General features: G+C 64.9%; 93 protein-coding genes, 1 tRNA gene and 1 pseudogene. 46 read left to right on the top strand and 49 right to left on the bottom strand.

Annotated features, from left to right (window positions below):
* Positions 1–123: 123 nt before the first annotated feature.
* Together IAE34_RS19065 and IAE34_RS19070 are read right to left on the bottom strand one after the other, a co-directional pair.
* Positions 124–1,014, bottom strand: coding sequence for an EamA family transporter (locus tag IAE34_RS19065; RefSeq protein WP_200140500.1), 891 nt, complete (start codon positions 1,012–1,014; stop codon positions 124–126).
* Between the two features lie 84 nt (positions 1,015–1,098).
* Complete coding sequence (locus tag IAE34_RS19070) at positions 1,099–2,280, bottom strand: MFS transporter (protein WP_325101003.1); 1,182 nt, start codon at positions 2,278–2,280, stop codon at positions 1,099–1,101.
* A gap of 221 nt (positions 2,281–2,501) precedes the next feature.
* On the opposite strand from IAE34_RS19070, the gene IAE34_RS19075 reads away from it, so the two are divergent.
* Complete coding sequence (locus tag IAE34_RS19075) at positions 2,502–2,957, top strand: winged helix-turn-helix transcriptional regulator (protein ID WP_200140502.1); 456 nt, start codon at positions 2,502–2,504, stop codon at positions 2,955–2,957.
* Positions 2,958–3,018: 61 nt separating this feature from the next.
* On the opposite strand, the gene IAE34_RS19080 is transcribed toward IAE34_RS19075, so the two are convergent.
* The 10 genes from IAE34_RS19080 to IAE34_RS19125 form a co-directional block, all read right to left on the bottom strand.
* Positions 3,019–3,645 (bottom strand): LysE family translocator, encoded by a 627-nt coding sequence (locus IAE34_RS19080; protein ID WP_200140503.1) that lies wholly within the window; start codon positions 3,643–3,645, stop codon positions 3,019–3,021.
* Between the two features lie 183 nt (positions 3,646–3,828).
* Positions 3,829–5,028 carry an ATP-grasp domain-containing protein gene (locus IAE34_RS19085; RefSeq protein WP_200140504.1) on the bottom strand — a complete coding sequence of 400 codons (1,200 nt, stop codon included), beginning with the start codon at positions 5,026–5,028 and terminating at the stop codon, positions 3,829–3,831.
* Positions 5,025–6,281 carry an ATP-grasp domain-containing protein gene (locus IAE34_RS19090; protein ID WP_200140505.1) on the bottom strand — a complete coding sequence of 419 codons (1,257 nt, stop codon included), beginning with the start codon at positions 6,279–6,281 and terminating at the stop codon, positions 5,025–5,027. Before IAE34_RS19090 ends, IAE34_RS19085 begins: the two co-directional genes overlap by 4 nt.
* A gap of 34 nt (positions 6,282–6,315) precedes the next feature.
* The gene (locus IAE34_RS19095) at positions 6,316–7,272 is read right to left on the bottom strand and encodes a TauD/TfdA family dioxygenase (protein ID WP_200140506.1); all 957 of its coding nucleotides are present in this window, start codon (positions 7,270–7,272) and stop codon (positions 6,316–6,318) included.
* A 142-nt stretch (positions 7,273–7,414) separates the two neighbouring features.
* On the bottom strand, positions 7,415–9,253 hold the full coding sequence (locus IAE34_RS19100) for a carbamoyltransferase family protein (protein WP_200140507.1): 1,839 nt from the start codon (positions 9,251–9,253) through the stop codon (positions 7,415–7,417).
* The gene (locus IAE34_RS19105; protein WP_200140508.1) at positions 9,250–11,352 is read right to left on the bottom strand and encodes an iron-containing redox enzyme family protein; all 2,103 of its coding nucleotides are present in this window, start codon (positions 11,350–11,352) and stop codon (positions 9,250–9,252) included. The genes IAE34_RS19100 and IAE34_RS19105 overlap by 4 nt, the downstream gene beginning before the upstream one ends.
* A 112-nt stretch (positions 11,353–11,464) precedes the next feature.
* Positions 11,465–12,514, bottom strand: coding sequence for a hypothetical protein (locus tag IAE34_RS19110; protein ID WP_200140509.1), 1,050 nt, complete (start codon positions 12,512–12,514; stop codon positions 11,465–11,467).
* Between the two features lie 638 nt (positions 12,515–13,152).
* On the bottom strand, positions 13,153–15,867 hold the full coding sequence (gene mgtA / locus IAE34_RS19115) for a magnesium-translocating P-type ATPase (protein WP_200140510.1): 2,715 nt from the start codon (positions 15,865–15,867) through the stop codon (positions 13,153–13,155).
* A 267-nt stretch (positions 15,868–16,134) separates the two neighbouring features.
* Positions 16,135–16,404: a hypothetical protein gene (locus tag IAE34_RS19120; protein WP_200140511.1), complete on the bottom strand. Its 270-nt coding sequence runs from the start codon at positions 16,402–16,404 to the stop codon at positions 16,135–16,137.
* A 351-nt stretch (positions 16,405–16,755) separates the two neighbouring features.
* The gene (locus IAE34_RS19125; protein WP_200140512.1) at positions 16,756–17,019 is read right to left on the bottom strand and encodes an accessory factor UbiK family protein; all 264 of its coding nucleotides are present in this window, start codon (positions 17,017–17,019) and stop codon (positions 16,756–16,758) included.
* Positions 17,020–17,429: 410 nt separating this feature from the next.
* Here IAE34_RS19125 and glnK point away from each other — a divergent pair, with 410 nt between their 5' ends.
* The 3 genes from glnK to sutA all read left to right on the top strand — a co-directional run bounded on the left by glnK (position 17,430) and on the right by sutA (position 19,907).
* A complete protein-coding gene (gene glnK / locus IAE34_RS19130) occupies positions 17,430–17,768 on the top strand; it encodes a P-II family nitrogen regulator (protein WP_002555808.1) in 339 nt (112 codons plus the stop codon).
* Positions 17,769–17,816: 48 nt separating this feature from the next.
* Positions 17,817–19,151 carry an ammonium transporter gene (locus IAE34_RS19135; protein ID WP_200140513.1) on the top strand — a complete coding sequence of 445 codons (1,335 nt, stop codon included), beginning with the start codon at positions 17,817–17,819 and terminating at the stop codon, positions 19,149–19,151.
* A gap of 426 nt (positions 19,152–19,577) precedes the next feature.
* On the top strand, positions 19,578–19,907 hold the full coding sequence (sutA, locus tag IAE34_RS19140) for a transcriptional regulator SutA (protein WP_200140514.1): 330 nt from the start codon (positions 19,578–19,580) through the stop codon (positions 19,905–19,907).
* Positions 19,908–20,032: 125 nt separating this feature from the next.
* Here sutA and IAE34_RS19145 read toward each other — a convergent pair whose 3' ends face one another.
* Genes IAE34_RS19145 through lptM form a run of 6 tightly spaced genes read right to left on the bottom strand, consistent with a single transcriptional unit; the run spans position 20,033 to position 24,643 of the window.
* Positions 20,033–20,728 carry an HAD family hydrolase gene (locus IAE34_RS19145; RefSeq protein ID WP_200140515.1) on the bottom strand — a complete coding sequence of 232 codons (696 nt, stop codon included), beginning with the start codon at positions 20,726–20,728 and terminating at the stop codon, positions 20,033–20,035.
* Positions 20,725–21,624 (bottom strand): tyrosine recombinase XerC, encoded by a 900-nt coding sequence (gene xerC / locus IAE34_RS19150; RefSeq protein ID WP_200140516.1) that lies wholly within the window; start codon positions 21,622–21,624, stop codon positions 20,725–20,727. Before xerC ends, IAE34_RS19145 begins: the two co-directional genes overlap by 4 nt.
* The gene (locus IAE34_RS19155; RefSeq protein ID WP_200140517.1) at positions 21,624–22,331 is read right to left on the bottom strand and encodes a DUF484 family protein; all 708 of its coding nucleotides are present in this window, start codon (positions 22,329–22,331) and stop codon (positions 21,624–21,626) included. The genes xerC and IAE34_RS19155 overlap by 1 nt, the downstream gene beginning before the upstream one ends.
* Before the next feature lie 13 nt (positions 22,332–22,344).
* A complete protein-coding gene (gene dapF, locus IAE34_RS19160) occupies positions 22,345–23,175 on the bottom strand; it encodes a diaminopimelate epimerase (protein ID WP_200140518.1) in 831 nt (276 codons plus the stop codon).
* Between the two features lie 4 nt (positions 23,176–23,179).
* Positions 23,180–24,427 carry a diaminopimelate decarboxylase gene (lysA, locus tag IAE34_RS19165; protein WP_200140519.1) on the bottom strand — a complete coding sequence of 416 codons (1,248 nt, stop codon included), beginning with the start codon at positions 24,425–24,427 and terminating at the stop codon, positions 23,180–23,182.
* Positions 24,428–24,436: 9 nt separating this feature from the next.
* A complete protein-coding gene (gene lptM / locus IAE34_RS19170) occupies positions 24,437–24,643 on the bottom strand; it encodes an LPS translocon maturation chaperone LptM (RefSeq protein ID WP_200140520.1) in 207 nt (68 codons plus the stop codon).
* A gap of 237 nt (positions 24,644–24,880) precedes the next feature.
* Between lptM and cyaY the strand changes: the two genes are divergently transcribed.
* The 3 genes from cyaY to rnk all read left to right on the top strand — a co-directional run bounded on the left by cyaY (position 24,881) and on the right by rnk (position 26,056).
* Positions 24,881–25,213, top strand: coding sequence for an iron donor protein CyaY (cyaY, locus tag IAE34_RS19175; RefSeq protein ID WP_200140521.1), 333 nt, complete (start codon positions 24,881–24,883; stop codon positions 25,211–25,213).
* 1 nt (position 25,214) lies between these two features.
* Positions 25,215–25,436: a DUF1289 domain-containing protein gene (locus tag IAE34_RS19180; protein WP_200140522.1), complete on the top strand. Its 222-nt coding sequence runs from the start codon at positions 25,215–25,217 to the stop codon at positions 25,434–25,436.
* Between the two features lie 209 nt (positions 25,437–25,645).
* Complete coding sequence (gene rnk / locus IAE34_RS19185) at positions 25,646–26,056, top strand: nucleoside diphosphate kinase regulator (protein WP_200140523.1); 411 nt, start codon at positions 25,646–25,648, stop codon at positions 26,054–26,056.
* Positions 26,057–26,089: 33 nt separating this feature from the next.
* On the opposite strand, the gene IAE34_RS19190 is transcribed toward rnk, so the two are convergent.
* From IAE34_RS19190 to IAE34_RS19205, 4 genes are all read right to left on the bottom strand, one after another.
* A complete protein-coding gene (locus tag IAE34_RS19190; protein ID WP_200140524.1) occupies positions 26,090–26,932 on the bottom strand; it encodes a hypothetical protein in 843 nt (280 codons plus the stop codon).
* A 77-nt stretch (positions 26,933–27,009) separates the two neighbouring features.
* A complete protein-coding gene (locus IAE34_RS19195; RefSeq protein WP_200140525.1) occupies positions 27,010–29,865 on the bottom strand; it encodes a class I adenylate cyclase in 2,856 nt (951 codons plus the stop codon).
* A gap of 160 nt (positions 29,866–30,025) precedes the next feature.
* Positions 30,026–30,271: a TIGR02647 family protein gene (locus IAE34_RS19200; RefSeq protein WP_200140526.1), complete on the bottom strand. Its 246-nt coding sequence runs from the start codon at positions 30,269–30,271 to the stop codon at positions 30,026–30,028.
* Positions 30,272–30,316: 45 nt separating this feature from the next.
* Positions 30,317–30,622, bottom strand: a complete 306-nt coding sequence (locus tag IAE34_RS19205) for a hypothetical protein (protein ID WP_200140527.1) — start codon at positions 30,620–30,622, stop codon at positions 30,317–30,319.
* Between the two features lie 160 nt (positions 30,623–30,782).
* Here IAE34_RS19205 and IAE34_RS19210 point away from each other — a divergent pair, with 160 nt between their 5' ends.
* A complete protein-coding gene (locus tag IAE34_RS19210) occupies positions 30,783–31,442 on the top strand; it encodes a glutathione S-transferase (protein ID WP_200140528.1) in 660 nt (219 codons plus the stop codon).
* A gap of 39 nt (positions 31,443–31,481) precedes the next feature.
* On the opposite strand, the gene argH is transcribed toward IAE34_RS19210, so the two are convergent.
* The gene (argH, locus tag IAE34_RS19215; RefSeq protein WP_200140529.1) at positions 31,482–32,876 is read right to left on the bottom strand and encodes an argininosuccinate lyase; all 1,395 of its coding nucleotides are present in this window, start codon (positions 32,874–32,876) and stop codon (positions 31,482–31,484) included.
* Between the two features lie 308 nt (positions 32,877–33,184).
* On the opposite strand from argH, the gene IAE34_RS19220 reads away from it, so the two are divergent.
* The 7 genes from IAE34_RS19220 (at position 33,185) to rsd (ending at position 39,583) form a co-directional block, all read left to right on the top strand.
* On the top strand, positions 33,185–33,925 hold the full coding sequence (locus IAE34_RS19220) for a LytR/AlgR family response regulator transcription factor (protein WP_200140530.1): 741 nt from the start codon (positions 33,185–33,187) through the stop codon (positions 33,923–33,925).
* Positions 33,926–34,044: 119 nt separating this feature from the next.
* Positions 34,045–34,986, top strand: coding sequence for a hydroxymethylbilane synthase (gene hemC / locus IAE34_RS19225; protein WP_200140531.1), 942 nt, complete (start codon positions 34,045–34,047; stop codon positions 34,984–34,986).
* Positions 34,983–35,750 (top strand): uroporphyrinogen-III synthase, encoded by a 768-nt coding sequence (locus IAE34_RS19230; RefSeq protein WP_200140532.1) that lies wholly within the window; start codon positions 34,983–34,985, stop codon positions 35,748–35,750. Before hemC ends, IAE34_RS19230 begins: the two co-directional genes overlap by 4 nt.
* A 46-nt stretch (positions 35,751–35,796) precedes the next feature.
* Positions 35,797–36,897 (top strand): uroporphyrinogen-III C-methyltransferase, encoded by a 1,101-nt coding sequence (locus tag IAE34_RS19235; RefSeq protein WP_200140533.1) that lies wholly within the window; start codon positions 35,797–35,799, stop codon positions 36,895–36,897.
* Complete coding sequence (locus tag IAE34_RS19240; protein WP_200140534.1) at positions 36,894–38,132, top strand: heme biosynthesis protein HemY; 1,239 nt, start codon at positions 36,894–36,896, stop codon at positions 38,130–38,132. Before IAE34_RS19235 ends, IAE34_RS19240 begins: the two co-directional genes overlap by 4 nt.
* Positions 38,133–38,402: 270 nt before the next feature.
* Positions 38,403–38,900, top strand: a complete 498-nt coding sequence (locus tag IAE34_RS19245; protein ID WP_200140535.1) for a disulfide bond formation protein B — start codon at positions 38,403–38,405, stop codon at positions 38,898–38,900.
* A gap of 209 nt (positions 38,901–39,109) precedes the next feature.
* A complete protein-coding gene (rsd, locus tag IAE34_RS19250; RefSeq protein ID WP_200140536.1) occupies positions 39,110–39,583 on the top strand; it encodes a sigma D regulator in 474 nt (157 codons plus the stop codon).
* A gap of 1 nt (position 39,584) precedes the next feature.
* Here the strand turns inward: rsd and IAE34_RS19255 are convergent, their stop codons facing one another.
* Positions 39,585–40,202 carry an FKBP-type peptidyl-prolyl cis-trans isomerase gene (locus IAE34_RS19255; RefSeq protein WP_200140587.1) on the bottom strand — a complete coding sequence of 206 codons (618 nt, stop codon included), beginning with the start codon at positions 40,200–40,202 and terminating at the stop codon, positions 39,585–39,587.
* Positions 40,203–40,474: 272 nt separating this feature from the next.
* On the opposite strand from IAE34_RS19255, the gene IAE34_RS19260 reads away from it, so the two are divergent.
* Positions 40,475–41,419, top strand: coding sequence for an AlgP family protein (locus IAE34_RS19260; RefSeq protein ID WP_200140537.1), 945 nt, complete (start codon positions 40,475–40,477; stop codon positions 41,417–41,419).
* Here the strand turns inward: IAE34_RS19260 and IAE34_RS19265 are convergent.
* On the bottom strand, positions 41,395–41,877 hold the full coding sequence (locus IAE34_RS19265) for a TIGR02444 family protein (protein ID WP_200140538.1): 483 nt from the start codon (positions 41,875–41,877) through the stop codon (positions 41,395–41,397). The two genes, IAE34_RS19260 and IAE34_RS19265, sit on opposite strands and share 25 nt — an antisense overlap.
* A gap of 70 nt (positions 41,878–41,947) precedes the next feature.
* Between IAE34_RS19265 and IAE34_RS19270 the strand changes: the two genes are divergently transcribed.
* The 3 genes from IAE34_RS19270 to IAE34_RS19280 all read left to right on the top strand — a co-directional run bounded on the left by IAE34_RS19270 (position 41,948) and on the right by IAE34_RS19280 (position 44,953).
* The gene (locus tag IAE34_RS19270; protein WP_200140539.1) at positions 41,948–43,858 is read left to right on the top strand and encodes an ATP-binding cassette domain-containing protein; all 1,911 of its coding nucleotides are present in this window, start codon (positions 41,948–41,950) and stop codon (positions 43,856–43,858) included.
* Positions 43,859–43,956: 98 nt separating this feature from the next.
* A complete protein-coding gene (locus IAE34_RS19275) occupies positions 43,957–44,589 on the top strand; it encodes a LysE family transporter (protein ID WP_200140540.1) in 633 nt (210 codons plus the stop codon).
* Positions 44,590–44,710: 121 nt separating this feature from the next.
* Entirely contained in the window at positions 44,711–44,953 is a 243-nt protein-coding gene (locus tag IAE34_RS19280) for a DUF2789 domain-containing protein (RefSeq protein WP_200140541.1), read from the top strand.
* A 19-nt stretch (positions 44,954–44,972) separates the two neighbouring features.
* Here the strand turns inward: IAE34_RS19280 and IAE34_RS19285 are convergent, their stop codons facing one another.
* From IAE34_RS19285 to IAE34_RS19300, 4 genes are all read right to left on the bottom strand, one after another.
* On the bottom strand, positions 44,973–45,410 hold the full coding sequence (locus tag IAE34_RS19285; RefSeq protein ID WP_200140542.1) for a CBS domain-containing protein: 438 nt from the start codon (positions 45,408–45,410) through the stop codon (positions 44,973–44,975).
* Positions 45,411–45,560: 150 nt separating this feature from the next.
* Complete coding sequence (locus IAE34_RS19290) at positions 45,561–47,291, bottom strand: dipeptidase (protein ID WP_200140543.1); 1,731 nt, start codon at positions 47,289–47,291, stop codon at positions 45,561–45,563.
* A gap of 178 nt (positions 47,292–47,469) precedes the next feature.
* Complete coding sequence (locus tag IAE34_RS19295) at positions 47,470–48,453, bottom strand: LacI family DNA-binding transcriptional regulator (RefSeq protein ID WP_200140544.1); 984 nt, start codon at positions 48,451–48,453, stop codon at positions 47,470–47,472.
* Positions 48,450–49,592: an L-dopachrome tautomerase-related protein gene (locus IAE34_RS19300; protein ID WP_200140545.1), complete on the bottom strand. Its 1,143-nt coding sequence runs from the start codon at positions 49,590–49,592 to the stop codon at positions 48,450–48,452. The genes IAE34_RS19295 and IAE34_RS19300 overlap by 4 nt, the downstream gene beginning before the upstream one ends.
* A 254-nt stretch (positions 49,593–49,846) precedes the next feature.
* On the opposite strand from IAE34_RS19300, the gene IAE34_RS19305 reads away from it, so the two are divergent.
* Together IAE34_RS19305 and IAE34_RS19310 are read left to right on the top strand one after the other, a co-directional pair.
* Positions 49,847–50,707, top strand: coding sequence for a glucose 1-dehydrogenase (locus IAE34_RS19305; protein ID WP_200140546.1), 861 nt, complete (start codon positions 49,847–49,849; stop codon positions 50,705–50,707).
* Positions 50,700–51,956, top strand: coding sequence for an AGE family epimerase/isomerase (locus IAE34_RS19310; RefSeq protein ID WP_200140547.1), 1,257 nt, complete (start codon positions 50,700–50,702; stop codon positions 51,954–51,956). Before IAE34_RS19305 ends, IAE34_RS19310 begins: the two co-directional genes overlap by 8 nt.
* Before the next feature lie 352 nt (positions 51,957–52,308).
* Here the strand turns inward: IAE34_RS19310 and IAE34_RS19315 are convergent.
* Positions 52,309–52,385 (bottom strand) — tRNA-Arg (locus IAE34_RS19315).
* Between the two features lie 172 nt (positions 52,386–52,557).
* On the opposite strand from IAE34_RS19315, the gene IAE34_RS19320 reads away from it, so the two are divergent.
* Positions 52,558–55,104 carry a dermonecrotic toxin domain-containing protein gene (locus tag IAE34_RS19320; RefSeq protein ID WP_200140548.1) on the top strand — a complete coding sequence of 849 codons (2,547 nt, stop codon included), beginning with the start codon at positions 52,558–52,560 and terminating at the stop codon, positions 55,102–55,104.
* Here the strand turns inward: IAE34_RS19320 and IAE34_RS19325 are convergent.
* Both IAE34_RS19325 and IAE34_RS19330 read right to left on the bottom strand, forming a co-directional pair.
* Positions 55,091–55,951 carry an ABC transporter ATP-binding protein gene (locus IAE34_RS19325; protein ID WP_200140549.1) on the bottom strand — a complete coding sequence of 287 codons (861 nt, stop codon included), beginning with the start codon at positions 55,949–55,951 and terminating at the stop codon, positions 55,091–55,093. The genes IAE34_RS19320 and IAE34_RS19325 overlap by 14 nt on opposite strands.
* A complete protein-coding gene (locus IAE34_RS19330; RefSeq protein WP_200140550.1) occupies positions 55,948–57,534 on the bottom strand; it encodes an ABC transporter permease in 1,587 nt (528 codons plus the stop codon). Before IAE34_RS19330 ends, IAE34_RS19325 begins: the two co-directional genes overlap by 4 nt.
* A gap of 301 nt (positions 57,535–57,835) precedes the next feature.
* On the opposite strand from IAE34_RS19330, the gene IAE34_RS19335 reads away from it, so the two are divergent.
* Both IAE34_RS19335 and IAE34_RS19340 read left to right on the top strand, forming a co-directional pair.
* The gene (locus IAE34_RS19335) at positions 57,836–58,885 is read left to right on the top strand and encodes an ABC transporter substrate-binding protein (RefSeq protein ID WP_200140551.1); all 1,050 of its coding nucleotides are present in this window, start codon (positions 57,836–57,838) and stop codon (positions 58,883–58,885) included.
* 23 nt (positions 58,886–58,908) lie between these two features.
* Positions 58,909–59,814, top strand: a complete 906-nt coding sequence (locus IAE34_RS19340) for a TauD/TfdA dioxygenase family protein (RefSeq protein ID WP_200140552.1) — start codon at positions 58,909–58,911, stop codon at positions 59,812–59,814.
* A 45-nt stretch (positions 59,815–59,859) separates the two neighbouring features.
* Here the strand turns inward: IAE34_RS19340 and IAE34_RS19345 are convergent, their stop codons facing one another.
* A complete protein-coding gene (locus IAE34_RS19345; RefSeq protein WP_200140553.1) occupies positions 59,860–60,774 on the bottom strand; it encodes a LysR family transcriptional regulator in 915 nt (304 codons plus the stop codon).
* A 192-nt stretch (positions 60,775–60,966) separates the two neighbouring features.
* Between IAE34_RS19345 and IAE34_RS19350 the strand changes: the two genes are divergently transcribed.
* The 11 genes from IAE34_RS19350 (at position 60,967) to IAE34_RS19400 (ending at position 83,311) form a co-directional block, all read left to right on the top strand.
* A complete protein-coding gene (locus IAE34_RS19350; protein WP_200140554.1) occupies positions 60,967–63,306 on the top strand; it encodes a TonB-dependent receptor in 2,340 nt (779 codons plus the stop codon).
* 18 nt (positions 63,307–63,324) lie between these two features.
* On the top strand, positions 63,325–65,001 hold the full coding sequence (locus tag IAE34_RS19355; RefSeq protein ID WP_200140555.1) for an aryl-sulfate sulfotransferase: 1,677 nt from the start codon (positions 63,325–63,327) through the stop codon (positions 64,999–65,001).
* Positions 65,002–65,291: 290 nt separating this feature from the next.
* Entirely contained in the window at positions 65,292–66,734 is a 1,443-nt protein-coding gene (gabD, locus tag IAE34_RS19360) for an NADP-dependent succinate-semialdehyde dehydrogenase (RefSeq protein WP_200140556.1), read from the top strand.
* A gap of 179 nt (positions 66,735–66,913) precedes the next feature.
* Positions 66,914–68,191: a 4-aminobutyrate--2-oxoglutarate transaminase gene (gene gabT, locus IAE34_RS19365; protein ID WP_200140557.1), complete on the top strand. Its 1,278-nt coding sequence runs from the start codon at positions 66,914–66,916 to the stop codon at positions 68,189–68,191.
* 142 nt (positions 68,192–68,333) lie between these two features.
* A complete protein-coding gene (locus tag IAE34_RS19370) occupies positions 68,334–69,665 on the top strand; it encodes an HDOD domain-containing protein (protein WP_200140558.1) in 1,332 nt (443 codons plus the stop codon).
* Positions 69,666–69,858: 193 nt separating this feature from the next.
* Complete coding sequence (locus IAE34_RS19375; RefSeq protein ID WP_200140559.1) at positions 69,859–71,613, top strand: ShlB/FhaC/HecB family hemolysin secretion/activation protein; 1,755 nt, start codon at positions 69,859–69,861, stop codon at positions 71,611–71,613.
* A 10-nt stretch (positions 71,614–71,623) separates the two neighbouring features.
* Positions 71,624–72,142, top strand: coding sequence for a toxin-activating lysine-acyltransferase (locus tag IAE34_RS19380; RefSeq protein ID WP_200140560.1), 519 nt, complete (start codon positions 71,624–71,626; stop codon positions 72,140–72,142).
* Positions 72,143–72,163: 21 nt separating this feature from the next.
* Positions 72,164–81,274: a two-partner secretion domain-containing protein gene (locus IAE34_RS19385; protein ID WP_200140561.1), complete on the top strand. Its 9,111-nt coding sequence runs from the start codon at positions 72,164–72,166 to the stop codon at positions 81,272–81,274.
* Between the two features lie 308 nt (positions 81,275–81,582).
* The gene (locus IAE34_RS19390) at positions 81,583–82,257 is read left to right on the top strand and encodes a hypothetical protein (RefSeq protein ID WP_200140588.1); all 675 of its coding nucleotides are present in this window, start codon (positions 81,583–81,585) and stop codon (positions 82,255–82,257) included.
* Between the two features lie 18 nt (positions 82,258–82,275).
* The gene (locus IAE34_RS19395; RefSeq protein WP_200140562.1) at positions 82,276–82,647 is read left to right on the top strand and encodes a hypothetical protein; all 372 of its coding nucleotides are present in this window, start codon (positions 82,276–82,278) and stop codon (positions 82,645–82,647) included.
* A 73-nt stretch (positions 82,648–82,720) separates the two neighbouring features.
* On the top strand, positions 82,721–83,311 hold the full coding sequence (locus IAE34_RS19400; protein ID WP_200140563.1) for a GAD-like domain-containing protein: 591 nt from the start codon (positions 82,721–82,723) through the stop codon (positions 83,309–83,311).
* A gap of 553 nt (positions 83,312–83,864) precedes the next feature.
* On the opposite strand, the pseudogene IAE34_RS19405 reads toward IAE34_RS19400, so the two are convergent.
* Positions 83,865–84,070, bottom strand: a pseudogene (locus IAE34_RS19405) (transposase domain-containing protein); the annotation flags it as partial.
* Between the two features lie 151 nt (positions 84,071–84,221).
* Between IAE34_RS19405 and IAE34_RS19410 the strand changes: the two are divergent.
* From IAE34_RS19410 to IAE34_RS24390, 7 genes are all read left to right on the top strand, one after another.
* Positions 84,222–84,533 carry a hypothetical protein gene (locus tag IAE34_RS19410; protein WP_200140564.1) on the top strand — a complete coding sequence of 104 codons (312 nt, stop codon included), beginning with the start codon at positions 84,222–84,224 and terminating at the stop codon, positions 84,531–84,533.
* Positions 84,524–84,598 (top strand): HNH endonuclease, encoded by a 75-nt coding sequence (locus IAE34_RS24810; protein ID WP_442793227.1) that lies wholly within the window; start codon positions 84,524–84,526, stop codon positions 84,596–84,598. Before IAE34_RS19410 ends, IAE34_RS24810 begins: the two co-directional genes overlap by 10 nt.
* A complete protein-coding gene (locus IAE34_RS19420) occupies positions 84,595–84,972 on the top strand; it encodes a hypothetical protein (protein ID WP_325101002.1) in 378 nt (125 codons plus the stop codon). The genes IAE34_RS24810 and IAE34_RS19420 overlap by 4 nt, the downstream gene beginning before the upstream one ends.
* Before the next feature lie 233 nt (positions 84,973–85,205).
* Positions 85,206–86,072 (top strand): hypothetical protein, encoded by an 867-nt coding sequence (locus IAE34_RS19425; RefSeq protein ID WP_233631250.1) that lies wholly within the window; start codon positions 85,206–85,208, stop codon positions 86,070–86,072.
* A 180-nt stretch (positions 86,073–86,252) separates the two neighbouring features.
* Complete coding sequence (locus tag IAE34_RS19430) at positions 86,253–87,128, top strand: PoNe immunity protein domain-containing protein (protein WP_200140566.1); 876 nt, start codon at positions 86,253–86,255, stop codon at positions 87,126–87,128.
* Between the two features lie 596 nt (positions 87,129–87,724).
* Positions 87,725–87,877: a hypothetical protein gene (locus tag IAE34_RS19435; RefSeq protein WP_200140567.1), complete on the top strand. Its 153-nt coding sequence runs from the start codon at positions 87,725–87,727 to the stop codon at positions 87,875–87,877.
* Positions 87,878–88,053: 176 nt separating this feature from the next.
* Complete coding sequence (locus IAE34_RS24390) at positions 88,054–88,293, top strand: DUF3077 domain-containing protein (protein ID WP_233631256.1); 240 nt, start codon at positions 88,054–88,056, stop codon at positions 88,291–88,293.
* 21 nt (positions 88,294–88,314) lie between these two features.
* Here the strand turns inward: IAE34_RS24390 and IAE34_RS19445 are convergent, their stop codons facing one another.
* Positions 88,315–89,301: a GGDEF domain-containing protein gene (locus IAE34_RS19445; protein WP_200140569.1), complete on the bottom strand. Its 987-nt coding sequence runs from the start codon at positions 89,299–89,301 to the stop codon at positions 88,315–88,317.
* A gap of 141 nt (positions 89,302–89,442) precedes the next feature.
* Positions 89,443–90,627 carry a delta-9 fatty acid desaturase DesA gene (desA, locus tag IAE34_RS19450; RefSeq protein WP_200140570.1) on the bottom strand — a complete coding sequence of 395 codons (1,185 nt, stop codon included), beginning with the start codon at positions 90,625–90,627 and terminating at the stop codon, positions 89,443–89,445.
* Between the two features lie 252 nt (positions 90,628–90,879).
* On the opposite strand from desA, the gene dibA reads away from it, so the two are divergent.
* Positions 90,880–92,772: a phosphodiesterase DibA gene (dibA, locus tag IAE34_RS19455; RefSeq protein ID WP_200140571.1), complete on the top strand. Its 1,893-nt coding sequence runs from the start codon at positions 90,880–90,882 to the stop codon at positions 92,770–92,772.
* 48 nt (positions 92,773–92,820) lie between these two features.
* Here dibA and IAE34_RS19460 read toward each other — a convergent pair whose 3' ends face one another.
* The 9 genes from IAE34_RS19460 to tcyJ form a co-directional block, all read right to left on the bottom strand.
* Positions 92,821–93,465, bottom strand: coding sequence for a methionine ABC transporter permease (locus IAE34_RS19460; protein WP_200140572.1), 645 nt, complete (start codon positions 93,463–93,465; stop codon positions 92,821–92,823).
* A complete protein-coding gene (locus tag IAE34_RS19465; RefSeq protein WP_200140573.1) occupies positions 93,455–94,564 on the bottom strand; it encodes a methionine ABC transporter ATP-binding protein in 1,110 nt (369 codons plus the stop codon). The genes IAE34_RS19460 and IAE34_RS19465 overlap by 11 nt, the downstream gene beginning before the upstream one ends.
* A 1-nt stretch (position 94,565) precedes the next feature.
* Positions 94,566–95,366: a MetQ/NlpA family ABC transporter substrate-binding protein gene (locus IAE34_RS19470; RefSeq protein WP_200140574.1), complete on the bottom strand. Its 801-nt coding sequence runs from the start codon at positions 95,364–95,366 to the stop codon at positions 94,566–94,568.
* Entirely contained in the window at positions 95,359–96,747 is a 1,389-nt protein-coding gene (locus tag IAE34_RS19475; protein ID WP_200140575.1) for an LLM class flavin-dependent oxidoreductase, read from the bottom strand. The genes IAE34_RS19470 and IAE34_RS19475 overlap by 8 nt, the downstream gene beginning before the upstream one ends.
* On the bottom strand, positions 96,747–97,928 hold the full coding sequence (locus tag IAE34_RS19480) for an SfnB family sulfur acquisition oxidoreductase (RefSeq protein ID WP_200140576.1): 1,182 nt from the start codon (positions 97,926–97,928) through the stop codon (positions 96,747–96,749). Before IAE34_RS19480 ends, IAE34_RS19475 begins: the two co-directional genes overlap by 1 nt.
* An 80-nt stretch (positions 97,929–98,008) precedes the next feature.
* Entirely contained in the window at positions 98,009–99,250 is a 1,242-nt protein-coding gene (locus IAE34_RS19485; RefSeq protein WP_200140577.1) for an SfnB family sulfur acquisition oxidoreductase, read from the bottom strand.
* A 258-nt stretch (positions 99,251–99,508) separates the two neighbouring features.
* Complete coding sequence (tcyN, locus tag IAE34_RS19490; protein ID WP_200140578.1) at positions 99,509–100,270, bottom strand: L-cystine ABC transporter ATP-binding protein TcyN; 762 nt, start codon at positions 100,268–100,270, stop codon at positions 99,509–99,511.
* A gap of 2 nt (positions 100,271–100,272) precedes the next feature.
* Positions 100,273–100,941, bottom strand: a complete 669-nt coding sequence (gene tcyL, locus IAE34_RS19495; protein WP_200140579.1) for a cystine ABC transporter permease — start codon at positions 100,939–100,941, stop codon at positions 100,273–100,275.
* Positions 100,938–101,732, bottom strand: a complete 795-nt coding sequence (gene tcyJ / locus IAE34_RS19500) for a cystine ABC transporter substrate-binding protein (protein ID WP_200140580.1) — start codon at positions 101,730–101,732, stop codon at positions 100,938–100,940. Before tcyJ ends, tcyL begins: the two co-directional genes overlap by 4 nt.
* Before the next feature lie 238 nt (positions 101,733–101,970).
* On the opposite strand from tcyJ, the gene epsC reads away from it, so the two are divergent.
* Both epsC and betT read left to right on the top strand, forming a co-directional pair.
* A complete protein-coding gene (gene epsC / locus IAE34_RS19505) occupies positions 101,971–102,903 on the top strand; it encodes a serine O-acetyltransferase EpsC (RefSeq protein ID WP_200140581.1) in 933 nt (310 codons plus the stop codon).
* 388 nt (positions 102,904–103,291) lie between these two features.
* Entirely contained in the window at positions 103,292–105,253 is a 1,962-nt protein-coding gene (gene betT, locus IAE34_RS19510) for a choline transporter BetT (protein ID WP_200140590.1), read from the top strand.
* Positions 105,254–105,287: 34 nt separating this feature from the next.
* Here betT and tauD read toward each other — a convergent pair whose 3' ends face one another.
* The 4 genes from tauD to tauA form a co-directional block, all read right to left on the bottom strand.
* Entirely contained in the window at positions 105,288–106,121 is an 834-nt protein-coding gene (gene tauD / locus IAE34_RS19515) for a taurine dioxygenase (RefSeq protein WP_200140582.1), read from the bottom strand.
* A gap of 63 nt (positions 106,122–106,184) precedes the next feature.
* A complete protein-coding gene (gene tauC / locus IAE34_RS19520; RefSeq protein WP_200140583.1) occupies positions 106,185–107,024 on the bottom strand; it encodes a taurine ABC transporter permease TauC in 840 nt (279 codons plus the stop codon).
* The gene (tauB, locus tag IAE34_RS19525) at positions 107,021–107,812 is read right to left on the bottom strand and encodes a taurine ABC transporter ATP-binding subunit (protein WP_200140584.1); all 792 of its coding nucleotides are present in this window, start codon (positions 107,810–107,812) and stop codon (positions 107,021–107,023) included. Before tauB ends, tauC begins: the two co-directional genes overlap by 4 nt.
* Positions 107,813–107,851: 39 nt before the next feature.
* Positions 107,852–108,823: a taurine ABC transporter substrate-binding protein gene (gene tauA / locus IAE34_RS19530; RefSeq protein WP_200140585.1), complete on the bottom strand. Its 972-nt coding sequence runs from the start codon at positions 108,821–108,823 to the stop codon at positions 107,852–107,854.
* 475 nt (positions 108,824–109,298) lie between these two features.
* Between tauA and IAE34_RS19535 the strand changes: the two genes are divergently transcribed.
* Entirely contained in the window at positions 109,299–110,630 is a 1,332-nt protein-coding gene (locus IAE34_RS19535) for an OprD family porin (protein WP_200140586.1), read from the top strand.
* Positions 110,631–110,715: the final 85 nt, after the last annotated feature.

Here is a 110,715-nt window from a genome sequence, read left to right on the forward strand (position 1 = left end):
GCCATTTCCCCGACAATTAAGAGGCGTCCGCGAAGCGCGTAGGATACTTCCCAAGCTCCAAGAGCCAAAGCTTACTGCCACTGTTTCAGAATATTCCCACGCCCGTTCACGCCCGGCCATCTCTCAAGTTCGCCCGGTAGGCCAAACCAGCACCTTGAAGATCCGTTGCCCATACAACCCCACCGCCAGGCCGAGCACCACCAGGACCACCGCCAGCACCTTGCTCGCCGATAGACGCTCGCCGAACACCAGTGCCGAGCCGAGCAGGCCGAAGATCGGCACCAGCAATGAGAGCGGCGCCACGGTGGACACCGGGTACTTCTTGAGCAGCGAGTTCCAGATCCAGTAGGCGAACAGCGTGTTGGGATACACCTGGAACAGGATCGACGCCACGGCCGTCGTGCTCAGCTGCTCGACCAGCGCGACATAGCCGGCGCTACCGTTCACCCCGTAGTCCAGCGCGAAGAGCGGGAGCGGCGCGAAGGCGCTGGACCACACCAGAAAGGCGAATACATCCGCAGTTCTGGCTTTCTTGATGATGACGTTGGCCACGCTCCACGACACGGCGCCCAGCAGCACCAGCACTACGCCGGGCAATGACACCGAGCCGTCGGTGATGCCGATGATGCACAGCAGCCCGGCGAGGGCCAGCAGCATACCCAGAACCTGAAAGCGGTTGAGCGCCTCCTTGAACACCACGGCGCCCAACAGGAGGGTGAAGAAGGCGCTGAATTGCAGCACCAGCGAGGCGATACCTGGTGACAGCCCGGCCTTGATGCCCAGGTTCACCACGCCCCACAGGCCGATGCCGAACACCAGGCCGTAGCCGATGAGGTAGCGCCAGGGCACATTGGGCTTGCCCACGAAGACGATGGCCGGCAATGCGCACAGGCTGAAGCGGATACCCGCCAGGATGAACGGGTCGACGGTGGCCAGGCCCAGTTTGATCACCGAGAAATTGATGCCCCAGATAGCGGTGACCAGCAGGGCCAGAACGACGTGCAGTGGTTTCATGTATCGGTCGCCTTCGAAGCGGGAGGTGATGTGATGTGCGTCAGGTTGCTGGAGAGGTGCGTCGGCGCATGTCCGGCCGAGGTATCACCTGGCCGTGGCCTGCAGCCCCAGCCAGTACAGCAGGCCCGCGGCGCTGATGGCCGCGCCCAGCAGGCACACGCCGAGCCAGCCCGCCTGGGCGTAGGTGTAGGTCGCGGCGATCGCGCCCAGCCCGCTGCCCAAGGAGTAGAAGCACATGTAGGCGCCTACCAGGCGGCTCTGCGCATCGGGTCGGGCGGCGAAGATCAGGCTCTGGTTGGTGACGTGCACGGCCTGTACCGCGAAGTCCAGCAGGACCACCCCCAGGATGAGTGCCAGCAATGAATGGTGCACGAATGCGCTGGGCAGCCATGACAAGGTCAGCAGCGTCAGGGCTATGCCTGTGGTGCGGTTGCCCTTGCCTTGGTCGGCCAGCCGACCGGCCCGCGATGCGGCCAGTGCGCCGGCCACGCCCGCCAGCCCGAACAGACCGATCTGGGTCGGCGAGAGTGCAAGGTCGGGTGCGCTCAGCGGCAGCACCATGGCTGTCCATAGCACGCTGAAGGCAGCGAAGATCAGCAGCGCGAAGGTGCCGCGCACCCGCAGCGTGCGCTCGGTGAGCAACAGCTGCCACATCGAGCGCAGCAGTGCCAGGTAGCCCGTCTTCACGTTCGGCATGGCGGTCGTCGGCAGGACTCGCCACAGCACTAGCGCCATGCTGGCCATCAACGCCGCCGAGACGAAGTAGACACTGCGCCAGCCCGCCAGATCCGCCAGGGTGCCGGACACCAAGCGCGCCAGCAGGATGCCCAGCACCACACCGCTGGTGACGGTTCCGACGGCCTGGCCGCGCTGTGTCGGGCCGGCCAGGGCGGCTGCATAGGCCACCACCACCTGAATCAACACCGCCATCAGGCCCACCAGCACCATGGCGCCCATCAGCACGCTCCCCCGCTGCGCGATACCGACGATGCACAGCGCCAAGGCCGATAGCAGCAGTTGTGTGAGGATGAGTGTCTTGCGATGAAGCAGGTCGCCCAGTGGCACGACGAACAGCAAGCCGGCGGCATAGCCCGCCTGGGTAGCCGTGACCACCAGGCCGATGCCGCTGGCGGGGAGCGAGAGCTCCCTGGCCATCGACTCCAGCAGGGGCTGGGCGAGATAGACGGTGGCGACGGCCAGGGCGCAGGTTACGGCGAACAGGAATGTGAGGGCACTGCTCAAGCCGGCCCCGTGGGCCGTGCCGATGAGCGGTGTGCAGGATACAGGTGCCGCTTTATCAGCGGCCGATACCTGTTTCCCCGATGATTCAGGCGTATCCTGCATGGGGCTATCCCTTGAATGGGTTTCAAAAAGAAACCAGATGGCCGATTCTCATCCAGGCAAGTTGCTAAAAGCAACCAATTGTTGAATGCACCTTCTTATCTCGTCGCTTGGGCGCTTCACGTCCGAGCGGCCATTGGAGAACCATGGCCAAGCACGAACTCATGGCACGCAGTGAATGCCCGGTGGCGCGCACGCTCGAGGCCATCGGCGACCGCTGGATCCTGATGATCCTTCGCGAAGCATTCGATGGTGTAAGCCGCTTCAGCGATTTCCAGCGGCGCCTGGGCGTGGCCAGGAACATCCTCACGGTCAAGCTCAAGGCGCTGGTCGAGCTGGGTATCTTCGAGGTGCAGCCGGCCTCCGATGGCAGTGCCTACAAGGAGTACGTCCTGACCGAAATGGGCCAGGCGACGTTTCCCATCGTCATCAGCCTGCGCCAATGGGGAGAGCGCTTTCTGTACCGCCCAGGCGAAATGCACTCGGTCCTGCTGGACAACGCATCGGCCCAGCCTGTGCAGGCCCTCACCGTGCGCGCTCGGGACGGCAAGGCGCTGGGCCCGCAGGACTGTCACCGAAGCCTGATCAGACGCGAGGACTGACCGCCAGCCTCACCCGGCACCTTGCTGTGCGCCCGCCATACTGCCTGGCGGGCGCACCGGCTCAATCCAGTGGCTTGCGCATCAGGATGTCGACGGCGAAAGCGCCGAGCACGGCACCGGAGACCCAGCGCTGGGCACGCATGGCCTTGGGTCGCGCAGTCAGGAAGCGGCTCACCCGTGCCGCTGCGAGGACGATCAGACCATTGACGGTCACGGCGATGCTGATCTGCACCAACCCCAGCTGCATGTACTGTTGCAGGGTCGACCCTGCAGCGGGGTTGATGAACTGAGGAATGAGTGCCGAGTACATCAAGGCGATCTTGGGGTTGAGCAAGTTGGTCACCAGGCCCATGGTGAACAGCTTGCGCGGCGAATGCGGTGGCAATTCGCGCGCTTCGAAGGGCGAAGAACCGCGAATCATGTTCCACGCCAGATACCCCAGATAGAAGGCCCCGGCGATGCGCACCACGTCATAGGCCATCGGCACGGCCTTGAACAGGGCTGACAGGCCGAGGCCTGAGGCGACCAGGTAACAGATGAAGCCCAGTGCCACGCCAGCGAGCGAGATCATGCCGGCCAAGCGTCCCTGGGAAATCGCTCTGGAGGTGAGGTACACCATGTTGGGACCTGGAGTCAGGACCATACCCAGGGCGATGATCGCTACGCCTATCAAGTTTTCCACTGGCATCCGAATTGCTCCTGCAAATGTTGAGTGTGCGCTAGGTGCGGTCTTGCGCCGGCGCCCAGCGTCCACGGGCCATCCCTGCCAGCGCCCGAGCGAAGAGGGGCGCCTGTGAGACGTCGATGATGACATGCGTTGAGCGCCCGGCGAAAGTGGTACTCACGGTTACGTCTGGGTCGCCGTGGGTGGTCATGCCGAGGCGCTCCAGGCCTTCGCCAGGTGCTCGAAGATTCGCTCCACATCCCGCACCAGCGCCGGTCGATCGAAGCTGCGCAGGCGCAGGCGCGTGCGGGCGCCCTCGTACACCCCGCTAGGCGCACTGGCGGTCAGGGCACCCTGCGCCCAGTACAGCGTATCCAGCGGCGTGCGCATCAGGCTCTCGCGGCGGCCGATGACCCAGGCACCGCGCTCGGCATGCAACGGGCGGCCGTCGCGGCTACGGGTGCGGGCGTGATCGCGCTGCTGGCTGCTGGCCTGGGTCTGCAGCTCCCAGGCGATGCCGACCAGGTCTATGTCACGCACTTCGCGCCAGAGAAATGGAATCTCCGCACCGCCGACGCGTGCGCCGATCTCCAGAAAGTGCAAGTCCTGGCCATCGTCGAACAGTTCCAGGTGGAAGACGATTTCGCGCTCACCGGCGAAGGCCTCGAGCAACGTGGCCACTCGCCCGGCGATGGCGCGCTCGTGGTCGTCCGCTTCCAGCTCGATGCTGCCCAGCGCGCTGTCCGGTCCGAAGTCGGCGCAGCTGTTGACGTAGCGCGAAGCGGTCAGGACGACGATGCGCTCGCCGTCCCACCAACCGTCCACGTGCAGAATCGGTGCTGCGCAGAACGCCTGCACCATCATCGGCTCGGTGTGTGGCGTGTCCAGCAGGCTCAGGTCTTGCGCCTGGCGCAGGATCCGTACACCGCGACTGGCAGTGCCATAGCGCGGTTTGAGCACCAGCGGAAAACCCCGTTCGCTCAGCAACTGCTGCACCGCCTGCGGATCGTCGGCGCTCACCGCCGGCAGGATCGCGATCGCCGATTGTCCAGCGGCGATCTCGAGCATGCTCAGCTTGTCGCGAAAGCGTTCGGTCCACGCTCGCGGATCACCCGGTACGCCCCACCGCTCGCGAATCGTCGCAGCATTGAGCAGGTCGCCCTCGTTGAGCGCCACCACCCGATGCGGGACGCCGTGCAGGTCGATCAGGCGCTGCGCCTCGGCCATGACTGCAGCGGCGTCGTCCAGCGAGCCCAGCGCCGAGAGCGAGGCCAGCCGATCCCGTGGCAGGGACTGCGCGGATTCGGCGGTGCAGATCGCGCGGATCTGCATGCCTGGCTCGAGGCCGTAACGCTCGTAGAGTGCCTGGCGCCCCACCCAGCGGTGCAGGCACAGCACGTAACTCATGCCTTGTGCTCCATGATGAAGTGCACGGCCTGCACCAGTTCATCGCCGAGGCGCACGGCGTCCTCACGCGAGGTGCCGGTGGCCAGCACATAGCCCGACACGCAGTCGGCAACCGTGTCCAGGGGCGGGATCGTGTCGCCTTCGTGTTTCTGGATGACCACCGCCTGCTGCGCCTCGCCGAGTTCGAACAGGAAGGGCAGGAACACACGTGGCGTCTCGCCCGGGCGGGTGTGGCGGACATCCACCTCAGGCTTGAGGTCCAGCTCGACCTTGCGCACGGTGCCAGGGGTGGGCACGAAGAACTGGATCGCCGCGCCGGCCTTGGGCTGGGGCGACTGCAGCGGCAGCTCGTCGATGCCCAGCGGCACCGTCAGGAACATCCGGTTCAGGTCCAGGCCGAACGCGCGGCGTACCAGCTCCGGTGCCCCGGAACCTGCCAGGCGTGCGTGCGACTCCAGCACCCTCGGGCCCTTTTCGGTCAGCACGAACTCGCTGTGCGACGGCCCTTCCACCAGTTCCACGGCATCGAGCAGCCGGCAGGTCATGTCCATGAGTTCCGGCAGCCATTTCGCGGCGTCGGTGCTGGGGGTGCTGACTTCCCATTCCACGTACTTGTCGTTCATGCGGTATTGCGAGTAACCGATGGGCAGATGACGGCCTTCGAAGGAGAACGAGTCGACGCTGACCACCGGGCCATCGAGGTACTCCTCGATGATGATGTGGGACACCTGGGCCTGCTTGAGCGCTTGCCAGGCCTGGGTTGCCGAGTCGGCGTCGGAGCAGGGGTGGATGTGCAGACTCGCCACCCCTTCGGCGGGCTTGAGCACGCAGCGGCCATGCTCGGCCACGAAGTCGATGGCGTCCTGGGCGCAGGTCACGTGGCGATAGGCGACCGGGCTGAGATCGTGCTCGGCCAGCAGTTGACGCATGGCCACCTTGTCCTTGAGCAAGTGAGCCGTCTTGTAAGAGACGCCGACGAGCTGGAAATGGTCGACGACCTTGCCGGTGGACTCGCCCGCCACTTCGGTGGTGGTGATGATGCGCTCGAAGGGCCGCTCGCGGTGCAGCGGTTCGAGCACCTCGATGATCGCTGCTGCGTCGTCCAGCGGCGCATGCACCACCTGTTCGCAGTGGTTGAGGATGTCCTCTTCGTAATCGCCTGGCTGATGCACCAGCACGACATCGATACCCAAGGCCTTGGCGCCGTGAATCGGGGCAGGACGACCACCGATGACTGCAATACGCTTGTTCATGCAAACTTCCTGTTCGAGTGAGGATGGGGTGGGTTCAGTTGCCGTAGACCCGGCGCAGCCAGCGCGCCTGGCCTTCGGGCAGGGGTTTGAAGGCCCTGCGCCGGTGCAGCACACGGGTGTTCTTGAAGATGAAGAAATCCCCGGGTTGCAGCACCAGTTCGATGCCGCGAACCTGGCCGAGCACCGCGCGCAATTGGCTCAGCGCGGCCTCTGCACGAGGGTTCAGGGCCGTGACGATGCCGTCGTCGAAGCGCAGTCGATAGCCATCGGCACCGCGCTCCAGAATCGGCATCACCCGGTGCGGGCCGTCGAACCCTTCGTTCGAAGCCGGTGCGCCGAAGGCATAGCTCGGCTCGCTCAGGTGCTCGATGGCCCAGCTGGGCAGTTGCGCCAGGACATGGTCGATGCAGACGATGTCGGTCGACGCCTGCTCCTGATTGCGCACTGCGATGAAGGCCAGGTAATTGGGCACGCTGCGAGCGACGTCCTGAGCCTGGTCGCCGAACGGCCAGTTAGGGTTGTCGGTGTGCCATGAGAAGTCGACGTCCGCACCCCATGAGCTGGTGGTGCCGACGGCGTGGGCTACTGGAACGACATTGCGCACCAGTTTGCCGAGGTTCTCGTATTCCACGGCATGGCAGCGCACGCCGAGCAGGTCGAGCATGCCGAAATGCAGCAAGTCGAAGTCCAGTACGCACTCGGCCTCGGGCAGGAACCCGTCGCAGGGCGAGCGCACCTCGGTGCTGAGCTCGATGCCACGCAGCAGCAAGGCCTTGTAGCCGCTGCCGGGAAACGCGGCGATGGCCTGCAGCACTTCGTTGTTCAAGGTCGAGCGCAGCAATTGCGCGCCGACCCTGCCGACGTGCTCGGCACGGTGCGCAGGGGTGCCCAGCTGTTGGCGGCAGTGCGTCAGGGCCTGCCGGTCGAAGCCTGCCACCTTCAGCATTTGGACGACCGAAGCCTGGTGTACGTCCAAGGCCATGAGGCTCATGGCTGGCGCTTCAGGTAGGAGGTGGCGCGCGGGTCGGGATGGCGCGCAAAACGCGCACCGCGACGGATGAACGGGCCGAACAGCGACAACAGAGACACGACGACGTAACTCATGGATGCACCTTCCCTAGTGGTTGAACGACTCAGTCCAGCGGCACGGTCTCGCGCCAGTCGACGGCTTCTTCGAAGTGGGGTTGCTGGGCTTTCTCCAGGTAGAAGCTGCCGATCGCCAGCACGTCCATGTTGGTGCGCATGAAGCAGCGATAGGCCTGCGCGGGCGTGTTGACGATGGGCTCGCCGCGCACGTTGAACGAGGTATTGACCAGTACCGGGCATTCGGTCCGGCGGTAGAAGCGCTCCAGCAACGCGCGAAAACGCGGATTGCGCTCGCGGTCCACGGTCTGCACGCGTGCCGAGAAATCCACATGGGTGATGGCCGGCAGGCTGCTGCGCACCACCTTGAGCAGGTCGATGCCGCTGAGTTGCGCCTGGGCGGCAGGTACGCTGCGGCGCACGGCGTCGGCGACTGGCGAGACCACCAGCATGTACGGGCTTTCTTCGACGATGTCGAAGTACCGGGTGGCCTGCTCGGCGAGCACCACCGGCGCGAACGGCCGGAAAGACTCGCGAAACTTGATGCGCAGGTTCATGTTGGATTGGGTATCGGCGCGCCGCGGATCACCGAGTATCGAGCGATTGCCCAGCGAGCGCGGGCCGAACTCCATGCGGCCCTGGAACCAGCCCACCACGCCGCCTTCCTCCATGCTGAGGATCAGCCGATGGTCGAACGCTTCATCGTCCAACTGCTGGTACACCGCACCGCACAGGTCGAGCTCGGCCTTGATCTGCTCGTCGCTGTATTCAGGCCCGAGCAGCGCGCCTTGCATGCCATCCACGCCCTGCGGCAGCTCGCGCACGCGCACCTGCCGGGCACGCCGATCGCTCAGCAGCGCAGCGCCCAGAGAGCCTCCAGCATCTCCGGCCGCCGGCTGGATCCACAGGCGCTCGAAGGTCCGCTGGCGAGACACCACGCCATTGGCCACGCAGTTGAGCGCCACTCCGCCGGCCATGCACAGGTTGCGCTCGCCGGTCAGTTCTCTGGCCGTCTGCGCCAGGCGCGACACCACCAGTTCGGTGACTTTCTGCACCGACGCGGCGAGGTCGAACTCGCGTTCGGTCAGGGGCGCTTCGGGCAGGCGGCGGGGGCCACCGAACAGGTGTTCGAAGGCTGCTCCCGTCATCACTTCGCCCTGGATGAATTCGAACTTGCTCCAATCCAGGCGGAAGCTGCCGTCTGGTTTGACGTCGATCAACTCGGCCAGGATCCGGTCGGCGTGCACGGGCTTGCCGTAAGGGGCCAGGCCCATCAGCTTGTACTCGCCCGAGTCCACCTTGAATCCGCAGAAGTAGGTGAATGCCGAGTAGAGCAGTCCGAGCGAGTGCGGAAATTCGAGCTCGGCGACCTGTTTCAAGCCCTCTGGCGTGCCGTGCCACAAGGTGGTGGTGGCCCACTCGCCGACGCTGTCGATGCACAACACCGCCGCTCGCTCGAACGGGCTGGGGAAGAACGCCGATGCCGCGTGGGATTGATGATGGCCATGGACTTCGATCTTGCGCCCCTGACGGTCGCCCATTGCCCGCAAATGCCGCTGGACCTCGCGGTCCATGCGGCGTTTGGTCTTGAACCAATCGCTGAGCACGGGGGCGTAAGTGGCGGCCGAGGAAAAACCGGCGACGGCCGCGGTTGACAACACCCGACGAAATTTCAGCGCAGGATCTTCGTAATAGGCCACATGGTCGACCTGCGCCAGTGACAGCCCTGCCTCGGCCAGCACGAACTCGATGGCCTGGGTGGGGAATCCGGGATCGTGGCGAACACGGCTGAAGCGCTCTTGCTGGGCGGCCGCAACGATATGGCCATCGACCACCAGGGTGGCGGCGCTGTCGTGGTAGAAGGCGGAGATGCCGAGTGTGCAGGTCATAGCAGCGACCTCATTCGTTCCTTGAACTTGTCCAGCATGGTGTCCTCCCTGGGGGGGTTGAGTGCGGCAAAACCAATGCGGACCCGAGTCCACAAGGCATCACGATCGGTTGCGCCAAAGGCACTGAGATAGGTGTCGAGGCTGGCGACCGCCCAAGCGCTGTGCCCGGTCGCGACGTTGTCGATGGCGTTGTGCAGGTCGACGAACAGGGTGGGGTAGCCGTAGGCGCGCAGGGCCTTGTGCGTGCGCCGGTAGCCGCCCCCTACGCCGGAGAGCTCCATCGCCAGGTTGAGACCGAGGATCTCCGCGCAATAGCGTTGCGGATAACGGCCGATCGCCAGCCATAGCAGTGGCAAGTCGAAATCCTGCTCGGCGAAGCAATCGGCGTCGGCGTAGCCGGCACTGGCGGTTGGCGGCAGTTCGCCGTGCACGGCGCGCAACAGCTGCCGATAGATCACCGGGTGGTTCTGCGCCGTGACGCCATTGCCCAGCTCGTCGTAGTAGGTTTCGAACAGGCGGCTGGCGAACCCTGAACTGGCGAGCGACGGGTGGGCGAAGCCTGCCAGCCAGGCCCCGTCGATCATGGTCAGAGGCGCCAGGGCGAGAATATCGGCGACCACCTCTTCGCGGGTGGGCACCGCTTCGTCCGGATCCAGCGTGGCGTTGGCGGCCTCGTGCTGCTGCTGCAGCCACTGGCGCAGAACGCCGGGCGCCCACCGCTCGGGCAGAGGGCAGCGGCCCTTGCGCAGGGCCCTGGCGGACTTGACCAGCCAACGGTTCACATAGTCCCGAGCCTGTTGCTCTTCTGCCGGCGTGAGCTCGACCCGCAGCCAGCGCGTATAGCGTTGCCGGGTGGGCACGGCTGTCGAGAGCACCGAGCCTCGCTCCTCGATGCAGCGTGCGCGTTGCAGCTGACCGTCGTCTTTCCAGCACAGGTAGGCCGGCTCCGGGCTGGGCGCCTGGGCATAAGGCAGTCCGGCGATCCAGCGTTGCAGCGTCATCACGTCATCGGGGCTGAAGATGCGGAACATCTTGCCGCGAGGTGAGATCAACGCGTTCAGCAGCGGACTGCGCTGTGGATCGCCGGGGCGAACGTAGGCACTGTTGGCCAAGTGCTCGAGCAGCCGCAGTGCATCGTCCGACTGCAGCAGCGGTTGCATCGGGACGCCCGCCAGGCGGGTACTGTCATGATACTGGCAGGCCTCCGGGCGTCGCCGCCTGATCACATCGCGTACCGCTTCCCGGGGATCGACCCAGCGTTCGAGCACATCGAGCAATGCCCTGTGCGCCGTCTCCACCTGGCAGCGTGCCCAGGCATAGCCCTGGGCGACCGACTCGGCGGCACTGGCGTCAGCCTGGGCCAGGTATTCGCACACAGCGCTGCCGGCCAGCATCCCCAGGTCCAGGCCCGGCTGGCTCGGGTGCTGGCGCAGGTCGAGAAAGGACATGGCCGGCGCTGGCTGGGACAGGAACGCGAACATCGGCAGCAGACCGGCATGACGCAGGAACAGATTGACGCCAAGGATCTGTGGCAACAGCGATTCGGGGAAATGACCCATCACCACCAGCATTGCCGCCAGGTTGAAGGCGCCCGGGCTGAGGCTTTGATCTTCGCCGATGCGCAGCGGGTCGATGCCGCTTTCCGAAGGTCCGAGCTCACGCAGCAGTTCGGCGTAGCGCGCAAGGCGTCCTGCGCCAGCCAGCCCTTCGCCGACATCGGCTGCATGAATGCGCAACACGGCCATGGCGTAGGACGCTTCGTTGTTCCAGCTGGCACAGACGCTGTGCAACACATGCTGGCTGCCGACCAGCAAGGGAGCCGCTTCGCGCACGGCCTTGGCCCTCAGAGCGGCGAGTTGGTCGGCGTCCAGGCGCTCACGCAGAGCGCACCATGGCCTGCCCAGGGTGTGCATGCGCGCTGCCGTCTCCTGTGCCAGCACGTCCAGCGCCTGAGGGCTGTGCCAATCGGTGGTCAGCGCCTGGTCGACGTGGCCGTCGTGCAGCAGCGCACGCAGCGCGACCGGTGAGAACGCCTGCCGAGCCTGCTCGCCCGATTCGGCGCCGAGCAGGGTGCAAAACACGCTTCTGGTGCTGTTCATCAGTGCATCGGATAGATGGAGGAGTTGTTCTTTTTCTTGTTTTTCTTCTTGCGCTTGAAGAGTGCGCTGAATGCCTGTCGAATTCGTTTGAACATGATCGAGTCCTTCCCTGTTAGTTCAGATGCTGGACAATGGCCTGAGCCACGACGTCATTACCGGTGTCGGTGAAGTGCGCACGGTCGACGAACAGCCATTCATCAGCCGGACGCGATCTGAGGGCGTGCACCAAATTGGTGAATGGCAGATCCAATGTGTGGCACGCCGAGGCCAGATAATCGGCATAGTGGTCGGCGACCGCGGGATCGGATATATCGCCATAGAGTTGCGACCAGGTGCCAAGTTTCGATATCTGATCCAGTTCGTCAAATAGCCGTTGTTCTTCGCTGCACGGCGTCCGTACCCAGGTGGCCAACGGTTGCATGAGGAACGAAAGTTCGGCTCCATGCGCCTGGGCCAGACTTTTCCATGTCGCCAGACAACGCGCCGTCTCCTCGCTAGCGCGACTCAGCGTTTCCCCCACAGGGGGCACGGCCTTGGTTTCGGTTGGCCACTTCGGAAGTTTCGCCGGAGGCAGAGAGGCGCCGTGCGCTTCGGCAATCTCGTCGAACTTTTCATAGTAATCACCGCAGAAATAGAACGGTGGAAGTTCTCCGCGAATGAATTCGGGCAAGCGTGCCATGACCAAGGTGTTGAAGCCACCCAGCACCACGATTCGACGGATCCTGGGCAGGCGATGCCGATGCAGCATGAACAGCATCAGTTCCTGCGTGGCATTGAAGCAATGGCCGGCGAAATTGAGCCATGGCAGGCCGTCGCGGTCGTGTTGCGCGAGCCGGCTGGCGACGCTGGCGGCATCGCTGGAAGCGCCGTAGCCCAAGGCGGGAGAGGCACCGACCAGCAGGTTGACGGTGTCTGCCGAACACGCGTCGAGGGTGCCGGCACTCAGCGGCCTGCCGTTTCGATCATGGGCGAAGCGAAACCCCAGTCGGTCGGTGTTGATGCTGGGCGACTGGTAACTGGCCGCATTGAAACTCATGACATAAGGCAGATACTGCGAGCGACCGCGATTGGCGAAGCGGTCGTAATCGAGCATCTGAGGGGTCAACTTCACGCGCTCGAGATCGGGATGGTCGAGGGCAACGGGCTTGCGTCTTTTGAACACGGTACTTTCACTCCATTGAACTAACGATGTCCGTTATCCAAGAAACTTTCGTTCAGGCGAATACAGGCCGCGCGCTTTTAAAAACAATGCGCGAGTCTGCGTGGCAGGCAATATCTTTTGACGAGCGCTATGAATCCGCTCGGCAGTTCGATAGGGCGAGCCTGTTGATAATGGGCAGGAGAGCTAAGAAGTGAACGTCTGAGAAGAATTGAAGATTTTATTATTATTGCCTTGAAGGCAGATATGAGGCGCATAAAACAGCGGGCATCTGAGTGCGCAGCCATGCATCGGCATCGTCGTCATCCTTGTTCTTATTATCGGCTCCAGCTGAACTGAAGCTCAGTGCGGTCGAGTATAAGTGACGATCGTTGGCTGTCAATATGGCGAGCGGCTCAATTTCATTTTTGTCGTGCACCTTTTCATGAACGGTAGTGTCAGGCGCTCATTATTGGATATAGGACTATCCATATGATCACTTGTGCGACCAGATAACTTCCCGAACGGGTGACTGAGCGTGTTCGGACATGTTCCGGACCGGTCTTCGGCACGGCAGAACCGCCAGGCACATGCCGGGCGCGTAGCCCGAGCAGTGCAGGACGGTTTTCCACCTCAGGTCTGAGGGCATTTCGCTTTCCGGCTCAGAACCACTGACCAAACCGACGGATGTACAGTGTCTTCATGGTCTGCGCCACCACGCAGTAGCCCAGCAGCGTCGCCAGCAGCCAGGGGAAGTACTGCCACGGCAGCGGTACCAGGCCGACCATCGCGCCGACTGGCGAGAACGGGATGTAGACACCGAGGGCCATCACCACCGCCGTGGCCAGCAGTACCGGCAACGCCGCCGTGCTCTGGAAGAACGGCACCTTGCGGGTACGCAGCATGTGCACCACCAGCGTCTGCGACAGCAACCCCTCGACGAACCAGCCGGACTGGAACAGGGCCTGCATCTCGACGCTGTTGGCGGCGAACACATACCACATCAGGGCGAAGGTGGTGATGTCGAAGATCGATGACGTTGGCCCGATCCACAGCATGAAGCGGCCGATGTTGCCAGCGTCCCATCTGCGCGGTGCGCTGAGGAACTCCTTGTCCATGCGGTCCCACGGCAGCGACAGCTGGGAGAAGTCGTACATCAGGTTCTGCAGCAGCAGATGAATCGCCAGCATCGGCAGGAACGGAATGAAGGCGCTGGCCACCAGCACCGAGAACACGTTGCCGAAGTTGGAGCTGGCGGTCATGCACAGGTACTTCATGATGTTGCCGAAGGTCTCGCGGCCCATCAGCACCCCTTCCTCCAGCACCATCAGGCTCTTTTCCAGCAGGATGATGTCGGCCGACTCCTTGGCGATGTCGGTGCCGCTGTCCATCGAGATGCCGACATCGGCATCGCGCAGGGCCGGTGCGTCGTTGATGCCGTCGCCGAGAAAGCCCACGGTATGGCCGTTGCCCTGAAGCGCCTTGAGCACGCGCGACTTCTGCAACGGGGTGAGCTTGGCGAATACCGTACGGCGCTCCACTTCGCTGGCCAGGGTGGCGTCGTCCAGGCGTTCGATGTCCTGGCCCAGCAAGGGCACACCAGGCTCCAGGCCCACTTCATGGCACACCTTGCAGCTGACCACCGGGTTGTCGCCAGTCAGGACCTTGACCTGCACACCCATGTCGCGCAACGCGGCGATGGCTGGGCCAGCGCTTTCCTTGGGTGGGTCGAGGAAGGTGAGAAAGCCCTGGATCACCAGCGCGCGCTCGTCGTCGGTGTGATATTGCGCCTTGGTCTCGGCAGCCGGGATCAAGCGCGTGGCCACCACCAGCACACGGAATCCTTCGCGATTGAAGGCTTCGGCGCTGTCCAGCAGGCGCCGGTGGCGGACCTCGTCCAGCACCACCAGGTCGTCGCCCTCCTGGACATGGGTGGCGATGGCGAGCAGTTCTTCCACGGCGCCCTTGCTCACCATCAGGTGCTGGCCGAGGGCGTTCTTCACCACCACCGACAGGCGCCGACGGACGAAGTCGAAGGGCAGCTCGTCCACTTTGGCGTAGGCGTGGGGCGCCTGGAACCGCTCGTCCTGGCCGGCGAAATGCAGCACGGCCTGGTCCATCAGGTTGCGGATGCCGCTCTGGTGATGGCTGTTCAGCCAGGCCAGTTCGAGGACGCGCGGGTCGCGCCGACCGTCCGGGGCGACGTGGTGCTCCAGGATGATGCGGTCCTGGGTCAGAGTGCCGGTCTTGTCGGTGCACAGCACGTCCATCGAACCGAAGTTCTGGATGGTGTTCAGGCGCTTGACCACCACGTTGCGCCGGGCCATGGCGGCGGCGCCCTTGGCCAGGTTGGCGCTGACGATCATCGGCAGCATTTCCGGGGTCAGCCCCACCGCCACGGCCAGGGCGAACAGGAAGGCATCGCCCCAGTCGCCCTTGACCAGGCCATTGATCATGAACACTACCGGCACCATGACCAGCATGAAGCGGATCAGCAGCGCGCTGACGCTGTTGACCCCGCGGTCGAAGGCGGTCTGGGTGCGCGAGCCGGCGATGGCCCTGGCCAGGGAGCCGAAGTAGGTACGCTTGCCGGTGGCCACCACCACGGCACGGGCGCGACCGCTGACCACGTTGGTACCCATGAAGCAGATGTTCGACAGCTCGAGCGGGCTGCTGGCATCGCCGGCTTGGCCGCTGGCGGACTTCGCCGCGATGTTGCCCAGGGTGTCGTACTTTTCCACCGGCAGCGCTTCGCCGGTGAGCACCGCCTGGCTGATGAACAGGTCGCGCGATTCGAGCAGGCGCACGTCGGCGGGAATCATGTCGCCGGCCGAGAGCTGCACCAGGTCACCGACCACCAGCTCGCTCATGGGCACCTCGCGCAGCCGCGGGGCATCGTCGAAGTGCTCGCGGCGCAGCACGGTCGCGGTGGTGCTGACCATCGCCTTGAGTGCGTCGGCGGCCTTGTTCGAGCGGTACTCCTGCCAGAAGCGCAGCAGGCTGCTGACGCTGACCATGGTCAGGATGATCAGCACCTTGGTCAGGTCGGCGTCATCCCCTGCACCGGTGTGGACCGGCAGCCAGTAGTCGGTGACGAAACTGATCGCGGCCAGGGTCAGCAGGACATAGATGAAAGGGTTGTTCAGCGCCTTGAGCAACTGCACCAGCGGATGTCGCTGGCGGTCCTGGGCCACCAGGTTGGCGCCATCACGCTCCAGGCGCTGGGCGGCTTCGTGCTCGGTAAGACCCCGCTCGCTGGAATCCAGATTGGCCAGGGTGACGGCCAAGCCATTGTGCGCTTCGTGGGCGGCGCGGGTGGACAGGCGGGTTTCGCCCTGGGCCTTGGCCAAGGGGGTGCTGCGGTATTTGGCGGTCATGATGCCGTGCTCCTGCCGCTGTGGCGGCGCGACACACAGGCCGGTCACTCACGCAGAGGGCGGCGGTATGTCGGGTCGCGGGGAAAAATCAGGTTGTTCCGACAGATAGATGTCCGTTGCCGAGGGTCGGAAGTTAAGCCGACAACGAACTTTCTACTCGCGCAGTCCATAGCTATTTCCTCGCAGATGAATATTCAGGTAATAACTTGCCGTCGAACTTTACAACCTCAAAGTTCGTTAGAAGTTGATCCTCGACTGACTGTTCGTTCAGGCGGATGCGTGCCGGGTCAGGCGTGCGCGCAGGCGCTCGAGCGACTCGCGCGGACCGGGTGGTTCCTGGGCGTCGTCATGGCGCTCATGCGGGTGCAGTTGGTGTTTTCCGGGGCCCGGATGCGTCTGCCGGACCGCCCGCAACTGCGCGTCGCGTGCCTTGCCGGAAAAGGCTGCAAGGCGCGGCGCTGCTGGGTGTGCGGCGCGCCCACGAAGCACGGCCAGGCAGGCGTGCACGGGATAGGGAAGGAACGAGGTGAGGTTCATGAGCTTGCCTCCGACCGGCGGGCACCGGCGAGGCAAGTCACGGCGGAGCATCAGGCTCTGGCGCGGCTCGCCCGACCAGGGTGTCGGGACCGGTGTTGTGATTCCAGTGCCTGACCGGCCCCGGGGACGTCGATCAGGCAGCGACTAGATACTGTGTCCATTGCGCTCTTCGTTGAATGCAGTTGAGGCCTTTCTCAAGGCGAGCGAACTTTATTCAAGGGTAGTATCGAAGTCAATCGGCGAGGCAGACTTTAAATAAGTTTCATCTGGAAGAAACGAGCATCGAGTTTGCAGTGCACTGCATCTTCCAATGCGCCGCCGACATTGCATCGGCGCCGCAACATCGCTTCGTCAGTCGCGCGCGACGGGCGCCACGCGGGCTTCCAGATCGGCCACCTGCTGCTCCAGCGCTTCCAGGCGGGCACGGGTACGCGCCAGCACCACCATCTGGCTGTCGAATTCTTCCCGGCTGACCAGATCGAGCTTGCTGAAGGCGCTCTGCATGAGGGCCTTGAACTGGCTTTCGAGTTCGGCGCGCGGCTGCGCGGTGTCGTTGCTGAACAGGCGCGAGGCCTGGTCGCTCAGGGCATCGAGTAGGGCTTTGGGCGCGAGCATGGGCGCAATGTCCGTGAGAAGGGTCGAGGGTCGGAGTGTACCACGTGGCGCGGCGTGCCCACTGTGCACGCTTTTCGCGCAGTGCTTGGCAGGTATGCGCACCATTAGCGTGCATGGTGCTCGCCTGTGGTGGGCCCAAGTCCCACGAGCGCAGGCGCCAAGCCGCGTGATTGGTGGGTTTCGCGGAAATGGCAAGGTTTCTGCAAAGAACCCTGCGAGCCATGCACCGATGACGCCTCTGGTGATCGAGCAGTGTGCAGGCGCAACCGCAAGGCCTCACGTCACCCACGCAGGCGTGTGCGGCTGGGGGGAAGGAAGCCTACGACGCGTTACAAAGCCAGGCGCTGCGCTTAGACTTGAGACGGGTTTGTTTTCCTGGGGCAAGTCCACCAAATCGGGAGAAGAGTTTCATGAAGCTAGTCACTGCCATCATCAAGCCGTTCAAGCTGGACGACGTGCGCGAGTCGCTGTCGGAAATCGGCGTGCAAGGCATCACCGTGACCGAAGTCAAAGGCTTCGGCCGGCAGAAGGGCCATACCGAGCTGTACCGTGGCGCCGAATACGTGGTCGATTTCCTGCCCAAGGTCAAGATCGATGTCGCCATCGACGACAAGGACCTGGACCGGGTGATCGAAGCCATTACCAAGGCGGCCAACACCGGCAAGATCGGCGACGGCAAGATCTTCGTAGTGAATCTGGAGCAGGCGATCCGCATCCGTACCGGCGAGACCGATACCGACGCGATCTAAGCGACGCAACAACGCCTCACCAAACCCATACGCCCCAGGAGAAAACACATGACTCTGCGCAAGATCGCAGGGCTAGGAGCCCTTTTGTCCCTCGCAATGCCTGGCCTGGCCCTGGCAGAGGAAGCCGCCGCCCCGGTACTGAACTCCGGCGACACCGCCTGGATGCTCACCGCCACCGCGCTGGTGCTGTTCATGACCATCCCGGGCCTGGCCTTGTTCTACGGCGGCATGGTGCGTTCCAAAAACCTGCTGTCGGTGATGATGCAGTGCTTCGCCATCACCGGTCTGATCAGCATCCTGTGGGTGATCTACGGCTACAGCCTGGCTTTCGATACCGGTGGTATGGAAAAAGGCGTGCTCAACTTCAACTCCTTCATCGGCGGCTTCTCCAAGGCCTTCCTCGCGGGCGTGACGCCGTCGGGGCTCACCTCGGCCACGGCGCTGTTCCCTGAAGCGGTGTTCATCACCTTCCAGATGACCTTCGCCATCATCACCCCGGCGCTGATCGTCGGTGCCTTCGCCGAGCGCATGAAGTTCTCCGCCATGCTGGTGTTCATGGGGGTGTGGTTCACCCTGGTCTACGCGCCGATCGCGCACATGGTCTGGAGCGGTGACGGTGCACTGTTGTGGGACTGGGGCGTGCTGGACTTCGCCGGTGGCACCGTGGTGCACATCAATGCCGGTATCGCTGGCCTGGTAGCCTGTCTGGTGCTGGGCAAGCGCAAGGGCTACCCGACCACGCCGATGGCCCCGCACAACCTGGGCTACACCCTGGTGGGCGCGGCCATGCTGTGGATCGGCTGGTTCGGCTTCAACGCAGGCTCTGCCGCCGCCGCCAACGGCACGGCTGGGATGGCCATGCTGGTGACCCAGATCGCTACCGCTGCCGCGGCCCTGGGCTGGATGTTCGCCGAGTGGATCGGCCACGGCAAACCCAGCGCGCTGGGCATCGCCTCGGGTGTGGTCGCAGGTCTGGTGGCCATCACCCCGGCCGCCGGCACCGTGGGCCCGATGGGCGCCCTGGTGATCGGCCTGGCCTCCGGCGTGATCTGCTACTTCTGCGCCACCAGCCTCAAGCGCAAGCTGGGCTACGACGATTCCCTGGATGCCTTCGGCGTGCATGGCGTGGGCGGCATCGTCGGCGCCATCCTCACCGGTGTCTTCGCGGCGCCGGCGCTGGGCGGCTTCGGTGCGGTGACCGACATCGGTGCGCAGGTCTGGGTACAGGCCAAGGGCGTGATCTTCACCGTGGTCTACACCGCCATCGTCACCTACGTGATTCTCAAGGTGCTCGATGCGGTCATGGGGCTGCGGGTCAACGATGAAGAAGAGTCGATCGGTCTCGATCTGGCTCAGCACAACGAGCGTGGCTACAACCTGTAATCGTCACGCAGCGAAAAAACTTGCCCGGCATGCCCGGGCATTTTTTTGTCCGTTTTTTACCGTTTCGGCCAGAAGCAAACGGTTTACTCCACCTGTTCGAGACCCGGGATGAAAACTTACAGAACGTCGGGTATTCATGAAGCTTTGCTTTTTCTGCGGGCGCGCTAGAATGCGCGCCGGAGGGGCATGGCCGATGCCTCGCAGGTGTCGATGGGTGCTTCGCCTGGTTGTGCGCTCGCCCGGCCGACCCGCAGAACTCCCTGCCTCGGCCAACGCCGACATCGACTGGCGACAGCCTTCCGAAGAAGGACGCCGAGTCCCCCGGCATGGTCGATTCACGACCGGTTGAATTTTCACCGGTGGCTGCCGGTCTACGGCATCACTGGGCTATAACTAACCTGCTTTTCGCAAGGCATGAGGTAGAACATGAGCGACGACGATCTGGAAAACGATGACCTCGAAGTAGGCGATGACGAAGAAGGCGACGAGGCCCTCGAAGCGGCGACCGACGACGGCGCCGAAGACGCTGGCGACGACGACAGCAGCCCCGCGCCTGCGGCCAAGGGCAAGGCCAAGGCAGCTGTTTCGGTCGACGAAATGCCGAGCCTTGAAGCCAAGCAGAAGGAGCGCGATGCCCTGGCCCGTGCCATGGAGGAGTTCCTGGCGCGTGGTGGCAAGGTTCAGGAAGTCGAGGCCAATGTGGTTGCGGATCCGCCCAAGAAACCGGACAACAAGTACGGCAGCCGCCCTATCTGAGTGCCTGAGTGCGAAAGAGCCCGCCGTCGCTGCGGGCTTTTTTGTGCGCGTCGTTCAGGCGCAGCATCAGCGAAGAGGCTACCGGCGCAGACCGGTGCGGTCGCGCCAGGGCTTGTGCCGGGTCTTCACTGCCAGCGCGTCAATACCTGCGGTAATTGCGAAAGGCGCTGGATCTCGGCATCCGGCGCTCGCTCGCCAGTCCACGCCTTGCCCTGCGGGTTGTACCACACCGCGCGCAAACCGGCGCGCTGAGCCCCGGCGATGTCGTCACTGGGGTGGTCGCCGATGTGCACCGCCGAGGCGGCCTGCACCTGGCCACGCTTGAGCGCTTCGAGGAAGGGGGCCGGGTCGGGCTTGCCAATGCCCAGATCCTCGGCACACAAGGCAAAGCTGAAGTAGTCGGAAATACCCAGGCGTCGCACATCGGCATTGCCGTTGGTGACCACCCCCAGTACGTAACGCTCGCGCAGGATCTCCAGCACCGGCTGCACCTCGGGGAACACCTCGACCTGATGGCGCGCGTGCAGGAACACCTCGAATGCGTCGTCGGCCAGCGCCTGGGCCTGGAGCGGGGCGTAGCCGACTTCGCTCAAGGCGTGCCACAACACCTGTCGACGCAGGGCGCTGATCCGGTGCTTGAGCCCCGGCTCGGCCTGCACCAGGCGCTCGCGAATGGCATACAGGTGCTCGACCGGCACACCGCCCAGGCGTGGGGCATTGGCGGTCAACCAGTCGCGCAGTACGGTTTCGGCACTGGCGATCACGGGGGCGGTGTCCCACAGGGTGTCGTCCAGGTCGAAGGTGATCAGTTCGATGCTCATGAGTCGCTGTCCTTGCTGCGTTTGGCCCTTGGATGAGCGCCGTCGTAGACGGCGGCCAGGTGCTGGAAGTCCAGGTGGGTGTAGATCTGCGTGGTGCTGATGTCGGCATGCCCGAGCATCTCCTGCACCGCACGCAGGTCCTGGGAAGACTCCAGCAGGTGACTGGCGAACGAATGACGAAGCATGTGCGGGTGCAGGTGCTGGCCCAGTTCGCGCTCCCCGGCCACCTTCACCCGCAACTGGATGGCCCGCGGGCCCAGGCGCTTGCCCTGGCGGGTGACGAACACCGCACCGTCACGCGGGGCGCTGATGCCGCGCAACCGCAGCCAGGCGTGCAGGGCTTCGCGGGCCTTGCGCCCCACTGGCAGCACACGCGCCTTGCCGCCCTTGCCCTGGACCTGCACCAGGCCGCCGGCCAGGTCCAGTTGCTCCAGGTCCAGCTGCGTCAGTTCCGACAGGCGCAGGCCCGAGGAATAGAAGAGTTCGAGCATCGCCTGGTCGCGACGGGCGATGAAGTCGTCGTCGACGCCGCCGTCCAGCAGTTGCAGCGCGCGATCGGTGTCCAGCGTCTTGGGCAGGCGGCGCTCGCCCTTGGGCGGCGTCAGGCCATTGGCGGGGTCGTGCTGGCACAGGCCTTCGCGATTGAGGTAGCGGTACAGCCCGCGCACCGCCGACAGCAGGCGCGCCAGGCTGGCCGAGGACTGGCCATGATGATGCAGGCGGGCCACCAACTGACGCAGCTGCTGGATCTGCAGCGCTTGCCAGCTGGCGATGCCCTGGGCGCTGCAGAATTCGATCACCTTGTTCAGGTCGCGTCGATAGGCCGACTGGGTGTGTTCCGACACCTGGCGCTCGCTGCGCAGGTGCGCGCAATAAGCGGCCAGCTCGCGTTCCATCAGCGCACCGAGCGAAGCGTCTGGGTCACCCGTGGCACCACCCGACCGAGAATTTCGCCGATGTAGCTGAGGAACAAGGTGCCGACACTGCTCTTGTAGTGCTGCGGGTCGTGGCTGCCGATGGCCAGCACGCCATGCAGGCCCTGGTGCTCCAGGGAGGCGACGGCACTGGAGCCTACCTCCAGGCGTTGGGCCTCACCGAACAGAAACGCCAGCTCGTGCTCGCGCAGGTTGCCGCTCACCGTCTTGCCGCTGCCCAGCAGGCCACCAATGGCTTGCTGCGCCTCGCTGTGGCTGACCCAGCGACCCACCGGCGCGGGATTGTCGCCGAACAGGATGAGGCTCACGAAAGGCACCTGGAATTCCTGACGCAGGCTGTCTTCGACTGCCATCACCACTTCTTCCAGGGTCGCGGCGTCGAGCAGGTCGAGGATCAGCCGGCGGGTCTTGTCGAACAGCCGGTCGTTGTCACGGGCCACGTCCATCAACTGCGAGAGGCGGTGGCGCATCTCGATGTTGCGCTCGCGCAGCAGGGTGAGCTGGCGTTCCACCAGCGACACGCTGTCGCCACGCTGGTGGGGAATGCGTTGCTCGATGAGCAGCTCGTCGTGCTCGGCGAAGAACGTGGGGTGCGCACGCAGGTAGGCGATCACCGCCTCGGGGTCGAGGTCGGCTGGCTGGGGTACAACCTGTGGCTGATCGGTCATGGCGGATACTCGCTTAGAAACGGACCTGTCCTTCGTAGACGCGCACGGCAGGGCCTGTCATCAATACCGGCTGGCCAGGGCCTGCCCATTCGATGCTCAGCCGCCCGCCTGGCAGTTCGATGCACACGGGCGAGTCCATCCAGCCCTGGGCGATGGCCGCCACGGCAGCGGCGCAGGCGCCCGTGCCGCAAGCCTGGGTTTCACCGGCGCCGCGCTCCCACACCCGCAGGTAGGCGCGATGACGGTCCACCACCTGCAGAAAGCCCGCGTTGACTCGCTGCGGGAAGCGCGGGTGGTGTTCGATCTTCGGTCCCAGCTCGTGAACCGGCGTGCGCTGGATGTCGTCCACGCGCAGCACCGAGTGCGGGTTGCCCATCGAGACGGCGGCGATCCGATGAGTGTGGCCATCGATCTGCAGCGCATAGCTCAGGGCCTGCTCGTCGGCGACGAAGGGGATGTCGGCCGGTGCCAGGCGAGGCGGTCCCATGTCGACGCAGACCTGGCCATCGTTGTGCACGTCCAGCTCGATGATCCCGCCCTTGGTCTCCACACGGATGCGTTTCTTCGCCGTCAGGCGCTTGTCCAGCACGAAGCGGGCGAAGCAGCGCGCACCATTGCCGCACTGCTCGACCTCGGAGCCGTCGGCGTTGAAGATGCGGTAACGGAAGTCCACCTCCGGGTTGCTCGGCGCCTCGACGATCAGCAACTGGTCGAAGCCGATCCCGGTGTGCCGGTCGCCCCACTGCTTGGCGTGCTTGGGCTGGATGTGCGCGTGCTGACTGACCAGGTCCAGGACCATGAAGTCGTTGCCCAGGCCGTGCATCTTGGTGAAACGCAGCAGCATGGTGTCACTCCGGCAGCAGGCTTTCGCCGGCGAACAGTTCGGCGATGGTTTCGCGGCGACGGACTTCGAACGCCTGGTCAGCATCGACCAGGACCTCGGCGCAGCGACCACGGGTGTTGTAGTTCGAACTCATGACGAAACCATAGGCGCCGGCCGAACGCACGGCCAGCAGGTCACCCTCGGCGAGGTTCAGCGGGCGGTCCTTGGCGATGAAGTCGCCGGTTTCGCAGATCGGCCCGACCAGGTCGTAGGGGCGCGCTTGGCCTTCGCGCGGGGTGACGGCGCTGACCTCCATCCAGGCCTGGTACAGGGCTGGGCGGATCAGGTCGTTCATCGCCGCATCGATGATGGCGAAGTCCTTGTGCTCGGTGTGCTTGAGGTACTCGACACGGGTCAGCAGCACGCCGGCATTGGCCACGATGTAGCGGCCAGGCTCGAACACCAGGGCCAGGTCGCGGGTGCCGACGCGCTCGCGGATGGCGTGCAGGTAGTCGGCCACCTGCGGTGGCTGCTCGTCGCGATAGCGCACGCCGACACCGCCGCCCAGGTCCAGGTGGCGCAGGTGGATACCGCATTCGGCCAGGCGATCGACCAGGGCCAGCAGGCGATCCAGAGCATCGAGGAACGGATCGACGGTGGTGAGCTGCGAGCCGATGTGGCAGTCGACGCCCACCACGTCGAGGTTGGGCAACTGGGCGGCGCGTACGTACAGCGCTTCGGCATCGGCGATGGCGATGCCGAACTTGTTCTCTTTCAGGCCCGTGGAAATGTACGGGTGGGTGCCGGCATCGACGTCCGGGTTGACCCGCAGCGACACCGGGGCCACCTTGCCCATGTCGGCGGCCACCCGCTGCAGGCGTTCGAGTTCCTCGGCCGACTCGACGTTGAAGCAGTGAACCCCGACTTCCAGGGCGCGGCGCATGTCTTCGCGGGTCTTGCCGACGCCGGAGAACACCACGCGATCGGCACGGCCGCCTGCCGCCAGGACCCGCTCCAGTTCACCACCGGAGACGATGTCGAAGCCTGCACCCAGGCGTGCCAGCAGGTTCAGCACGCCCAGGTTGGAGTTGGCCTTGACCGCGAAGCACACCAGGTGCTCGACGCCTTGCAGGGCGTCGGTGTAGCTGCGGTACTGGGCCTCGATGTGGGCCCGCGAGTAGACGTAGGTGGGCGTGCCGAAGCGCTCGGCGATGGCCGACAGGGCCACGTCCTCGGCGAACAGCTCGCCGCCGCGGTAGTTGAATGCGTCCATGGGATTTCCTTACTGCGCTGGCGACTGCTCGGGCAGCGGTTCTTCTTCTTGGGCGGCAGGCTGGGCCGGCGCGTGCGAGTGCTGGTGCGACGATTTGTGCGAGCCCTTGCCGTCCTTGCCGTCTTCGGGCAGGTAGAGAGGGCCTTTCTGGCCGCAGGCCGAAACGAGGCAGGCAACAGCGACCAGCGCCGCAACGGAGGAAATCAGGCGCTTCATGGGCGAAATCCTTTGAATTAAGCAGTATTGCGCCCGAGTATACCGAGCGCCCGGCGGATTGCCTATGCGACGGCCGGGAGGCAGCGACTTGACCGGCGGGCGGTCGCGCGCGGCTGCCGATCGTCAGCGCTGGCGGGCTTTTTCTTGCCAGCGGTGGCGCGGCGCTTGAAGCTGGGCGCCCTGCGCCGGTATCGTGCCCGGCTTGCGAGTCTGCACCCATTTCCCGAGGTTCCTGCAATGAGTTTGAGCGAAGCGCGTTTCCACGACCTGGTCGACGCCACCCAACAGGCCCTGGAGGATCTGTTCGACGACACCGACCTGGATCTGGACATGGAGAATTCCGCAGGCGTGCTGACCGTCAAGTTCGACAACGGCAGCCAGCTGATCTTCAGCCGCCAGGAGCCGCTGCGCCAATTGTGGCTGGCCGACCGCTCCGGCGGCTTCCATTTCGACTACGACGAAGAGAGCGGCAAGTGGGTCTGCGAGAAGAGCGAGGAACTGCTTGGCGAGATGCTCGAGCGCATCGTCTGGGAGCGGATCGGCGAGAAGCTGGACTTCGACGAGATCTGAGATGAGCGAGCAGCCGCGACCGCCCAAGCCGCTCTACAGCAACGTCAGCCCGGCCGTACCCTCGCCGTGCATCGGCACCTGCCGCCTGGATGAGCGCCGGGTCTGCCTGGGCTGCCACCGGCCGGTGGAGCACATCCGCGAGTGGCGCTCGGCCGACGACCAGCGGCGTCGGGTCATCTGCCGCGAAGCCCTGGCGCTCGGAGCCTCGACCCCACGCGCTTGAGTATTTGCCCGGCTGTGGTAGGGTCGAATCCGTGCTGGCCATGCCAGATGAATGTTCGAACCCCGCCCCTGGGGTATTGCCGTTGACCCGACGATGCCGGGGCCGCCAAGCGGCTCCAGGTGACGTGCAGGCCAATGGCAAGGGCCCATGGGCGGGGTTTTGCTTTGTCTGTGGCCCAGAATCCCCGTAGAAAGGAGTCCGACCGGATCATGAGCGCCCAACCTTCCCTCATCCTCACCCGACTCGACGTGCAGCGTCTGGAGCGTCTGCTCGACAGCCTCGACGACAGCACCCCGGGTGTGCTCGCCCTGCAGGACGAGCTGGACCGCGCCGATCAGGTGGTCGGTCACGAGGACATCCCGGCAGGCGTGGTGACCATGAACTCGCGTGTGCACTGCCGTGAGCTGGCGACCGGCAAGGACTACCACCTCACCCTGGTGTATCCCAAGGACGCCGGTCCCGAGGGCAGCGTCTCGATCCTCGCGCCCATTGGCTGCGCGCTGCTGGGCCTGTCGGTGGGCGACGAGATCGACTGGCCCGCACCGGGCGGCAGGACCCTCAGGCTCAAGCTGCTGGCGGTCGACTACCAGCCCGAGGCTGCGGGTGATTTCGACCTGTAGCGCGGTTGGCGAGCAGGTCCTGCCGCACGCCTATCAGCGTGCCTGGCTGGTGCGCAGCTGGCAGGCATGGATGCAGTTGTCGACGATCCGGCTGCGCAGCGACCAATCGGTATTGATGATGCGGAATTTCTGGATGTAGCTGTTCAGGTCCCGGGACTCGAACCACTCGTCGATCTTGTCGCTGAAGTCGTCCGGGCGGAACAGTTCGGCGAGGTTGTACTTGGCGCACTGGATGGCGCTCAACTCCTGGCGACTGTCGTCCACTGGTGGCTGCTCGTCCATGAAGGCCTTCAACTTGGCGGCCGAGGGGGCGTTCTCGCCGATCCAGACCTGGCGCACGCCAGGCCAGTAGTCACCGCGGTCGTGGTGGTTGTAGGCGATCACGATGTTCTTGCCCGGGTGCTGGCTCCACAGCTCGTCCAGGGTCAGGTGGCTCAGCGAGTAAGGGATGAACATCGAACCGAAATGCCGGTTCATCGCATCACGCAGCCAACCATGTTCCTTTTCCCCGAAGCGCTCGAACTGATGGAAGTCGAGGATCACGATCTCCTTGGCGTTGGCCGGGTCCTTGAAGAACTGCTTGAGCTGGTTGAGCACGTCGCCGAACAGGTTGCGACCTGAGCTGGTCATGTGGAACAGCTGGTAGCGATAGGCCTGATCCGGGGTGTATTCGTGGTAGGCCCTGACACGCAGGTCCAGCACACGAATGCCGCCGCGGACCTGGTCGATGCACGGCACGTCCTGGGTAAGCTCCTGGGCGACGACGCCTTCGACCTGTGTGTCCATGCCCGAGTCGTGACTGCCTGGCAGAATCAGCTCATGGATGCGCAAACGTCCAAGCTCCGGTGTCGCGCCCATCCAACATGCTTTGTTCATGATCGTGCACTCCTGTGGTGAGAGTGCACGATGGTGCTTGGCCAGGCGCGGAGGCTGCAGCGGGAACCGGTGCAGGGTCAGGGCTGGATCGTACGCTGATGCGATTGCAGGCCGTCGTTGAGCGCCATTTCCAGTGCCGTCTTGTGCTGCAGCAGGGTGATGGTCGAGCTCGGCCGCTCGCCATCGGGGCCCGAGAGATCCAGGTCTGTCAGGTAGCAGCGGTAGTGACCGGCGCTGCGGCGCTGTTCGACGATCTGCCGGGCGACCACGGCATACAGCTGATCCCCGTACTCCAGCTCAGAGAACTCCAGTTGGTCGCAATACAGGGTGACATGGCTGCCCTGGGCCGCATCGGCCTGGACGATGGCCTGCACCTCGTAGCCGGGCTGAGCCTGGTCGACCGCCGGGGCCGGGCGTGGCTCCAGGCTGCGTGCCTTGCCCGGCCCGTCGGGCAGCAGTTGCTGATAGCGTACCTCCAGCTCCGCCTGCTGCTGGCCATCGACCGGCAAACGAGCCTTGCGACGCGTGGCCAAGGCGTCGAAAAAGCGCTGCAAAGGCAGCAGCAGATGGCTTTCGTCCTGCCCTGGCACCTGCTGCTGCCACAGCGCGTCGTGTTCATCGAGGACATAGAGGTCGGCCCGGCTTTCGTGCAGGCGATAAAACACCTGGATGCACCCTGGGCGTCCCTCGGCCAGTACCAGCGCCAGGTCATGATCGGTGAGGGCCCCAGGGTCCAGGTGCAACGGGCTGTAGCGATGGCGTTCCTGGCCGAGGTAGGCGAGCACCGCCTCGTGCTGCTCCAGGGTGGTCAGGCAGACCTGGTCCGGGGCGAACTCGAGCACATGGGTGTGATGGGCCACCTGCAGCAAGTAGCGGTGCCCCAGGTCCTGTTCCAGCAGGCCCTGGGCCGTGTCGAACAGCGCCTCGACCCGCTGGGCGATGGCCTGGGCGCGGTTGTGGCAGAAACACCGCACGCTCAGGCGCGGACGCGGGGCGCGGCGGCTGCGGCTGCCGAGAAAGTCGCGCAGGCAGCGCATCAGCGCGTGTTCGCCGTCATAGCGCTGTACCAGCACTTCGTTCCAGCTGTTGAGGGTCACCTGATCGAGGGTCAGCACCAGGTTGTCGCGCACGCCGGCGTAGCTCAGCGAATCGGTGCGCTCGGTGGTCATGAGGATGTTCAGGTCGCGGTGCTGGCGCAGCGGATCCAGGCCGACGTTCACCAGCAGCAATACTTCATCGGCCACGCTCGGTTGCAGGAGGTCGATGTCGCTGGGGTTCGGCAGCGGCAGGGGCAGGCTCTGCTGCAGGCTGCCCAGCAGGTTGAACAGCTCGAACTCGCTCAGGTCGCTGACACCTGGGTGCAAGGCCAGGCGGGTAGTGGTGTCGATCACGCCATTGCGGTGCGCCCAGGCCAGCAGCTCGACCAGCTCGCGGCAGCGCTTGATCGGGGTGAACTGTTCCCACTCATGCACGGCCAGATTGCCTGTGTACAAGGCCCACAGGAAGGTGCCAGGCTCCTTGCGATTGGCTGACTGGACCAGGGTGAGGGTATCTTCGGCGATATCCGGCGCGATGCCGGGGTTGATCGCTTCGATCTTCCCGGCGCGGCGCTCGAAGGCGGCGTGCAGGCGGCGACCGAGTACGTTGAGGTCGCGCTGCTCGGCCCGGCTGCCGCCCCCCAGGTCGCGGGCGAAGCGGCTGATGAAGCGGTAGCTGAAGGTCAGTTCGGCCACCAGCTCGCGACGCTCCAGCGCGACCTGGCGGACTTTCCACTCGCTGCGGGCGTCGAGCAGGGCCAACTGCCGCTCGGTCCACCCCCATTCCTGCACCAGGCCGGCGAGCAGGCGCTGCCGCCAGCCGTCACGCGTGGTGCGGCTGAGCTTGCCGTTCACCTTCAGGTACAGGCTGCGCCGCACCCGCTCCAGGCGGGTCTGTTCGCCACGCTGTTGCAGGTAGTGCTCGATGCGCCGGTAGACCATCACGTAGGGGTCCAGCTGGTCCAGGTCCAGGCAGTTGGCGAATATCGCCCGTTTGTAATCCAGGCTCAGGCAGCGCACCTGCGGGTGCTCGCTGGCATAGACCTCGGTCAGCAGCAGCTTGAGCAGCGACTTGTAGGGCGAGTCGATGGCCTTGAACAGTTGCCACAGCCCTGCACCGATGAACTCGCGGGCCGGGATCTGCGCCAGATGGCCCAGGTCCAGCTGGCCCTGGGCGGCGATGAAGCGCTTGGCCAGCAGGGTGCGGGTGTAGTCCCGGTAGTTGCACTCTTCGTAGATCGGCACCAGCCACCAGAGGGGTGTGCGCCCGGCCAGCCAGATCGCCGTGCGGTAGAACTCGTCGAGCAGCAGATAATGCTGAGTGGTGCCGCAGTCATCGGAACCGAGCACGCCGTCGCGCTCGCCCTGGGCGAAGCGCTGCGGCTCGATCAGAAACAGATGCGCCTCGCTGCCCTGGGTTCGCGCCCAGGCTTCGATCAGCTGGCACTTGCGGCGCAACTCGCCCAGGGCCTCATCGGCCAGGTCCGGCGCATGACAGACCCACAGGTCCATGTCGCTCTGCTCGGCCTGGGCCAGGGTGCCCAGGCTACCCATCAGAAACAGCCCGTGGATCGGCTGCGGCGCGCTGGCCGTGCGCGCCTTGCAGGCGAAGGCGCGCGCCAGGCGCTGCGCCTCGGCGAGCACGTCGGCGTCTGGTTCGAAGCCGGCCACGCCCGCAGGGGTGGTGCCCGAGACATAGCCCGGCAGCAGCGGATGGTTGACGTGCAGGAGCAGGGGCAGGAGCTTGAGCACCCCCTGCTGACGGCCGGACAGGCCCTCCAGGGCCCGCGCCAGACGACCCTGATTGACGTGCAGGAAACGTTTGCGCAGGGTCGCGAGCACCTTGCGGTCGATACCTTGGTCCAGGTCGGGGCGGATTTCGTGGGGCGGGTGCATGACGGGCTCGGGCGTCGGTGTGCGCCGGCGAGTGTAACCTGAGCCACGGCAATGGTTAAGGCTGCTGGCGTGGAATTGGCGTCATTGCGCTGGCGTCGGCGCGCGGGCTGTAGCGGGGTGGGGCTCCTTCACGATGGGGCATGAAGGAGCCAGGCCATTTTCAGGCTGGCTGCGGGGCCTTGAGGATGTTCAGCAGCAGTTGCACGCTCTCGACCGCATCGTGGCCGAGGCTGGTCAGGTAACCGCCATCCGGCTGGTCGGTGAGCTGCTTGTCGTGAAGGCGTCGGGCGGCGGCGATGAGCGAGGGCGAAGCGTTGGCGTGAATCTTGATGCCTTCCTGGCTGCTGTCCAGGTTGAACAGGGCGAGCACTTCCAGTTCGGCGATCAGATCGGGGGTGAAGGACATGGGCGACTCCTGACTTCCAGACGAGGATGGAAGTCAGGAGTGTAGTCAGACTTGTTCGTCGTCGCCTTGATTTGCCTCAGGTGGCAGCTCCGGCAGGGCGCGCAGGGCGTCTTCGTACCACTGGGTATCGAATGCGCGATCTTCGCCGAGCAGTGCGTCGATCTCGATGGCCAGCACGTGGGCCATGAGGTTGAGGATGTCCTCGCGAGCGTAGCCCACCAGGCTCAGCTTGTTGTAGGTGGCCTTGGCAGCCGGTGGATTGCCGCTTTCGATCTGGTTCTCGATGGCCTGGGTCAGGGTCGCTTCGGCGAAGTCTTCGTCGTCGTTGTCGAGGTCGGTGGGTTCGCTCATGGCGCTGCTCCTGTGGGCTCTGGTGAACGGGGCGCACAGTGTGACACGCCTGCACGGGCAATGTCCGGTCATCGACCGGCCCGATGATGCTGGTCAGTGCGGGCGAGTACGGCTATAACAGCCGGGCCATCCCCTCACACGGCCTGGAGGCTGTCATCCCATGCTCAAGCTTTACGGATTCGCGGTCAGCAACTACTACAACATGGTCAAGCTGGCCCTGATGGAAAAAGGCGTGCCGTTCGAAGAGGTCCTGTTCGTTTCCGGGCAGACCCCGCAGGTGCTGGCGGTCAGCCCGCGCGGCAAGGTGCCGGTGCTGGAGACCGAGCATGGCTTTATCAGCGAGACCAGCGTGATTCTCGACTACATCGAGCAGACCCACCCCGAGCACCCCCTGCTGCCGCGCGAGCCGTTCGCCTGCGCCAAGGTGCGCGAGCTGCTCAAGGAGATCGAGCTGTACATCGAGCTGCCGGCCCGGACCTGCTATGCCGAGGCATTCTTCGGCCAAGCGGTGGAGCCGCTGGTCAAGGAAAAGGCGCGCGCCGACCTGCTGGCCGGCTTCGCCACGCTCAAGCGCAATGGCGCGTTCGCCCCGTACGTGGCGGGGGAGCGCATGACCCTGGCAGACCTGATGTTCTGCTTCTCGGTGGACCTGGCCTGTGCGGTGGGCAAGAAAGTGCTTGGCATCGATTTCCTCGCCGACTTCCCCCAGGCGGCGGCCCTGCTCGCGCAACTGCAGGGCAATGCGCACGTGGTGAAGATCGCCGCCGACAAGAACGCGGCCATGCCGGCGTTCCAGGAAATGATCAGGAACAAGCGCTGAGTCGAACGGGGCCGCTGGCCGGCCCCGCCTGCCCGCCGCTTAGCGTGCCGCGAGCAAGGCCCTGCCGCGGGCTACCGCAGCGCGCACCTGGGCCGGTGCCGTACCGCCGATGTGGTCGCGGGCGTTCACCGAGCCTTCCAGGGTGAGTACCGCGAAGACGTCCTGCTCGATCTGGTCGCTGAAACGACGCAGTTCTTCCAGGCTCATCTCGGCCAGGTCCTTGCCCGAGTCCACGCCGTACTTCACCGCATGGCCAACGATCTCGTGGCAGTCACGGAAAGGCAGGCCGCGGCGCACCAGGTAATCGGCCAGGTCGGTGGCGGTGGAGAAGCCGCGCAGCGCCGCCTCGCGCATGATCGCATGGCGTGGCTTGATCGCCGGGATCATGTCGGCGAAGGCGCGCAGCGAGTCGCGCAGAGTGTCGGCGGCGTCGAACAGCGGCTCCTTGTCTTCCTGGTTGTCCTTGTTGTAGGCCAGCGGCTGGCCCTTCATCAGGGTCAGCAGGCCGGTCAGCGCGCCGAACACCCGGCCGGTCTTGCCGCGCACCAGCTCGGGCACGTCCGGGTTCTTCTTCTGCGGCATGATCGAGCTGCCGGTGCAGAAGCGGTCGGGCAGGTCGATGAACTGGAACTGGGCGCTGGTCCACAGCACCAGCTCTTCGGAGAAGCGCGACAGGTGCATCATCGCCACGCTGGCGGCAGCGCAGAATTCGATGGCGAAGTCGCGGTCGGACACGCCGTCCAGCGAGTTGCCGGACACCGCTTCGAAGCCCAGCAGCTTGCAGGTCAGCTCGCGGTCGATCGGGTAGGTGGTGCCGGCCAGCGCGGCGCTGCCAAGGGGCATGCGGTTGGCACGCTTGCGGCAGTCGACCAGACGCTCGTGATCGCGGCTGAGCATTTCGAACCAGGCCAGCAGGTGATGCCCGAAGGTGACCGGCTGGGCCGTCTGCAGGTGGGTGAAGCCGGGCATGATGGTCTCGGCTTCGCGCTCGGCCTGCTCCAGCAGCCCCTGCTGCAGGCGGGTGATCTCGTCCAGGATCAGGTCGATCTCATCGCGCAGCCACAGGCGGATATCGGTGGCCACCTGATCGTTGCGGCTACGGCCGGTGTGCAGTTTCTTGCCGATCACGCCAATGCGGTCGGTGAGGCGCGCCTCGATGTTCATGTGCACGTCTTCCAGGTCGACGCGCCAGTCGAACTGGCCGGCCTCGATTTCGCCCTGGATGGTGTTCAGCCCTTCGATGATCGCGTCGCGCTCGGCCTCGGTCAGCACGCCGACCTGCGCCAGCATGCTGGCGTGGGCGATGGAACCCATGATGTCATGACGATACAGGCGCTTGTCGAAATCGACCGAGGCGGTGAAGCGGGCGACGAAAGCGTCGACGGGCTCGCTGAAGCGGCCGCCCCAGGACTGGTTGGTCTTGTCGGTGCTCATGGATCCACTCATTGAAGGCGTGAATGAAAAAGGGGTGCCGATCATAGCAGGGTTGGGCGGCCCTTCGCTGGACGACGGTCGCCGCGATGGCCGTTATGCGGTACGTGAAGGGCGCTTCAGGATATTCAGCGATTGAACGGCAGCGTTCCACGGACCGTCTACAGTTGCACAGAGGGCTGGCAGCGTTTGTGCCGGTCCAGTGAATCTTTGGCCTTCGCATGGGTCTTTAGCGTGACCGCGACCACGGTCCACCGACTCCTGTCACGCACTTCCACCTTGCGAGACTTACTCAGGAATCCAGCGCAATTATGAATGTCCTGATCGTTGACGATGAACCCCAGGCACGTGAACGCCTGAGCCGCCTGCTTGGCGAGCTGGAAGGCTACAAGGTGCTGGAACCCAGTGCCACCAATGGCGAGGAAGCCCTGGCACTGATCGACAGCCACAAGCCGGACGTCGTGCTGCTCGACACGCGCATGCCAGGCCTGGATGGCCTCCAGGTGGCGGGCCGTCTGTGCGAGCGCGAGACGCCACCGGCGGTGGTGTTCTGCCTGGACGACGATGAACTGGAAGCGTTCGGCCATAGCACCCTGAGCCATATCGGCCGGGCACCGGAACCCCAGGCGCTGCGCGAGGCCTTGCGTCGGGCGGAGAAACCCAATCGCGCCCAGTTGGCCGCGCTTACCCGGCCTGCCGTGGAAGCGGGCGGTGGTCCGCGCAGCCACATCAGTGCGCGCACGCGCAAAGGCATCGAGCTGATCCCACTGAGCCAGGTGGTCTACTTCACCGCCGACCAGAAGTACGTCACCCTGCGTCACGAGTCGGGCGAGGTGCTGCTGGACGAGCCGCTCAAGTCGCTGGAGCACGAGTTCGGTGATCGTTTCGTGCGCATCCATCGCAACGCGCTGGTGGCCCGCGAACGCATGGAGCGCTTGCAGCGCAACCCACTGGGGCACTTCCAGCTGTTTCTCAAGGGTTACGACGGTGACCCGCTGACCATCAGCCGTCGGCACGTGGCCGGCATCCGCAAGATGATGCAAGAGCGCTGAGCACCCTCCCGCGTACCGGCCGCAGCCAGGGATGGCCAGGCCTTGCGATGATCTGGATCTGCTAGGCACCGCGGCCAAGCTGTTATCATCGACAGCATTTCCCCGCTTCGGTGCGTCAGATGTCCACTCGCGAAATTCGCATTGCCACCCGAAAAAGTGCCTTGGCCCTGTGGCAGGCCGAATACGTCAAAGCTCGCCTGGAACAGGCTCACCCAGGCCTGGTGGTGACCTTGGTGCCCATGGTGAGCCGTGGCGACAAGCTGCTGGATTCGCCGCTGGCGAAAATCGGTGGCAAGGGGCTGTTCGTCAAGGAGCTGGAAACCGCCTTGCTCGACCATGAGGCCGACATCGCCGTGCATTCGATGAAGGATGTGCCCATGGACTTCCCCGAAGGCCTGGGCCTGTACTGCATCTGCGAGCGCGAGGACCCGCGCGATGCCTTCGTTTCCAATACCTTCGCCAGTCTCGAGGCACTGCCGCCGGGCAGCGTCGTGGGCACCTCCAGCCTGCGCCGCCAGGCCCAGCTGCTGGCGCGTCGCCCTGACCTGCAGATCCGCTTTCTGCGCGGCAACGTCAACACCCGCCTGGCCAAGCTCGATGCCGGCGAGTACGACGCGATCATCCTGGCCGCCGCTGGCTTGCTGCGCCTGGGCTTCGAGGGTCGCATCACCTCCAGCATCGGCATCGAAGACAGCCTGCCGGCAGGGGGCCAGGGCGCCGTGGGCATCGAATGCCGCAGCGCCGATCATGAGATCCATGCGCTGCTGACCCCGCTCGATCATGCCGATACGGCCGACCGGGTCAGGGCCGAGCGCGCCATGAACAAACGCCTCAACGGTGGCTGCCAGGTGCCGATCGCCTGCTATGCGGTGCTCGAGGACGACCAATTGTGGTTGCGCGGGCTGGTCGGTCAGCCCGATGGCGGTGCCTTGCTCACGGCCGAGGCCCGGGCTCCCCGTGCGCACGCCGAGCACCTGGGCGTGCAGGTGGCCGAGGCACTGCTGGCCAAGGGAGCCGGGGCGATCCTGGAGCAGGTCTACGGCGAGGCCGGTCATCCGTGAAACACTGGCGCCTGCTGCTCACTCGGCCTGCCGAGGAGTGCGCGGCGCTCGCCCAGGTGCTGGGCGATGCCGGGGTGTTCAGCAGCAGCCTGCCGTTGCTGTCGATCGTCCCCCTGGCCGTGACCGAGGTCGCGCTGCAGCGGCTGGGCGACATCGCGGGCTATCAGGCGATCATCGTGGTCAGCAAGCCGGCGGCGCGTCTGTTGCTGCAGCGGCTGGGCGAACTGCAGCTCGCCGCCCCTCGGCACGGCTGGTTCACGGTCGGGGAAGCGACGGCACGGGTGCTTCAGCACGCGGGGCTACAGGTGAGTTTCCCTACAGCAGGTGATGACAGCGAAGCCTTGCTAGGTGTATCAGTCCTGCGCGAGGCTATCGCGCTTCCTACGCCACGTGTCCTCATCGTCCGTGGCAAGGGAGGTCGTGAACTGCTTGCCGAGCGTCTTGGCGAGCGAGGTGCTAGTGTCGATTATCTGGAACTGTATGAGCGCTGCCTGCCGCACTACCCGCCCGGCAGCCTGTTGCAACGGATCGAAGCGGAACGCCTGAACGGCCTGGTGGTCAGCAGTGGGCAGGGTTTCGAACACCTTCGCTCGCTCGCCGGCGCGCACTGGCCGCAGCTGGCAGCGATGCCCCTGTTCGTGCCGAGCCCGCGGGTCGCCGAGCAGGCCAGGGCGGCAGGCGCCCGACAGGTTGTGGATTGCCGTGGCGCCAGCGCCACGGCCCTGCTGGCAGCCGTGCAGCGCAGCGCTGCACCTGCCCCATAAGGCGCCCGGGCACTGGGCAGGGCGCCCCCATGCAAAGGATGGATACGTGAGCGAGACTGTCTTGTCCAACAACGAACACGCATCGGCGCCCGACGCGCCGCACACACCGGTCGAGCGGCCAGCCCGGCGTGCCGGCAACGGTGTCGCCGTGCTGGCGCTGCTGATCGGCGCGGCCGGCCTGGGCGTCGGCGGCTGGGGTGCCTGGCAGGTGCATCAGTTGCAAGGCAATGAACAGGGCCAAGGTGAGCACCTCGAAGCGCTGAACCAGCGTGCCGAGGCGTTGCAGCAGCGCCAGCAGCAGCTCGGCTCGCAGGTGGCCGGCCTGCCGGCGGCCAGCGAGCTGGAAGATCGTCGCCGTCTGGTGGCGCAATTGCAGGGCGATCAGCAGCGGCTGAGCCAGCGTCTGGAAACCGTGCTGGGGGAAAGTCGCAAGGAGTGGCGCCTGGCCGAGGCCGAGCACCTGCTGCGCCTGGCCACCCTGCGCCTGTCGGCGCTACAGGACATCGCCAGTGCCAGGGCGCTGGTCGAGGGTGCTGATCAGATCCTGCGCGAGCAGAGCGATCCGGGCGCCTTCGCTGCGCGGGAACAGCTGGCGCGCAGCCTGACCGTGCTGGACAGCATCGAGCAACCTGACCGCACCGGCCTGTTCCTCAAGCTGGCCGCCCAACGTGAGCAGGTGCAGCAACTGAACGCGCTCACGCCGGAGTTCGACAGCCAGGCGAACGCCGTCCATGCGTTGGCCGAGGAGGGCGACTTCAGCACCCGGCTGTCACGCTGGTGGACGGAAATCTCCAAGTACTTCCAGATCGACTTCAACGCCGATCAGAACGTGCGCCCCTTGCTGGCCGGCCAGTCGCTCAACCAGGTGCGCCTGGCCCTGAGCCTGACCCTGGAGCAGGCGCAGTGGGCCGCGCTCAATGGCCAGCAGGCGGTCTATACCCGGGCATTGGACGAGGCGCGCAGCGTGTTGCTGGCCAACTTCAATGCCGACAATCCGCAGAGCAAAGCCATGCTCGAAGGTCTGAACGCCCTGGCCGAGCAGCCGGTGTCGGTGAAAGTGCCGGACCTGGCCGAAAGCCTGGCGGCGGTGCAGGCCTACATCCAGCGTCGGCACCTGCCGGTCGATGGTGAGGAGGCCAAGCCATGAAGCGCGTCTACCTGCTGGCTGTAGTGGCGATCGCCGTCGCCGCGGCACTGGGCGTCGCCATCGCCAAGCACAGTGGCTACGTGCTGATCGCCTACGGTGGATTCCGCTATCAGTCTGGCCTGTGGGCAGCGCTGGCAGCGTTGCTGGTCCTGGTGCTGGCGCTGCTGCTGCTGCGCTGGCTGGTGGGGTTGGTGCTGACGTCCAGTGGCGTGGTCAATCCCTGGTCGCGGCGTAACCGCAGCCGGCGCGTGCGCGTCGCCATCGAGCAGGGGCAACTGGACCTGGCCGAGGGGCGCTGGGCCAGTGCCCAGCGTCACCTGCACCGCGCGGCCGAGGCCGAGCGGCAACCCTTGCTGTATTACCTCGGTGCCGCCCGCGCGGCCAACGAGCAGGGCCGCAGCGAAGAGAGCGACAACCTGCTCGAGCGCGCGCTGGAGCGCCAGCCCCAGGCCGAGCTGGCGATCGCCCTGACCCATGCGCAATTGCAGATGGACCGTGGCGACAGCGATGGAGCGCTGGATACCCTGCTGGTGATGCACGAGCGCCATCCCCACAACGTGCAGGTGCTGCGTCTGTTGCAGCGTCTGTACCGTGAGCGCGGCGATTGGCCGGCCCTGATTCGGCTGCTGCCGGATCTGCGCAAGGGCAAGGTGCTCGCGCCGCCCGAGCTGGCCGAGCTGGAGCAGCGCGCCTGGGGACAGAACCTGGGACTGGCCGCGACCCGCGGCGAAGACGCACAGACTGCACGCCAATCCCTGGAACGTGCCTGGCAGCAACTGACCTCCGCCCAGCGCCATGAGCCGCGCCTGGTGCTGGCCTATGCCGAGCAGTTGCGCCAGGTCGGTGCCGAGGGGGAGGCCGAGCAGGTGCTGCGCAGCGCGCTGAAACGCCAGTACGAGAGCCATCTGGCGCGCCTGTATGGCCTGGTGCGCGGCGAGGATCCCCTGCGCCAGTTGCAGACGGCCGAGGGTTGGCTCAAGGACCATCCGCAGGATCCAAGCCTGTTGCTGACCCTGGGGCGGCTGAGTCAGCAGAACAGTCTGTGGGGCAAGGCGCGCGACTATTTCGAGAGCAGCCTGCGCATGCAGCGCAATCCGGAGACCTGTGCCGAACTGGCGCGTCTGCTGGCCGGGCTGGGCGAAACCGAGCGCAGCAACCAGCTATTCCAGGAAGGCCTGGGACTGCTCGACGAACGCCTGCTGGCGCTACCGCTGCCCCAGGCTGTGCAGGCCTGAGGCGCTGTTGACGGTGCAACCGCTGAGCGCACTCGGTGGTTGCGTCCGTCGCTGGGTGATCGAACCCGTGGGGTGCCGATCCCTGGGCTTTGTCATCTGCATTGATAAGATATTTCTTCGTTTTGCCCAAAACCTGGAATTGTCCTACTCGACATCAGAAATTATTCCCTCTCAATGAGCGAGTTCTCCCCCCTGTAGCAACTTGAAACAGCGCTCGTCTTTCCTCTACCGTTTCAAACCACTACAAACGCTCCGGGATTCGCACCGCTCATGTCGCAGGCTCGCTCGCGCCCATTGTTCATCTTCGGCTTGCTCGGTGCCCTGTCGGCGCTGGCGGCGGCATTCGTCCTCGAGCACTGGCTCGGGCTGGTGCCATGCCCGCTGTGCCTGAGCCAGCGCCTGTCGCTCGGCGCCTATGCGGCTCTCTGCCTGGGTGCCCTTCTGCAGGTGCCGGGGAGGCGAGGGGCGCGTCTGTATGCGGGAGCGCTGGTACTGGTGGCCCTGTGCGGGCTGGCACTGGCTGCCCGGCATGTCTGGTTGCAAGGCGCCTGGCTGGCGCCTTCCCCAGAGCCCGCCGAGCACGCCCTGCAAGGTTCCTGGGCCGCAGCACTGGCACGCCAACTGGTCGGAAGCCCCGAGTGCATGTCGATCAGCTGGAGTTTTCTCGACCTTACGCTGCCGGAGTGGAGCCTGCTGGCCTTTGTGCTGCTGTCGGCATTGCCGGGTGGCTATCTCCTGGCGGGCAGGCTACGTGATGCCAGGAAGTGAGGGCGACCAGCGGTTCGCCATCAGTGGCATCGAACACTTGTATGAACTTAGTCCACTGCGTACCTTGATGGTCAGCACGCGCGGGAATAATCTCCCCTGCACGCCTACCGAAAATACACGGTTGGATGCCTACTGCTGATGTCACCGTCATATCGCCCGCTTGAGGCGCCCGGTGCAGCGGCATCTGCCCCGCTAGGGAAGAGACTGCCATGCTCGAAAGTTGCCAGAACGCCCAGGAACGATGGGGAGGGGTCCACAAGCTGATCGACCGTTGGCTCGAGGACCGTCAGGAGCTGGTGCAGGCGTTTCGCGCACTGCGCGATGCCAGGCCGGCGTTCGCCGACAAGGACAAGAGCCGCGACTTCTGCGCGATCCTGGTCGACTACGTCTCGGCCTGGCATTTCGAAGTGAGCGAGCAACTGGTCAGCGAGGCCAAGGCCTTTGGCGATACCCGGGGCCTGGAGCTGGCCACTCGCATCAACCCGCGAATCGACGACAGCACGCAGATCGCGCTGGCCTTCAATGACAAGTGCGAAAAGGGCGAATGCACCGACCCCGAGCGATTCGCCGAAAAGCTCGGCAAGCTGGGTGGCCTGCTGCGCGAGCGTTTCGAACTGGAAGACTGCCTGATCGAAGTGCTGCACACCGCGCACAAGGTCGATGAAGCGGCAGTGCAGGCCTGATTCAGGAACGCACGGCCAGCAACTCGATTTCAAAGACCAGTGGGGTATAGGGTGCGATCAGGTCGCCTGCCCCATCGGCTCCGTAGGCTTGGGCCGACGGAATCACCACGCGCCATTTGGCGCCCACCTTCATCTGCGTCAGCGCCACCTGCCAGCCGGCGATCACCGAGTTCAGGCCGAACCACTGCGGCTGCTGGCTCTGATCGAAGACCGAACCGTCGGGCAACCTCCCCACATAGCGGACCTGCACCTGTTGACCGGCCTTGGGTTGCGTACCGTTGCCAGCGGCCAGTTCGCTGTACAACACGCCATCGGCCAGTTCGCGAGTGCCGGTGCGCCCGCGCTCGCTGGCCAGGAAGCGTTGCTCGGCCGCCCGTTGTCGGTCGGTGGAGGCCTGGAGGGCATCGGCTTCAGCCTGCGCTTCGTGTTGCTGGACGATGGCCTGCATGCGCGTCTTGTCGATGCGCGGCGGTTGGCCCAGGTAGGCCTGGCGCAGCCCTTCGATGAGCGCTTCGAGCTGCAGGTCGGGCATTTCCTGGTGCAGGCGCTCGCCCAGGCTCGCGCCAAGGCTATAGGCCAGGTCCTGATCACTGGCCGGTGGCGGTGGCGTGGCAGCCATGACCGGGGCGGCCAACAGACTCAGGATCAAGAGTGGAAGACAGTGCACGTGCAACTCCTGCGGCAGTGAAGGCGAAGTGGAACAGTCTTGATAAGTGGACCGATGCCAATATCATCGATCCGGCGAGTGAACCTCAGAGGCACTCGTTGCTGCAAGTTCCAAAGAGGGCCCAGCCATGCAACGCGGCGTCGACAATACTGTCAACATGGCCTAGCGGCATCAGCAGCAGAAGCATAGTATGAGCCGCACTCTCGTCAGCCAGGAGGTAAGCCATGTCGGCCAAGAAGAAGCCCGTTAGTACGCCGCTGCACCTGCTCCAGCAACTTTCCGGTAGCCTGCTCGAACATCTGGAAGAGGCTTGCTCGCAAGCGCTGGCGGATGCGGAGAAACTGCTCGCGAAGTTGGAAAAACAGCGCGGCAAAGCGCAGGAGAAACTGCACGATTCGCGCCTGAAGTTGCAGAGCGCGGCGCAGGCTGGCAAAGCCAAAGCCCAGGGCAAGGCCCAGGGCGCCGTGGGTGACCTGGAAAAACTGCTCGATTCGCTGAAGGATCGCCAGACCCAGACCCGTACCTACATTCAGCAACTCAAGCGCGATGCACAGGAAAGCCTGAAGCTGGCCCAGGGTGTGGGCAAGGTGCGCGAGGCGGCTGGCAAGGCTCTGGACCAGCGTGCTGCCAAGGCGCCTGCTGCGAAGACCGCTACGGCCAAACCGGCTGCGAAGGCCACTGCGGCCAAACCGGCTGCCAAGGCGCCTGCTGCGAAGGCCGCTGCAGCCAAACCGGCTGCCAAGGCGCCCGCTGCGAAGACCGCTGCAGCCAAACCGGCTGCCAAGGCGCCTGCTGCGAAGACTGCAGCGGCCAAACCGGCTGCCAAGGCGCCCGCTGTGAAGACTGCTGCAGCCAAACCGGCTGCCAAGGCGCCCGCCGCGAAGACCGCTGCGGCCAAACCAGTCGCAGCCAAACCGGCCGCCGCCCAAGCGTCGACCAAGCCTGCCGCCGCCAAGGGCGTCGCTGCCAAACCCGCAGTGGCCAAGTCGACTGCCGCCAAGCCCGCCGCGACCAAGGCCACCGCTTCCAGGCCTGCTGCTGCGAAAGCCGCGGCCAAGCCTGCTGCCGCCAAGCCTGCCGAAGGCACTGCGTCGAATGCCGCTACCGCTTCGACTACCTCCGGCACTGCAGGCAACGCCACCGCTCAGTCCTCCTCCGCGGAGGCTTGAAGCCCTACGGCTGCGGCGCGCAATTGCTCCAGTGCGCCGTGGTCGATGGCTGGCGTCGGTGCCAGCCAGTTCAGCCAATCGCCGGCCTGTCCGTCAGGGCCAGCCGGCCATTCGCTCGCCAGTGCCTGCAAGCGTCCCAGCAGGGTCCGCTCGGCGTCCAGTTCCAGTGCCTTGACCTGTTCACGCAGGGTTGCCAACTGCGCGTCTTCCCGTGCCGCTTCGCGCCAGGCCTGGCGCAGCGCGCGCAATGGTGACAGCACATCCCGCTGCCACGACAGGCTGATGTCGCGCAGTGCCTGCACCCGCATGGCATCCGGTACCACCCTGCGGGCCTGCAGCCAGGTGCCGCACAGCAACAGGCAGACATCCCCGCCCAGCGCCTGCAAGGCGAGACACGCGTGCTCGACGCCCGGCCGCGCATAAAGGCCAAGGGCATGGTCCCATAGATCGGTGTGCATGATTCCACTCGCGCCAGTGATCGAGCGCCCTGTGTGGGCCTCTCGGAAGCTGATAGACTCCGCGACCATCATGATCAGACTATCCAACCTCACTTTACAGCGTGGTCCGCAGCGCTTGCTAGAAGGCGCCGAGATGACCCTGCACACCGGTCACAAGGCCGGCCTCATCGGCGCCAACGGTGCCGGCAAATCCAGCCTGTTCGCCTTGCTGCGCGGCGAGCTGTCGCCCGATGCCGGCGACTGCCAGATCCCTGCCGACTGGCGCATCGCCCACATGCGCCAGGAGGTCGATACGCTCGACCGCCTGGCGGTGGACTATGTGCTCGACGGCGACCTGCGCCTGCGCAAGGTGCAGGCGGATCTGGCGGTCGCCGAGCAGGCCCACGACGGCACCGCGCTGGCGCGCCTGCACAGTGAGCTGGACAGCGCCGATGGCTACACCGCCGACGCCCGCGCGCGCAAGCTGCTCGCCGGCCTGGGGTTCACCAGCGAGCAGATGGACCGGCGCGTCGGCGACTTTTCCGGCGGCTGGCGCATGCGCCTGAACCTGGCTCAGGCGCTGATGTGCCCGTCCGACCTGCTGCTGCTCGACGAGCCCACCAACCACCTGGACCTCGATGCCATCCTCTGGCTCGAAGACTGGCTCAAGGGCTACCCCGGCACCCTGCTGCTGATCTCCCACGACCGCGACTTCCTCGATGCGGTGGTCGATCACGTGCTGCACGTCGAACAGCGCAAGCTGAACCTGTACAAGGGCGGCTACAGCGCGTTCGAGCGCACCCGTGCCGAGCGCCTGGCGCAACAGCAGCAAGCCTACGAGAAGCAGCAGGCACAGCGTGCGCACATGGAAAAGTACATCGCCCGCTTCAAGGCCCAGGCGACCAAGGCGCGTCAGGCGCAGAGCCGGATCAAGGCCCTGGAACGCATGGAGGAGCTGTCGGCGGCGCATGTCGACTCGCCCTTCGACTTCGTCTTTCGCGAATCGCAGAAGATCTCCAGCCCGCTGCTCGACCTGTCCGACGGGCGCCTGGGCTATGGCGACAAGACCGTCCTGGAGAAGGTCAAGCTGCAACTCACCCCAGGCGCGCGCATCGGCCTGCTCGGCCCCAATGGCGCGGGCAAGTCCACCCTGATCAAGAACCTGGCTGCCGAACTGGAGCCGCTGGGCGGGCGCCTGGTGCGTGGCGAGAACCTGGCCGTCGGCTACTTCGCCCAGCACCAGCTCGACTCGCTGGACGACAAGGCCAGCCCGCTGCTGCACTTGCAGCGCCTGGCCCCGAGCGAGCGCGAGCAGACCCTGCGCGACTTCCTCGGCGGCTTCGATTTCCGCGGCGATCGCATCGACGAGCCGGTGGTGAATTTCTCCGGCGGTGAAAAGGCGCGTCTGGCTTTGGCGCTGATCGCCTGGGAGCGGCCGAACCTGCTGCTGCTCGACGAACCGACCAACCACCTCGACCTGGAAATGCGCCTGGCCCTGACCATGGCCTTGCAGGAATTCGCCGGCGCCGTGGTGGTGGTGTCCCACGACCGTCACCTGCTCAAGAGCACCACCGACGATTTCCTGCTGGTGGCCGACGGCAAGGTCGAGGCGTTCGATGGCGACCTGGACGACTACAGCCGCTGGCTGATCGACTACCGCCAGCGCACGGCACCGGTCGGCACCGCGCCGGCCAACCCGGACAAGACCGACAAGAAGGCCCAGCGCCAGGCGGCCGCCGCCCTGCGCCAGCAACTGGCCCCGCACAAGAAGGCTGCCGACAAGCTGGAAACCGAGCTCGGGCAGGTACACACGCAACTGGGCCAGATCGAAACCGCCCTGGGCGATGCCGGGCTGTACGAAGCTGCCCGCAAGGATGAGCTGCGTGAGCTGCTGGCGCGTCAGACCAGCCTCAAGCAGCGCGAGGGCGAGCTGGAAGAAGCCTGGATGCAGGCACTGGAAACCCTGGAGAACATGCAGGCCGAGCTCGAAGCGCTGTCCTGAGCGAGTAGCGGAGTGCACGTGATGCAGAAATCGCTGGTTCTTTCTCCGGCGGGATCGTAGCTTAGCGGTTTGCAGCAATAGCTCGAGTGAGGTGTGCGATGTCCATGGAAACCTGGTTGGCCTTCTTCGCCGCGTGCTGGGTGATCAGCCTGTCGCCGGGTGCCGGGGCCATCGCCTCGATGTCCAGCGGGTTGCAATACGGTTTCTGGCGCGGTTACTGGAATGCGCTGGGGCTGCAGCTGGGGCTGATCGTGCAGATCGCGATCATCGCCGCCGGGGTCGGCGCCATTCTCGCGGCGTCCGCCACCGCGTTCCAGGTGATCAAGTGGTTTGGTGTCGCCTACCTGGTGTACCTGGCCTACCGCCAATGGCGCGCGCTGCCCATGGACATGAGCGATACCTCCGGCGTGCGCCCGATCGGCAAGCCGCTGAGCCTGGTGTTTCGCGGTTTCCTGGTCAACGTGAGCAACCCCAAGGCGCTGATCTTCATGCTGGCGGTGCTGCCGCAGTTCATCGACCCGCATGCGCCGCTGCTGCCTCAGTACCTCACCATCACCGCGACCATGATCAGCGTCGACCTGCTGGTGATGGCCGGCTACACGGGCCTCGCCGCCCGGGTGCTGCGCCTGATGCGCACGCCCCGGCAGCAGAAGCGCCTGAACCGCACCTTCGCCGGCCTGTTCATCGGCGCCGCCACCTTCCTAGCGACGCTGCGCCGCGCGCCTTTGTAGGCTGCCCAGCCGGGCGGCTCGGCGGTTTTTCACCGCCATCGCTGCATCGGATCGAGTCGAGGGGACCTGTGTGCTGTCTAGTGCTAGGCACCCCCCTTGGACCTACCCGGAGGCACGCACCATGGACGCACCCACTCACGAATTCTCGGAAATCTTCAAACAGCTGGGGCTGGATGACGACCCCGTCGAGATCGACCGCTTCATCACTACCCACTCGCCGCTGGACGAGGATGTGAAACTGGTGGACGCGCCGTTCTGGAGCGATGGGCAGCGCGCCTTCCTCAAGGAAAGCTACGTCGCCGACTCCGACTGGATCGTGATGATCGACCGACTCAACCAGGTCCTGCACGAGCCCAAGGGCTGAGGGGCGCGCCGCGGCGACTTCACTCGCCGCGGATGTACTGTTCCAGCTGCAGGATCAGGTTGGCCTGCTCGGCGATGGTTTCCTTGACCAGGTCGCCGATCGACAGCAGGCCCAGCAACTGGCCGTTGTCCACGACCGGCAGGTGCCGCAGATGCCGGTTGGTCACTAGGTTCATGCAGTATTCCAGATTGTGCTTGGGCTCCACGGTGACCACCGGCGCGCTCATGATTTCGCGCACAGGTGTCGCCGCTGACGAGCGCCCTTTGAGCACCAGCTTGCGTGCATAGTCGCGTTCGCTGACGATCCCCACCACCTCGCCGCCCTCTACCACCGGCAGCGCGCCGATATTCACTTCCGCCAGCAGCTTCAGCGCATCGAGCACCGAGTCGTCGGGACCGATGGTGTAGACGGTCTGATGCTGGGATTTGCTCTTGAGGATCTGTTCGACGTTTTTCATGAAGGCCTCGGCAGGAGAAAGGAGCTGTGCGGCAAAGCTCAAGCATCAGCCAGCCGGCGTCACCGAGCAATGCAGGAAACGGCATGGAGACGATTGAAAAACGTCATTGGCGAGCCAAGCCGAGGGGCGGCGAGCCCCCCGGCCAGGGCTTCAGAGCGTGGGCATCTGGCCGATGCGCGCGACCATTTCGCTGACGATCTGCAAGTCCAGCATGAACTGTTCGACGGTCTTGAACTCGTTGTCGTTGTGACCGGTGTACTTCACACCGGGCATCGCCAGGCCGAACTGCACACCATTGGGCAGCTTGTGTACCGAGGTGGCGCCAGCGGAGGTGCCGAACTCGTGGGGCAGGCCAAGATTCTGGCTGGCCACGTCGAGCAGGGCCTTGACCCATTCGCCCTCGGGGTTGCGATACATCGGCTCGTCCAGGGTGTAGTCCAGGGCGACCGAGGTATGGCTGTTGCGTGCCCAGTCGCCCAGCTTGCTGGCCAATTCGTCCTTGAGCGTCTGCACCGGTTTGCCTTTGGGTATGCGCAGGTTCACCGCCAGTTTCAGGCCCTTGTCATCGACGCCGACGAAGGTCGGAGAGGCGGTCAGTGGGCCCATGAAATCATCCTTGAAGCCGATGCCCAGCTTGGCTCCCAGGTAATCCAGCCCCCAGTTGTCGGCCGCGTAACGGGCGGCATCGGTGAACTGGTTGTGCTTGAGGGGCACGCGCTCGCCCAGGCCATTGAGGAAGTCGAGCATCCGCGCCACTGGGTTGACCCCGGACTGCGGCGCCGAAGAGTGGGCCGACACGCCGGTCACGGTAAGGATCACGTTCTTGCCCGACACCACGCTGTCGATCTGGAAGTCCTTGCCATGGGCCTTGCGGTACTCGTTGCCGGCTTTCTTCAGGCGGCGGGCCAGGTCGACCGGATGCTCGCCCACCAGGGTCGCCACCGAGGTGGTCGGAATCTGGTTGGTGGCCAGGCCGCCAGTCAGGTCGATCACTTCAGCGCCCTTGCCTTCGGCTGTGCGCTTGGCGAAGGTGGCCATGACCGTGCCGTAGCCTTTCTCGGCGATCACCACCGGATAACCGCCGTCCAGCGCCAGGTTATAGTCCGGGGTGGCGTTGCGGGCGAAGTAGTAGGGAATGGCGTCGCCGGACGTTTCCTCGGTGGTGTCCACCAGCAGCTTGAACTGACGGGCCAGGGGCAGCTTCTCGTCCTTGGCCACCTTCAGCGCATAGAGCGCCACCACGATACCGTTCTTGTCGTCCTCGGTGCCGCGCCCGTACATGCGGTCGCCCACCAGGGTGACCTTGAACGGGTCCAGGCGGGTGCCGTCGGCCAGTTTCCAGTTGTCCGGATTGACCTGCACCACGTCGGCGTGAGCGTGCAGGCCGACCACTTCCTTGCCTTCGCCCAGGGTGATTTCGTAGACCCGGTTGTCGATGTTGCGGAAGGTCAGGCCGAAGCCTTCGGCCAAGGCCTGGATCTTCGCGGCGATCTTGTGGAACTGGGGATTGTCGTGCTGGGGCAGGCCCTCGACCTGGAAGGTCGGGATCTCCACCAGTTCGCGCAGGGTTTCGGTGGCGGCCTTGCCGTACTTGATCCGGGTGTACAGGCCCAGCAGGCGGTTGATCTCGTTCTGCTGCTCTGCGCTCAGCGGCTTGCCGGCCTTGAAGGCCTGAAGCGTCGAGGCGAGGTCATCGACCTTGGCCGCTTCGCCGCTGGCCAGCTCGCTGACGAACTGCTTGAAGTCGGCAGGCTGGCGGCCGTCGAAGGCCTTGAGAATGACCGCTGACTGCTGGGGATCGAGGTTGGCCTGGGCGGGCTGGCTGAGCAGGGCGAGGCTGGCCAGCAGCAGGCTGGCAGCGGGAAGTTTGGGCAGGGACATGATCGAGCGCATTCCTTCGCGAAGGGGTGAAATGAGAGGTTCATATTGTAGGAACCTTCCCACGCTACCACCATTGAGCGCCGTGAGGGGAGGGGGCTGCCGCGACCTGGCGCACAAACAGGCGACGCGCCGCAATGCCCGCTAGCGAAATGAGGCGGGTCGCGCGCTCAAGGTGTGTTCAGCAGCTCGCACGCCGTACCAGACGAGGCTCGATGACCCGTGTGCAGGGTGCGTCCTCGTCGAATCGCAGAAGCAACTCGATGGCCGACCGTGCCATCACATCGGTGTTCTGGTCGAAGCTGGTCAACGCGAAGCGCGACCAGGCCGCAGAGGGCATGTTGTCGTAGCCTATGATGCGAAAGTCCCGTGGCGCGTAAAGCCCGGCTTCGGCCCAGCGATCGACCAGGCCGAATGCGATGAGGTCGTTGCCACAGAAGATACCGTCGGGCCGTTCGGCCAGGCCCAGCAATCGAGTGCCTTCCTGCCGACCCCATTCGTAGTCGTAGCCGCCGTGGCTGACCTGCAGTGATGATTCGCCAAAGGTCTGTACCCTGGTCGCGAAACCCAGGGCACGGGCACTGTGGCTCAGCGTGTCGGCCGGCCCCAGAATGCCCGCGAAATGCCTGCTGCCTGTGGCGTGCAGCAACTGCGCCGCGTGTCGGCCGGCCTCTGCGTTGTCCGAGTTGACCGCGCGTATCCAGCGGCTTTGCACGGACGAGTTCAGCGTGACGATGGGCAGGCGGTAGCGATCCAGTTCATGGGCTGCCAGGGCCGATGACACGGAGAGGGCGCTGAGTACCCCGTCGACCTTCAACGACACCAGCTCGCCCAATGCCTCGTCGAGGTCGCGGTCGTTGTCCACCCGGACCACCAGCGTCTGCTTGCCGGCCGCGGCCAGCGCCAGGGTGAAGGACTCCAGCGTCATGGTGTGAAAAGGGTTGTAGAGCCCGCCGATGACCACGGCGACGATGTCGCTCTTGCCCGATCGCATGATTGCCGGCAGCCGGCTCGGGCGATAACCCAGGCGGGCTGCAGCCGCTTCGACCCGAGCGCGCATGGCGGGCGACACGCTCGCACCTTCGGCGAACACGCGCGAGACCGCAGATTGAGAAACCCCTGCTTCGCGAGCGACATCGTGCGAGGTGGGCGGGCGTTCACTCATGGTGGGCTGATCGGCACGCGTGCGACGAGGTAGGGCGGTTGGCGGCGGTCGACGCCATCGTGGTATTGCGGCAGACGTGTCCACTGTCCCAGCACGACATACACATAGTGTTCATCAGCAAAAATTCCATCGGGCCATATGAAGCGAGGATCTTGAGCGACTTGCTCGAAATTGCCATCCAGGTTGCGCCGGAAGATGGCGTCGTGATCCGCTGCGGTAGTATACAGGCGCCCCCAGGAGTCGGTCGCCATTCCATCCGCGGCGCCTTTCTCGCCCAGATCGACGATCGCATCGGCCAAGGCGCTGTCGCTCTGGGCGAAGTCGGCCAACAGCGCGGTCGGCAACGAATAGAGCCTGCGACTCGATAGCGCTGCGAAATACAAGGTGCTGCTGTCGGCCGACAGCGCTACGCCATCCACCCCGCCACCCGGAAAGGCAGGCGGCTTTGCGGACTGTCGCAGCACACGACCTTCCAGCACGGTCTGGTAGCCGGGGTCGGCCTTGATGCGCGCATCGTTCGCCAGGACTCGGCGTTGCCTGGCGCTGGCGAGATCGACCACGATCAGCGCCGGATGGCCGTCGAACGAGCTGTCGGCGATATAGGCGGTACCTTCCTTGCCATGGGTCAGGTCGATGCGCAGATCGTTCAGGTGGCTGTCCGGCAGCAACGCCGATGTGATCAGTACCTTGGCCACGACTCGCCCCGTGGCGGGATCGAAGCCCACCAGCTTGGCCCCTCCAGGCGCGATGGCCTGGCCGTGGACCTTGCCGTCGTCGACCACCCACAGCCGGCCCCGTGCATCGGTGGTGATGCCATGCACCGAGACCAGCCTTTGCGCAGGATCTGCAGTGGTGCTGCTGGCCATCGCCGCGTCTGGGAACGGCACCAGGCGACCATCGCGCCATTCGCCCAGCACGGGCCCGTCGTGATCGGCGTCGTGCTTTGGAAAGCTCAGGAACAACCGATTGCCGATCACGGCGATGCCCGATGGGTCGAGGTCTGGGAGGCGGGCGACGATCTCGACGTTCGCCGGGCTCGAGTGAGCCTGATCCGTTGGGTGGACATCGAGGAACAGGGCACCGTTGGCCAAGGCTGCGGTACTCATCAACGACAGGGCGATACAGGCAAATACACGCACGGGGACGGCCTTCGAGTGTGGAGTTCGCTCGATCATAGGCACCGGAACCGATCGGTTTCAAATGATTTTGCATCGCGATGCAAATTTAATGAATCGCGATGCAACCAAATCTTTTCAGCTCGCTCTCTATGCAATGTCAGGGCATCGAACGCCCAGCGTCGTGCCCTTCAGTGGCGAGATTCGAGGCGCAGCTCTCAAGGCGCGAGCGGCTCTCGGTGTTTCGTTCGAATCCGTACTCTTCGAGGAAAACGCTCATGTTCACACCACTACCCCAGTCGCAGGATCGCATGCCCGGCCGCGAGTCCGAACTCAATCCGCCTGCCCAGCACATTCGTCCGAGCTATCGAGGCAGCGGACGTCTGGCGGGCAAGAGAGCGATCGTCACAGGGGGGGACAGTGGGATCGGACGTGCTGTCGCCTTGCACTTTGCACGCGAGGGCGCTCATGTCGCGATCGTCCATCTGCCCATGGAAGCGGAAGACGGCCAGCGGACGCTGGCCCTGCTTGAGGCCGAAGGCGTCCGATCCCTGGCGATCGTCGGCGACTTGCGGGAGCCGGAATTCTGCCGCCAGGTCATCGACGAGACGGTCTCGGCCTTCGGTGGCGTGGATATCCTGGTGAATAACGCCGGTATTCAGAAAGTCGCCGACGACTTGACCGCCATCAGCGACGAAGATTGGGCGTGGCACTTCGATACCAACGTGCACCCCATGTTTCGCCTCAGCCGCGCAGCGCTGCCTCACTTCGGTCCGGGTGCCTCCATCATCAATACCACCTCGGTCAACGCCTACGTGGGTAATGACAGCCTGGTGGCGTACTCCAGCACCAAGGCTGCGCAGGTGGGCTTCACCCGTGCATTGGCGCTACAGCTGGCCAGCCGAGGGATTCGTGTCAACGAAGTGGCGCCTGGCCCCATCTGGACCTCGATCCAACCGGCCGGCTTTGGTCCGATCGATCCGCAACTGGTCGCCGACATGGGCAAATCCGTTCCCCTGGGGCGCATTGGCCAGCCCAGCGAGGTCGCGCCGGCCTACGTGTACCTGGCCAGTGAAGAGGCGTCCTATGTCACCGGCCAGACGATTCATGTGAACGGGGGGATGGCGGTCAATGGATAGCGCCCTTCCAGCTGTCGACTGGCTCGATGGCCCTCTGCACCAGCGATGGCTCGACGACCAGGGCCAATGGCTATTGGATTTCTCCAAGCGTGCGCGCGTCGAGGACGGCTTCGCAGCGCTGGACGATGCGGGTCGTTTGGCTGGAGGCCCGGCGCAGACGCTCATCACGGCGCGCATGACCCACGCCTACGCCTTGGCCTTCGCACGCGGCCTGCCTGGCTGCCGACCCTTGGCCGTGCACGGCGTGGCCACGCTATTGGACATTCTGCACGACGCCGAGCATGGCGGCTGGTTGCCTGCCGCGGGTGACCGGACCGGACGCAAGCAGGCGTATGTCCATGCGTTCGTGGCCTTGGCCGCCTCGACGGCGGTGGTCACCGGGTTGCCGGGTGGCACGGCGTTGCTGGAGCGGGCACTGACGCCGATCGAGCGGCATTTCTGGTCGGAAGAAGAGGGAGTGATGCGCGAGAGCTTCGCCGTCGACTGGAGCGATGAAGAGGACTACCGCGGCGCCAACAGCAACATGCACAGCCTGGAAATGGCCCTGGCTGTCGCCGACGCACTGGACGCGCCCCTCTGGCGGTCGCGGGCGCTGCGGATCGCGGAGCGTTTCGTGGAGCAGTTGGCCCGCGCGCAAGGTTATCGCCTGGCCGAGCACTTCGACCGCCGATGGCGACCGCTCCCCGACTACCACGCAGATCGACCCGCCGACGACCTGCGGCCCTTCGGCTTGACCCCTGGCCACTTCCTGGAATGGTCCTTCCTGTTGCTCAAGCTCGAGGCCGCGCTGGAGGCGCAAGACGGTTCGGCGCCCGCGTGGCTGTTGGAGAGCGCGGTGAAGCTGTTCGAGACAGGCACTCGCATCGGCTGGGCCGTGGACGGATCTGCAGGCATGGTTTACACCGTCGACTGGCAGGACCGGCCTGTGGTGCACAATCGACCGCATTGGGTCATGGCCGAAGCCATCAAGGCGGCCCACGCGCTGTACGTGCGCACCGGCGATGCGGCCTATGCGGGCTGGTATGGACGCTTTTGGGATTATGCGGACTTGCACCTGATCGATCGTGTGAATGGCGGCTGGCATCATGAAGTCGACCGGGCGGGCATGCCGTCCGCTCGTGTGTATCAGGGCAAGGCTGACCTTTATCATGCGTACCAGGCGACCTTGACTGCGCTGGTTCCGTTGCATCGTTCGGTTGCTACTGCTCTGGTCCATCAGCAGCAGGCCCAGCGGGTGCGAGGCATTTAGCACCATGGGCGACGGCAGGATGGGTTCGTGCAGAGGCGGTCGTCGGTTGCTGCATCGTGAATCAGCAGGCTCATCTGGCCCCTTCGGGGGCTCGATGGGGCGGGCTGGCCAGCTTTCCAGCGCTCGTCCTTCGCAGCTATCTGGCAAATGCAGTCGGCTTTGATTTCGAAGGTTCTGCGCTGGACTGGATAGCCTTGCGGCGAATTTGCGCTTTGCGCTGATACTCGCCGCGATTTCTGATCGTGTCGTTTCGACCCTTCTTGCCACGGGCCAATGAGTGGCAGAACGACGTTCAGGACGAGGAGAGGTTTTCAGCAGAGGGGCTGACTCCCTGAGATACAGGGAAGGAAGATGGCGCACTCGGCGGGATTCGAACCCACGACCCCTGCCTTCGGAGGGCAGTACTCTATCCAGCTGAGCTACGAGTGCAACGCGGCGCAATGATACCCATCTGCGTCGGCCGCGTCCATCGCCTTGATCTGTAGCTGTTTTTACCGGCCTCTCGAAGCCCTCGGCCAAGGCGCAGGCGGCGAAGATGCTGATACCGCCTCGTCCAGGCGCAGCGGCGTTCTCATCGAAGCTCATCGCCAAGGAGCTTGCCATGACCATCGACCTGCAGCATTACGCCGCCAGCCTGGCGTCGTTGAAAGACGCCCGCGCCGTGACCGAGAAGGCGCGCGATTACCTCCAGCACTGGCCCGACCTGTACGCCCTGGCGCGGCGCACGGCGGCTGATTACCTGCGCCGGCATAGCGGTCAATGGCTGGATCCGGACCGGGTCTGGTGGAATGTCTTCGACGGGGCGGTGGGCGCGCCGACCTTCACCGGCTGGCGCCACGCCGGGCCACCGCGCGAGTCGATACGCTTCACCGATCTGCTGATCCAGCGCTTCGACGGTGGCTTCCAGGCGGCGCCGGATGTGCTGCCGTTGTATGGCGGCTTCTACACGCAAGGCCGCGGGGCCTCGCAATACGGCGCGCACAACGAGGTCAAGCTGGACCCGCAGAAGGTCATGGATGACCTCTGGGCGCTGGATTTCGCCAGCCAAGTCAGGCAACGCAGCGAGCGCTTCTGGAGCGAGCAGGGCCGGGATTTCCCGTTGCTGGCCCGCGTGCGGCTGCTGGCCAGTATCGAGACCGGCGTCGCCGAAGGACGCTTGCAGGACCTGGATCGCCGCCGCCTGAAGGCGTATCTGCGGGCACCGGGGCATGAACGTCCTACGCTGGATGACCTGGTCAAGCCGCTGGATCTGGCGGCCTTCGTCGTCCGTCATCACCTGCTCGAGGGAGGTGGCCATTTGCTGACGCTGACGGCGAGCGATGGTCGGGTGATTCTCTATTGCCCCACGACGTCCTGGCCGCCCCAGGCCTTCGCCGATCGGCCGGCGCTGCTGGCCTGGGTTCATGGGCAGTTGTCGGCGCCACTGGCCCACGACTGGCTGCGCGCCTTGTATCGGGTCGATCAGCAAGCCAGTACCGACGAGCTGCAAAAAGCGCTGGCGCACCTGCGCGCACGCAGCGGCAGCGCCGAAGCGCCCCAATGGCCATTCGGCGAAGGTCGCCCGCTCGATACCGACCTGTTCGAGGAGCTGCAGGCGTGGGCCAAGGCGGACCTGCAGGTGAGCCAGCAGGCGCTGGTCAGCAACGGTGATCTGCGCAAAGGCCTGTGGCGCGGTTACCTCGGCGCGTTCCTGCAGATCGTCGCGCCCATCGCGCCAGCCGCCTGGCCGCTGGGGTTGCTGGTGCTGGGGGCAGGCGTGGCACGGCTGGTGCTCGACAGCCAGGCGCTGGCCAGCGCCCATTCCACCCGTGAACGTCAGGAGGCGATCCTGGCCGTGGTCGCCGATGCGGTCATGGTGGTGTTCTCGCTCATCGACGTCGGCCTGAGCGGCCGTTCACTGACCTACCGGGCACCGCCCCATGAGCGGCTGGCCCAGCCAGACAGCTGGGCGCCAGTCGAGGGGCGCAGCGACGAACTGGACGATCTGGAGGCCAACCGGCTGGTCGAGCCACCCGTGGAAACCGATGGGCTGTTGCGCAATGTCAGTGTCGATGAGCAAGGCGCTACCTGGATCGAGCTGCAGGACCAGACCCTGCGGGTGCGCTATAGCCCGGAAAGCGACGGCTGGCTGGCGGTGGACGAGGACGACCCCTTCGCTTTTCTGCCCGGCTATCCCTTGAGAGTGGTCGAAGAAGGCAGTTTTCAGCTGTTCGACGTACCGCAGCCCTCCGGCGTGTTGACCGATGGCATGGAGCAACTGGCGTCCAGCTTCTGGGACACCTACATGCGCGACAACCCGCTGCTGTATTGGGAAATGTCGCAGACGCTCTTGCAAGCGCAGCGCACCACCCTGGCCAAGGCCGCCCTGCCTCGCATCGAGCCGGGTGCGGCCCTGCAGACCGACGAGCTGGGGTACGAATGCGTCGAGGCAGGCGGTCAGCGTCACTACACCTGGCGTGAAGGCGATGAATACCAGAGCCAGCTGCTGCGCATCTACAGCAGCGAGAATTCCCAGGTCAACAACCTGTTCCGCCATGGCGTCAAAGGCAGTATCGGCGAAGGCGATGGCGACGTACCGGGCTACCTGCACAGGCTGTTCGACAGCCTGGACGCCCTGCCTTCCAGCGAGGCGGTGCGCCTATGGCGTGGCGGCAGCAACTATCGCCTGACCGGCGGCGTGCACTACCGTAACGGCGACCTCAATCCGGGCGACGTGCTGGTCAGTACCGATATCACCTCGTTCACCGAGAACCCCTATGCGTTGCGTGCCTTCGTCGCGCCCAGCATGGCCACCGGCGAGGACCGCTTCGAGTCGGTGTTCAATGAAACCTCGGTGGTCTATGAACTGGTCGGCAAAGGCCTGCGCAACGGCAAGCCGATCGCGCCGATGTCGCTGCACCCGATCGAGTCCGAGGTCATCTATGCACCTGGGCATTTTTTCAAGATCGACAGCATTCGCCAGGTGCGCGGCGACCATTACCACTTCGTCAAAGTGCGCCTGCGCGAGGTGGAAAAGCCGATGGACGAGCCCATCTACGACATGCGCACCGGGCAACCCTTCGAGCGTCTCGCCTTCCTGGAAAGGGTCGGTGAAGAGGCCCTGGTCGAGCGCTTGTTCCCCGCCGAGCAATGGCCTACAGCGCGATGAACTCTGGGCGTAGCCCCTCGACCTGCCGCCCCGCTGGCGCCGGCGGCTGATCGAGGCCGGTGATATGGTGCAGCACCTGCGCGCGCACGCTGTGCAGGGCGGCTGCACTGCGCAGCCGCGGATGGGGCAGGTCCACGTCGACCACCGCCTTGATGCGTCCGGGACGTGGCTCCAGCACCACCACTCGGTCCGCCAGGTAGGTGGCCTCTTCGGCATCGTGGGTCACCAGCAGTACGGTGACCCCGGAGCGTGCCCTGATCACCAGCAGTTCGTCCTGCAACTGCTGGCGGGTCAGGGCGTCCAGCGCGCCGAACGGCTCGTCCAGCAGCAGCAAGCGCGGGCTGGCCACCAGTCCGCGGGCGATCGCCACGCGTTGCGCCATGCCACCGGACAGTTGGTGCGGGTAGGCGCTCTCGAACCCCGACAGCCCCACCAACTGCACGAATTCATGGACCTTGCGCGCCCGGTCGCCCTCGCTCAGCTTGTCATTGATCAGGCCCAGGGCGATGTTCTGCTCGACGCTCAGCCACGGAAACAGGCGGTGCTCCTGGAAGACGATGCCCCGCTCGCTGCCGATGCCCGTGACGAGCTGGCCGTCGATGTGGATGCTGCCGCTGTAGTCGCCGTCCAGCCCGACCAGCAAGCGCAGCAGGGTGGATTTGCCGCAGCCCGAAGCGCCGACGATGGCGATGAGCTCGCCTTCTTCGATCGACAGGTCGAAGCCACGCAGGGCCTCGAACGGCTGGCCGTCGACGTGGAAGACCTTGCCGACATCGTCGAAGCGGACCAGTGGCGTGGCGGCCTGCGTCGAAGTGCTCGAGGCGGGCGTGGCAGTGAAGGCGTTCATGCGGTTCTCCAGCGCGTGGCGCGCGATTCGAGGTGTTGTCCAAGGCTGCCGAGCAGGGCGCCGACCAGGCCGATCAACACCATGGCGGCCATCACCTGGTCCATGCGGAACAATTGCTGGGCCCCGAGCATGAGGCTGGCGATGCCGCCATCCGATGGCATGAAGTACTCGGCGCCGAGGGTGCCGAGCCAGGCGTAGATCAGCGCCAGGCGCAGGCCGGCGAAGATCGCTGGTGCTGCGCCTGGCAGCACCAGCAGGCGCAGGCGCTGGGGCAGGTTCAGCCGCAGCGCGCGCGCGGCTTCGCCCAGTTGCGGCGACAGGCCGCAGACGCCGCGCTGGGTGGCGATCATCAGCGGGAAGAACGCGGCCAGGCCGACGAACACCAGTTTCGAGGCTTCGCCCAGGCCGAACCAGGCGGTGAGCAGCGGCACCCAGGCGAACAGCGCCACCTGCCGCACGGCCGACAGGCTCGGCCCGAGCAGGCGCTCGCCGGTGCGCGACAGCCCCAGCAGCAGCCCGGTGGCCAGGCCAGCGCAGCCGCCGAACAGCAGCCCGGCCAGGGTGCGCTGCAAGCTGCTGGCCATGGCCTGAGGCAGCGAGCCGTCCAGCAGGCCGGCGAACAGGCTGTGCACCACCTGCAGCGGTGAAGTGAGGACCGCGCTGTCCACCCAACCGAAGCTATTGCCCGCCTGCCACAGGGCCAGCAGCGCCAGCGGCAGCAGCAGGGACTGCCAGCGGCGCGTCGGGAGGCTGCGCCGATGCTCTGCCGTGGCGGGCTGCGGCCAGAACAGGCAGCGACGCTCCAGGCGCGAGAAGCCGTGCTCCAGAGTGGCGCCCACCCCGCCGATCAGCACGATGCAGACGAAGACCAGATCGAGCATGAACAGCTGGCGGCCCCACACCATCAGGTAGCCGATCCCTTCGCTGGAGGCCAGCAGTTCGACTGCCAGCAGGGCACTCCAGCCGGTGGCCAGGGCCTGGCGAACGCCCGCCAGGAACGCGGGCAGGGCAGCCGGCACCAGCAGCTGCCGAAACCGCACGGCGGGCGGCAGGCGCAGCACGGCGGCGGCCTCGCGCAACTTGGGTTGCGCATCGCGTACCCCGACCAGCGTGTGCAGCGTGACCGGCACGATCACCGCCTTGAGCAGCACCACCAGCTTGAGCCATTCGCCGATGCCGAAGAACAGCATGAACAGGGGAATCCAGGCCAGGGTCGGGATCTGCGCCAGGGCCAGGAAGGTGGGCAGCACCAGCGCCTGCGCACGGCGGGAACCACCGAGCCAGATGCCGAGCAGCAGGCCGCTGGCGATGCCCGTGAGCAGGCCCCAGAACAGGCGTTGCAGACTTATCCACAGATGGCCCCAGAGTTCGCCTGCGCCGTACTCCAGCGCCGTCTGCCAGACCAGCGTGGGGGGTGGCAGGATCTGCTCGCTCATCCAGTGCCGCTCACTGGCCAGCCACCACAGCAGTGCCACCGTGATAGGGACCAGCCAGGGCAGGGCGCGGTCCACCTGGGCTCGGGCGAATGGGCGCAGGTCGACACGCTGAGTGGAGTGACGCGTCGCGATCAGGCTATGGGTCATGGCGCCCTCGATTAAAATGCGCAGTGATTATTTCTTTAAGGAATAACAAATATCTGTATTCGTATATGTAGAAATAAGAGCACGTCTCTGGCAGCGCCGGAAGTGCCTGAACATTGCGTTTCGCTCATATTTTTCATGCGCTCGATGCATGCCGGTGGCTAAGCCCCGTCCTTAGCGATTTATAGCTATTTGTTATCTGCAAATGAGTTTTAAGTCTTTGCTGGTTATAGCGGACTTTGCCTAGCTTCCGATCACCGCGCCGGCCAACGACATCGCTGGCGGCCTGTCGAGGAGCTTTGTCATGAATACCGTATTGCGCCGCCTGCTCAGTCCATTGCTGGTGACCCTGCTGGGTGGTTTGCCCCTGGCCGCACCGGCCGCGGAGCCGGCGCCGCCGGAGGTGATCCGCATCGCCGTGCCGGACCTCAGCGCCGGCAATACGCCTAGCGGCGGCGGGGTCGTCGATGTGTTGCGCCACCAGCGACTGCTGGAGAACGCCTTCGCCAAGGATGGCATTCGTATCGACTGGCATTTCTTCAAAGGGGCGGGGCCGGCGGTCAACGAGGCCCTGGCCAACGGTCAGGCCGACTTCGCCTACCTGGGCGACCTGGCAGCGATCATCGGCAAGGCCAGCGGCCTGGACACCCACGTGCTGTCGGCCGGCGTGCGCGGTGTGAAGAGTTATCTGGGTGTGGTGCCAGGTTCGGGCATCCACCGTCTGGAGGACCTCAAGGGCAAGCGCGTGGCGGTGTTCCGCGGCACCGCCAACCAGCTGTCGTTCGCCAGCGCGCTGGCCAGCCAGGGGCTTTCCGAGCGCGACCTGAAGGTCATCAACCTGGATTTCAATGCCTCCAACGCGGCCCTGGCCGCCAGGCAGATCGACGCCACCTGGGGCCTGTCGAACCTGCTGTCGTTGCGTGAGCGTGGCCTGGTGGAGCTGCCGGTGAACTCGCGTGATCTGCAAGGCGCCGGCAGTACCCAAGCCGTGCTGGTGGGCACGGGCGAGTTCATCGGCAAGTACCCTGAGCTGGTGCAGCGACTGGTCAGCGCCCAGCAACAGGCCGTGAACTGGCTGCGCGACGAGCGCAACCGCGACGCCTACGTGGACCTCGTCGCCAGCACCGCCAGCTGGCCGCGCAGCGTGTTGCGCGACGATCTGGCCCAGGAAAACCTGTCCCACTATTTCGATCCGCGCCTGGACAGCGAGTTCGTCGGCCTGCTGCAGCAGGGGGTCGACCTGGCTGCCCGCGAGCGGCTCATCCGGCGCAGCTTCCAGGTCTCTGACTGGATCGAGCCTCGGTTCATCGATACCGCCCTGCAACAGCAACAGGCCACCCAGGCCGCCCGCTGACCTCATCCCCAAGGAGTGACTCCATGAGCAATGCCGCATTGGCCGATGTGCCGCACACCGTCGAGCTGGATATCCAGCCGGTCGCCGGGCGTATCGGCGCCGAGATTCGCCACCTGAAGCTGTCCGCCGATCTGGACCCTGCCACCGTGGACGCGTTGCAGGCGGCCCTGGTGCAGTACAAGGTGATTTTCCTGCGTGGTCAGACACACCTGGACGACCAGGCCCAGGAGGCGTTCGCCAAGCTGCTCGGCGAGCCGGTCGCCCACCCGACGGTGCCGGTGGTGGACGGTACGCGCTACCTGATGCAACTCGATGGCGCTGAAGGGCAGCGCGCCAATTCCTGGCACACCGACGTGACCTTCGTCGACGCCTACCCCAAGGCCTCCATTCTGCGTAGCGTGATCGCGCCGGCCTTCGGCGGCGATACGGTCTGGGCCAACACCGCCCGCGCCTACGAGGAACTGCCGCAGCCTCTGCGCGAACTGGCCGACAAGCTCTGGGCGGTGCACAGCAACGAGTACGACTATGCCGCCATCAAGCCGGACGTCGACCCGCAGCGCCTGGAACGTTACCGCCAGGTGTTCACCTCGACGGTGTACGAAACCGAGCACCCCGTGGTGCGGGTGCACCCGATCAGCGGCGAACGGGTGTTGCAGCTAGGGCATTTCGTCAAGCGCATCAAAGGCTATTCGCAAGCCGACTCCCATCATCTGTTCAATCTGCTGCAGGGGCATGTCACGCGCCTGGAGAACACCGTGCGCTGGCGCTGGCAGGCCGGTGACGTGGCGATCTGGGACAATCGCGCGACCCAGCACTACGCGGTGGACGACTACGGCACCCAGCCCAGGGTGGTGCGTCGGGTCACGCTGGCCGGTGAAGTACCGCAAGGGGTGGACGGGCAGCTGAGCCGAACCACGCGAAAGGGCTAGCGCCCACCCCGCAGGCGCGGCGGTTCATACACGGGACCTCCAGCGCTACAACTCGGCGTCACAGGCGATCAGTTGGCGGACCAGGCCCTGGGCCAGCGGGGACAAGCCGTACCCCACCCGGCTGACGATGCCGTAGCGGGTATGGCAGGCCTGGCGCTGCTCGGGCGTCAGGTCGACCGGCTCCAACGCCACCAGGCGGCCTTGCGCCTGATAGGGCTGCAGGTTGGCGCTGCAGGCGATGCCCAGCGTGTTCGACTGCATCACCACATTGAGCAACGCATAGCCGTGCTCGCATTCGACGCTGGGGACGAAGTCCTGGCGCTCGCTCATTTCACTGAGCACCTTGCGGATGTTCGGTGGGCGCAGGGTGGTCGCCATCGGGTAGTCGAACAGGTCGCGTGCATGCACGGCTTCTTGCTGCGTCAGGGGATGCCCGACACGGCAGCAGAAATACCAGCGCTGGGGCGTCAACAAATGCACGCGGTAGTCCGGGTCTGCCTCGAATTGACGCGTGTCGGCCACGAAGAATTCGATCTCCTCGGCCATCAGCCGATGGTTCAAGGCCTGCCAGTTATCCACTTGAAAGCAGGTCCGCGCTGCCGGGAACTCGCTGACGAAGCGCGCCACTGCGCGGGGGACCAGTCCTCCGGCCGGCGCTGGCCCGGAGCCGAAGCGCACGGTGCCGGTGGTCGCGCCGTTGAACTGGTTGATCTCGTTGACCAGATTGCGTGCGCCATGCACCAGCCGCCGCGAGTGGTCCAGCACCAACTGGCCCTGACGGGTGGGCGCCAGCTCCTTGCTGGCGCGATCCACCAGACGGCAGCCGACGTTGTGCTCAAGGGTCTGGATGCTGCGGCTGAAGGCCGACTGCGACAGGTTCACCGCGGCCGCCGCGGCGACGAAGCTGCGGTGCTCGATGAGTGCGATGAAGTGCCGCAGCTGACGCAGATCGATATGCATTTTCTACATTGAAACCTTCGGTTAAATGCAATTGCCGACAAGAGCTGGGGACTTTATAAAGGCTCTTACTTATTCCACAAAATATAAAATTAAAATATTTATATTTCCTAAAAGAATATAAGCCCCGCTCATCGCGATTCGCTTCCGCCAACGGAAATGCTCGCCAGGGTCCATGCCTCAAGGAGCCTTTGCATGTCGCGAATTTCACGCTGGTCAGCGCGCACCTCGCTGTTCACCCTCCAACCCCTGGCCGCGAGCATGCTGCTGGCGACCAGTGGCCCGACCTGGGCCGACCCGGTCGCCGTCGGGGACGCCACCAGCGCCCAGGCCGATGCCAGGCTCGGCACCGTCACGGTCAATGCCCGACGTCGCGAGGAAACCTCCCAGGACGTGCCGACGCCCATCAGCGTGCTGGACAGCCAGACCCTGGAAACCCAGCGCATCTACCGCATCCAGGATCTGCAGCAGTTGGTGCCCAGTACCAACGTGGCCTATGTGCATGCGCGCCAGTCGAGCATCTCGATCCGCGGGCTGGGCAACAACCCTGCCAGCGATGGCCTGGAGGGCAGCGTCGGGGTGTACCTGGACAACGTCTACCTGGGCCGTCCCGGCATGGCCGTGTTCGACCTGCTCGATGTCGAGCAACTCGAAGTGCTGCGTGGCCCGCAGGGCACGCTGTTCGGCAAGAACACCACCGCCGGGGTGCTGAACATCACCACGCGCAAACCGACCTTCCAGCGCGAGGGCAGCGTGCAGTCGTCCCTGGGCGAGGACGGCTACTGGCAGACCCAGGGCAGCTTTTCCGGACCCCTCACCGACACCCTCGCCGGACGTATCAGCGCCTACCGCACCGAGGACGATGGCTACGTGAAGAACATCCACGACGGGCACGATCTCAACGGCGGCAAGCGCCAGGGCTTTCGCACGCAGCTGCTGTTCAAGCCCAGCGACACCTTCAACCTGCGCTGGATCGGGGAATACAACGAGGAAGACTCCGACAACGGCATTCTCAGCCTGTACAGCACCGGTCCGACCATCAACGGCGTCAATCGCTACGAGACCCTGGCGCGCCAGGCGGGTGCGACCCTGGTGTCGGGCAAGAAGCGCAAGGTCAATTTCGATGCCGACCAGATGGTCAAGGTGTTCCAGGGCGGCAGTTCGGTGGAGGCCAACTGGATCCTGCCCAACGACTTCACCCTCACCTCGATCACCGCCTACCGCTGGTGGGACTTCACCCCGCGCAACGACGACGGTCTGAACGTGCCAGCGGCCTACAACGCCGGCGTCTCGGTGCGTGACAAGCAGTATTCACAGGAACTGCGTCTGGCCTCGCCCACCGGTGGCGCGTTCGATTACGTACTGGGCGCCTATTACTTCAAGCAGGACCTGGACAACCGCTCCTTCACCTATTACGGCCCGCAGGCCGATATCTGGAACGCCACCCCCAGTGGCGCGCTGGCCGACGTCACCACCCTGGGCGATGGCCACATCGACACCGACAGCTATGCCCTGTTCGCCCAAGGCACCTGGCACCTGACCGACCGCCTGGACTTCACCGCAGGGGTGCGTGGCACTTATGAAGAGAAGAACGCCTGGGTCACCCGCGATGCCCCGCTGGGCGGCGCGACGGTGACCGGTGCCGCCGCCACCGCTCGCCAGGGGCGGGTAGGGGCTTACGACTCGGGTGACCTGAGCCAGTACAGCTTCGCACCCTCCGGCCTGCTGAGCCTGAGCTACCGCTTCAACGACCAGGTGCTCGGCTACGCCAGCCTCTCCCATGGCGAGAAGTCCGGCGGGGTCAACCTGACCGTCGGCGCGGCGCCGCGTCTGGGCACCGACTCGCTGCAAGTGGGCACCGAGCGCATCAACAATGCCGAAATCGGGGTCAAGAGCACGCTGCTCGACGCGCGCCTGCTGCTCAACGCCAACCTGTTCTGGGCCCAGGTGCATGGCTACCAGGCCAACGTCTACGACCAGGTGAACCGCGTGCAATACCTGGCCAACGCCGGCAGCGTTCGCTCGCGGGGCCTGGAGCTGGAGGCCACGGCCCTGCCGTTGCGTGGATTGACCTTGAACCTCAACGGCTCGTGGAACGACGTGCGCTACACCGAGTACGACGACGCCCCGTGCGCCCCCGAGGTGAGCCTGGTCAATGCCGCAGCGACCTGCGACCTGTCCGGCCATCAAGTGGTCGGCGCCTCCAAGTACATCGCCAACTTCAACGCGCAGTACGCCTGGCAACTGGCCGAGCGTGTCGAGCCCTATGTCACCGCCAGCTACGCCTTCCGCTCCCGGGCCGTGGGCACCATCGACGACTCGGCCTATGGGCAGATTCCCAGCTACGCCCTGGTCAACCTGAGCGCCGGTGTGCGCCTGGACCAGGGAGACGGCGTGCTCGACCTGTCGCTGTGGGTGAAGAACGCCGGGGACAAGACCTACTTCACCAGCCTGTGGAATTCCGCCAACGGCGGCTATGCCGGCGTGTTGGGCACACCCCGCACCGTGGGCGCCACTGCCCGTTACGATTTCTGAAAAAGAAGGAGCTCTGCCATGAATGCCAACACACAACCCGCAGCGCTGCCCGAAGGCGCCTGCATCACTGCCCGCGTGCCGGAGACGAACCAGGCGCTGCTCGGCGACATCGTGGTCAACCCCTACAAGCTGGCGCCGCTGACCGCGATCATCCGTGACGGTGGCCGCACCCTGAGCGGGGTGCATGTGCGTGTCCTGGGCCGGGGCGAGCGCGGCGTGGACATCGACTACCCGGTGTCCGAGCGGGCGCTGTGGACCTACGGCGGCATCCCGGTGTTCGGCCTCTACCCCGACCACGTCAACCAGGTCGAGGTCAGCTACAAGCTCGACGGTGAGCGCCTGCGCGAGCGCTATGAGATCTATGCGCCCGCCGTGCGCCTGCCGGTGGTGGCCCGGCAGACAGCGGCCCTGCCGCACGTGGAGCCGGTCACGGTGGCGCCGGGCTTCGAGAAGCGTCTGTACCTGTTCAATCACCTGCTGGGCGATATCCCGGGGGGCCGGGCGTTCAAGTGGAATGGCCTGGGCGGGGCGGCCGAGTGGGACCAGGTGGGCAACAACTGGATCGCCGACAGCAATGGCGACGTGCGCTGGTACCTGGACATCGAGCAGATTCACGACTCCAACCGCCGCGACGGCCTGGGCGGCACCATGGGCTTCCAGCAGACCCGTGACGGCAAGCTGATCTGGGGCCAGGGCCAGACCTATTCCAAGTTCGACCTGCTGGGGCGGCGGGTCTGGCAGCGCAATCTGCCGGACAAGTTCGCCGACTTCTCCCACGAGATTCGCGAAACCAGCCACGGCACCTACCTGCTGCGCGTGGGCACCAGCGACTACCGTCGTCCGGATGGCAAACGCGTGCGCTCGATCCGCGACCACATCATCGAAGTCGACGAGTCGGGTGATGTCCTGGACTTCTGGGACCTCAACCAGATCCTCGACCCTTATCGCGGCGAGCTGCTGGAAACCCTGGGTAGAGCGGCGCTGCAACTGCCCGAGGGCGTGCGCAAGGCCGACGACCGCCTGGCCAACGAGCTGGCCGAAGGCGACCTGCCCTTCGGCGATACGCCGGGGGTGGGCACCGGACGCAACTGGGCGCACGTCAACGCCATCGATCACGACGCCAGCGACGACAGCATCATCGTTTCAGCACGCCATCAGGGTGTGGTCAAGATCGGCCGCGACAAGCAGGTGAAATGGATTCTCGCCTCGCCCAAGGGCTGGCCGAGCCACCTCAAGGCCAAGGTGCTCACCCCGGTTGCCAGCGAGGAGTTCGACTGGTCCTGGACCCAGCACACGGCCTGGCTCACTGGGCAGGGCACCCTGACCGTGTTCGACAACGGTTGGGGACGGGATTTCGCCCCGACCCGGCTCGAAGGCAACTACAGCCGCGCCGTGGAATACCGGATCGACGAAGCCAAGCTCACGGTGGAGCAGGTGTGGGCCTACGGCAAGGCGCGCGGTGACGAATGGTACAGCCCGATCACCTCGGTGGTGGCCTACCAGCCGCAGACTGATACCCAGCTGATCTATTCAGCCTCGGTGGGCTACCTGACCCCTGAAAAGCTCACCACCTCGGTCCTCAACGAAGTCCGCCGAGGCACCCAGCAAGTGCTGGTGGAACTGAAGGTGCACAGCCGTCAGCCCGGCAGCGTGGGCTATCGGGCGCTGGTGATCGACGTGGCCAAGGCATTCTGAGCCGGTCACTCCCTTCCCCCTCCCGCCATCCGGTCAGAAGCCAGGCTCCGTCCCGCCTCAGCGTGAGACGGGGCCCGGCCTGTGCGCGCCCGTCGTTCTTTTTTTCGAACAGGCTATTGTCCAACCCCCTGGCGGACGCTTAGCATTCGTTTGAGATTTCAAACGCGCGATGCTCAAATCGAACACCGGTTCGATCGAGCGCCGGCATTCATGAAGGCCGCCTGCCTGGCGCCTGAAGCACACTCAACCATTCGCGCCGCGCGTGTACGGCGCGGTCAAGGGAAGCCGACATGCAGCTCAAAGACGCTCAGTTGTTCCGCCAGCAGGCCTACATCAACGGTGAATGGCTGGACGCGGACAGCGGCCAGACCATCCAGGTGACCAACCCGGCCACCGGCGAAGTGATCGGCAGCGTGCCGAAGATGGGCGTCGCGGAAACCCGCCGCGCGGTCGAAGCGGCCGACAAGGCGCTGCCGGCCTGGCGTGCACTGACCGCCAAGGAGCGCTCGGGCAAGCTGCGTCGCTGGTTCGAGCTGATGATCGAGCACCAGGACGACCTGGCCCGCCTGATGACCACCGAGCAGGGCAAGCCACTGGCCGAAGCCAAGGGCGAGATCGCCTATGCCGCCTCGTTCATCGAGTGGTTCGCCGAGGAAGCCAAGCGTGTCTACGGCGACACCATCCCTGGCCACCAGGCCGACAAGCGCCTGATCGTGATCAAGCAGCCGATCGGTGTCACCGCGGCCATCACCCCGTGGAACTTCCCGGCGGCGATGATCACCCGTAAAGCCGGCCCGGCCCTGGCCGCTGGCTGCACCATGGTGCTCAAGCCTGCCTCGCAGACCCCGTATTCGGCCTTGGCCCTGGTCGAGCTGGCCACCCGTGCCGGCATTCCGGCCGGTGTCCTGAGCGTGGTCACCGGCAGCGCCGGCGAAGTGGGCGGCGAGCTGACCGGCAACTCGCTGGTGCGCAAGCTGTCGTTCACCGGCTCCACCGAAATCGGTCGCCAACTGATGCAGGAATGCGCCAAGGACATCAAGAAAGTGTCCCTGGAGCTCGGCGGCAACGCCCCGTTCATCGTGTTCGATGACGCCGACCTGGACAAGGCGGTCGAGGGCGCGATCATTTCCAAGTACCGCAACAATGGCCAGACCTGCGTCTGCGCCAACCGTATCTACGTGCAGGATGGCGTCTACGAAGCCTTCGCCGAGAAGCTCAAGGCGGCCGTGGCCAAGCTCAAGATCGGTAACGGCCTGGAAGAGGGCACCACCACCGGCCCGCTGATCGACCACAAGGCCGTGGCCAAGGTCCAGGAGCACATCGAGGACGCCGTATCCAAGGGCGCCAAGGTGCTGTCCGGCGGCAAGCTGATCGAAGGCAACTTCTTCGAGCCGACCATTCTGGTCGACGTGCCGAAAACCGCCGCCGTGGCCAAGGAAGAGACCTTCGGCCCGCTGGCGCCGCTGTTCCGCTTCAAGGACGAGGCCGAAGTCATCGCCTTGTCCAACGACACCGAGTTCGGCCTGGCCTCGTACTTCTATGCCCGCGACATGAGCCGCGTGTTCCGCGTCGCCGAGGCTCTGGAATACGGCATGGTCGGCATCAACACCGGGCTGATCTCCAACGAAGTCGCGCCGTTCGGCGGCATCAAGGCCTCGGGCCTGGGCCGCGAAGGTTCCAAGTACGGCATCGAGGACTACCTCGAAATCAAATACCTGTGCATCAGCGTCTGATGTACTAAGGGCTTTACCTCGCCAGCGGGGCGCGAGAGCGACGTTCCGCTGGTTTTTTTGACAGTGCAGCACCTGGTGGCCAGGGCACGGGCGGCAGTCGATCAACGAATACTGTTCGCCGGCGCAGCCAGCCACCCCCGAATAACAGCGCCAAGCGTCTTGGCGCGAATGAGGGCATTATGAGCAAGACCAACGAATCCTTGATGCAACGCCGTGTCGCCGCCGTCCCCCGTGGCGTCGGCCAGATTCACCCGATCTTCGTCGAGTCGGCGAAGAACTCCACGGTGATCGACGTTGAAGGCCGCGAACTGATCGACTTCGCCGGCGGCATCGCAGTGCTCAACACCGGTCACCTGCACCCGAAAGTGGTCGCGGCCGTGCAGCAACAGCTGACCAAGGTCAGCCACACCTGCTTCCAGGTCCTGGCCTACGAGCCCTACGTGGAACTGGCCGAGAAGATCAACAGCCTGGTGCCTGGCGACTTCGCCAAGAAGACCCTGCTGGTCACCTCCGGCTCCGAAGCGGTGGAAAACGCCGTGAAGATCGCCCGCGCCGCCACTGGCCGTGCCGGCGTGATCGCCTTCACCGGCGGCTACCACGGCCGCACCATGATGACCCTGGGCCTGACCGGCAAAGTGGTGCCGTACTCCGCGGGCATGGGCCTGATGCCCGGTGGCATCTTCCGCGCCCAGTTCCCTAGCGAGCTGCACGGTGTCAGCGTCGATGACGCCATCGCCTCGGTAGAGCGCATCTTCAAGAACGATGCCGAGCCGCGCGACATCGCCGCGATCATCCTCGAGCCGGTCCAGGGCGAAGGCGGTTTCCTGCCGGCGCCCAAAGAGCTGATGCAGCGCCTGCGCGCCCTGTGCGACCAGCACGGCATCCTGCTGATCGCCGACGAAGTGCAGACGGGCGCTGGTCGTACCGGCACCTTCTTCGCCATGGAGCAGATGGGCGTCGCACCTGACCTCACCACCTTCGCCAAGTCCATCGCCGGTGGCTTCCCGCTGGCCGGTGTGTGCGGCAAGGCCGAGTACATGGATGCCATCGCGCCGGGTGGCCTGGGTGGCACCTACGCCGGTTCGCCGATCGCCTGCGCTGCCGCCCTGGCGGTGATCCAGGTGTTCGAGGAAGAGAAGCTGCTCGACCGCAGCAAGGCCGTGGGCGAGCGCCTGACTGCCGGCCTGCGCGAGATCCAGCAGAAGCATTCGATCATCGGCGACGTCCGTGGCCTGGGCTCGATGATCGCGGTGGAAGTGTTCGAGAAGGGCACCCACACGCCGAACGCGGCCGCTGTCGCGCAAGTGGTGGCCAAGGCCCGTGACAAGGGTCTGATCCTGCTGTCCTGCGGCACCTACGGCAACGTGCTGCGCATCCTGGTGCCGCTGACCGCCGAAGACGCGCTGCTGGACAAAGGCCTGGCCATCATCGAAGAGTGCTTCGCCGAACTGGCGTGATAGAGCGTTCGTCGCTGTGAAAAAACCCGCTTCGGCGGGTTTTTTCATGCCCAAATGCCACCAAGGACGCTAAGGTGGTTGAAGGAGGTTCGTTCGCCAGCCTTTCGAAGGACCGTGCTTTACCGATTGCAAGGAGTTGCCCATGACCGCTGCCGACCCCCTCGCGCCCCGCGTGCTGATCGCCGAAAGCGACCCTTCCATACGCGACGCGCTGCGCCGGATGCTGCTGGAGCTGTGCAGCGACGCTCGGCTCGAAGTGTGCGCCGACGGCTCGCAAGCCTTGAGCGCGTTGTCGAGCCAGCCCGACCTGATCATCGCGGCCCGCGAGCTGATCGGCCTGGACGGTCTCGATCTGCTGCGCAAGGTGCGCGGCGCGAGCGCACGGCCCGGCCTGCCGTTCATCCTGATGAGCGAGCGCAGCGACAGTGCCAGCGTCAAGGAGGCCCTGCCGCTGCACCCCACCGCTTACCTGAGCAAACCGCTGAACCTGGACAACCTGCGCCAGCGACTGGGCAACCTGCTGGCCGGCGCCGGTGATCAGGCGAGCACTGCGCTGCCGCCCTTGCCGGCCGGTGCCCGTCTGCCCGCGTATCTGGAGCAGCGCCGAGCCACGGCCGATGGCGGCCCGCTGTTCGCCGACGTGCGCGCCGCGGTCAAGCGTGCGCTGGATCCCCACGGCCTGGACCTGCGCAAGCTGGAAGAGCAGGTGCACCAGGACCCGCAGATCACCGGCGTGCTGATCGCGGCGGCGAACAGCGCCGCAGTGCATCGCCAGGTGCCCGTACAGACCCTGCACCAGGCGCTGGACACGCTCGGCAGCACGCAGAGCATGAACCTGCTGCTGGGCCTGACCCTCAAGCGCAGTGCACGCCTGAGCGATCCGCTGCTGGCACGGCATGCCGCGCATTACTGGCAGTTGTCGCTGCGCACCGCCGACCATGGCCGCACACTGGCACGTCTGCTCGATGTCGACCCGGAGCGCTGCTACTGCGCCGGTCTGCTGCATCGCCTGGGCGAGCTGGCGGTGCTGCGGACCCTCGAGGAGTGGCGCCTGGCTGGTGGCGCCCTCGACGAAGACCAGGTGCAGTTGTCGCTCAACGCCTTCGGCGCGCCGTTCGGCTCGGCACTGCGCACCCGCTGGCGGCTGCCGCTGGACCTGCGCGAACTGATCGCCGCGGTGTACCAACTGGGCGGCGGCGTGTATTCGCGGGACATCCTGGCGATGAACCTGGCGGGGCAGTTGTCGCGCTTGTCGGCTGCGCAGAACAACGCGGCGGTGGCCAGCAGTAAGCCGGCGCGGTTGCTCAAGCTCGGCATGGCGGACCTGGATCGCCTGCGCCCGCCCCCGGCTGTGCCGGTCGAGGAGTCGGAGCAAGAGTCGGCGATGGTCAGCGCAGCTGCGGGCGATGGGGACTTACCGGCAGAAACGGACCCTGCGCAGCAAACCAACACCAGCGAGCCGCCCAGGCCCTGATGGGGGTGAACGGGCGACGCAATATGTCGCAGCTTTAGCGATTCCGTTCACATTTTAAGCGGCTGTCAGACATTTCCTACGAACGGTCGCAACTTTCTGAACATCGACCCGTCTTAGCGCTCGGTTGACCGCGCCCGGTATGGGGCGTGGTGGAGCCCATTCCCCCTCGATCATCGGCCCACAAGGATGTGCCATGCAGCCTGTTGCCCGTCGTCCGGCACCGGTCGCGCGCGCCTCGCGCACCACCGCTGTTCGCTGTCTTTCCACCGCCTGGCTACTGTTGGCCGGGCTCGCCTGTGCCCAAGCCAGCCTGGCGGCGGGCCCCGAAGAGGAACTGCAACGCCAGCGTGAGCGCGAGCGTGTATTGCGCGAGCAGCTCGACACCCGTCCTGACGTGCGCCTGGAGGCCGAGTCCGCCCTAGGGGCTGACGCACGCCTGCCGCAGAATGAAGCGCCGTGTTTTCGCATCGAGCAGATCCGCCTGATCGGCGAGGCCGCCGAGCGTTTCCAATGGGCCTTGCGCGCCGCCAATCCGGCCCACGATCCCGCCATCGGCCAGTGCCTCGGCGCGGGCGGTCTGAACCTGACCATGAAGCGCGTGCAGAACGCGATCATCGAGAAAGGCTTCGTCACCACCCGCGTGCTGGCCGAAGCCCAGGACCTGAAGAGCGGCATCCTGGTGCTGACCCTGCTGCCCGGCCGTATCGGCCAGATCCGCTTCGACGCCGCCACCAGCGACCGCGCCAACGCCTGGACCGCCCTGCCGGCGCGTTCGGGCGACCTGCTCAACCTGCGCGACATCGAGCAGGGCCTGGAAAACTTCAAGCGCGTGCCCACCGCCGATGCCGACATTCGCATCGCGCCGGCCAGCGCCACCGACGCCAAGCCCGGCGAGAGCGACGTGATCATCGCCTGGCGCCAGCGTTTCCCGGCGCGGGTGAGCCTGTCGGTGGACAACAGCGGGAGCAAGACCACCGGCAAGTACCAGGGCTCGGTGGCGCTGTCGCTGGACAACCCGCTGTCGCTCAACGACCTGTTCTACGCCAGCTTCAACCACGACCTGGGCGGCGGCGAATCTGGCAGCAAGGGCACCAAGGGCCACACCCTGCATTACTCGCTGCCGTTCGGCTACTGGCAGCTGGCGTTCACCAGCAGCGAGTACGACTACCACCAGACCGTGGTCGGCGCGAACCAGAACTTCACCTACCGGGGCGAGAGCCGCAACAACGAGCTGCGCCTGTCACGGCTGGTATACCGCGATGCGGTGCGCAAGACCACCCTCTGGGGCAGCCTGTGGACGCGCTCTTCGGACAACTTCATCGACGACGCCCAGATCGAGCAGCAGCACCGGCGCATGGCCGGCTGGCAGGCCGGCATCGGCCACCGCGAGTTCATCGGCGCCTCCACCCTGGACCTGGGCCTGAGTTATCGCCGCGGTACCGGCGCCCATGACGCCCTGGCCGCCCCCGAAGAAGTCTCGGGCGACGGCAGCGCCCGCGCCAAGATCATCCTCGCCGATGCCCAGTGGCTGGTGCCCTTCACCCTGGCCGAGCAGCGCCTGCGTTACATCGGCACCTGGCGCGCCCAGTGGAACCGTACCGAGTTGGTCCCCCAGGACCGTTTCACCCTCGGTACCCGCTACTCGGTGCGCGGCTTCGACGGCGAGAACATCCTGTCCGGCGACCGTGGCTGGACCCTGAGCAACGAAGTGGGCCTGGCGCTGGGCAACAGCGGCCAGGAAGCCTACGCCGGCATCGACTATGGCGAGGTGGGCGGCAATGCCGCCGACTACCTGGTGGGCCGCCGCCTGGCCGGGGCCGTGGTGGGCATTCGCGGCGGCTACCGCAACCTCACCTACGACTGGTCGTGGGGTACGCCGCTGAAGAAGCCCGATGGCTTCGACACCAGCCACTTCAACAGCGCCTTCACCGTCGCCCTGTCGTTCTGAGGACACGCCCATGCGCCTGGACACCTTCGACATCACCGCCCCGGCCGTCTTCGACGAGCCCTGGAACGAAGCCACCGCGCTGGGCAGCGCCACCTGGCTGTGGATGCAGTCCGCCGCGCACCGCGATGCGCCGCTGCACGCGCTCTCCACCCTGCTGCTGCCGGCGCTCAAGCAGCGCCAGTTCGTGCTTGGCAGCGAGCACGGTCGCCCGGTGTTCTACCTGTCGTGGCTGAGCCTGAGCGAGGACGCGGAGCGCCGTTACCTGACCCGCTCGCCCATGGAGATGGACCCGGACGACTGGCACAGCGGCGAGCGGCTGTGGGTCAACGACTGGATCGCGCCGTTCGGCCACACCGCCGTGCTCAGCCGCCTGCTGCTCAGCCGGGTATTCCCCGACCGCTGCGCACGCGCGCTGTATCACAAGGGCGAACAGCGCGGCTTGAGGATCAAGACATTCCACGGCATCGGTGTGATCCCCGAACAGGCGCGTGCCTGGTTCGCCGCTCATCCATTGGTCACCGGCGTTTGAGTCGCCAGCAAAGGGACTTGCATGAACAAGCATCTGCATCGCGTCATCTTCAACAAAGCCCGCGGCCAGCTCATGGTGGTGGCCGAGAACGTCAGCGGCCAGGGCAAGGCGCCGGGCACCCGTGAGGCTGCCAGCCTTGGCCCGCGTCGCTGTGTGGCCACCCTGGGCGGGCTGCGGTTCGCCTTGATGGCGGCGCTGGGGCTGGTCAGCCTCGGCATCACCCCGGCCTGGGCCGGCGGCATCGTCGCCGACCCCGGTGCGCCAGGCGGGCAGCGGCCGATGGTCATCGACAGCGCCAATGGCACGCCGCAGGTGAACATCCAGGCGCCCAGCGCGGCGGGGGTGTCGCGCAACCAGTACAGCCAGTTCGACGTGGACTCGCGTGGCGCTATTCTCAACAATGCCAGCACCAATGCCCAGACCCAGCTCGGCGGCTGGATACAGGGCAACCCGAACCTGGCCAACGGCAGTGCGCGGGTGATCCTCAACGAGGTCAATGCCAGCAACCCCAGCCAGTTGCGCGGCTATGTCGAGGTCGCCGGCCAGCGCGCCGAGGTGGTGATCGCCAACCCGGCCGGTATCACCTGCGATGGCTGCGGTTTCATCAACGCCGACCGCTCCACCCTGACCACCGGTCGTGCCCAGCTCGAAGACGCGCGCATCGTCGGCTATCGGGTCGAAGGCGGCACCCTGACCATCACCGGCAAGGGCCTGGATGCCCGCGACAGCGACTACACCGACCTGATCGCGCGCAGCGTGAAGGTCAACGCCGGGGTCTGGGCCAAGGACCTCAAGGTGACCACCGGACGCAACCAGGTCACCGCCGACAACAGCCAGGCCACGGCGCTGGACGACGACGGCAGCGCCAAACCCGAGGTGGCCATCGACGTCGCCGACCTGGGCGGCATGTACGCGGGCAAGATCAAGCTGGTGGGCACCGAGGCGGGTGTGGGCGTGCGCAACGCCGGGCAGATCGGCGCCATGGCCGGCGAGGTGAGCGTCACCGCCGATGGTCGTTTGGTGAACCAGGGCGCCATCAGCAGCGCCGGCGATACCCGTATCGCCACCGGCAGTGGTGTGGATAACAGCGGCAGCGTCTATGCCAAGGGCGCGGTGCAGGTCAGCAGTGCGGGCACTGTGGATAACTCGGGCACCGTGGCTGCCCAGGGCGATGTCGCCCTCCAGGCAGGGAAGCTGAACAGCTCGCGCGACGCGTTGCTGGCGGCCGGCGTGGATTCGTTGGGGGTGTCCAGTGGCCAGGCGGCGTTGCGGGTGGACGCGCAGCAGATCGTCGACCAGGGGCAGAACCACGCCAGCGGCGCGGTCACGTTCAAGGGCGAATCGGTCGACCTCAGCCATGGCAAGACCCAGGGCGCGAGCCTGTCGCTGAGCGCCGGCAGCGGCGACCTGGACCTGCGCGACGCCACGCTCGACAGCGCCGGCACCTTGCAGGCGAATACCCGTGCTACGCTGCGCAGCGACCGCAGCAAGGTCAACGTCGGCCAGTTGCAGGTCGATGCCGCGAGCATGAGCAACGTCGCGGGCGACCTGGTGCAGACCGGCACTGGCGACAGCCGCATTGGCGTGCGCGACAACCTCGACAATAGCAATGGCCGTATCGCCAGCAATGCCGGCAACCTGACCCTGGACAGCGGCACCTTTAACAACCGGCAAGGTACGGTCGAGCACGCCGGCAGCGGCCAGCTGGCCATCGACACGCGCGTGCTCGACAGCACCGCCGGCACCCTGGCCAGCAATGGCGCGCTCGCGCTCACCACGCAGCAGGCGCTGCTCGCCGACAGCCAGGTGCAGGGCCGCAACGTGTCGCTCGACAGCCCAGAGCTCGACACCCGCAACGCCAACGTCATCGCCACACAGGGCGGCAACCTGAGCGTGCGCAACGCCCAGCGCCTGGACAACCGCGGCGGCACCCTGGCAGCCGGCGGCAACCTGGACATCAGCGCCGAGCAGGTACGCAACGACGGCGGCCGGCTCAGTGCAGGCGCCGCCCTGAACCTGCGCGCCGAGCGGCTGGACAACCTCGCCGGCACCGTCGCCGCGACCCAGGCCATGCAGGTCATCGCCGCTCGCCTGGACAACACCGACGGTACCCTTGGCTCGGTACAGGGCGGGGTGCGGCTGGACATCGCCGACGACGCCCTGCTCAACCAGCGGGGGCGGATCGAAGCCGCGGGGCTGGTTCAGGTCAGTGCCAAGGGTATCGACAACCGCCAGGGCACCCTCAGTGGCGGCCAGCTGCTGCTCGACAGCCGTGGCCAGACGTTCGACAACGACGCCGGGACCCTCGACGCCGGGGCCACCCTCGACCTGCGCAGTGGCGAGCTGCGCAACAGCGCCGGCCTGATCCAGGCCGGTGGCCGACTGTTCGTCGACACCGGCAGCCAGGTCTTGCGCAACACCGCCTCCGGCATCGACAAGGGCATCGTCGGCCAGGACGCCGTGGAACTGCGCAGCGGTCAATTGCTCAATGACGACGGTTTCATCGCCGGCAAGGGCGACGTGCTGCTGGTCGCCCAGCAGGTGCAGAACCAGGGTGAAGTGGTCGGCGAGCGTCAGGTGCAGGTGCAGGGCCAGCGCCTGGACAACCAGGGCGGCAAGATCCAGGCCCGTGGCGACCTGCAACTGGCCCTGAGCCAGGCCCTCGACAACCGCGACGGCCTGCTGCGCAGTGCCGGGCAGTTGAGCGTGCAGACCGCCAGCCTGGACAACCGCAGCACGGCTGCCACCGGCAAGGGCATCGAGGGCCAGTCGCTGCTGCTGCGCGCCGATGCCCTGGACAACGGCAACGGCGCCCTGCGCGCGGACCAGGGCATCGACCTGGGAGTCGCCGGCACGCTGAACAACGACCAGGGCCTGATCTCGGCAGGCGGCGAATTGCGCCTGGCCGATCGCGACCCGGCGCAGGCGCGGCTGCGGGTGGACAACGGCAGTGGCACGCTGATCGCCGGTCGCCTGCTGGCGATCAACGCTGCCTATTTCAGCGGCAGCGGCCGAGGGCTGAGCCTGGGTGACCTGCAACTGCGCCAGCAGGGCGACCTGGTCCTGGCCGGGCAGCTGCAGGCCAACGGCACGCTGGACCTGGAGGTGGGCGGCCAACTGAGCAACAGCGGCCAACTGTTGGCCAGCAAGGCCCTGACCCTGCGCGCCACTCACCTGGACAACAGCGCCCAGGGCGAACTGTCGGCAACCCGGGTGGACCTGCGCCTGAGTGGCCAACTGACCAACCGTGGCCTGATCGACGGCCAGCAGGTGCGCCTGCAAGCCGACGAACTGTTCAACCTCGGCACTGGCCGTATCTATGGCGATCGCCTGGCCATCGCCAGCCGCCACCTGGTCAACCGCGACGAGAACGACCGCGCCGCCACCCTCGCTGCCCGCGAGCAGCTGGACATCGGCACCCAGCGCCTGGACAACCGCGAGCAGGCGCTGATCTTCAGCGCCGGCGACCTGGCCATCGGGGGGGCGCTGGATGGCGACGACCATGCCACTGGCCGGGCCACCCAGTTGAGCAACGCCAGTGCCACCGTCGAGTCCCTGGGCGACCTGCGCCTGGCGGTCGCCGAGCTGCGCAACACCAACGAGCATTTCAGCACCACCGAAGTCCAGGTCAGCGACGAACAGTTGCGCGAATACCAGATCAGCGGCTCGCCCAATCGCTACCGACCGGACGAGATCTCCGTCTACAACGACGAGGTCGACCACCTGCGCACCCCCGAAGGCGTGCGTGACAACTTCAACCGCTACGACTACACCCGCAGCGTCACCGAAACCCGTATCGCCACCTCCGCACCTGGGCAGATCCTCGCTGGCGGCGACCTCAGCTTCAGCGGCGACACGGTGTTCAACGACAAGAGCCGCATCCTGGCCGGGGGCGTGCTGCAGGCCGGCGCCGCCCAGGTGACCAACACCGAGGTGGATGGGCGCCGCGTCACCACCGATGTGGGCACCGCCACCAACTTCTACCGCATCCAGCGCAAGGGCCGTGACCGCCAGGGCAGCAACATCGCCGCCTACCGTCCGGCGCCGCTGATCCAGGACATCGACCTCACGCCCACCGAATATGGCGAGCACGCCACCATCAACGGCAGCGGCACGCAGATCGCCGGGCGCGCTCAGCAGCAGGTCGGCCAACAGGTGGCCACGGTGGGCGCGGTCGACACCCAGGTCGCCCAGCAGAACCGTGTCGGCGCGGTGGTATCGGTCAAGCTGGCCGACGGCAAGGGCGTGGCCGACCAGGTGCGCAGCGGCGGGCTGAACCTGGCGCTGCCCAGCAACAGCCTGTTCCAGACCAACCCCGAGACCACTCGCGGCTACCTGATCGAGACCGACCCGCGCTTCACCAGCTACCGCACCTGGCTGTCGTCGGACTACATGCTCGATCGGTTGCAGCTCGATCCGGCGCTGACTCAGCAGCGCCTGGGCGACGGCTTCTACGAGCAGCGTCTGATCCGCGAGCAGGTGGCCCAGCTCACCGGGCGGCGCTTCATCGACGGCTTCGCCAACGACGAGTCCCAGTACCGTGCGCTGATCGACAACGCCGTCACCGTCGCCAGTTCCTGGAACCTGGTACCGGGGGTCGCATTGACGTCCGAGCAGATGGCCCAGCTGACCAGCGATATCGTCTGGCTGGTCTCGCGCGACGTCACCCTGCCCAACGGCCAGACGCGCCAGGTCCTGGTACCGCAGGTGTACGTACGCGTGCGCGACGGCGACCTGGATGGCAACGGCGCGCTGATCGCCGGCCAGCAACTGCGCCTGGACCTCTCCGGCGACCTGCTCAACAGCGGCAGCCTGGGCGGGCGCAGCGTGGTGGCGCTGACCGCGCAGAACATCGACAACCTCGGCGGACGCATCCAGGGCAACAACGTCGCGCTGCAAATCCGTGACAACCTCAACAACCTGGGCGGCCTGATCGGCGCCAGCGACAGCCTGGCGCTCAAGGCCGGGCAGGACATCAACGTCCGCTCGCTGACCCAGGACAGCGTCAGCGAGCAGGGCAGCCGCACCGCAGTGTCCCGCGTCGCCGGGTTGTTCGTCAGTGGCGAGGGCGGGACCATGCGCGTGGCCGCCGGCCGCGACCTCAACCTGGCGGGCGCGCAGGTGGTCAATGCCGGCGCGGGCGGTGTCAGCCAGCTCGAAGCCGGGCGTGACGTCAACCTGGGCACCGTGGCCGAACAGCACCAGCAGGCGATCAGCTGGAACTCCAGCAACTGGCGCAACGAGGCCAGCCGTGGCGAAGTCGGCAGCACCGTGCAGAGCACGGGCGACCTGCATATCCAGGCCGGCCAGGACATCGCCGCGCGCGGCGCGACGGTTGCCAGCGACCAGGGCATGGTGATGGCCCAGGCCGGTCGCGACATCGCACTCAGCGCAGCCGAGCAATATCAATTCGCCGACGAAGCCCACAAGTTCAAGGGCAAGAGCGGCCTGCTCTCCAGCAAGACCACCACCCTGCGCGACACCGTCAGCCAGACCCAGGCCCAGGGCAGCACCGTCAGCGCCGAGCAGACCTACCTGCAGGCGGGGCGTGATATCGGGGTGCGCGGCAGCGACGTGGTCTCCACCCAGCAGACCGTACTGGCGGCCGACCGCGACATCAATGTCGAAGCCGCCAGCCAGAGCGCCAGCGAGCGCCACGACAAGTCGGTGAAAAAGAGCGGCCTGTTCAGCGGTGGCGGCCTGGCCCTGACCATCGGCACCCAGCAGCAGAGCGTCAAGGACCTCACCACCCGCGAAACTGCCCGCGCCAGCACGGTCGGCAGCACCGAAGGCGACGTGTTGATCGACGCCGGGCGCCAGTACCGCCAGGTGGGCAGCGACGTCATGGCGCCGAAGGGCGATGTGGATATCCTCGCCCAGCAGATCGCCATCACCGAGGCGCGGGAGCTCACCGACCGCACCCACGAGACGCGCTTCAAGCAGACCGGCTTCACCGTGACCATCACCAACCCGGTGATCAGCGCGATCCAGACCACCCAGCAGATGCAGCGCGCCGCCGGCAAGACCGAGGACGGCCGCATGCAGGCGCTGGCCGCCTCCACCGCAGCGCTGGCGGTGAACAACGCCGCCACGTCGGTGGCACAGGACCCGGGCGCGGCCGGTGGGGTGAACATCAGCCTGTCGCTGGGCACCAAGCAGCAGGAAAGCACCACGGTCCAGCACAACGACACCGCAGCCGGTTCCAAGGTGGTCGCCGGCAACGATGTGCGCCTGCGCGCCACCGGTGCCGGTCGTGACAGCGACATCACCGTACAAGGCAGCGAAGTACGTGCAGGCCGCGACGCCACCTTGGCCGCCGATGGCGACATCAACCTGCTGGCCGCACGCAACACCAGCCAGCAGGACAGCGACAGCAAGGGCAGCAGCGCCAGCGTCGGCATCGGCCTGTCGCTGGGTGGCTCGCGCAACGGCTTCACCCTGGACCTGGGCGTGAGCGGCAACCGCGGCGAAGCCGACGGCGACACCCTGACCCACAGCAATGCCCGGGTCGAGGCCGGCAATCGCGCCACCTTGATCTCCGGCGGCGACAGCAACCTGCGCGGCGCGGTGGTCAGTGGTCGCGAAGTGCTCGCGGATGTCGGCGGCGACCTCAACATCGAAAGCCTGCAAGACACCGACACCTTCAAGGTCGACGAGAAGAGCATGGGCTTCGGCCTGAGCCTGTGCATTCCGCCGTTCTGCTATGGCATGAGCTCGGTCAGCGGCGGCAGCGCCAACCTGGGCGGCACCGACATGGACTCGGACTTCGCCAGCGTCACCGAGCAGTCCGGGATCAAGGCCGGCGACGGCGGGTTCGATGTGCGCGTGGCCGGCAACACCGATCTCAAGGGCGCTGTGATCGCCAGCAGTGACAAGGCCGTGGCCGAAGGCAAGAACCGCCTGGAGACTGGCAGCCTGACCACCAGCGACATCCGCAACAAGGCCGAGTACGACGCCAGCACCTTCAACATCGGCGGCGGCTACAGCGAGATCGGCAAGGACCAGGACGGCAAGGTGCAGACCGGCGGCGCGATCACCCCCGGCACCGAGATCCCGACCAACGACAAGCAGATCGGCGCCAGCCTGCCGATCGCCATCAGTGCCAGCGACAGCGCCAGCAGCGTGACCCGCAGCGGCATCAGTGGTGCCAGCCTCCTCATCACCGATGCCGCCGCCCAGCGCGAGCGCACCGGCCAGAGCGTCGAGCAGACGCTGGCCGGGCTCAACCGCGAGGTATCCAGCGACCGCGACGACACCAACGCACTCAAGCCGATCTTCGACGAAGAGCAGATCCGCTCGGGCTTCGAGATCGTCAACGCCTTCGCCAACGAGGCCGGCACCCTGCTCGCCAACAAGGCCAAGGAGGTCGACGACAAGCGCAAAGAGGCCGATGCAGCCGACGCCAAGGCCCTCGAAACCAGCGACGCAGAGCTCAGCCAGGCCCTGCGCGACCAGGCCATCCGGCTGCGCAACGAAGCCGATGGCGTGGCCGGCAACTGGGGCGCCGGCGGCACCTACCGGCAGATCACCACCGCCCTGGTCGCCGCCGCCAGCGGCAACATCAGTGCCGGCAACGGCGCGTTCCTGCAAGGCATGGTGGTCAACTACGTGCAGCAGCAAGGCGCCGGTTACCTCGGTGACCTGGTCGCCGACGGCACCCTGGTCGAAGGCACGCCGATGCACGCCGCCCTGCACGGCATCCTCGCCTGCGCCGGTGCCGCCGCCAGCAGCCAGAGCTGCGGCAGTGGCGCTGCCGGCGCGGCGGCGTCGAGCCTGCTCACCGGGCTGTTCTCCGAAGCCAGCCCGACTGAGAGCGAACGCGAGCGCGAGGCCAAGCGAAACCTCATCGTCAGCCTGGTCACCGGCCTCGCCGCCACCACCAGCCTCGACGCCGCCACCGCTACGGCGGCGGCCTCCGGGGCGGTGGATAACAACTGGCTGGCGACTCAGCAGTACGTGCAGGCGCGCAAGGAGCTCAAGGAAGCCGAAGGACGCATCGACGAACTCAAGGTGCTGGCTAAGTGGGCGTACATCAGCAAAAAGCAGGATCTGTTGACCCAAAGCGGGGTTGGCCAGGGCTTGATCAAGGCCGGCTTTGACGATATCTCGGGGCTGGCGCAGATGCTTTTGCATCCGGTCGAGACGGTCAAGGCCATCGGCGGCTTGATCGACGATCCGAGTGCATTGGCCGGTTACCCGGCAGAGGTCAAACAGAACATCAAAGACAAGGTCGCCCGTATCGAGAACGCGCTTACCGTCGGCGGTGATGCCAATGCCGAGCAGATGGGTTACGACATTGGCGAACTGGTGTGGGACGTTGGCGGCCTCGTCACCGGGGTTGGCGGGGTTGCCAAAGGCGGCGTCAAGCTGGCCTCGGTGGGTATCAAGCTGAGTACCAAAAAGCTTGAGCAGATGGCTGAACGACAGATTGTCAAGAACCTTGAGTGGCAGGCGGGTAAAGGCGAGTACACCGCTAAGCTTGGCGGGGGCTACGGCTCGCCGTCGACCGTGACCCACAATGGTCAGGTGGTCGAGAATGCAGGAGACTTCTCAGGTTCGCTGCCCAAGCCTGCGGGCAAGGGGGAAGGTGGTGCTGGGGCGAAGGAGCCGGGGCAAGCCAACCCCGATATCGTCGATCCGCCCAAGTTCAGCTCGATTGAAGACCTGTTTGGTCAAACGTTTGAAAGCATTCCATTGTCACACCTTCCCAATTGGAAGACCGGTTCCCTGGTAAATGATGGCAAACTCGGGGAGCAACTGGCCGTGCAGGTCCTGAACGAGAAAACCGGCCTCAATTTCAAACCTCTGCAAAACAGTAGCAACCACGGTTGCGATGGCTGCGCGGTTGCGATCAATGGGGATACGATCACAGTGGTGGTGATGGATGCGAAGTCTTCGGTGAATGGCGTGAATAAGGCCGCTACGCCGCATGGAGATCCGGCGACGAGGTTGAGAGGGTGGCTGGGTAATAGCTCGATTGCCGATTCAGACCCAGCGTTACGCGATGCTTTGCGAGCAGCGTTGCTTTCTGAAAATGCCAAGGTCCAAGGCGTGACCGTCAAAGTGGGTGTTCCTGCCGCCGGCAGAACAGGTGTAGCAGAATTTAAGGTGGAACCATGGTCCAAGAAATAATTCAGTGCGAGCGCTCGGGCGTAAACCCGAAATGGCCCTCCTACAAAAGTGTGCTGGGGCGCATAGCCAAGGGGCCACATGTCTCGGATGAATATGAGATAGCCGGTATTCGCGAGTACGCTACTCGCGAGGATGCTTCGCCGAAGCCTTCAATGATGGTTCCAAACAGAAACAATGCAACAGATGCTCGTGCAGAATGGATGTCGGTGACAAGGGCTCACAAAGTACTTGCCACTGCAACGGGAAACCCGCGATGGCTTTCTGAATTGGCACACTGGATGCGTTACTACCAAGTAGGCATTTGGCAGTTGTTTTTTTGGGCGGGGCAGTTTGACGTTTTGGCTAAAGCTGTAGGTAATGACAGACGCCAAGAAAACTACAGCTTCCAAACCGCCACCAACATGATGGGCGCAATGGCGATTTTGGGTTGGAAGGATGCCGTCATCCATCAGGGCTATCTCACTCATGCGGCGCTTAATCGCAGGCATCAGTTGGTAATCGAGTACGAAGAGGAGCACCGCCGCGCTCAAGCCTTTATGCTGCGCGTGTTTGCCGATTGGGTGGGCGATGTTTCACACCAGTGGCCGGCTTATGCGTATGACGAGCCCATCTACGAAGTTCTTTTGGCTAACTGGCGCACTCCCAATCCCGAGGACTTGCTGCCCTGTCTGCTCGCTGCTTGTGATCGCCATACCTGGCAAACCGGCAGAGACAGCCAGAAGAACTCCTATGATTTCAATCAGGATTGGCACTTGGAGCGCGTGCCGGTGGAAATTCTCTACCTACTGCGTCTGCGCCAATGGGAAGGCTTGCCCAATCCGCAGGAAATCGATCATCCCCTGATGGCCGCGCCCTTTGACAAATTGCCGCCCGAGCAACCAGTGCCTGAATTCGACGAGCTGATGCAGGGTGTGCTCAAGCGCGCAAGAGAGGACTGGCCACAGTACGATGAGGTGCTGTCTTTGACAGAGTTGAAGCGTTGAACAGAGGCAGGATCCATCTTGGGTTCTGCCAACCAGGCAGTGTCTAGTGTGGAGCTGATGAGTACAGATCAGGAAATTTATCAGCGCTTGGGTGAAATACTTTCGGCGGTCGTGCCCCAGCAGGCTCAGTGGGTTTCTGTTGAGGTCGAGCTGTCGCCGACCGGCGACCATGCCAAGCTGTTTTATGACTATCAGGCTGAGGGAAGCGAGCCGCAGTGGTTCGTGCCCGAACCTGCGCGTGTTGATCATGACATCCGGCTCCTGTTGATACAGCTGCGTGAGTATTTTGCGGGAAGCAATCTGTTCGAGCGAGACAAACCGTGGGCGCGCTGCATGATCAAACTGGATCTGCAGACCGGCAAGTTAGCGGCAGACTTCAAATACGAATGATGGATGGCGGCTGGTATGTCATCTGGAAACGGATCAAGGGGCTTAATCGGTGCGGGATGAGTTTTTCCAGTCAATGATCGATAACCTTGGTGAAGCCACCTCGCGTCGTGAGGTGCCTGAAGCGAGTATCGACAGATACCAGTCAAAACTGCCTGGTGCACTGATGGGCTACTGGCGCGAAGAAGGCTGGTGTTCTTATGCCGATGGTTTGTTCTGGATCGTCGATCCGGATCCGTACAAAGCCACGCTTGATAGGTGGTTGCACGGTAGCGGCCTGGTCGAGATCGACAACTACCATGTAATCGCCAGGGATGCCTTCGGTTCGCTTTATGCCTGGGGCGAGCGTTATCAGCGCAGTATTACCGTGTCGAGCTTGGCCGGCGGCATCGTCGCGCTGAAGAGCCAGCTGCAACAACGCCAGAAAAATCCTGATCTTGCGCTGAGCATCTTTTTCGCAACGGCTACCAAAGATGACTTCGACTTCGAAGACCGTATGGGCAACCCTTTGTTCGAGCGCGCGCTTGCCAAGCTAGGGCCTTTATCGGAGAGCGAAATGTACGCTTTTGAGCCCGCGCTGAGTCTGGGGGGGCGGGCGGATCTTGATGGTCTGGTGAAGGTCGACATGGATGTCCATCTAACACTGCTTGACCAATTCAGGCGTTGAGTTGCCTGACGCTGTGTTGGTCCGTGCGCCTTAGGCTTCAATGACAGCGTCTGCTTGGGGTGCGGCCACCATCCAGCTTCATCCCTAAGCGCGAAGCTGCCATCCACCGCGCGACGAGGGTTCTGGTCGCGCTTACTGAATCGATGAGCAGCGTAGACGCCTATGCAGCTGCAGATAATGATGAATATGCTCGTATCGCCGCATGATGAAAACATTCGAAACGGCTGAAGCACCATCGCGAATAGCTGCCTGACTCGAAGGGGTTGGTTGAACAGGAGCTTCAATCTCTCGAAGAAGATATGGCCGACCAGTCGTTGGCAGGGGGGTGACCGACTCGCTCTCGATAGTCGCCTCGTTTCATGGCATCAATGGATAAGTTGCCCTCTACAGCGGCAACAACGATGTGGGTTGGAATTCCGTAGGCAGCGCCATTTCATATCATTGCTGGGCACTGAAGATTCGGATTCAGTCGTTCTCCACCCCTCGCTTTCTTCACCCACTTGTCAATCAACCGTAAGCGTCTGCCCAACTCACCTTGCGTAAGTCTTGCCGATCTCCACTGATGCGGCAGCACCTGCCCGATCTCACTCGCGCGCTGGGCCGGCAAGTGCGTCGACACATCTTTGAGATAGTATACGGATCATGCCCATTCATGCACGCCGATTGAATCAGGCTCACGATAGCCGCCGCCCGATTACCACTGCGCAGCGACCCGACAAACAGTCAGCTCGAGCGCCCGAGTGCCCATGGCCGTAACCTCAATACTCGGAATTGCCGAGACTGAGGCAAGAGCCTTGGGCAGTTAAAATCTGACTTATGTCGGGGGAGGCCTAATGGAAAGCCTGCGGCGCAGGAGTTTCATGAGGGTACCAATGGCGCTTTTACTGATTGAGCCACAGGTAAAGGATGGGTGCCGGCGCCGCGCTATACCAACCCCAATGAAAAAGGCGTAAATTTTGTTAAGTTTGACGGAATTGAAACGGCAGCTGAGGGTTCGTCTGTTATGTTAATTGACGCAAAGACAAAGTTGGCCATGTGGCGCCCCTCGACGCAAAAATCGGTTTTGGATACCTTGCAGCGTGTGAAAGCTGCCGTTGACCAGAGTTCCGGATGTAAAGTTGTATATGAATTTCCGAATCAAAAAGTTAAGGCTCAGGCTAAGGCTTTCATTCTGATGGATATACGTGGCATCATCATCATGATAGCGGGCGAATGCAACTAGTTCCCGAGCTAATTCATCAGAAAACTGGACATATTGGTGGCGAAGCCATGGGGGGTGGGAAGTGAACGGTATTGATCTTCATGGTTTTAATGACGAGTTATTGGCTTTTGTGATCACATGTTTATTTTGCTCTGCTATCAGCAGGGATGAGCTAAATATCTGGAGCGCTCAAGCCTTGGCGCTAAATAATGCCCCAAGCTATTTATATGATTTGATGGATTTTCAAGATGAGATTTTTAAGATTTATAAGGTGACTGGCTACGTACCTCATTGGGAGCATGCAGAAGGTGACGAGTATGCACTATACGGTATCGCCGCCCGTCGAGGTTTCAAACCTTATGATATGCCTGTTACCACCAACGAAGCGCTTATCCACCTCGAGGCCTCTCCGCGTATTGAAAATTTATTCAGAGAGGTTTTTCCCTTCATCAAATTTTAGACTGTTTTGAAAGAACTTCTACGCGAGTTAGGTAGAGCTGATTGTGGGGGCTGTATGGTGGCAAGCCCGATAGCGATAATTCTGCGACGCGCGCTATCTGGTCGATGGCCGATCACTCTGGGGGATGTTGGTGGGGAGCTCAAGGGCTAGGTCGGACAGTGGACCTCTGCTTCGGGTACGAAGTATTGCTGGTCTGACCTTGGGCGCGTAATCGACTGATGGGGCGTACCAGAATGAAAAAAATGGAAAGAATCCTTGAGCAGCAGCGGCACTGGCTATCTCAGTCGGCTGGTATGGTGGCTCAAGAGCTTGAGCACCTTGAAGAGGATCTTGCCTGTGAATCCTTGGAAGGTTTGAGCAATGTGTGTGACTCATTGGGCATACTTTCAGTTTGTAACGGTATACAGGGAGAGGTTTCTATTCGTGCCGGTGATACCTCTGGCTGGGAGGACGTATCACGCGCGATGATGTACCGCTATTGGGTGCTAATACTCAGAGCTAAGATTTTTTCGAATACGAGCTTTCTTCAAAACATTAGAAGCGCACCGAATCTGACCAGTCAGTTGAGCAATGCAGGTTGTTTACTTGCAGGTTTCATCGCTGCGGATAGGCATGATCTAGCGGAGTCGGTCGCCAATGTGCTTGTCGGGATGATAAGTGTTGATGGAGCTGTTGATCCCGACTATCTCAAAGAACGTCGATTCGAACCGTTCATGCTGTGGCTCTATTCTGTCTATTCGGGTGAAAGTGCACCTGCCCTGATCGAGTCAATGGATCTCGGCGTTTACAAGCAAGTGATAGACAGTTGGGTAGATGAGCAAAAGCTTGCCGGTGTGCTGGACGCGGTATGCCAATATCATTTAGCTAACTCCGAAGATAAGGGCGGGGCTTGGGATCCTGAGTTCAAAAACCCGCCTTTTGATTTGTTGCCTGTAGAGATTTTCGCAATTTTTAAGGTTCGCCAACAGTGCGGGTTGAAGTCACCTGCAGTTGCGAATCCTTTGTTATCTGCTGAAGTGGCTGCATTCGAGAACCTGGCTTTCAAGCCTGATGACATTTCTCTAATGACTGAGACGGCGTATAAAAATTTCTTCGGTTGAAGGACAGAAAGAAAATCGGGAACTGAACCGGCGCTGTGTATCAGCGGCAAAGCCGACCTGGAGCACATGGTGAAGTTGAACACGGAGGTTCACCTGATTATTCTGGATCAGTTACGTCGGTGAGGTGATGGCTGGAAGCGGAAGGATCACGGCCGCTTCCAAGTTGTTAGGGAGCAAATGATGACCAAACGCGCGCCGTTGGGTAATCCGGCCTATTGGTCAGAATGGGTCGCTTTTGGTGACGAATCCATAGCCCTCGGCTGGGACACGGCAAGTCGTCCATTCGGCGACCCAAGTTATGCGCCTCAGTATCTGTTCGAGTTGGCCCAGGATCATTGGCATCAGATGCTGCGTCGCTATTCTGCGGGCCTGCCGGTGGCAGATCTGGCAGGGTACTTTCCCGGTTTGCTTGATGCCTGGGAGCGGTCACAGCGCTTGGGTGCGCAGCAGTGGACTGCGCAGCAGGTGGCAAGCCGCACGCTGTGGGCGCTCAACTACGATCATTACATTGTGTGTTTCTGGCTCGTCGGCTTGGCGTTGACGCTCGATATTCCCGACGAGCAGTGGCTGCGTCTGTTGGCATTGATCGACAACGAGGGCGAGGACATCTTGCTAGACCGCATTATCGCTGCTCGGTCCCCGCATCGTCGGATCGGTACTGCGTTGCTGTATCCCAAACCGTACGCTCGGTTGCTGGCCGCAATCGATGCGCCTCCTGGCCAGCAAAGCGTGCTCCTTCAGGGGTTCGTCGGGCACTGGTATGCCGAAGTTGGCAGCGGTGCCCGTTCGGGCAGTCAGCAGCAAGCAGCGCCTTTCAAGCATCCTTACTGGTACCGTTATGGCGACGAGAATTTCGCAGGTGGTGCTTACTTTGGTCGCTGGTGCATTGAGGCGGTTGCTGCGGTCAAGGCGTTCGGTGTGGACGATTCGCTGTGTCATGGCCTCGAGCACTATCCTGAGGCGCTGCTTCATCCCGAGGCGCGGCAAGCGCAGCCGAGCGTGGAGTCGCCATCCACCGCGCGACGAGGGTTCTGGTCGCGGTTACTGAATCGATGAGCAGCTTAGACGCCATGGCAGCTGGAGATAACGATGAATACTCTGTTGTCGCCTGATGAATCTGGATCAGTCGAGTCGGTGAGTTGAAGCCCGCAATGCGGGCCCACCGGTATCAGCGGCCAAGGTGAAGTTTGTGACCGCTACGCGGCCCTCTCGCGACACCAGGCCGCTTCTACAGGGGATGTGCCTGGCGAGAGTGTTGTAGCTGTCTGCGTAAGACCTTTCCGAACTTGAAACCAGATGCTTCTAATCAGGGCTGATTGGGAACTATCCTACGCGACTTGCGGAAGCAGCGCTGTTTCGGGGGAAATGCCTCGGGGATAACGTCACAGAGTCGCCAGGTTGGTGACCGGGCGTGAGAAACCCGGCCAGTACTGTTAAGGCATTGCCTCACGGCAGCCGTGCGCGGGCAGACTTCGGTCTGGCCGGGTTTCCAGTACCTCGGTTTTCTCACCCCGTGTACGGCTGCCACCCAAATCCGTGAGAAAGGTTCGAGTGGTCGCTTCCATTTACGTACTGGAAATCGACTATGAAAAAGATCGTCCCTGACCCCCCTAATTTCCTACTTTTCAGTTATCAACGACTTGAGCCGCAAAATGGCTCTTGCTCAAGTTCACGAACCGATGAACCGCACCCTCGAAGTTTATCTCGGCACCGAGCCCTTAGCCGTCGACAGCTACCTGCTGGAACAGGGCGAAATCCTCAACCCGCTGATCGCCCACGCGGTGGCTAAGGAGGTGGCGCCATGACGGACGAACCCATTCAACCCACCAATGCTGAAAGCCTGTGCTGCGATCTGTGCAGGAGCGGCCTTGTGTCGCGAAAGGTCAGCGTAGCTGGCCCGTCAGTTCCATGGTGCTGCACAAGTCCTGGAGCTGCTACGCGCCCCTTTCCAATCAATCCGGCGCCTCCGGCAAGGCCGCTCCTGCAGGGCGATGCGAAAGACGAGTGCCCGGCGTTGTTTGCCGTGCAGAAAGACGTGCCGTTCGAGCAGGCGTTTTCGGAGTTGTCGGTCATGCTTGGCTGCATTCGCCATCTCACCATCGAGGCGGAAATGGAGAACGACCGGCAGGCGGGGAGTGCGGCGCGCATTCTCAGCGGTTTGGCCAAGGCGCTGATCGACGACTTGGAATCAGGGCTGCACGAGGCGATGGCCACACGCTGACTGGATTGGCAGAGGGTCAGATCAGCCGCTGACGATCTGATTCTTGCCCATGCGCTTGGCCTCATACATCGCCGCGTCGGCGCGGGCGAACAGGCTGTCCAGGCTTGTGTCTTCGTTACGCAGGCTGGTCAGGCCCTGGCTTACGGTCACGCCGAAACGCTCCTGGCCATGGCTGAAGCTCAAGCGCTGAATCTCGCGTTGCAGGCGTTCGGCGATCTGCTCGGCCACCTCGGCCTCGCATCCAGGAAACACGGCGGCGAATTCCTCGCCGCCGATGCGCCCGAACAGGTCGCCGCGGCGCAGGATGGTCTTGCCGCTGTCGGCGATGCGTTGCAGCACCTGGTCGCCCTCGGGGTGGCCATAGCTGTCGTTGATCAGCTTGAAATCGTCGATGTCCAGCAGCAGGAACGACAGCGGCGTGCCGTTTTCCCGTGCGCGATCGAACGCATGGTGGGCGCATTCGAAGAAGTGCCGACGGTTGCTGCTCTGGGTCAGTACGTCGGTGGTGGCCAGGCGCTTGAGCTCGCCTTCGAGGTGCTTCTTGTCGGTGATGTCTTCGGCAATGCCGACGATGATCACCCGCTCGCCCTTGCGCCGCTGGTTGATGTAGCACTTGTCGCTGAGCCAGCGCACCTGGCCATCGGCGTTGATGATGCGGTATTCGCGATCTTCGACGGTGCCCTTGACCAGCACCTGGGCCAGGCTGCGCTCGGCGTGGTCGAGGTCGTCGGGATGGATCGCGTCGCGCCACTGGTTGAAGTCGGCCATCAGCAGGCTGGCGGAGCGGCCATAGATGCGCTCGTAGGCCGGGCTCACGTACAGCACCTGGCGGGTTTCCCAGTCGAAGGCCCAGAGCACGGCGTTGACGCTGTCGAGCAGCGAGCTGAACAACTGGTCGCGCTCGCTCAGGCGCGCCACTTCGCCTTGGGCATGCAGCAGGGCCAGCAATGTCTGGGCTGCCTCGGGACGCTGAGGGATCGGCTGAAGCGGCGAGCGTTCTTTGGCCATGAGCACGGATCGATTCTCTACGAAGGCGCATGCGGCCAGCTGGCGGCCCGCCACGCGGGCGATAATCCGCTTTCGAGTCGAGTCGGGGAGCTAAGTTCCTGATCGGCATGCCCCAGGGCAGGGCATGCCGATCAACGGCGGTCAGGCGCCGACGGGGCGCAGGGAGTAGGTCTTGAGCTGGGCGGCGAAGTCGCGCAGGGACTGGATACCGCTGGCTTCGGCCTCGTGCACCCAGTCCTTCATGGCGGCGAGCATGTCGTGACCGTTGGCGCTGGTGCGTGCCCAGATCTGCTGCAGGGCCAGGCGTTTTTCGTAGATGGTCTTGAGCACCTGGCTGTGGTCGAGCATCGACTCGATGCGCAGGTGATGGCGGTCCTGCAGTAGGCTGGTTTCCCGTGACAACAGGCGCTTGGCGCGGCGGAACTGATGGCGCATGGAGGCATCCACGGCGTCCAGTTCCTGCTTGACCAGTGGCGCGATCACCAGCTTGCGGTACTGCGCCATGATCTGGAAGCGGTTGTTGAGGATCGCCATGGCCGTGTCCATGTCCAGCGAAGCCTTGCCTTCGACCCGGTGGGCGATGGGCGCCACGCGCTGCACCTTGGCCAAGCGCAACAGGCACAGCAGGCGAATCCACATCCAGCCCATGTCGAATTCCCAGCGGCGCACGGACAGCTTGGCCGAGTTGGGGTAGGTATGGTGGTTGTTGTGCAGCTCCTCGCCGCCGATGATGATGCCCCAGGGCACCAGGTTGGTGGCCGCGTCGCGGCACTCGAAGTTGCGGTAGCCCACGGCATGGCCCAGGCCGTTGACCACACCCGCGGCCCAGAACGGGATCCACATCATCTGCACGGCCCAGACGGTGATGCCCAGGGTGCCGAACAGCAGCAGGTCGATCACCGCCATCAAGGCGATGCCGCCCAGCTTGTAGCGCGAATAGACCTTGCGCTCCAGCCAGTCGTCCGGGCAGTTCTTGCCGTAGATGCGCAGGGTGTCCTCGTTGCGTGCCTCTTCCCGGTACAGTTCCGCGCCCTTGCGCAGGACCGTGCCCAGGCCCTTGTACACCGGGCTGTGCGGGTCGTCGGGGGTTTCGCACTTGGCGTGGTGCTTGCGGTGGACGGCCGTCCACTCGCGGGTGTTCTGCGCGGTGGTCAGCCACAGCCAGAAGCGGAAGAAGTGCTTGAGCCCGGCGTTGAGCTCCAGGGAGCGGTGCGCCGAATAGCGATGCAGGTAGATGGTGACGCTGATGATGGTCACGTGGGTCATCAGCAAGGTGACCGCGACCACTTGCCAGGCCGACAGGTCGAGCAGACCGTTATGCCACATGGTGGGAATAGCCCTCGGTAAAACAGGATGGACAACGGGCGCATTATCCCTTTGCAGGGAAATAAAACCAGTCGGGCGTGCCTCTGGTACAGCGCCATCGGTCGCTTCCAGGCCCTGCGCCAGGCAGGGAGGGCAGGCTGGGCGGGCGATGGCGGCAGCCCCTGAGACTTATTTATGAGCCGGGAATTAAAGTCACGGCATGTTTCAGCATTTATACTGCGCCCTTCTTTTTCCAGGACCGATGCGCCCGACATGTCTGTTTCCGTTCGCGACGCCTTGCGCATGGCTGCGCTCTACGTTGTGTTGTCGTTCCTCTGGCTGGTGGCGTCGGAGGTGGTGTTGCGTGGCATGACCGACGACGACCTGGCTCTCACGGTCGGGCGACAGATCAATGTGGTGGTCTGGGTGCTGCTCAGCGCCGGCCTGATCTTCGTGTCGCGGGCACGGCTGCTGAACTTCATCGGCGTCGGCGCGCGGTTGCGCAGCGAAGACCGCGAGCGCCTGCGCATGGCGGCGGCGGTGTTCGACAGCACCCTGGAGGGTGTGCTGGTCACCGACCGCAATGGCCTGATCGTGCACGTGAACCGCGCCTTCATGCGCATCACCGGCTACGGCCAGGACGAAGTCCTCGGTCAGCGTCCGAGCAAGTTCAAGTCCGGCCGCCATGGCGCGGCGTTCTATCGGGATATCTACCGCACCCTCAAGGAGCGCGGCGAGTGGAGCGGGGAAATCTGGAACCGGCGCAAGAGTGGCGAGATCTACCCGCAGTGGCAGACCATCTGCGCCATTCGCGACGAGGCCGGCGCGCTGAGCCACTACGTGGCGGTGTTCAGCGACATCAGCGCGATCAAGCATTCCGAGCAGGAACTGGCCTACCTGGCGCACCACGACCCGCTGACCGGGCTGCCCAACCGCCTGCTGTTCAGCGACCGCGCCGAACAGGCCCTGGCCGCCGCCGAGTCGAACAAACGCGGCTGCGCCCTGTTGCTGCTCGACCTCGATCACTTCCAGAGCATCAACGACAGCCTGGGTCACCCGGTGGGCGATCAGCTGCTCAAGCTGGTCGGCGAACGTCTGCGCGAGCAGGTGGGCAGCGGCGTGACCCTGGCGCGGCTGGGGGGCGATGAGTTCGCCGTGCTGCTCGAAGGCGGCCAGCAGATGACCCAGGCCGCGAGCACCGCGCAACGCCTGATCGAGCGCCTGCACGAGCCGTTCATGGTCGAAGACCAGCGCCTGTTCATCAGCGCCAGCATCGGCATCAGCCTGTTCCCCAGCGATGCGCAGAGCGCCGAGCAGCTGCTGCGCAACGCCGATTCGGCGCTGTTCAAGGCCAAGAGCAATGGCCGTGCCTGCTACGCGCTGTACACCGAGGAGCTGACGGCGCATGCCCAGCACCGGGTGGAGACCGCCGGCGAGTTGCGCCGCGCCCTGGCGCAAGAAGAACTGCGGGTGTTCTACCAGCCCGTGCACGATTTGCTCAGCGGCGCCATGGTCGGCGTCGAGGCCCTGGTGCGCTGGCAGCATCCCGAGCGCGGCCTGGTGCCGCCAGGCGAATTCATTCCCATCGCCGAGCGCACCGGCCTGATCGCCGACATCGATGCCTGGGTGCTGCGCCAGGCCTGTACGCAGATGGTTCGCTGGCAAGCCCAGGGCCGTGGCCTGCGCTTCGTCGCGGTGAACCTGTCGAGCCGTCTGTTCGGCCAGCGCGAGCTGTACCGCCAGGTCGACCAGGTGCTGCACGACACGGGGCTGGACCCCGCCTTGCTGGAGCTGGAGGTCACCGAGAGCGCGGTGATGGAGGATCCGGAGGTGGCCATGCAGCAACTGCATCGTCTGCGCGAGCTGGGCGTGTGCCTGGCGATCGACGATTTCGGCACTGGCTATTCCTCGCTGCTGCGACTCAAGCGTCTGCCGGTGCAGAAGCTCAAGATCGACCAGGGCTTCGTCGCCGGCCTGCCCCAGGACAAGGAAGACGTGGCCATCGTCCGGGTGATCATCGCCCTGGCGCGCAGCCTGGGCATGCAGGTGCACGCCGAGGGCATCGAGCAGGCCGAACAGGCGCGCTTCCTGCTGGAGCAGCAGTGCGACCTGGGGCAGGGCTACTGGTTTGGCCGTCCGCTGCCGGCGCACAGCCTGGGCGAGTGACCAGGCGCATGAGGTCGCTGCACCGGCGGGCTTGAGTGCCTGCACCGCTCAGCGCTTGTCCAGGCCTCTGGCCAGTCGATCCCCGCCCAGCTGGATCACCGCCACCAGCGCCACCAGCATGACGATCACCGTCAGCATGATCTGGCTGTCGAAACGCTGGTAGCCATAGCGGTAGGCGATGTCGCCCAGCCCGCCCGCGCCGATGGCCCCGGCCATGGCCGAGGAATTGATCAGGGTCACCAGGGTGATGGTGAAACCCCCGACGATCCCCGGCAGGGCCTCGGGCAGCAGCACGTGCCAGACAATGTGCCAGCGCCGGCAGCCCATGGCCTGGGCGGCTTCGATCAGGCCGTGATCCACCTCGCGCAGGCTCACTTCGGCGATCCGCGCGAAGAACGGCGTGGCAGCGATGGTCAGCGGCACCACCGCGGCCCACACCCCATAGGTCGTGCCGACGATCAGGCGGGTGAAGGGGATCAGCGCCACCATCAGGATCAGGAACGGCACCGAGCGGAACAGGTTGACGAAGGCGCCCAGCACCCGGTTCAGCACGGGCGCCTGGTAGATGCCGCCCTTGTCGCTGGTCACCAGCAGCACGGCCAGGGGGATGCCCACCAGCAGCGCGATCGCCGAGGACACGCCGACCATCAGCAGGGTGTCGAGCAGGCCTTGCAGCAAGCGTTCAGTCCACATGGCCCAGTACCTCCACGTCGGCGGCCCGGCTGCGGGCGCGCTCGAGCAGTTGCGTCAGATTCAGCGGCGAACCCCGCACGGCCAGCACCAGCTGACCCAAGGTCCGCGTGCCCAGCGTATCGATGCCGCCATGCAGCAGGTGCACCTGCCCGCCCAGCTCGCGGCTCAGCGCGGCAAGGTCCGGCTCGCCGAGAAACTGCAGGCGCAGCACCACAGCCGCCCCTGGATGGCTCGGCTGTGCGCTCAGCGCCGCCTGCAACGTGGCCGGCAGGCGCGCTTGCAAGGGTGCCAGGAGGCTGCGGGTGACGGCGTGTTTGGGTGAACCGAACACCTCCCAGACTTCGCCTTGCTCCACTGCCTCTCCGCCTTCGAGCACCACCACCCGGTGGCAGATGTCGCGGATCACCGCCATCTCGTGGGTGATCAGCACGATGGTCAGGCCCAGGCGGGCATTGATGTCGCGCAGCAGGGCCAGGATCGACTGGGTGGTTTCAGGGTCCAGGGCCGAGGTCGCTTCGTCGCACAGCAGGATCTGCGGGTCGTGGACCAGCGCCCGGGCGATGCCCACGCGCTGCTTCTGGCCACCGGAGAGCTGCGCCGGATACACCTTGTGCTTGTTCTCCAGCCCCACCAGCGCCAGCAGCTCGCTGACCTTGCGCCGCCGTTCGGCCTTGCCTGCGCCGGCCACCCTCAGCGGCAGTTCGACGTTCTCGAACACGGTCTTGGCCGACATCAGGTTGAAGTGCTGGAAGATCATGCCGATGCGTCGGCGCAGCGCTACCAGCTGCGTGTCGTCCAGCGGCGCGATGTCGCTCTGGTCGATCAGCACGCGACCACTGCTGGGCCGCTCCAGGCGGTTGATGGTGCGCAGCAGCGACGACTTGCCGGCGCCGCTGCGGCCGATGATGCCGAAGATCTCGCCACGGCGAATGTTCAGGTCGATGCCGTGCAGTGCCGGCTGGGGCTGGCCGGGGTAGGTCTTGCCCAGGCCGATGAAGCGCACGTGGGCCGTGTTCACCTCCGGGCGCAATACCTGCTCGCGGGCAGGTGTCGGCTCTGCCGTGGGGATGGGCGCCCTGAGGGCGCTGGCGCTGCTCATCTCAGCCCTCCCAACCGGCTTGGTACAGGCTGCCATGGGCCTTGTCCAGGGCCGCGCGCACGGCTGGCGAATGCTGGTAGATGTCGACGAAGCGAGCCAGGCGCGGGTCGTCCTTGCTCTGTGGGCGGATGACGAACTGGATCACGTATTCCTTGTTCTCCAGGCCGTCGAACAGCAGCGCCGAGGTGGCGTCGAACGTGTTGGCCAGGCGGATATAGGCCGGGTAGCCCTGCACCAGGTCGGCGTCATCGTAGGCGCGAACCAGCTGCACCGCTTCCACCTGGATGATCTTCAGGCGCTTGGGGTTGGCGACGATATCGGCCTCGGTAGCCTTGTAGCCCACTCCCGGCTTGAGCTCGATCAGCCCGGCCTTGGCCAGCAGCTGCAAGCCGCGACCGCTGTTGATGGGGTCGTTGGCGATGGCCACGCTGGCCCCTTCGGGCAATTCGGCGAACGACTTGTAGCGTTTGGAGTACAGGCCCACGTTGTTGATGATGCCCGGGGCGTAGGGCACCAGGTCGAATCCGGCGGCGGCCTTGGCGTTCTCCAGGAACGGGATGTGCTGGAAGTAGTTCACGTCGATGTCACCGCTGTTGAGGCTGACATTCGGCGCGATCCAGTCACTGAACTCGATCAGCTTCACCTCCAGGCCCTGCTTGTGCGCCTCCTCCACCGCGGCTTCCAGCGGGATGGCGAAGGCCGCGGTGGTGCCGACCTTCAACGGCTCCTCGGCCAGCGCTGCGCTGCACAGGCCCAGGCCGAGGAGCAGGGCGGCCAAGGGACGGATGAATTTCTCACGCATGGTGCACGGCTCCGGTAGGGACAGGTTGTGGGAAGCGATGGCGGCTGCCGGGATGGTCGGCCGGCAGGTGGGCGTCGGGGCTGGCGAAGAGTTTCTGGCGCAGGGTGCCTTCGGCGTAGGCGGTCTTGTAGCGGCCGCGGCGTTGCAGCTCGGGGATGACCAGCTCGATGAAGTCCTCGTAGCTTTCCGGGGTGACGGTACGGGTCAGGTTGAAGCCGTCCAGGCCGGTCTGGTCGATCCAGTCGATCAGTTGCTGGGCGACCTGCTCGGGCGAGCCGACCAGGGTCACGTAGCGCCCGCCCAGGGCGTGCTGCTGCAACAGGCGACGACGGGTCCAGGTGCTGTCCTGCAGGATCCTGTTGGCCGACTGGATGGCATTGCCGTCACCGGCCTGGATCGGCTCGTCCAGCTCGAAGGCCGCGAAGTCGATGCCGGTGGAGGCGGCGAAGTGCGCCACCCCGGCCTCGGCGCTGGCGTAGCGCAGGTACTCGGCATGCTTGGTGCGTGCCTGCTGCTCGGTGGCCGCGACGATCACGCTGATGCCCATGAACACCTTCACGGCGTGCGGATCGCGCCCGGCCGCCTGGGCGGCGGCGCGTACCTTGTCCACCTGGGCACGGGTGCCGGCGTGGGTCTGCCCGCCGATGAACACGCATTCGGCATGCTGCCCGGCGAAGGCCAGGCCCCGGCTGGAGCTGCCGGCCTGGAACAGCACCGGCGTGCGCTGCGGCGAAGGCTCGCACAGGTGATAGCCCTCGACCTTGTAGAACTCGCCGCGATGTTCGACCTTGCGCACCCGGTCCGGGCGCGCATAGACGCGCTGGGCGCGGTCGGCGATCACCGCGTCATCGGCCCAGCTGCCTTCGAGCAGTTGATACAGCACATCGAGGTACTCGTCGGCCTGGTCGTAGCGCCGGTCGTGCTCGGGTTGCTGGTCCAGGCCCATGGCCCGCGCGGCGCTGTCCAGGTAGCCGGTGACGATGTTCCAGCCCACCCGGCCCTGGCTCAGGTGGTCGAGGGTCGAAAGCCTGCGGGCGAACAGGTAGGGCGCTTCGTAGGTGAGGTTGGCGGTCAGGCCGAAGCCCAGGTGGCGAGTCACCGCGGCCATGGCCGAGACCAGCAGCAGCGGGTCGTTGACCGGCAGCTGGATCGACTCCTTCAACGTCACGTCCACCGATTGGCCGTAGACATCGTAGGTGCCGACGATGTCGGCGATGAACAGCCCGTCGAACAGCCCGCGTTCGAGCAGGCGAGCCAGGTCGGTCCAGTAGGCCAGTGTCTTGTACTGGGTGGAGGTGTCGCGCGGATGGGTCCACAGGCCGTGATTGATGTGGCCGACGCAGTTCATGTTGAAGGCGTTGAGCAGGATCTGGCGGGGCATCAGAGGGTCCCCCGCAGCGGTGGGTTTTCGCGATTGAGGTAGTAGTTGCCGATGGCGTGGTATTTCCAGCGCACCGGGTCGTGCAGCGTGTGTACGCGAGCGTTGCGCCAGTGCCGGTCGAGGTTGTGCTCGGCCAGGGTGGCGCGGCTGCCGGCCAGCTCGAACAGGGTGCTGCCGGCAGCCAGGGAAATCTCGGTGCTGATCGCCCGTGCCTCGGCCACGGCGATGGAGGCGGCGGCCACCGAATCGGCGTCGGTGTCGCGCTGGGCGCGGTCCAGCGCTTCGCCCGCGCGTTCGAGCAGGGCTTCGGCGGCGTGCAGTCGAATGGTCAGGCGACCGAAGGCGTTGAGCGTGAGCGGGTCGGCCGAGGCGCGATCGACGCCCGAATCGATCCAGGGCCGACTGTGCTGGCGCACGAAGGCCAGGGCATCCTCGACCGCGGCGCGGGCGATGCCGGTATCGATGGCGGCATGGAGAATCTGCGCCAACGGCCCCACCGGCGTCGGGCGCTCGAAGGCAGACTGGAACGGCACCACGTCGCGGGCTTCGACACGCACATCCTCGAACAGCACCGAGCCGCTGCCCGTGGTGCGCTGGCCGAAGCCGCTCCAATCGTCGATCACCTGCACGCCCGGGGTGTCGGCGGGCACGAAGGCCAACTGCTGGATGCCGTCGTCGTCGATCACCGAGGTGGGGATGCGCTGGGCGTAGATCGCCCCGGTGGCGTAGAACTTGCGTCCGTTGATGCGATAGCCGTCGCCCTCGCGGCTCAGGCGCGTGGTGCGGTCGTGGGCGGTGCGTGTCCCCAGTTCGGCCAGGGCGTTGCCGAAACGCCTGCCGCCGAGCACCTCGGCATACAGGCGCTGCTGCTGTTCGGCCGTGCCGTTCACCCGCAGCACCTCCAGCGCGTAGAAATGGTTCTGCGGAATCTGCCCGAGCGAGGCATCCGCCTGGGCGATACGGGCGATGACCTTGGCCAGGGTGACATTGGACACCTGGGCGCCGCCGAAGGCCTTGGGCACACTGATGCCCCACAGGCCGGAGCGGGTGAACAGTTCCAGTTCCGCATGGGGCAGCCGCCGCTCGCGGTCGCGCAGCGCGCTGTCGGTGTGCAACTGAAGGGCGAGGTCTTCGGCGACGGCCAGGGCCTGGGCATCGTCGCGAATGAGTGTCGAAGTCATGGTGTCTCCAAAGTGGGCCGCCACGCCCTGCTGGCGCGGGTCATCCGCGAGCGGGCAGGGCAGCGGCCTCACACAGCGATTCAGATCCAGGAATGCCGCGCAGGCAGCGTGCCGTTGAGGTGGTAGGCGCCCACCGCGTGATACTTCCAGCGCACCGGATCGTGCAGCGTGTGCACCCGGGCATTGCGCCAATGGCGGTCGAGGTTGAATTCGGCCAGGCTGGCGCGGCTGCCGGCCAGCTCCAGCAGCTTCTCGCCAGCCTGCAAGGCGATCTCGGTGGTGAGCGCCTTGGCCTCGGCCACGGCGATCGAGGCGCGCGCCGCCGCGGCGGCATCGATCGGCGCCGCGTCGACCGCGTCGAGCACTTGGGCGGCCCTGCGCAGCAGCGCTTCGGCGGCGTGCAGCTCGAGCTTGAGACGGCCGATGTCGGCGATCACATAGGGGTCGTCGCTGGCGCGCTCGACCTTGGCATCGATCCACGGCCGTGCCTTGTGACGCACGAAGTCGATGGCATCCTCGATGGCCGCCTCGGCGATACCGGCGTCGATGGCTGCCTGGATCAACTGCGAGACCGCTCCCTGAATGTTCGGGCGCTCGGCCTGGCGCCAGTTGTCGATCACCAGCTCCGCATCCACCGCTACCCGGTCGAGCAGCACGGTGCCACTGGCGGTGGTGCGCTGGCCGAAGCCGGACCAGTCATCGACGATGCGCAGCCCCGCGCTGCCCCGGCGCACGAAGGCCAGGCGCTGACGACCTTCGTCGTCCAGCGCCTTGACCGCCACCCAATGGGCGAACAGCGCGCCGGTGGAGTAGAACTTCTCGCCCGTCACCCGATAACCGTCGCCTTCGCGGGTCAGGCGTGCCTTGAGCGTCAGGGTGTCCTTGGTGCCGCGCTCGGGTCCGGCATTGCCGATGCGCCAGCCGTCGAGCACCGAGCGGTAGAGGCGTGCCTGCTGCGCCTGGGTGGCGGTGTCGCGCAGCAGATGCAGCAGGCCGAACTGATTCTGCGGGATTTGTCCCAGGGCGGGGTCGGCGGCGCTGATCAGGCGAAACACTTCGGCCAGCGTGACGAAGGACACGCCGGGGCCGCCGAAAGCCTTGGGCACGGTGATGCTGCCCAGACCCGATTGGGTGAAGCGTTCGATCTCAGCCCAGGGTAACTGGCGCTGCTGGTCGCGCTGCGAAGCCTGGGCTCGGGCAACGTCGGCCAGCTCGCGGGCGGCCTGCAGCGCCTGGGCGTCATCGCGCAGGACCGCGGCGGGCAGCAGCGCGGGGGAGTGATCGTTGATGGAGCGCGATGGGCTGTTGGCTTGACTGGACATCAGTGCCGCTCCCTGGCGGCACTCGACGCCCCGAGCGGGGAGAGGGTGTGACTGACCATACCTGAACCTCACGAAGTGATTGCGTCGCGCCGCGGGTAGCGGTAGACGAGTGCGGGTCCGGTGGTCCGGTGTTTATACCTTATGTGCTTATAACGAGTTTATGAACTAACCTTTTGGAATATGCATAGAAGGTCGGTGAACGGCCTCAAAGACCTTTTTCGCCAATGGCTAGAGGCCGCCAGGCTTACGCCCTGGCCCCTATTCCTGTACCGCTGCCGTGCCGAGAAACTTGCGCAGGAACTGGCGGGTACGCTCATGCTGCGGCGCGGCGAACAGCGCCTTGGCCTCGCCCTGTTCCACGATCACCCCCTGGTCGAAGAACACCACGCGATTGGCCACCTCACGGGCGAAGCTCATCTCGTGGGTGACGATGATCATGGTGCGCTTTTCCTCGGCCAGGCTGCGGATGGTTTCCAGCACCTCGCCTACCAGCTCCGGGTCCAGCGCCGAGGTGGGTTCGTCGAGCAGGATCACCTGGGGCTCCATGGCCAGCGCCCGGGCGATGGCCACGCGCTGCTGCTGACCGCCGGACAGGCGTCGAGGGTAGGCGTCTTCCTTGCCGGCCAGGCCGACCTTGGCCAGCAGTCGACGGCCAAGGGCTTCGGCCTGCTCGCGCGGGGTCTTCTTGACGATCACCGGTCCTTCGATGACGTTCTCCAACGCCGTGCGATGGGGAAACAGGTTGAAGCTCTGGAACACGAAGCCGGCCTGTTGGCGCAGCCGGCGAATCGCGCTTTGCTGGCCCCCCAGCGACCGCCCGGCGTCGATGTCGACATCGCCGATGCGAATGCGACCGGCGTCGGGCGTCTCGAGCAGGTTCAGGCAGCGCAGGAAGGTGGTCTTGCCCGAACCGCTCGGCCCGATGATGGCCACCACTTCACCCGGCGCGACGTTCAGGTCGATGCCCTTGAGCACTGTCTGACCCTTGAACCGTTTGGTCAGGCCTTCCACGACGATCATCTTCAGGGCTCCTGGTCATGCTGGTTGACCCGCGCTTCCATGCGGTTCTGGAAATACGCCAGGATGCTGCACAGTATCCAGTAGATCACTGCGACGGCCAGGTACATGGTGAACACTTCGAAGGTGCGCGCGGTGATCAGCTGGGCCTGGCGGAACAGCTCCGGCACCTGGATGGTGGCCGCCAGCGCGGTGTCCTTGACCAGCGAGATGAAGCTGTTGCCCAGCGGCGGCAGGGCGGTGCGCATGGCCTGGGGCAGGATCGCCCGGCGCATGGCCTGGGTGCGGGTCATGCCGATGCTGGCCGCCGCTTCCCACTGGCCTCGGTCGATGGAGGCGATGGCCGCACGCAGGATCTCGCAGACATAGGCCGCCATGTTCAGCGACAGGCCGATCAGCGAAGCAGGGATCGGCTCCAGTTCGATGCCCACCTGCGGCAGGCCGAAATAGATCACGAACAGCTGCACCAGCAGTGGCGTGCCGCGAAAGAACGACACGTACAGCCGCGCCAGCCAGTCCAGCGGCCTGATCTTCGACAGGCGCATCAAGGCCAGGACGAAGCCCAGCACCAGCCCGAAGAACATGCCGCCGACGCTGAGCAGCACCGTGTAGCCTGCGCCCTTGAGCAGAAAGGGCGCAGAGTCGATCACCAGTTGCAGGGTCTCGGGCATCATCGAGTGACGTCGGCACCGAAGTATTTTTCCGACAGCTTGGCCAGCGTGCCATCGGCTTTGAGTTTATCCAGCGCCTTGTCGATGGCCGCGTGCAGCTCCGGCTCGTCCTTGCGCAGGGCCACACCGGACTCCAGCCGCGAGAACGGCTCGCCCGCGAGCTGGGTGTCCGGGGCTTTCTTCGCATAGCCCAGTGCTGCCAGACGGTCGATCAGGATGGCGTCGATGCGGCCATTGCGCAGGTCGGCGAACTTGCTTGGGTCGTCTTCGTAGGTGCGTACATCGGCCTTGGGCACGTCCTGCTTGACCCACTGCTCGTAGTTGGTGCCCAAGCCTACGCCGACCTTCTTGCCGGCCAGGTCCTGGGCGCTTTTGATGTTCAGTTCGTCGGCCTTCTTCTTCAGCACCAGGGCCTGGATACCGGACACGGTGTAGGGTTCGGAGAAGTCGTATTTCTTCTTGCGCTTCTCGGAAATGGTCACCTGGTTGATCACCACGTCCAGGCGCTTGGACTCCAGCGCAGCCAGGATGCCGTCCCACTTGGTGGTCTGGATCTTGGCTTTGACGCCCAACTGCTGGGCGATCAGATTGGCCAGTTCCACTTCGAATCCGTCCAGCTTGCCGTTCTCGTCGACGAAGCTGAAGGGTGGGTAGGTGCCCTCCAGGCCAACGGTGATGACGCCTTTGTGCTGGATGGACTCGAGCGCCTGGCCGGCGAAGGCGTGGCCGATCAGGCCGCTGCTCAGCGCGAGGGCCAGGGTGGCGCGAACGAAGGGCTTGGTGAATAGGGTCATGGGTGCTCCCGCGCGTTCATGGGTGGAATGGGTGGCGACTATAAGGTGAGCTTTTTAGCTCAGGAAATACTCAAAAAATTTCCTTTATTCCATTGCGCTATTACTCATCCGCCACGGCGTCGAGGCGATGGCGCAGAATGGAATAAAGCGGTGTTTTTTCCAAGGGAAGAATTGCCGTAGAGTTGATCCGCTATCATCCGCGCCGATTCACCCGAACGCCGCCAGCCAGGAGACCACCGTGAGCGAACATCCTTCCACCGGCCATTGGCAATTGCCGTCCATCGTCAGCGAGCTGCGTCAGGCGCGCGACCAGTGGCGCACGCGCAACGGCCGCTGCAGCAACAAGCAAGGTGGGCGTGAGCTGCCGTCGCGCGAAGCGGTTCGCGAAATCCTCGAGCAACTGTGTGGTGCATTGTTTCCCATGCGCCTGGGCCCGGTGGACCTGCGTGAGGAAAGCGAGGACTTCTACGTCGGGCACACCCTGGATGCGGCGCTCACCTCGCTGCTGACCCAGGCGCGCCTGGAGCTGCGCTATGCCGCGCGGCACGGCAATGTCCAGGTCGACGACGTCGATGCCCATGCGCTGGGGCTGATCCAGGGCTTCGCCGCCGCGCTGCCACAGATGCGCGTGCTGCTCGACACCGACGTGCTGGCTGCCTACCACGGCGATCCGGCGGCGCGCAGCGTCGATGAAGTGCTGCTGTGCTATCCCGGTATCCTGGCGATCATCCACCATCGCCTGGCCCATCATCTGTACAAGGCCGGCCTGCCGTTGCTGGCGCGGATCAGCTCGGAACTCGCACACTCGGCCACCGGGATCGATATCCATCCCGGTGCGCAGATCGGCCCGAGCTTCTTCATCGACCATGGTACGGGCGTGGTCATCGGCGAGACGGCGATCATCGGTGAGCGGGTGCGCATCTACCAGGCCGTGACCCTGGGCGCCAAGCGCTTCCCCAGCGACGAGTCGGGCACCTTGCACAAGGGCCTGGCACGCCACCCAATCGTCGAGGACGACGTGGTGATCTATGCCGGCGCCACCATCCTGGGCCGTATCACCATCGGCAAGGGATCGACCATCGGCGGTAATGTCTGGCTGACCCGCAGCGTGCCGGCCGAGAGCAACATCACCCAGGCCAATCTGCAGCTCGACTGCCAGGATCGGCAGTAGCCGGTCGCGGGGGGGGGGGGCCCCCCCCCGGGGGGGGGGGGGGGGGGGGGGGGGGGGGGGGGGGGGGGGGGGGGGGGGGGGGGGGGGGGGGGGGGGGGGGGGGGGGGGGGCGGCCCGCCCCCCCCCCCCCCCCCCCCCGCCTCCGCAGACTGGAACCGGCAGGCAAGCGCAACGGTCAACTGGTCGCCCACCGGCGGCTTCAGGTCGCATCGAAATCCGATCCATGTTTAACTTGAACGTTCGTTCAACTTAAAACGCTGGTCCGCTGCCGGTGTTCAACAGGAGGATTTCCTTTGCTGAACCCGTTCCATTCGTACCCCATCTCCGTTGCCGAGGTGCGCCATCCATGAGTGCACCGTCCGCTTCGCTTGCCCCTGGCAAGGTCCGCATGAACCCTCCGGTGTTCTATTTCGCGGCAAGCTTCATTCTCATCTTCGGCCTGGTGGTCATCAGCAATCCACAGGCTGCCGGGGACTGGCTGCTGGCGGCGCAGAACTGGGCGGCCAACACGGTCGGCTGGTACTACATGCTGGCTATGACCCTGTACCTGGTGTTCGTGGTGGTCACGGCCGTGTCCGGCTACGGCAAGATCAAGCTGGGCGCCGACCATGACGAGCCGGAGTTCAGCTACCTGTCCTGGGCCGGCATGCTGTTCGCCGCCGGTATCAGCATCACGCTGTTCTTCTTCTGCGTCTCCGAACCCCTCACCCACATGCTCCAGCCGCCCCAGGGCGAGGGCGGTACGGTGGAGGCCGGGCGCCAGGCGATGCAGATCCTGTTCCTGCACTGGGGCCTGCACGGCTGGGGCGTGTTCGCCTTCGTCGGCATGGCCCTGGCGTATTTCGCCTACCGCCACAACCTGCCCCTGGCGTTGCGCTCGGCGCTGTACCCGCTGATCGGCAAACGCATCAACGGCCCCATCGGCTACGCCGTGGACGGTTTCGGCATCATCGCCACGGTATTCGGCCTGGGCGCCGATATGGGCTTTGGCGTGCTGCACCTGAACTCCGGCCTGGACTACCTGTTCGGCGTGGCCCACAGCCAGTGGGTGCAGGTGGCGCTGATCGCCTTGATGATGGGCGCGGCGGTGGCCGTGGCGGTGGCGGGGGTGGAGAAGGGCGTGCGGGTGATGAGCGACATCAACCTGTTCCTGGCCTGCGCGCTGTTGCTGTTCGTGCTGTTCGCCGGCCCCACCCAGCACCTGTTCAACACCTTGATCCAGAACCTGGGTGATTACCTGGGCGCCTTGTCGCGCAAGAGCTTCGACGTCTATGCCTACGGCGAGAACCGCGACTGGCTGGGTGGCTGGACCGTGTTCTACTGGGCCTGGTGGATCGCCTGGGCGCCCTTCGTGGGGCTGTTCATCGCGCGCATTTCGCGCGGTCGCACCATCCGCGAGTTCGTCTTTGGCGTGCTGCTGATTCCGCTGGGCTTCACCCTGGCGTGGATGTCGATCTTCGGCAACAGCGCGCTGGACCAGGTGATCAACCACGGCATGACCGCCCTGGGCCAGTCCGCCCTGGACAACCCGTCGATGAGCCTGTACCTGCTGCTGGAGACCTATCCCTGGAGCAAGACGGTGATCGCGGTCACGGTGTTCATCAGCTTCGTGTTCTTCGTCACCTCCGCCGACTCCGGCACCGTGGTCCTGGCCACGCTGTCGTCCAAGGGCGGCGACACCGACGAGGACGGTCCGAACTGGCTGCGCATCTTCTGGGGCGCGATGACCGCGCTGGTCACCAGTGCCTTGCTGTTCGCCGGCAGCATCGATTCGCTGAAGTCGGCGGTGGTGCTGACCTCCCTGCCGTTCTCGCTGATCCTGCTGTGCATGATGTGGGGGCTGCACAAGGCCTTCCATCTGGAGAGCCAGCGGCGCATCGCACAGATGCATTCGCTGGCGCCGTTCGCCCAGACCCGGCGCGGACGCGGCGGCTGGCGCAACCGCCTGAGCCAGGCCGTGCACTTCCCGTCGCGCGACGAGGTGTACCGCTTCATGGACGACGTGGTGCGCCCGGCGATCGCCGACGTCACCGAGGTGTTCGAGCAGAAAGGCCTGACCCTGATCACCCAGGACGACCCGAGCCACGACAACGTCAGCCTCAAGGTCGGCCATGGCGAGGAGCAGCCGTTCATCTACCAGGTGCAGATGCGCGGCTACTTCACCCCCTCCTTCGCCTTGGGGGGCGTGGGTGCGCAGGAGTTGAAGAACCGCCGCTATTACCGCGCCGAGGTGCACCTGGCCGAGGGCAGCCAGAACTACGATCTGGTCGGCTACAGCAAGGAGCAGATCATCAACGACATCCTCGACCAGTACGAACGGCACATGCAGTTCCTGCACCTGGTCAGGTGATGGACTCGGGGCCGCTGATGCGGCCCCGTTTCGTTCAGAACGGGGCGTCCCCCAGGATCGTCGCGCGGTGCATCACCCGCCGCTGCGGGCGGTAGTCGTCCACGGCGAAATGCTGGGTCACGCGGTTGTCCCAGAACGCCACGTCGTTGGCCTGCCAGCGCCAGCGCAGGGTGAATTCCGGCCGCGTCGCATGGGCGAACAGCAATTTGAGCAGCGCTTGGCTCTCGTGCTCGGCCAACTCGTTGATGCGCGTGGTGAACCCCTCGTTGACGAACAGCGCCTTGCGCCCGCTCACTGGATGAGTGCGTACCACCGGATGCGACAGCGGTGGATGATTGCGCCGCGTCGCCTCCCAGCGCGCCAGGTCCTCGGCGGTGGTGCCGAAGCGCTCCAGGGGAAACGAGCGGGTGAAGTCATGGGTGGCGGTGAGGCCGTCCAGCATCAGGCGCAGCGGCGCCGACAGCGCTTCGAATGCGGCGATCCCGCTGGCCCACAAGGTGTCGCCGCCAAACGCCGGCACCTGCTTGGCGCTGAGTACCGCACCCAGCGCCGGGGTCGGCAGGAAGGTCACGTCAGTGTGCCAGGTGGCATTGTCGCGCACGTCGGTCACTGCGGTGTCGAGCACTAGCACCTGCGGGGTCTGCGGCACGTTGGGGTAGATCGGATGGATGTGCAGGTCGCCGAACTGCGCGGCGAAGGCCGCTTGCTGGGCCGGGGTGATGGCTTGCTCGCGAAAGAACAGCACCTGGTGGTCGAGCAAGGTCTGCTCGATGGTGTCGCGTTGCTCGGGGCTGAGCGGGCGCGCCAGATCGATGCCGTCCAGTTGGGCGCCCAGCGCGGGGCTGAGGGGCGTGATGTTCAGGCTCATGTCGGATCTCTACAGAACTTTGGCCAGGACTTCGACCAGCAATTGGAGTGCGGTCGGGCGTGGTCAGTGGCTGTGCCCGTGCCAGGGCACCAGCCGCCGTTGCAGGGCGCGCAGGCCCATTTCCAGGGCGAAGGCGATCAGGGCGATCAGCAGGATGCCCAGCACCACCACGTCGGTGACCAGAAATTGCGCCGCCGACTGCACCATGAAGCCCAGGCCTCGGGTGGCCGCGATCAGCTCGGCGGCCACCAGCGTCGACCAGCCCACGCCCAGGCCGATACGCACCCCGGTGAGAATGTCGGGCAGTGCGCTGGGCAGGATCACGTGCCGGATCTGCTGCGCCCGGCTGGCCCCCAGCGACTGCGCCGCGCGCAGCTTGGCCGGGTCGACGGTGCGCACGCCAGTGGCGGTGGCGATGGCGATGGGGGCGAAGATTGCGAGGTAGATCAGCAGCACCTTGGACAGCTCGCCGATGCCGCACCAGATCACGATCAGCGGCAGGTAGGCCAGCGGCGGGATGGGACGGTAGAACTCGATCAACGGGTCGAGCACCCCCCGTGCCACGCGATTGCTGCCAATCGCCAGTCCGACCGGAATCGCCGTCAGCGTCGCGGCCAGCAATGCCGCGCCGATACGCCCCAGGCTGGCGCCCAGGTGCTGCCACAGGCTCACGTCCATGTAGCCCTGGGTCAGCAGCACCCAGGCCCTGCTGAGGATATCGCCGGGCGCAGGCAGGAACAGCGGCTCGACCCAGCCGGCAGCGGTGACCAGCCACCACACCAGCAGCAGGCTGGCGAGCGTCAGTGCGCTGATCCAGCGGGTCGGCAGCGGACGGCGCGGTGAGCGCTGCGCGCGTGCGCCCGGGGTCGCGTCGCCGACCACCGGCAGGTTCAGGCTGCTCATGCGGTCACCTGCTGGTCATCGGTACGTTGAGCGAACACCCGCGACAGCACATGCTCGCGGGTCTCGATGAAGCGTGGATCGGACTTGATCGCCCGCGCCGACTCGCCGGCGGCGAAGCGGCGGCCGAACTCCAGCGGCAAGCGCTCGACGATGCGCCCAGGGTTCGGTGCCAGCAGTATCAGTTCACTGGCCAGGAACACGGCTTCTTCGATGTCGTGGGTGATCAGCAGGACCGGTTTGGCGGTGCGTTTCCACACGGTCAGCAACAGGGTCTGCATCTGCTCGCGGGTGAACGCGTCGAGGGCGCCGAACGGCTCGTCCATCAGCAGCACCTGCGGGTCGGCGGCCAGCGCGCGCGCCAGGCCCACGCGCTGCTTCTGGCCACCGGACAATTGCCAGGTCCGGCGCTCGCCGAAGCCTGCCAGGTCCACCAGCGCCAGCATGTCCCTGGCCTTGGCCCGGCGTTCGTCGCGGGGCACGCCCGCCAGTTCCAGGCCGAAGGCGACGTTGTCGAGCACGTTCTGCCAGGGCAGCAGGGCGTCGTCCTGGAACACCACGCCGCGATCGGCGCCCGGGCCGCGCACCGCTTCGCCGTCCAGCGTGATGCGTCCGCCGCTGGGCGCGGTGAAGCCGGCGATCAGGTTCAGCAGCGAGGTCTTGCCGCTGCCCGAGGGGCCGAGGGCGACCAGCAGTTGATCCGGTGCCAGGGTCAGGTTGATGTCGTCCAGCACAGGGGTCGCGGCGCCGGGGTAGTGCGCGCTGATGCGCTGCAGTTCGAGCAAGGCCATGGTGGGCTCCAGCGGCGCGGTGTGCGCGCCGTTATCCGGTCATTGGGGCAGGTAGTTCGGCGTGACGTAGGGGCCATAGTCGGGCAATACCGCCTCGACCTTGCCCTGGGCCTTGAGGAAGGCCGCCGTGTCGCCGAGGGCCTGGGTGGTAGGCGCTGCGAGCAGCGCGCGCTGCTCGTCGGCCAGTGGATAGCTGTTGCCTTCCAGCAAGGCCGGGATGTCGGCCGGCTTGGCGCCGGAGAGCTTGGCCAGCTTGGCGACATGCTGCGGATCGGCCAGCCAGGCCTTGGGGTCCTTGCGGTAGTCGGCGTAGGCGTCGAGGGTGACCTTGGCGAACGCCTTGACCCATTCGGGATGCCGCTCGGCGAAGTCCTTGCGCACGATCCAGGCATCGAAGGTCGGCGCGCCTTTTTTCGCCAGTTCCGCGGAGGTGATCAGCACCTTGCCCGTTTCCTTGGCAACGCCCAGGGCGGGGTCCCATACATAGGTGGCATCGATGTCGCCGCGTTTCCATGCCGCGGTGATGGCCGGTGGCGCCAGGTTCAGGATGGTCACTTTGCCGGGATCGATGTTCCAGGCCTTGAGGGCTGCCAGCAGGCTGTAGTGCCCGGTGGAGACGAAGGGCACCGCGATTTTCTTGCCGACCAGGTCCTGGGGCGTGTCGATGCCCTTGCGCACGACCAGTGCTTCACCGGCGCCGATCTGGGTCGCGATCAGGAAGGTCTGTACCGGCACCTTGCGGGTGATCGCCGCGGCCAGTGGACTCGAGCCGAGGTAGCCGATCTGCACGTCGCCGGAGGCCACGGCGGCGATGATGTCGGGGCCATTGTCGAACTTGCGCCAATCGATGCTGGCGTGGCTGGCCTGTTCGTAGCGACCATCGGCCTGGGCCACCTTGGCGGGGTCCACGGTGGTCTGGTAGGCGACGGTCAGGTCGGCAGCCTGGGCGAGGCCGCTCAGGCCAGCCAGCAGCAGGGTGGCCAGAAGGCGGCGGGGCGCAGCATCGATCATCGGAAAGCCTCATGTCAGTGGTAGTCACTGTGGAGAAGGCTAAATGATCTAAGAATCTACATATAAATAACTTTTTAGAATTAGCTTAGCGAGTTCCCTCACTTCGATAAATCCTGTCGTCAGGCCCTTGTGAAATTTTCGTGAAAGGCTAAGCTCTGACCACTTTCGCTCGAACGGGGGTTGGCGAGATTCGCAGATAACCTTCAGCTATGAGCAGGGATGCCGATACAACAAATGACGCTCAAGGTTCCGTCGTTATTCCGTAATAATCTGACCAATTCACGAAACGGTCATTTTGGATTTATAGGATTGTCATTATCCTGTAGCGCAGGAAGCCTTAGACCAAAGTCGTGTAACACTCGGTAATGATTGACTTACCAGTCACGCTTTGGTGCTAAATCGCTTACCCGGGGGAGTGGGGCATCAGATCCCGCCCTCTGGAGAGTACAAAAATTAGAACGTAGAGGAGCAAAGCATGTACAAGTCCAGCCTGGCCCTGGCCGTGGCAGTGGGTGTTCTCGCCCAACAAGCAGGCGCTGCCGGCTTCATCGAGGACAGCAAGCTGTCCCTCAGCTCGCGCACCATGTACTTCAACAACGACAACCGTGATGGTGGTGCCGACAACCGTGAATCGGGTCAGGGCTTCAAGCTCGACTACATCTCCGGTTTCACCCAGGGCACCATCGGCTTCGGTGTCGACGCCCAGGCGCTGTGGGGTATTCACCTCGACGGCGGTCGCGGCAAGCACCCGGACAACAGCAGCTTCTTCCCCAGCGACAGCGACGGCTCGGCCGTGGACCAGTGGGCTCGTCTGGGCGCCAACGCCAAGGCCCGCTTCTCCAAGACCGAAGTGCACTTCGGTAGCGCGCTGACCCCGAACCTGCCGATTCTGGTCTCCAACGACGGTCGTCTGCTGCCACAAAGCTTCGAGGGTGGCACCATCCAGTCGAAGGAAATCGACAACCTGACCATCAACGCCGGTCAGCTGACCCACGCCATGGGTCGTGCGTCGAGCAACCGCACCGGTCTGTCGGTCAACGGCGCCACTGCCGACAGCAACCAGTTCCGCTTCGGTGGTCTGGACTACAAGCTCACGCCTGACCTGACCCTGCAGTACTACTACTCGAACCTGGAAGACTTCTACAAGCAGCACTTCCTGGGCGCGACCCACGTGTTCAAGATCGCTGACGACCAGTCGTTCAAGACCGACCTGCGCTACTTCGACAGCAGCAGCGACGGCCGCAACGGCAGCGGCGGCGGCTACAACTTCAACAACAACGGCGGCTACGCCAAGACCCCGGGCGAGGTCGACAACAAGACCTGGTCGGCGATCTTCACCTACACCCTGGGTGGCCATGCCTTCCTGCTGGGTCACCAGCGCGTCAACGACGACGGCGGTTTCGTCTGGCTGAACCAGGGCAGCGTGCGCGACGGCAACGGTCGTCCCGAAGGCGCCGGCGGTGCCAGCTTCTACCTGTTCACCGACAGCATGATCAACCAGTTCGCCAAAGCCGGTGAGAACACCACCTTCGGTCAGTATTCCTACGACTTCGCACGTCTGGGCGTACCGGGCCTGAAGGCGTCGATCTCGTACCTGCGCGGCGAAGACGGCAAGAACGCCAACGGCAATGGCACCTTCAGCGAGTGGGAGCGCGACGCACGCGTCGACTACGTGATCCAGCAAGGTACCTTCAAAGGCCTGGGCGCTACCCTGCGTCACGGCGTGTACCGTGGGTCGGGCACCAGCTCGCTGGCCGACCAGGATCAGACTCGCTTCCTGATCAACTACACTTACAGCTTCATGTAAGCGGTAGCCGTCATGAAAAAAACCTCGCCTCCCGCGTAATGCTGTTCACTTAAGCGGAGCAGCCTTACGATCCACCGGATACCGG

The sequence above is a fragment of the Pseudomonas sp. S30 genome (genome assembly GCF_016518545.1).
Taxonomy (GTDB): domain Bacteria; phylum Pseudomonadota; class Gammaproteobacteria; order Pseudomonadales; family Pseudomonadaceae; genus Aquipseudomonas.

Bases quoted from the DNA above. Each gene is read 5' to 3' on its own strand.
- IAE34_RS19065 (WP_200140500.1), bottom strand. From the start codon at position 1,014: ATGAAACCACTGCACGTCGTTCTGGCCCTGCTGGTCACCGCTATCTGG.
- IAE34_RS19075 (WP_200140502.1), top strand. From the start codon at position 2,502: ATGGCCAAGCACGAACTCATGGCACGCAGTGAATGCCCGGTGGCGCGC.
- IAE34_RS19080 (WP_200140503.1), bottom strand. From the start codon at position 3,645: ATGCCAGTGGAAAACTTGATAGGCGTAGCGATCATCGCCCTGGGTATG.
- IAE34_RS19085 (WP_200140504.1), bottom strand. From the start codon at position 5,028: ATGAGTTACGTGCTGTGCCTGCACCGCTGGGTGGGGCGCCAGGCACTC.
- IAE34_RS19090 (WP_200140505.1), bottom strand. From the start codon at position 6,281: ATGAACAAGCGTATTGCAGTCATCGGTGGTCGTCCTGCCCCGATTCAC.
- IAE34_RS19095 (WP_200140506.1), bottom strand. From the start codon at position 7,272: ATGAGCCTCATGGCCTTGGACGTACACCAGGCTTCGGTCGTCCAAATG.
- IAE34_RS19100 (WP_200140507.1), bottom strand. From the start codon at position 9,253: ATGACCTGCACACTCGGCATCTCCGCCTTCTACCACGACAGCGCCGCC.
- IAE34_RS19105 (WP_200140508.1), bottom strand. From the start codon at position 11,352: ATGAACAGCACCAGAAGCGTGTTTTGCACCCTGCTCGGCGCCGAATCG.
- mgtA (WP_200140510.1), bottom strand. From the start codon at position 15,867: ATGACCGCCAAATACCGCAGCACCCCCTTGGCCAAGGCCCAGGGCGAA.
- IAE34_RS19120 (WP_200140511.1), bottom strand. From the start codon at position 16,404: ATGAACCTCACCTCGTTCCTTCCCTATCCCGTGCACGCCTGCCTGGCC.
- IAE34_RS19125 (WP_200140512.1), bottom strand. From the start codon at position 17,019: ATGCTCGCGCCCAAAGCCCTACTCGATGCCCTGAGCGACCAGGCCTCG.
- glnK (WP_002555808.1), top strand. From the start codon at position 17,430: ATGAAGCTAGTCACTGCCATCATCAAGCCGTTCAAGCTGGACGACGTG.
- IAE34_RS19135 (WP_200140513.1), top strand. From the start codon at position 17,817: ATGACTCTGCGCAAGATCGCAGGGCTAGGAGCCCTTTTGTCCCTCGCA.
- sutA (WP_200140514.1), top strand. From the start codon at position 19,578: ATGAGCGACGACGATCTGGAAAACGATGACCTCGAAGTAGGCGATGAC.
- IAE34_RS19145 (WP_200140515.1), bottom strand. From the start codon at position 20,728: ATGAGCATCGAACTGATCACCTTCGACCTGGACGACACCCTGTGGGAC.
- xerC (WP_200140516.1), bottom strand. From the start codon at position 21,624: ATGGAACGCGAGCTGGCCGCTTATTGCGCGCACCTGCGCAGCGAGCGC.
- IAE34_RS19155 (WP_200140517.1), bottom strand. From the start codon at position 22,331: ATGACCGATCAGCCACAGGTTGTACCCCAGCCAGCCGACCTCGACCCC.
- dapF (WP_200140518.1), bottom strand. From the start codon at position 23,175: ATGCTGCTGCGTTTCACCAAGATGCACGGCCTGGGCAACGACTTCATG.
- lysA (WP_200140519.1), bottom strand. From the start codon at position 24,427: ATGGACGCATTCAACTACCGCGGCGGCGAGCTGTTCGCCGAGGACGTG.
- lptM (WP_200140520.1), bottom strand. From the start codon at position 24,643: ATGAAGCGCCTGATTTCCTCCGTTGCGGCGCTGGTCGCTGTTGCCTGC.
- cyaY (WP_200140521.1), top strand. From the start codon at position 24,881: ATGAGTTTGAGCGAAGCGCGTTTCCACGACCTGGTCGACGCCACCCAA.
- IAE34_RS19180 (WP_200140522.1), top strand. From the start codon at position 25,215: ATGAGCGAGCAGCCGCGACCGCCCAAGCCGCTCTACAGCAACGTCAGC.
- rnk (WP_200140523.1), top strand. From the start codon at position 25,646: ATGAGCGCCCAACCTTCCCTCATCCTCACCCGACTCGACGTGCAGCGT.
- IAE34_RS19190 (WP_200140524.1), bottom strand. From the start codon at position 26,932: ATGAACAAAGCATGTTGGATGGGCGCGACACCGGAGCTTGGACGTTTG.
- IAE34_RS19195 (WP_200140525.1), bottom strand. From the start codon at position 29,865: ATGCACCCGCCCCACGAAATCCGCCCCGACCTGGACCAAGGTATCGAC.
- IAE34_RS19200 (WP_200140526.1), bottom strand. From the start codon at position 30,271: ATGTCCTTCACCCCCGATCTGATCGCCGAACTGGAAGTGCTCGCCCTG.
- IAE34_RS19205 (WP_200140527.1), bottom strand. From the start codon at position 30,622: ATGAGCGAACCCACCGACCTCGACAACGACGACGAAGACTTCGCCGAA.
- IAE34_RS19210 (WP_200140528.1), top strand. From the start codon at position 30,783: ATGCTCAAGCTTTACGGATTCGCGGTCAGCAACTACTACAACATGGTC.
- argH (WP_200140529.1), bottom strand. From the start codon at position 32,876: ATGAGCACCGACAAGACCAACCAGTCCTGGGGCGGCCGCTTCAGCGAG.
- IAE34_RS19220 (WP_200140530.1), top strand. From the start codon at position 33,185: ATGAATGTCCTGATCGTTGACGATGAACCCCAGGCACGTGAACGCCTG.
- hemC (WP_200140531.1), top strand. From the start codon at position 34,045: ATGTCCACTCGCGAAATTCGCATTGCCACCCGAAAAAGTGCCTTGGCC.
- IAE34_RS19240 (WP_200140534.1), top strand. From the start codon at position 36,894: ATGAAGCGCGTCTACCTGCTGGCTGTAGTGGCGATCGCCGTCGCCGCG.
- IAE34_RS19245 (WP_200140535.1), top strand. From the start codon at position 38,403: ATGTCGCAGGCTCGCTCGCGCCCATTGTTCATCTTCGGCTTGCTCGGT.
- rsd (WP_200140536.1), top strand. From the start codon at position 39,110: ATGCTCGAAAGTTGCCAGAACGCCCAGGAACGATGGGGAGGGGTCCAC.
- IAE34_RS19255 (WP_200140587.1), bottom strand. From the start codon at position 40,202: ATGGCTGCCACGCCACCGCCACCGGCCAGTGATCAGGACCTGGCCTAT.
- IAE34_RS19260 (WP_200140537.1), top strand. From the start codon at position 40,475: ATGTCGGCCAAGAAGAAGCCCGTTAGTACGCCGCTGCACCTGCTCCAG.
- IAE34_RS19265 (WP_200140538.1), bottom strand. From the start codon at position 41,877: ATGCACACCGATCTATGGGACCATGCCCTTGGCCTTTATGCGCGGCCG.
- IAE34_RS19270 (WP_200140539.1), top strand. From the start codon at position 41,948: ATGATCAGACTATCCAACCTCACTTTACAGCGTGGTCCGCAGCGCTTG.
- IAE34_RS19275 (WP_200140540.1), top strand. From the start codon at position 43,957: ATGTCCATGGAAACCTGGTTGGCCTTCTTCGCCGCGTGCTGGGTGATC.
- IAE34_RS19280 (WP_200140541.1), top strand. From the start codon at position 44,711: ATGGACGCACCCACTCACGAATTCTCGGAAATCTTCAAACAGCTGGGG.
- IAE34_RS19285 (WP_200140542.1), bottom strand. From the start codon at position 45,410: ATGAAAAACGTCGAACAGATCCTCAAGAGCAAATCCCAGCATCAGACC.
- IAE34_RS19290 (WP_200140543.1), bottom strand. From the start codon at position 47,291: ATGTCCCTGCCCAAACTTCCCGCTGCCAGCCTGCTGCTGGCCAGCCTC.
- IAE34_RS19295 (WP_200140544.1), bottom strand. From the start codon at position 48,453: ATGAGTGAACGCCCGCCCACCTCGCACGATGTCGCTCGCGAAGCAGGG.
- IAE34_RS19305 (WP_200140546.1), top strand. From the start codon at position 49,847: ATGTTCACACCACTACCCCAGTCGCAGGATCGCATGCCCGGCCGCGAG.
- IAE34_RS19310 (WP_200140547.1), top strand. From the start codon at position 50,700: ATGGATAGCGCCCTTCCAGCTGTCGACTGGCTCGATGGCCCTCTGCAC.
- IAE34_RS19320 (WP_200140548.1), top strand. From the start codon at position 52,558: ATGACCATCGACCTGCAGCATTACGCCGCCAGCCTGGCGTCGTTGAAA.
- IAE34_RS19325 (WP_200140549.1), bottom strand. From the start codon at position 55,951: ATGAACGCCTTCACTGCCACGCCCGCCTCGAGCACTTCGACGCAGGCC.
- IAE34_RS19330 (WP_200140550.1), bottom strand. From the start codon at position 57,534: ATGACCCATAGCCTGATCGCGACGCGTCACTCCACTCAGCGTGTCGAC.
- IAE34_RS19335 (WP_200140551.1), top strand. From the start codon at position 57,836: ATGAATACCGTATTGCGCCGCCTGCTCAGTCCATTGCTGGTGACCCTG.
- IAE34_RS19340 (WP_200140552.1), top strand. From the start codon at position 58,909: ATGAGCAATGCCGCATTGGCCGATGTGCCGCACACCGTCGAGCTGGAT.
- IAE34_RS19345 (WP_200140553.1), bottom strand. From the start codon at position 60,774: ATGCATATCGATCTGCGTCAGCTGCGGCACTTCATCGCACTCATCGAG.
- IAE34_RS19350 (WP_200140554.1), top strand. From the start codon at position 60,967: ATGTCGCGAATTTCACGCTGGTCAGCGCGCACCTCGCTGTTCACCCTC.
- IAE34_RS19355 (WP_200140555.1), top strand. From the start codon at position 63,325: ATGAATGCCAACACACAACCCGCAGCGCTGCCCGAAGGCGCCTGCATC.
- gabD (WP_200140556.1), top strand. From the start codon at position 65,292: ATGCAGCTCAAAGACGCTCAGTTGTTCCGCCAGCAGGCCTACATCAAC.
- gabT (WP_200140557.1), top strand. From the start codon at position 66,914: ATGAGCAAGACCAACGAATCCTTGATGCAACGCCGTGTCGCCGCCGTC.
- IAE34_RS19370 (WP_200140558.1), top strand. From the start codon at position 68,334: ATGACCGCTGCCGACCCCCTCGCGCCCCGCGTGCTGATCGCCGAAAGC.
- IAE34_RS19375 (WP_200140559.1), top strand. From the start codon at position 69,859: ATGCAGCCTGTTGCCCGTCGTCCGGCACCGGTCGCGCGCGCCTCGCGC.
- IAE34_RS19380 (WP_200140560.1), top strand. From the start codon at position 71,624: ATGCGCCTGGACACCTTCGACATCACCGCCCCGGCCGTCTTCGACGAG.
- IAE34_RS19385 (WP_200140561.1), top strand. From the start codon at position 72,164: ATGAACAAGCATCTGCATCGCGTCATCTTCAACAAAGCCCGCGGCCAG.
- IAE34_RS19400 (WP_200140563.1), top strand. From the start codon at position 82,721: ATGATCGATAACCTTGGTGAAGCCACCTCGCGTCGTGAGGTGCCTGAA.
- IAE34_RS19425 (WP_233631250.1), top strand. From the start codon at position 85,206: ATGAAAAAAATGGAAAGAATCCTTGAGCAGCAGCGGCACTGGCTATCT.
- IAE34_RS19430 (WP_200140566.1), top strand. From the start codon at position 86,253: ATGACCAAACGCGCGCCGTTGGGTAATCCGGCCTATTGGTCAGAATGG.
- IAE34_RS19435 (WP_200140567.1), top strand. From the start codon at position 87,725: ATGGCTCTTGCTCAAGTTCACGAACCGATGAACCGCACCCTCGAAGTT.
- IAE34_RS19445 (WP_200140569.1), bottom strand. From the start codon at position 89,301: ATGGCCAAAGAACGCTCGCCGCTTCAGCCGATCCCTCAGCGTCCCGAG.
- desA (WP_200140570.1), bottom strand. From the start codon at position 90,627: ATGTGGCATAACGGTCTGCTCGACCTGTCGGCCTGGCAAGTGGTCGCG.
- dibA (WP_200140571.1), top strand. From the start codon at position 90,880: ATGTCTGTTTCCGTTCGCGACGCCTTGCGCATGGCTGCGCTCTACGTT.
- IAE34_RS19460 (WP_200140572.1), bottom strand. From the start codon at position 93,465: ATGTGGACTGAACGCTTGCTGCAAGGCCTGCTCGACACCCTGCTGATG.
- IAE34_RS19465 (WP_200140573.1), bottom strand. From the start codon at position 94,564: ATGAGCAGCGCCAGCGCCCTCAGGGCGCCCATCCCCACGGCAGAGCCG.
- IAE34_RS19470 (WP_200140574.1), bottom strand. From the start codon at position 95,366: ATGCGTGAGAAATTCATCCGTCCCTTGGCCGCCCTGCTCCTCGGCCTG.
- IAE34_RS19475 (WP_200140575.1), bottom strand. From the start codon at position 96,747: ATGCCCCGCCAGATCCTGCTCAACGCCTTCAACATGAACTGCGTCGGC.
- IAE34_RS19480 (WP_200140576.1), bottom strand. From the start codon at position 97,928: ATGACTTCGACACTCATTCGCGACGATGCCCAGGCCCTGGCCGTCGCC.
- IAE34_RS19485 (WP_200140577.1), bottom strand. From the start codon at position 99,250: ATGTCCAGTCAAGCCAACAGCCCATCGCGCTCCATCAACGATCACTCC.
- tcyN (WP_200140578.1), bottom strand. From the start codon at position 100,270: ATGATCGTCGTGGAAGGCCTGACCAAACGGTTCAAGGGTCAGACAGTG.
- tcyL (WP_200140579.1), bottom strand. From the start codon at position 100,941: ATGATGCCCGAGACCCTGCAACTGGTGATCGACTCTGCGCCCTTTCTG.
- tcyJ (WP_200140580.1), bottom strand. From the start codon at position 101,732: ATGACCCTATTCACCAAGCCCTTCGTTCGCGCCACCCTGGCCCTCGCG.
- betT (WP_200140590.1), top strand. From the start codon at position 103,292: ATGAACCCTCCGGTGTTCTATTTCGCGGCAAGCTTCATTCTCATCTTC.
- tauD (WP_200140582.1), bottom strand. From the start codon at position 106,121: ATGAGCCTGAACATCACGCCCCTCAGCCCCGCGCTGGGCGCCCAACTG.
- tauC (WP_200140583.1), bottom strand. From the start codon at position 107,024: ATGAGCAGCCTGAACCTGCCGGTGGTCGGCGACGCGACCCCGGGCGCA.
- tauB (WP_200140584.1), bottom strand. From the start codon at position 107,812: ATGGCCTTGCTCGAACTGCAGCGCATCAGCGCGCACTACCCCGGCGCC.
- tauA (WP_200140585.1), bottom strand. From the start codon at position 108,823: ATGATCGATGCTGCGCCCCGCCGCCTTCTGGCCACCCTGCTGCTGGCT.
- IAE34_RS19535 (WP_200140586.1), top strand. From the start codon at position 109,299: ATGTACAAGTCCAGCCTGGCCCTGGCCGTGGCAGTGGGTGTTCTCGCC.